At 65.5% G+C, this 112,259-nt stretch carries 110 protein-coding genes and 1 pseudogene; 50 read left to right on the top strand and 61 right to left on the bottom strand.

Going from position 1 to position 112,259, the window contains the following annotated elements:
* Positions 1-169: 169 nt before the first annotated feature.
* From rpsM to ON00_RS05095, 5 genes are all read left to right on the top strand, one after another.
* A complete protein-coding gene (gene rpsM, locus ON00_RS05115) occupies positions 170-538 on the top strand; it encodes a 30S ribosomal protein S13 (protein WP_010403705.1) in 369 nt (122 codons plus the stop codon).
* A 55-nt stretch (positions 539-593) separates the two neighbouring features.
* Positions 594-983 (top strand): 30S ribosomal protein S11, encoded by a 390-nt coding sequence (rpsK, locus tag ON00_RS05110; RefSeq protein WP_010164557.1) that lies wholly within the window; start codon positions 594-596, stop codon positions 981-983.
* A gap of 95 nt (positions 984-1,078) precedes the next feature.
* Positions 1,079-2,146 (top strand): DNA-directed RNA polymerase subunit alpha, encoded by a 1,068-nt coding sequence (locus ON00_RS05105; protein WP_010403702.1) that lies wholly within the window; start codon positions 1,079-1,081, stop codon positions 2,144-2,146.
* Between the two features lie 171 nt (positions 2,147-2,317).
* Complete coding sequence (rplQ, locus tag ON00_RS05100) at positions 2,318-2,740, top strand: 50S ribosomal protein L17 (protein WP_010403700.1); 423 nt, start codon at positions 2,318-2,320, stop codon at positions 2,738-2,740.
* Positions 2,741-2,911: 171 nt separating this feature from the next.
* On the top strand, positions 2,912-5,038 hold the full coding sequence (locus ON00_RS05095) for a prolyl oligopeptidase family serine peptidase (RefSeq protein WP_010403699.1): 2,127 nt from the start codon (positions 2,912-2,914) through the stop codon (positions 5,036-5,038).
* A 59-nt stretch (positions 5,039-5,097) separates the two neighbouring features.
* Here the strand turns inward: ON00_RS05095 and ON00_RS05090 are convergent, their stop codons facing one another.
* A complete protein-coding gene (locus tag ON00_RS05090; protein WP_010403698.1) occupies positions 5,098-6,207 on the bottom strand; it encodes a class I SAM-dependent methyltransferase in 1,110 nt (369 codons plus the stop codon).
* Between the two features lie 49 nt (positions 6,208-6,256).
* Between ON00_RS05090 and guaA the strand changes: the two genes are divergently transcribed.
* A complete protein-coding gene (gene guaA / locus ON00_RS05085) occupies positions 6,257-7,813 on the top strand; it encodes a glutamine-hydrolyzing GMP synthase (RefSeq protein ID WP_010403697.1) in 1,557 nt (518 codons plus the stop codon).
* 15 nt (positions 7,814-7,828) lie between these two features.
* Here guaA and ON00_RS05080 read toward each other — a convergent pair whose 3' ends face one another.
* The 11 genes from ON00_RS05080 to ON00_RS05030 form a co-directional block, all read right to left on the bottom strand.
* Positions 7,829-9,034, bottom strand: a complete 1,206-nt coding sequence (locus tag ON00_RS05080) for a cytochrome P450 (RefSeq protein ID WP_010403696.1) — start codon at positions 9,032-9,034, stop codon at positions 7,829-7,831.
* Positions 9,035-9,084: 50 nt separating this feature from the next.
* The gene (locus ON00_RS05075) at positions 9,085-10,152 is read right to left on the bottom strand and encodes a phosphotransferase (protein ID WP_010403695.1); all 1,068 of its coding nucleotides are present in this window, start codon (positions 10,150-10,152) and stop codon (positions 9,085-9,087) included.
* A complete protein-coding gene (locus ON00_RS05070) occupies positions 10,142-11,326 on the bottom strand; it encodes an acyl-CoA dehydrogenase family protein (protein WP_010403694.1) in 1,185 nt (394 codons plus the stop codon). The genes ON00_RS05075 and ON00_RS05070 overlap by 11 nt, the downstream gene beginning before the upstream one ends.
* A gap of 4 nt (positions 11,327-11,330) precedes the next feature.
* Positions 11,331-11,867, bottom strand: coding sequence for a VOC family protein (locus ON00_RS05065; RefSeq protein WP_010403693.1), 537 nt, complete (start codon positions 11,865-11,867; stop codon positions 11,331-11,333).
* 18 nt (positions 11,868-11,885) lie between these two features.
* Positions 11,886-13,298: a 2-oxo acid dehydrogenase subunit E2 gene (locus ON00_RS05060; protein ID WP_010403692.1), complete on the bottom strand. Its 1,413-nt coding sequence runs from the start codon at positions 13,296-13,298 to the stop codon at positions 11,886-11,888.
* A gap of 11 nt (positions 13,299-13,309) precedes the next feature.
* On the bottom strand, positions 13,310-14,323 hold the full coding sequence (locus ON00_RS05055; protein ID WP_010403690.1) for an alpha-ketoacid dehydrogenase subunit beta: 1,014 nt from the start codon (positions 14,321-14,323) through the stop codon (positions 13,310-13,312).
* 16 nt (positions 14,324-14,339) lie between these two features.
* Complete coding sequence (locus ON00_RS05050; protein ID WP_029622447.1) at positions 14,340-15,323, bottom strand: thiamine pyrophosphate-dependent dehydrogenase E1 component subunit alpha; 984 nt, start codon at positions 15,321-15,323, stop codon at positions 14,340-14,342.
* 58 nt (positions 15,324-15,381) lie between these two features.
* Positions 15,382-16,602, bottom strand: coding sequence for an acyl-CoA dehydrogenase family protein (locus ON00_RS05045; protein WP_010403686.1), 1,221 nt, complete (start codon positions 16,600-16,602; stop codon positions 15,382-15,384).
* 7 nt (positions 16,603-16,609) lie between these two features.
* A complete protein-coding gene (locus ON00_RS05040) occupies positions 16,610-17,767 on the bottom strand; it encodes a thiolase family protein (RefSeq protein WP_010403685.1) in 1,158 nt (385 codons plus the stop codon).
* Complete coding sequence (locus tag ON00_RS05035; RefSeq protein WP_010403682.1) at positions 17,764-18,159, bottom strand: Zn-ribbon domain-containing OB-fold protein; 396 nt, start codon at positions 18,157-18,159, stop codon at positions 17,764-17,766. Before ON00_RS05035 ends, ON00_RS05040 begins: the two co-directional genes overlap by 4 nt.
* A gap of 145 nt (positions 18,160-18,304) precedes the next feature.
* A complete protein-coding gene (locus ON00_RS05030) occupies positions 18,305-19,051 on the bottom strand; it encodes a helix-turn-helix transcriptional regulator (protein ID WP_405130922.1) in 747 nt (248 codons plus the stop codon).
* Positions 19,052-19,183: 132 nt separating this feature from the next.
* Between ON00_RS05030 and ON00_RS05025 the strand changes: the two genes are divergently transcribed.
* A complete protein-coding gene (locus tag ON00_RS05025) occupies positions 19,184-20,284 on the top strand; it encodes an acyl-CoA dehydrogenase family protein (protein ID WP_010403673.1) in 1,101 nt (366 codons plus the stop codon).
* On the opposite strand, the gene ON00_RS05020 is transcribed toward ON00_RS05025, so the two are convergent.
* Positions 20,266-21,075: a ThuA domain-containing protein gene (locus ON00_RS05020; protein WP_010403663.1), complete on the bottom strand. Its 810-nt coding sequence runs from the start codon at positions 21,073-21,075 to the stop codon at positions 20,266-20,268. The genes ON00_RS05025 and ON00_RS05020 overlap by 19 nt on opposite strands.
* Positions 21,072-22,526 carry an aromatic ring-hydroxylating oxygenase subunit alpha gene (locus tag ON00_RS05015; protein WP_010403661.1) on the bottom strand — a complete coding sequence of 485 codons (1,455 nt, stop codon included), beginning with the start codon at positions 22,524-22,526 and terminating at the stop codon, positions 21,072-21,074. The genes ON00_RS05020 and ON00_RS05015 overlap by 4 nt, the downstream gene beginning before the upstream one ends.
* A gap of 156 nt (positions 22,527-22,682) precedes the next feature.
* Between ON00_RS05015 and ON00_RS05010 the strand changes: the two genes are divergently transcribed.
* Genes ON00_RS05010 through ON00_RS05000 form a run of 3 tightly spaced genes read left to right on the top strand, consistent with a single transcriptional unit; the run spans position 22,683 to position 25,055 of the window.
* On the top strand, positions 22,683-23,462 hold the full coding sequence (locus ON00_RS05010; RefSeq protein WP_010403660.1) for an SDR family NAD(P)-dependent oxidoreductase: 780 nt from the start codon (positions 22,683-22,685) through the stop codon (positions 23,460-23,462).
* Positions 23,463-23,464: 2 nt separating this feature from the next.
* Positions 23,465-24,268 carry an SDR family NAD(P)-dependent oxidoreductase gene (locus ON00_RS05005; protein ID WP_010403658.1) on the top strand — a complete coding sequence of 268 codons (804 nt, stop codon included), beginning with the start codon at positions 23,465-23,467 and terminating at the stop codon, positions 24,266-24,268.
* 16 nt (positions 24,269-24,284) lie between these two features.
* Positions 24,285-25,055 carry an SDR family oxidoreductase gene (locus ON00_RS05000; RefSeq protein ID WP_010403656.1) on the top strand — a complete coding sequence of 257 codons (771 nt, stop codon included), beginning with the start codon at positions 24,285-24,287 and terminating at the stop codon, positions 25,053-25,055.
* On the opposite strand, the gene ON00_RS04995 is transcribed toward ON00_RS05000, so the two are convergent.
* The 3 genes from ON00_RS04995 to ON00_RS04985 are packed head-to-tail and all read right to left on the bottom strand — an operon-like array spanning position 25,024 to position 28,044.
* A complete protein-coding gene (locus tag ON00_RS04995; RefSeq protein WP_010403654.1) occupies positions 25,024-25,491 on the bottom strand; it encodes a nuclear transport factor 2 family protein in 468 nt (155 codons plus the stop codon). The two genes, ON00_RS05000 and ON00_RS04995, sit on opposite strands and share 32 nt — an antisense overlap.
* Positions 25,488-26,810, bottom strand: a complete 1,323-nt coding sequence (locus tag ON00_RS04990) for an aromatic ring-hydroxylating oxygenase subunit alpha (RefSeq protein ID WP_010403652.1) — start codon at positions 26,808-26,810, stop codon at positions 25,488-25,490. The genes ON00_RS04995 and ON00_RS04990 overlap by 4 nt, the downstream gene beginning before the upstream one ends.
* Positions 26,811-26,850: 40 nt before the next feature.
* The gene (locus ON00_RS04985; protein ID WP_010403650.1) at positions 26,851-28,044 is read right to left on the bottom strand and encodes an aromatic ring-hydroxylating oxygenase subunit alpha; all 1,194 of its coding nucleotides are present in this window, start codon (positions 28,042-28,044) and stop codon (positions 26,851-26,853) included.
* A 155-nt stretch (positions 28,045-28,199) separates the two neighbouring features.
* Between ON00_RS04985 and ON00_RS04980 the strand changes: the two genes are divergently transcribed.
* The gene (locus ON00_RS04980) at positions 28,200-29,825 is read left to right on the top strand and encodes an AMP-binding protein (RefSeq protein ID WP_010403649.1); all 1,626 of its coding nucleotides are present in this window, start codon (positions 28,200-28,202) and stop codon (positions 29,823-29,825) included.
* Positions 29,826-29,831: 6 nt separating this feature from the next.
* On the opposite strand, the gene ON00_RS04975 is transcribed toward ON00_RS04980, so the two are convergent.
* On the bottom strand, positions 29,832-30,629 hold the full coding sequence (locus tag ON00_RS04975) for an SDR family NAD(P)-dependent oxidoreductase (protein ID WP_010403648.1): 798 nt from the start codon (positions 30,627-30,629) through the stop codon (positions 29,832-29,834).
* A 154-nt stretch (positions 30,630-30,783) separates the two neighbouring features.
* On the opposite strand from ON00_RS04975, the gene ON00_RS04970 reads away from it, so the two are divergent.
* Positions 30,784-31,545, top strand: a complete 762-nt coding sequence (locus ON00_RS04970; RefSeq protein ID WP_010403647.1) for an SDR family NAD(P)-dependent oxidoreductase — start codon at positions 30,784-30,786, stop codon at positions 31,543-31,545.
* 24 nt (positions 31,546-31,569) lie between these two features.
* Here the strand turns inward: ON00_RS04970 and ON00_RS04965 are convergent, their stop codons facing one another.
* Entirely contained in the window at positions 31,570-32,286 is a 717-nt protein-coding gene (locus ON00_RS04965) for an SDR family NAD(P)-dependent oxidoreductase (protein WP_010403646.1), read from the bottom strand.
* Entirely contained in the window at positions 32,283-33,302 is a 1,020-nt protein-coding gene (locus tag ON00_RS04960; protein WP_010403645.1) for an NADP-dependent oxidoreductase, read from the bottom strand. The genes ON00_RS04965 and ON00_RS04960 overlap by 4 nt, the downstream gene beginning before the upstream one ends.
* A gap of 201 nt (positions 33,303-33,503) precedes the next feature.
* Here ON00_RS04960 and ON00_RS04955 point away from each other — a divergent pair, with 201 nt between their 5' ends.
* Together ON00_RS04955 and ON00_RS04950 are read left to right on the top strand one after the other, a co-directional pair.
* Entirely contained in the window at positions 33,504-35,741 is a 2,238-nt protein-coding gene (locus ON00_RS04955; protein ID WP_281047981.1) for a TonB-dependent receptor, read from the top strand.
* Between the two features lie 70 nt (positions 35,742-35,811).
* Positions 35,812-36,591 carry an SDR family NAD(P)-dependent oxidoreductase gene (locus ON00_RS04950; protein WP_010403640.1) on the top strand — a complete coding sequence of 260 codons (780 nt, stop codon included), beginning with the start codon at positions 35,812-35,814 and terminating at the stop codon, positions 36,589-36,591.
* Between the two features lie 13 nt (positions 36,592-36,604).
* Here the strand turns inward: ON00_RS04950 and ON00_RS04945 are convergent, their stop codons facing one another.
* The 4 genes from ON00_RS04945 to ON00_RS04930 form a co-directional block, all read right to left on the bottom strand.
* Positions 36,605-37,402, bottom strand: a complete 798-nt coding sequence (locus ON00_RS04945; protein WP_010403639.1) for a ThuA domain-containing protein — start codon at positions 37,400-37,402, stop codon at positions 36,605-36,607.
* Positions 37,403-37,445: 43 nt separating this feature from the next.
* A complete protein-coding gene (locus ON00_RS04940; protein WP_010403638.1) occupies positions 37,446-37,874 on the bottom strand; it encodes a nuclear transport factor 2 family protein in 429 nt (142 codons plus the stop codon).
* A gap of 85 nt (positions 37,875-37,959) precedes the next feature.
* Positions 37,960-38,313 carry a Rieske (2Fe-2S) protein gene (locus tag ON00_RS04935; RefSeq protein WP_010403637.1) on the bottom strand — a complete coding sequence of 118 codons (354 nt, stop codon included), beginning with the start codon at positions 38,311-38,313 and terminating at the stop codon, positions 37,960-37,962.
* Between the two features lie 44 nt (positions 38,314-38,357).
* Positions 38,358-39,410 (bottom strand): NADP-dependent oxidoreductase, encoded by a 1,053-nt coding sequence (locus ON00_RS04930; protein ID WP_154651277.1) that lies wholly within the window; start codon positions 39,408-39,410, stop codon positions 38,358-38,360.
* Between the two features lie 168 nt (positions 39,411-39,578).
* Here ON00_RS04930 and ON00_RS04925 point away from each other — a divergent pair, with 168 nt between their 5' ends.
* A complete protein-coding gene (locus tag ON00_RS04925; RefSeq protein ID WP_010403635.1) occupies positions 39,579-39,992 on the top strand; it encodes a nuclear transport factor 2 family protein in 414 nt (137 codons plus the stop codon).
* Between the two features lie 24 nt (positions 39,993-40,016).
* Here ON00_RS04925 and ON00_RS04920 read toward each other — a convergent pair whose 3' ends face one another.
* The 11 genes from ON00_RS04920 to ON00_RS04870 form a co-directional block, all read right to left on the bottom strand.
* Positions 40,017-42,470: a PAS domain-containing protein gene (locus ON00_RS04920; protein WP_010403634.1), complete on the bottom strand. Its 2,454-nt coding sequence runs from the start codon at positions 42,468-42,470 to the stop codon at positions 40,017-40,019.
* Positions 42,471-42,666: 196 nt separating this feature from the next.
* Positions 42,667-43,275: a helix-turn-helix domain-containing protein gene (locus ON00_RS19780; RefSeq protein ID WP_010403633.1), complete on the bottom strand. Its 609-nt coding sequence runs from the start codon at positions 43,273-43,275 to the stop codon at positions 42,667-42,669.
* A 93-nt stretch (positions 43,276-43,368) separates the two neighbouring features.
* A complete protein-coding gene (locus ON00_RS04910; RefSeq protein WP_029622444.1) occupies positions 43,369-43,998 on the bottom strand; it encodes a response regulator transcription factor in 630 nt (209 codons plus the stop codon).
* A 56-nt stretch (positions 43,999-44,054) separates the two neighbouring features.
* Positions 44,055-44,678 (bottom strand): M17 family peptidase N-terminal domain-containing protein, encoded by a 624-nt coding sequence (locus ON00_RS04905; RefSeq protein ID WP_010403628.1) that lies wholly within the window; start codon positions 44,676-44,678, stop codon positions 44,055-44,057.
* A 215-nt stretch (positions 44,679-44,893) separates the two neighbouring features.
* Entirely contained in the window at positions 44,894-47,944 is a 3,051-nt protein-coding gene (locus tag ON00_RS04900) for a sensor histidine kinase (protein WP_010403627.1), read from the bottom strand.
* 140 nt (positions 47,945-48,084) lie between these two features.
* Complete coding sequence (locus ON00_RS04895; RefSeq protein WP_010403625.1) at positions 48,085-48,921, bottom strand: alpha/beta fold hydrolase; 837 nt, start codon at positions 48,919-48,921, stop codon at positions 48,085-48,087.
* 97 nt (positions 48,922-49,018) lie between these two features.
* Positions 49,019-49,984, bottom strand: coding sequence for an MBL fold metallo-hydrolase (locus tag ON00_RS04890; RefSeq protein WP_010403622.1), 966 nt, complete (start codon positions 49,982-49,984; stop codon positions 49,019-49,021).
* Positions 49,985-50,086: 102 nt separating this feature from the next.
* Complete coding sequence (locus ON00_RS04885; protein ID WP_040601886.1) at positions 50,087-50,797, bottom strand: alpha/beta fold hydrolase; 711 nt, start codon at positions 50,795-50,797, stop codon at positions 50,087-50,089.
* Between the two features lie 110 nt (positions 50,798-50,907).
* Positions 50,908-52,173, bottom strand: a complete 1,266-nt coding sequence (locus ON00_RS04880) for an adenosylmethionine--8-amino-7-oxononanoate transaminase (RefSeq protein WP_010403616.1) — start codon at positions 52,171-52,173, stop codon at positions 50,908-50,910.
* Entirely contained in the window at positions 52,170-52,799 is a 630-nt protein-coding gene (bioD, locus tag ON00_RS04875; RefSeq protein WP_010403614.1) for a dethiobiotin synthase, read from the bottom strand. Before bioD ends, ON00_RS04880 begins: the two co-directional genes overlap by 4 nt.
* Complete coding sequence (locus tag ON00_RS04870) at positions 52,800-53,921, bottom strand: 8-amino-7-oxononanoate synthase (RefSeq protein WP_010403613.1); 1,122 nt, start codon at positions 53,919-53,921, stop codon at positions 52,800-52,802.
* 283 nt (positions 53,922-54,204) lie between these two features.
* Here ON00_RS04870 and ON00_RS04865 point away from each other — a divergent pair, with 283 nt between their 5' ends.
* Positions 54,205-55,839, top strand: a complete 1,635-nt coding sequence (locus ON00_RS04865) for an ATP-dependent nuclease (RefSeq protein WP_211207106.1) — start codon at positions 54,205-54,207, stop codon at positions 55,837-55,839.
* A gap of 89 nt (positions 55,840-55,928) precedes the next feature.
* On the opposite strand, the pseudogene ON00_RS04860 reads toward ON00_RS04865, so the two are convergent.
* Both ON00_RS04860 and ON00_RS04855 read right to left on the bottom strand, forming a co-directional pair.
* Positions 55,929-57,243 (bottom strand): annotated as a pseudogene (locus ON00_RS04860) (ABC transporter ATP-binding protein).
* Positions 57,244-57,274: 31 nt separating this feature from the next.
* Positions 57,275-59,014, bottom strand: a complete 1,740-nt coding sequence (locus tag ON00_RS04855) for an ABC transporter permease (RefSeq protein WP_010403611.1) — start codon at positions 59,012-59,014, stop codon at positions 57,275-57,277.
* Positions 59,015-59,477: 463 nt separating this feature from the next.
* On the opposite strand from ON00_RS04855, the gene ON00_RS04850 reads away from it, so the two are divergent.
* The 6 genes from ON00_RS04850 (at position 59,478) to ON00_RS04825 (ending at position 64,879) form a co-directional block, all read left to right on the top strand.
* Positions 59,478-59,813 carry a class I SAM-dependent methyltransferase gene (locus tag ON00_RS04850; protein WP_010403610.1) on the top strand — a complete coding sequence of 112 codons (336 nt, stop codon included), beginning with the start codon at positions 59,478-59,480 and terminating at the stop codon, positions 59,811-59,813.
* Positions 59,810-60,061, top strand: coding sequence for a hypothetical protein (locus ON00_RS04845; protein WP_010403609.1), 252 nt, complete (start codon positions 59,810-59,812; stop codon positions 60,059-60,061). Before ON00_RS04850 ends, ON00_RS04845 begins: the two co-directional genes overlap by 4 nt.
* Before the next feature lie 84 nt (positions 60,062-60,145).
* Entirely contained in the window at positions 60,146-61,627 is a 1,482-nt protein-coding gene (locus ON00_RS04840; protein WP_010403608.1) for a TolC family protein, read from the top strand.
* Entirely contained in the window at positions 61,624-62,634 is a 1,011-nt protein-coding gene (locus tag ON00_RS04835; RefSeq protein ID WP_010403607.1) for an HlyD family secretion protein, read from the top strand. Before ON00_RS04840 ends, ON00_RS04835 begins: the two co-directional genes overlap by 4 nt.
* Positions 62,631-63,767, top strand: coding sequence for an ABC transporter permease (locus tag ON00_RS04830; RefSeq protein WP_010403604.1), 1,137 nt, complete (start codon positions 62,631-62,633; stop codon positions 63,765-63,767). Before ON00_RS04835 ends, ON00_RS04830 begins: the two co-directional genes overlap by 4 nt.
* Positions 63,764-64,879, top strand: coding sequence for an ABC transporter permease (locus ON00_RS04825; protein WP_010403603.1), 1,116 nt, complete (start codon positions 63,764-63,766; stop codon positions 64,877-64,879). Before ON00_RS04830 ends, ON00_RS04825 begins: the two co-directional genes overlap by 4 nt.
* Before the next feature lie 43 nt (positions 64,880-64,922).
* Here the strand turns inward: ON00_RS04825 and ON00_RS04820 are convergent, their stop codons facing one another.
* Positions 64,923-65,183, bottom strand: a complete 261-nt coding sequence (locus ON00_RS04820) for a hypothetical protein (protein WP_010403601.1) — start codon at positions 65,181-65,183, stop codon at positions 64,923-64,925.
* A gap of 520 nt (positions 65,184-65,703) precedes the next feature.
* Here ON00_RS04820 and ON00_RS04815 point away from each other — a divergent pair.
* From ON00_RS04815 to ON00_RS04790, 6 genes are all read left to right on the top strand, one after another.
* Complete coding sequence (locus ON00_RS04815) at positions 65,704-66,522, top strand: lectin OAA family protein (RefSeq protein WP_010403600.1); 819 nt, start codon at positions 65,704-65,706, stop codon at positions 66,520-66,522.
* Positions 66,523-66,748: 226 nt separating this feature from the next.
* Positions 66,749-67,462 (top strand): response regulator, encoded by a 714-nt coding sequence (locus ON00_RS04810; RefSeq protein WP_010403599.1) that lies wholly within the window; start codon positions 66,749-66,751, stop codon positions 67,460-67,462.
* Complete coding sequence (locus tag ON00_RS04805; RefSeq protein ID WP_010403598.1) at positions 67,459-68,763, top strand: ATP-binding protein; 1,305 nt, start codon at positions 67,459-67,461, stop codon at positions 68,761-68,763. The genes ON00_RS04810 and ON00_RS04805 overlap by 4 nt, the downstream gene beginning before the upstream one ends.
* Before the next feature lie 107 nt (positions 68,764-68,870).
* Positions 68,871-69,566, top strand: a complete 696-nt coding sequence (locus tag ON00_RS04800; protein ID WP_010403597.1) for a carbonic anhydrase — start codon at positions 68,871-68,873, stop codon at positions 69,564-69,566.
* The gene (locus ON00_RS04795; protein ID WP_010403596.1) at positions 69,563-71,080 is read left to right on the top strand and encodes a SulP family inorganic anion transporter; all 1,518 of its coding nucleotides are present in this window, start codon (positions 69,563-69,565) and stop codon (positions 71,078-71,080) included. Before ON00_RS04800 ends, ON00_RS04795 begins: the two co-directional genes overlap by 4 nt.
* 181 nt (positions 71,081-71,261) lie before the next feature.
* Entirely contained in the window at positions 71,262-72,083 is an 822-nt protein-coding gene (locus ON00_RS04790) for a TorF family putative porin (RefSeq protein WP_010403595.1), read from the top strand.
* Between the two features lie 47 nt (positions 72,084-72,130).
* Here ON00_RS04790 and ON00_RS04785 read toward each other — a convergent pair whose 3' ends face one another.
* The gene (locus ON00_RS04785) at positions 72,131-72,829 is read right to left on the bottom strand and encodes a pirin family protein (RefSeq protein ID WP_010403593.1); all 699 of its coding nucleotides are present in this window, start codon (positions 72,827-72,829) and stop codon (positions 72,131-72,133) included.
* 127 nt (positions 72,830-72,956) lie between these two features.
* Here ON00_RS04785 and ON00_RS04780 point away from each other — a divergent pair, with 127 nt between their 5' ends.
* On the top strand, positions 72,957-73,886 hold the full coding sequence (locus ON00_RS04780; protein WP_010403592.1) for a LysR family transcriptional regulator: 930 nt from the start codon (positions 72,957-72,959) through the stop codon (positions 73,884-73,886).
* 7 nt (positions 73,887-73,893) lie between these two features.
* On the opposite strand, the gene ON00_RS04775 is transcribed toward ON00_RS04780, so the two are convergent.
* The 9 genes from ON00_RS04775 to ON00_RS04735 form a co-directional block, all read right to left on the bottom strand.
* Positions 73,894-74,595, bottom strand: a complete 702-nt coding sequence (locus ON00_RS04775; protein WP_010403590.1) for a YoaK family protein — start codon at positions 74,593-74,595, stop codon at positions 73,894-73,896.
* Positions 74,596-74,607: 12 nt separating this feature from the next.
* A complete protein-coding gene (locus ON00_RS04770; protein ID WP_010403589.1) occupies positions 74,608-76,002 on the bottom strand; it encodes an alginate export family protein in 1,395 nt (464 codons plus the stop codon).
* A 1-nt stretch (position 76,003) separates the two neighbouring features.
* Complete coding sequence (locus ON00_RS04765; protein ID WP_010403587.1) at positions 76,004-76,420, bottom strand: DoxX family protein; 417 nt, start codon at positions 76,418-76,420, stop codon at positions 76,004-76,006.
* A complete protein-coding gene (locus ON00_RS04760; protein WP_010403585.1) occupies positions 76,417-77,313 on the bottom strand; it encodes a hypothetical protein in 897 nt (298 codons plus the stop codon). The genes ON00_RS04765 and ON00_RS04760 overlap by 4 nt, the downstream gene beginning before the upstream one ends.
* 23 nt (positions 77,314-77,336) lie before the next feature.
* Positions 77,337-79,271, bottom strand: coding sequence for an amidohydrolase (locus ON00_RS04755; RefSeq protein WP_010403584.1), 1,935 nt, complete (start codon positions 79,269-79,271; stop codon positions 77,337-77,339).
* Positions 79,268-79,516: a XapX domain-containing protein gene (locus ON00_RS04750; RefSeq protein WP_010403583.1), complete on the bottom strand. Its 249-nt coding sequence runs from the start codon at positions 79,514-79,516 to the stop codon at positions 79,268-79,270. The genes ON00_RS04755 and ON00_RS04750 overlap by 4 nt, the downstream gene beginning before the upstream one ends.
* A gap of 84 nt (positions 79,517-79,600) precedes the next feature.
* Complete coding sequence (locus ON00_RS04745; protein ID WP_010403580.1) at positions 79,601-80,263, bottom strand: hydrolase; 663 nt, start codon at positions 80,261-80,263, stop codon at positions 79,601-79,603.
* A gap of 15 nt (positions 80,264-80,278) precedes the next feature.
* Positions 80,279-80,674, bottom strand: a complete 396-nt coding sequence (locus ON00_RS04740) for an OsmC family protein (protein WP_010403577.1) — start codon at positions 80,672-80,674, stop codon at positions 80,279-80,281.
* 12 nt (positions 80,675-80,686) lie between these two features.
* A complete protein-coding gene (locus tag ON00_RS04735) occupies positions 80,687-80,959 on the bottom strand; it encodes a hypothetical protein (RefSeq protein ID WP_010403576.1) in 273 nt (90 codons plus the stop codon).
* A gap of 309 nt (positions 80,960-81,268) precedes the next feature.
* Between ON00_RS04735 and ON00_RS04730 the strand changes: the two genes are divergently transcribed.
* From ON00_RS04730 to ON00_RS04705, 7 genes are all read left to right on the top strand, one after another.
* The gene (locus tag ON00_RS04730; protein ID WP_010403575.1) at positions 81,269-81,688 is read left to right on the top strand and encodes a DoxX family protein; all 420 of its coding nucleotides are present in this window, start codon (positions 81,269-81,271) and stop codon (positions 81,686-81,688) included.
* 127 nt (positions 81,689-81,815) lie between these two features.
* The gene (locus ON00_RS21305) at positions 81,816-81,950 is read left to right on the top strand and encodes a hypothetical protein (protein ID WP_281047979.1); all 135 of its coding nucleotides are present in this window, start codon (positions 81,816-81,818) and stop codon (positions 81,948-81,950) included.
* A gap of 8 nt (positions 81,951-81,958) precedes the next feature.
* Entirely contained in the window at positions 81,959-82,546 is a 588-nt protein-coding gene (locus ON00_RS04725) for an NADPH-dependent FMN reductase (RefSeq protein WP_010403574.1), read from the top strand.
* A 210-nt stretch (positions 82,547-82,756) separates the two neighbouring features.
* Complete coding sequence (locus ON00_RS04720) at positions 82,757-83,644, top strand: ABC transporter substrate-binding protein (protein WP_010403573.1); 888 nt, start codon at positions 82,757-82,759, stop codon at positions 83,642-83,644.
* Positions 83,641-84,624 (top strand): FecCD family ABC transporter permease, encoded by a 984-nt coding sequence (locus tag ON00_RS04715; RefSeq protein WP_010403571.1) that lies wholly within the window; start codon positions 83,641-83,643, stop codon positions 84,622-84,624. The genes ON00_RS04720 and ON00_RS04715 overlap by 4 nt, the downstream gene beginning before the upstream one ends.
* On the top strand, positions 84,621-85,394 hold the full coding sequence (locus ON00_RS04710; RefSeq protein ID WP_010403568.1) for an ABC transporter ATP-binding protein: 774 nt from the start codon (positions 84,621-84,623) through the stop codon (positions 85,392-85,394). Before ON00_RS04715 ends, ON00_RS04710 begins: the two co-directional genes overlap by 4 nt.
* A 260-nt stretch (positions 85,395-85,654) precedes the next feature.
* A complete protein-coding gene (locus tag ON00_RS04705) occupies positions 85,655-86,086 on the top strand; it encodes a GNAT family acetyltransferase (protein ID WP_010403565.1) in 432 nt (143 codons plus the stop codon).
* A 4-nt stretch (positions 86,087-86,090) separates the two neighbouring features.
* Here ON00_RS04705 and ON00_RS04700 read toward each other — a convergent pair whose 3' ends face one another.
* A complete protein-coding gene (locus ON00_RS04700; protein ID WP_169313317.1) occupies positions 86,091-86,972 on the bottom strand; it encodes a metallophosphoesterase in 882 nt (293 codons plus the stop codon).
* Positions 86,973-87,274: 302 nt separating this feature from the next.
* Here ON00_RS04700 and ON00_RS04695 point away from each other — a divergent pair, with 302 nt between their 5' ends.
* Both ON00_RS04695 and ON00_RS04690 read left to right on the top strand, forming a co-directional pair.
* Entirely contained in the window at positions 87,275-87,637 is a 363-nt protein-coding gene (locus tag ON00_RS04695; RefSeq protein WP_010403561.1) for an arsenate reductase, read from the top strand.
* A 13-nt stretch (positions 87,638-87,650) separates the two neighbouring features.
* The gene (locus ON00_RS04690) at positions 87,651-87,932 is read left to right on the top strand and encodes a DUF427 domain-containing protein (protein ID WP_010403558.1); all 282 of its coding nucleotides are present in this window, start codon (positions 87,651-87,653) and stop codon (positions 87,930-87,932) included.
* Between the two features lie 6 nt (positions 87,933-87,938).
* Here ON00_RS04690 and ON00_RS04685 read toward each other — a convergent pair whose 3' ends face one another.
* Positions 87,939-88,118, bottom strand: coding sequence for a helix-turn-helix transcriptional regulator (locus ON00_RS04685; protein ID WP_342626507.1), 180 nt, complete (start codon positions 88,116-88,118; stop codon positions 87,939-87,941).
* 35 nt (positions 88,119-88,153) lie between these two features.
* Positions 88,154-88,573 (bottom strand): hypothetical protein, encoded by a 420-nt coding sequence (locus ON00_RS04680; RefSeq protein WP_010403554.1) that lies wholly within the window; start codon positions 88,571-88,573, stop codon positions 88,154-88,156.
* Positions 88,574-88,698: 125 nt separating this feature from the next.
* Between ON00_RS04680 and panB the strand changes: the two genes are divergently transcribed.
* From panB to ON00_RS04665, 3 genes are all read left to right on the top strand, one after another.
* A complete protein-coding gene (gene panB / locus ON00_RS04675; RefSeq protein WP_010403551.1) occupies positions 88,699-89,559 on the top strand; it encodes a 3-methyl-2-oxobutanoate hydroxymethyltransferase in 861 nt (286 codons plus the stop codon).
* A gap of 101 nt (positions 89,560-89,660) precedes the next feature.
* Positions 89,661-90,362, top strand: coding sequence for a tetratricopeptide repeat protein (locus tag ON00_RS04670; protein WP_010403549.1), 702 nt, complete (start codon positions 89,661-89,663; stop codon positions 90,360-90,362).
* On the top strand, positions 90,359-91,726 hold the full coding sequence (locus ON00_RS04665; RefSeq protein ID WP_010403546.1) for a PQQ-like beta-propeller repeat protein: 1,368 nt from the start codon (positions 90,359-90,361) through the stop codon (positions 91,724-91,726). Before ON00_RS04670 ends, ON00_RS04665 begins: the two co-directional genes overlap by 4 nt.
* A gap of 48 nt (positions 91,727-91,774) precedes the next feature.
* Here ON00_RS04665 and ON00_RS04660 read toward each other — a convergent pair whose 3' ends face one another.
* The 4 genes from ON00_RS04660 to ON00_RS04645 form a co-directional block, all read right to left on the bottom strand.
* Positions 91,775-92,326 carry a hypothetical protein gene (locus ON00_RS04660; protein ID WP_010403544.1) on the bottom strand — a complete coding sequence of 184 codons (552 nt, stop codon included), beginning with the start codon at positions 92,324-92,326 and terminating at the stop codon, positions 91,775-91,777.
* A gap of 210 nt (positions 92,327-92,536) precedes the next feature.
* Positions 92,537-92,842 (bottom strand): hypothetical protein, encoded by a 306-nt coding sequence (locus ON00_RS04655; RefSeq protein ID WP_010403542.1) that lies wholly within the window; start codon positions 92,840-92,842, stop codon positions 92,537-92,539.
* A 56-nt stretch (positions 92,843-92,898) separates the two neighbouring features.
* Positions 92,899-93,678, bottom strand: a complete 780-nt coding sequence (locus ON00_RS04650; RefSeq protein WP_010403540.1) for a transglutaminase-like domain-containing protein — start codon at positions 93,676-93,678, stop codon at positions 92,899-92,901.
* Positions 93,679-93,765: 87 nt separating this feature from the next.
* Positions 93,766-94,509: a Bax inhibitor-1/YccA family protein gene (locus ON00_RS04645; protein WP_010403538.1), complete on the bottom strand. Its 744-nt coding sequence runs from the start codon at positions 94,507-94,509 to the stop codon at positions 93,766-93,768.
* A gap of 222 nt (positions 94,510-94,731) precedes the next feature.
* Between ON00_RS04645 and ON00_RS04640 the strand changes: the two genes are divergently transcribed.
* Positions 94,732-96,294 (top strand): spinster family MFS transporter, encoded by a 1,563-nt coding sequence (locus tag ON00_RS04640; protein WP_010403536.1) that lies wholly within the window; start codon positions 94,732-94,734, stop codon positions 96,292-96,294.
* An 11-nt stretch (positions 96,295-96,305) separates the two neighbouring features.
* On the opposite strand, the gene ON00_RS04635 is transcribed toward ON00_RS04640, so the two are convergent.
* The 3 genes from ON00_RS04635 to ON00_RS04625 form a co-directional block, all read right to left on the bottom strand.
* Complete coding sequence (locus ON00_RS04635) at positions 96,306-96,845, bottom strand: superoxide dismutase family protein (RefSeq protein ID WP_010403533.1); 540 nt, start codon at positions 96,843-96,845, stop codon at positions 96,306-96,308.
* A gap of 90 nt (positions 96,846-96,935) precedes the next feature.
* A complete protein-coding gene (locus tag ON00_RS04630; RefSeq protein WP_010403532.1) occupies positions 96,936-98,315 on the bottom strand; it encodes a DUF1501 domain-containing protein in 1,380 nt (459 codons plus the stop codon).
* A 10-nt stretch (positions 98,316-98,325) separates the two neighbouring features.
* A complete protein-coding gene (locus ON00_RS04625) occupies positions 98,326-99,957 on the bottom strand; it encodes a DUF1800 domain-containing protein (protein WP_154651401.1) in 1,632 nt (543 codons plus the stop codon).
* Positions 99,958-100,362: 405 nt separating this feature from the next.
* Here ON00_RS04625 and acnA point away from each other — a divergent pair, with 405 nt between their 5' ends.
* The 5 genes from acnA (at position 100,363) to ON00_RS04600 (ending at position 107,671) form a co-directional block, all read left to right on the top strand.
* Positions 100,363-103,035, top strand: a complete 2,673-nt coding sequence (acnA, locus tag ON00_RS04620) for an aconitate hydratase AcnA (protein WP_010403530.1) — start codon at positions 100,363-100,365, stop codon at positions 103,033-103,035.
* A 13-nt stretch (positions 103,036-103,048) separates the two neighbouring features.
* Positions 103,049-103,303 (top strand): CBU_0592 family membrane protein, encoded by a 255-nt coding sequence (locus ON00_RS04615; protein WP_010403529.1) that lies wholly within the window; start codon positions 103,049-103,051, stop codon positions 103,301-103,303.
* A gap of 276 nt (positions 103,304-103,579) precedes the next feature.
* Complete coding sequence (locus tag ON00_RS04610) at positions 103,580-104,965, top strand: helix-turn-helix domain-containing protein (protein WP_010403528.1); 1,386 nt, start codon at positions 103,580-103,582, stop codon at positions 104,963-104,965.
* A gap of 57 nt (positions 104,966-105,022) precedes the next feature.
* Complete coding sequence (locus ON00_RS04605; RefSeq protein WP_169313316.1) at positions 105,023-105,931, top strand: hypothetical protein; 909 nt, start codon at positions 105,023-105,025, stop codon at positions 105,929-105,931.
* 144 nt (positions 105,932-106,075) lie between these two features.
* The gene (locus tag ON00_RS04600; RefSeq protein WP_010403524.1) at positions 106,076-107,671 is read left to right on the top strand and encodes an isocitrate lyase; all 1,596 of its coding nucleotides are present in this window, start codon (positions 106,076-106,078) and stop codon (positions 107,669-107,671) included.
* Between the two features lie 217 nt (positions 107,672-107,888).
* Here ON00_RS04600 and ON00_RS04595 read toward each other — a convergent pair whose 3' ends face one another.
* The 3 genes from ON00_RS04595 to ON00_RS04585 are packed head-to-tail and all read right to left on the bottom strand — an operon-like array spanning position 107,889 to position 109,320.
* A complete protein-coding gene (locus ON00_RS04595; protein WP_010403522.1) occupies positions 107,889-108,839 on the bottom strand; it encodes an aldo/keto reductase in 951 nt (316 codons plus the stop codon).
* Positions 108,840-108,841: 2 nt separating this feature from the next.
* The gene (locus tag ON00_RS04590) at positions 108,842-109,039 is read right to left on the bottom strand and encodes a hypothetical protein (RefSeq protein WP_010403521.1); all 198 of its coding nucleotides are present in this window, start codon (positions 109,037-109,039) and stop codon (positions 108,842-108,844) included.
* Positions 109,039-109,320, bottom strand: a complete 282-nt coding sequence (locus ON00_RS04585; protein WP_010403519.1) for a hypothetical protein — start codon at positions 109,318-109,320, stop codon at positions 109,039-109,041. Before ON00_RS04585 ends, ON00_RS04590 begins: the two co-directional genes overlap by 1 nt.
* A gap of 200 nt (positions 109,321-109,520) precedes the next feature.
* Here ON00_RS04585 and ON00_RS04580 point away from each other — a divergent pair, with 200 nt between their 5' ends.
* The 3 genes from ON00_RS04580 to ON00_RS04570 form a co-directional block, all read left to right on the top strand.
* Positions 109,521-110,489, top strand: a complete 969-nt coding sequence (locus ON00_RS04580) for an ArsR/SmtB family transcription factor (RefSeq protein WP_029622436.1) — start codon at positions 109,521-109,523, stop codon at positions 110,487-110,489.
* The gene (gene metF, locus ON00_RS04575) at positions 110,486-111,424 is read left to right on the top strand and encodes a methylenetetrahydrofolate reductase [NAD(P)H] (protein WP_010403514.1); all 939 of its coding nucleotides are present in this window, start codon (positions 110,486-110,488) and stop codon (positions 111,422-111,424) included. Before ON00_RS04580 ends, metF begins: the two co-directional genes overlap by 4 nt.
* Positions 111,425-111,535: 111 nt before the next feature.
* Positions 111,536-112,259: homocysteine S-methyltransferase family protein (locus tag ON00_RS04570; protein ID WP_010403512.1), on the top strand; the 724-nt coding region annotated here is incomplete at its 3' end.

Here is a 112,259-nt window from a genome sequence, read left to right as displayed (position 1 = left end):
CGATCGGGCGCTTGACAGCGGGTGAGTCGGGTCTTAACGCACCGCTATTCCGAAACACCGGTCTCCGGCGGCGCATGTTTGCGCTCGCCGGTGTCGTGCGTTACGGTAGGCAACGCGATGAGATGGGGTCCGCAGCCATGCGCACCCTGTGGAGCAGGAGAACAAGTTCATGGCACGTATCGCCGGGGTCAACATCCCGACCAACAAGCGCGTTGTTATTGCGCTCACCTACATTCACGGCATTGGCGACACCAAGGCCAAGGAAATCGTCACCAAGCTCGGCATCCCGATGACCGCGCGCGTGCAGGACCTGACCGACCAGGAAGTCCTCCACATCCGCGAAACCATCGACGCCGACTATACCGTCGAGGGTGATCTTCGTCGCCAGGTTGCGATGAACATCAAGCGCCTGATGGATCTGGCCTGCTATCGCGGCCTGCGCCATCGCAAGGGGCTGCCGGTTCGTGGCCAGCGCACGCATACCAATGCGCGCACTCGCAAGGGCAAGGCCAAGCCGATCGCCGGTAAGAAGAAGTGAGCTTGAGCCGCGGGTGACCGCGGCTCGCTCCTCGACGAAGGATTAGGGACAGACAATGGCACGTGAACCACAGCGCATTAAGCGCCGCGAACGCAAGAACATCACCTCGGGCGTCGCCCATGTGAACGCAAGTTTCAACAACACCATGATCACGATCACCGATGCCCAGGGCAACGCGATTTCGTGGTCGTCGGCTGGCGCAATGGGCTTTAAGGGCTCGCGCAAGTCGACTCCGTACGCCGCGCAGGTCGCAGCGGAAGACGCCGGCAAGAAGGCCGCCGAACATGGCGTGCGCACGCTCGAAGTCGAAGTGAAGGGCCCCGGTTCGGGCCGTGAGTCGGCGCTGCGCGCGCTGCAAGCGGTCGGCTTCCAGATCACTTCGATCCGTGACGTGACCTCGATCCCGCACAACGGCGTTCGCCCGTCCAAGCGTCGTCGCGTCTGACTTCGTCTCGGCCGTGCGCGGTTGATCGCGCTGCACGGTTCGATTCATATATGGCCGGGATTGCCCCATTCCGGCCCAAAACCAAGGGATAGCCTATGTCCGTCAATGCAAAGAACTGGCAGGAATTGAAGAAGCCGTCCGGCCTCGAAAAGAAGCCCGGCGGAGACGGCAAGCGCAAGGCGACCTTCATCGCCGAGCCGCTGGAGCGAGGCTTTGGCCTGACGCTGGGCAACGCGCTGCGTCGCGTGCTGCTGTCCTCGCTGCAGGGTGCCGCCGTTACCTCGATCAAGATCGAGAACGTTCTGCATGAATTCTCCTCGCTCGCCGGCGTTCGCGAGGACGTGACCGACATCGTGCTGAACGTGAAGCAAATCGCGCTGCGCATGCAAGGCGAGGGGCCGAAGCGTCTCCAGCTTTCAGCAACGGGCCCTGGCCCGGTCAAGGCAGGCGACATTGCGGTTTCGGGCGACATCGAAGTGATGAACCCGGCGCTGGTGCTGTGCCACCTCGACGATGGCGCGACGCTGAACATGGAACTGACCGCCGATGTCGGTAAGGGCTATGTCGCAGCCGTGGCCAACCGTCCGGCCGATGCGCCGATCGGCCTGATCCCGGTCGATGCGCTGTATTCGCCGGTCAAGCAGGTCAGCTACAAGGTCGAGAACACCCGCGTTGGGCAGGAACTCGATTATGACAAGCTGACGCTGACGGTCGAGACCGACGGCACGATCAGCCCTGAGGACGCCGTCGGCTATGCCGGTCGCATCCTGCAGGACCAGCTCGCTTTGTTCGTCCACTTCGACGACTCGTCGGTCACGCGGGCAGCGCCGATCGGCCATGCTGCTCCGGCGGCAACCGGTGGCGAAGTCGCTGGCGACACGCAGCAGATCAACCGCTACCTGCTCAAGAAGGTCGACGAGCTAGAACTGTCGGTGCGCTCGGCCAACTGCCTCAAGAACGACAACATCATCTATATTGGCGATCTGGTCCAAAAGACCGAAGCCGAGATGCTGCGTACGCCGAACTTCGGCCGCAAGTCGCTCAACGAGATCAAGGAAGTGCTCTCTTCGATGGGCCTCCGCCTGGGTATGGAAATCCCGGGCTGGCCGCCTGAGAACATCGAAGAGATGGCCAAGAAGCTTGAACAAGAGATTATGGGTTAAGGCACGTCGCCCCGGCGAAGGCCGGGGCCGCTCCGCAATTTTGCGGAGCAAGTGCCCCATAGCTAACGGCCCCGGCCTCCGCCGGGGCGACGGAAACATTGGGTGGGCAAACCGTCCCCACCTGGTCTGGGGTTCCGTCAAACGGCCCCTTAACGAACGAAGGAAATTATCATGCGTCATCGCGTAGGCGGTCGTAAACTGCAGCGTACCTCGGCACATCGCATCGCGTTGTTCCGCAACATGTCCGCTGCCCTCATCAAGCACGAGCAGATCACCACCACCGTCGCCAAGGCGAAGGAACTGCGTCCTTATGTCGAGAAGCTGATCACGCTGGCGAAGAAGGGTGGCCTGTCCAACCGTCGCCTGGCGCACGCGCGGCTGCTCGACGATGCGCAGCTGGTCAAGCTGTTCGACGTTCTGGCGACGCGCTATGCCGATCGTAACGGCGGCTACACCCGCATCATCAAGGCCGGCATCCGCCTGTCGGACGCATCGCCGATGGCGATCATCGAATTCGTCGACCGCGACGTCAGCGCCAAGGGCCAGGATTCGGGCCCGGTGCTGAATGACGGTGAGTATGACGAGGCGGCGTGAGCTTAGCGTAGCTAAGTACCGCTTTCCGCCTCGTCCGGCCGACGGCGCATAAAGCGCCGTTCGACGGCGTGGCTTTGCCACGACGCGGATGTGGCGGTAAAGCGATCAAGACATTGAGAAAGGAGCCGCACTCGGTAGAGTGTGGCTCCTTTTTTCGTTTTGGAGCCCTACATGCGCTTGACCCTGCCGCTGATTGCTCTCGTTCTCGCGGCTCCCGCGCAACTACAGGCCCAGACCATGCACTATCCCGAAACCCGCCGCGTGACCCAGGTCGACGAACAGTTCGGCGTAAAGGTCGCCGATCCGTATCGTTGGCTCGAAAACGATGTGCGCACCGATGCCGAGGTCGCCAAATGGGTCGCGGACGAGAACGCGCTCACCAACGCCTATCTGGCGACACTGCCCGGCCGCGATATCTTTGCGGCGCGGTTGAAGACATTGCTCGATTATGAGCGTTTCGGCGTGCCGGTGAAGAAGGGCGGCCACTATTTCTACACCCACAATAGCGGCTTGCAGAACCAGGCGGTGCTCTATGTGCGCGACAGCGTCGACGGCGCGGGGCGGGTGCTGATCGACCCCAATGGCTGGTCGAAGGACGGCGCGACCGCGCTTGCCGAATGGAGCCCGTCCGAGGACGGCAAGAAGCTCGCTTATGCGGTGCAGGACGGCGGCACCGATTGGCGCACGGTCAAGGTGCTCGACGTGGCAACGGGCGCGGTGTCGGACACGATCGAGTGGGTGAAATTCTCTGGCCTGGCCTGGGCGAAGGATGGCTCGGGCTTCTATTATTCGCGCTTTGCAGCGCCTGCGGCGGGGGCCAAGTTCCAGGCGCTGAACGAGAATCAGCAAATCTATTTCCACAAGCTCGGCACCGCGCAGGCGGCCGACCCGCTGATCTACGCGACGCCCGAGAGCCCCAAGCTCGGCCACACCGCGCAAGTGACCGACGATGGCAAATGGCTGGTCATCACCACGCATGAAGGCACCGACAACCGCTATCAGATCACCGTGATCGACCTGACCGCGCCCAAGCCCGTCCCGCGCACGATCTTCAAGGGGCTGGACTATGAGTGGAGCTTGGCCGGCAATGTCGGCGGCACTTTCTATTGGGTAACCAACAAGAATGCGCCGCGCGGCCGGATCGTCGCGACCAATCTCTATGCGCGCTCGGCCGAAGTGCCGGAGCAGGAACTCGTCGCGCAGGGCAAGGATGTGCTCGACGGGGCCTCGCTGGTCGGCGGCAAGCTCTTGGTCTCGTACCTCGCCGATGTGAAGAGCGAGATCCGCCGCTATACGCTGGACGGAAAGCCCGATGGCGTGGTCCCGCTGCCCGGCATCGGCGCGGCCGGGGGCTTTGGTGGCGAGGAGGGCGATCCTGAGACCTTCTTTGCCTTCACCAGCTTCGCCACGCCGACGACGATCTATCGCTATGACGTGAAGACCGGGCAGGCGACGCCCTGGGCCGCGCCGAAGGTGGCGTTCGATCCTGCGCGGTACACCGTCGAGCAGCGCTTCTATGCGTCCAAGGACGGCACGCAGGTGCCGATGTTCATCGTCCGCCGCAAGGATGTGAGCGGCCCGGCGCCGACGCTGCTTTATGCCTATGGCGGTTTCAACATCTCGGTGACGCCGGCCTTCTCGGCAACGCGGTTGGCGTGGCTGGAGCAGGGCGGGGTGCTGGCGGTCGCCAACATTCGCGGCGGCGGCGAATATGGCAAGGCGTGGCACGATGGCGGCCGGTTGGCCAACAAGCAGAATGTGTTCGACGATTTCATCGCGGCGGGCGAATATCTGAAGGCACAAGGGGTGACCGGCAAGGATCAGCTTGTCATCCAGGGCGGGTCGAATGGCGGGTTGCTGGTGGGCGCGGTGACCAATCAGCGTCCGGACCTGTTCGCGGCGGCTTTGCCTGCGGTGGGCGTGATGGACATGCTGCGCTTCGATCGCTTCACCGCCGGGCGCTATTGGGTCGATGACTATGGCTATCCCTCGAAGGAAGCCGATTTCAAGACGCTCTACGCCTATTCGCCCTATCACAATATCCGTGCGGGCAAGGCGTACCCGGCGATCCTGGCCGAGACTGCCGACACCGATGACCGCGTCGTGCCGGGGCATACCTTCAAATATACCGCAATGCTGCAATCGCTCGACCTGGGCCCCAAGCCGCGCCTGGTGCGGATCGAGACGCGTGCCGGGCATGGGTCGGGCAAGCCGACCGACAAGGTGATCGCCGAAACCGCCGACGCCTGGGCGTTTGCGGCGAAGTGGACGGGGCTAACGGTCAAGCCGGTGGAGTGAAGCGGCGCTAACTCCTGGCGTCCCCGGCGGAGGCCGGGGCCCAGCAGCGAGAGGAAGCGTTACGACGACGGCAGCTCAGACCTCGGGCACCTATCCTCGCGCCATACCAATAATTGGTGTCCGTCATGCACCCCGACGACGCGCAACTCGGTCCCGGCTGCAAGATCAAGCGGCGCGTCGAACGGATAGAATTGCGCGCCCCAATGCGACTTGGCGTCGGGGCCGGGGCGGTTTTCATAGCTGGCCTCGGCATCCAGATCGAGCCGGATCCACTGCACGATCCCGCTGACGGGCGTGCCGTCGCTGACCAGCGTCGCCGCCCCGCGATGCGGTTCGCGCGCGGCCTTGCCGGTGAAGTCGAACGACAGCAACGCCGCAGGCGTGCTGTGCAGCGTGAGCGTCGCGTCGCTGACCGCGACATTGCGCGGCACCTGCGCCAGCGCGTTGAAGCCGTCGAGATCGAACCCGGCGACCTCTGCCATGTGCGTTCTCGTGGCGGCACCCCAATTGGCCAGCGCGACCATCACCGCGCCGCCCATCGGGATCATCTGTCCGCCCGGTGCCAGCAGCCGTGATGCCGCGTCGGCCAGCGTGGTCAGCACGCCCTCGGCCAGCAAATTGTTCGAGACGATTTCGGATACGATCACATCGGCATGGCCTTCGAGATCCGATTCGAGTTCGAGCTCGGTCGAATTGCCGGTGACGACGCGGATGCGGTCGGCATAGCCATTGGCGGCGACGATGCGCCTCGCGGAATCGGCGATCGCCGGGTTTTCCTCGCATGCGACCACGCGGCCCGCCCCGGCGCGCGCCGCCATCATCGACAGCAGGCCGCTGCCCGCGCCAATGTCGAGTACATGCGTGCCCGGCGTCACCGCGCGCCGGATCGCGGCGTCGAAGGCGGCGTTGCGCGGTTCGTCGCGCAGCATGTTGAAATGCCAGCGCGGCACGCTTTGCCCGATCAATTGTTGGGTGCGTGCGGCGACCTCCCCGTCATCGGGGGCCAGCGCGCGCGCTTCGGTCGCCAGCGGATAGACCCGGCCGCGCAGTCCGATCTTCGATGCGAGCCCGGCGAGCCCCGCCAGTTTGCGGCCATCTCTCCCCGCCGCCTCCACCATGGGCTCGAAGCCAGCGCGCGCGACCGCTTTCATATCCCGCTTGTCGTTCATATGGCCCCCAAAGCTCTTCCCCCACGGCGCGTATCTGCTATCTGGCCGCATGACCCATCAGACCGACTCCATCCTCATCGTCGATTTCGGCAGCCAGGTAACGCAATTGATCGCACGGCGCGTGCGGGAGGCTGGCGTCTACAGCGAGATCGCCCCGTTCACCACCGCCGATGCGGCCTTCGCCCGGATGAACCCCAAGGGTGTGATCCTCTCGGGCAGCCCGGCCTCGGTTCTGGAGGAAGGATCGCCGCGCATCCCGCAGGCAATTCTCGATAGCGGCGTGCCGATCATGGGCATTTGCTATGGTCAGCAAGTGCTGATGCACCAATTGGGCGGCACCGTAACGCTCGGCGAAAGCGGCGAATTCGGCCATGCCGTGATCGAGGTGACCGACCATTGCGCGCTGTTCGACGGCGTGTGGCAGCCGGGCGAGAAACATACGGTGTGGATGAGCCATGGCGACAAGGTGACCGCGCTTGCCCCCGGCTTCCGCCCGGTCGCGGTCAGCCCCGGTTCGCCGATTGCGGTGGTCGCCGACGAAGCGCGCCACTATTACGCCACGCAATTCCACATGGAAGTGGCGCACACCCCCGACGGTGCCAAGCTGATCGCCAATTTCGCGCGACACGTCTGCGGTTTGACCGGCGACTGGACGATGGCCGAGTTCCGCGCCGCCAAGATCGCCGAGATCCGTGCGCAGGTCGGCAAGGGGCGCGTGATTTGCGGCCTGTCGGGCGGTGTCGACAGTGCGGTCGCCGCCGTGCTGATCCATGAGGCGATTGGCGATCAGCTCACCTGCGTCTTCGTCGACCACGGCTTGATGCGCAGTGGCGAGGCCGAGCAGGTCGTCTCGCTCTTCCGCAACCATTACAACATCCCGCTGGTGCATGTGGATGCCGAAGCGACGTTCCTCGAAGGGCTGGCGGGCGTCACCGATCCCGAGGCCAAGCGCAAGTTCATCGGCGCGGCGTTCATCGACATCTTCGAGGCCGAGGCCAAGAAGGTGGGCGGGGCGGATTTCCTCGCACAGGGCACGCTCTACCCCGATGTGATCGAAAGCGTCAGCTTCACCGGCGGCCCGTCGGTGACGATCAAGAGCCACCACAATGTCGGCGGCCTGCCCGCGCGGATGAACATGCAGTTGGTCGAGCCGCTGCGCGAACTGTTCAAGGACGAAGTCCGCGCGCTGGGCCGCGAACTCGGGCTGACCGAGGCGTTTGTCGGGCGGCACCCGTTCCCCGGACCTGGCCTCGCGATTCGCATTCCGGGCGAAGTGACCAAGGAACGCTGCGACATCCTGCGTAAGGCCGATGCGATCTATCTAGAGGAAATCCGCGCGGCGGGGCTGTACGACACGATCTGGCAGGCGTTCGCCGTGCTCTTGCCAGTGCGCAGCGTCGGCGTGATGGGCGACGGGCGCACCTATGACAATGTGCTGGCCCTGCGCGCGGTCACCTCGACCGACGGCATGACCGCCGAGGCATTCCAATTCCCCGGCGACTTCCTGCCGCGCGTGGCGACGCGGATCGTCAATGAGGTGAAGGGCATCAACCGCGTGACCTATGACTATACGAGCAAGCCGCCCGGCACGATCGAGTGGGAGTGAGCTTAGGCCCGGCGATCAGACCTGCCACACCAGCGGCAGGCTGGTAAGAATACCAACATTGCCGGCCCGCATCGTGGTGGGGCGGGCCGGATCGATCGCGAAGGGCGGCATCGCGGCCAACCAGGCGCGCAGGAAAGCGATCACTTCCATCCGCGCCAGCCCCACGCCGACACAGCGATGCGCGCCCGCGCCAAAGGTCGTGTGGTGGATCGGGTTGAGCTTGCGGTCGAAATCGACCCGCTCCGGCGTGTCGAAACATGCGGGATCGAGATTGTGCAACACGCCGGGCAAATACACGATGTCGCCAGCCCGGATGGTGAGCGATCCGACCGGCACGTCGACCACGGCATTGCGCGAGACCGAGGCAGATGGGTAGCGCCGCATCAGTTCATCGGCGGCGGCGGGGATCAAGGTTGGGTTTTCGCGCAGCAACTGCTGGTCCTCAGGATGTCGCGCCAGATGCATCGCGATCATGCCGAGCATCGCGGCGACCGTGTCGAGCCCGGCGAACAGGATGTTGCGCGCCATCCGCATCGCTTCGTCGAGCGTCCAGGCGCGTCCCTCGATTGGTTCGGCGATGATGCGGCTGAGCAGATCGTCCCCCGGCTGGGCGAGGCGCGCCGCGATGTAGGGGTGCAGATAGGCATCGACCGCATCGCGCAGTTCGACCACCCCCATCGTGCCATCAGGTCGGGTCAATTGCGCGCCCAGCGGCCGGAGGATGGCGCGATCGGTGACCGGCACATCGATCATCGACAGGAACACGTGGACGGGCAGAATCTCTGCGAAATCGGGCATGAAATCGCATGTGCCGCGCCGGATCAAGTCGGCGATCAGCTCCTCCGCCAGCGCGGTGACCGAGGCTTCCAGCGCGACGATGTGGCGGCCGCCAAAGCCCTTCATCACGGCGGCGCGGAAGCTCTTATGCTCGGCCCCGTCCTGCTGCAGCGGGATGAGGCGCATGGTCTCGCCTAGGCCTGGGGTGACGGCGAGCACTTCGCTCGAGAGGCGGGCAGCGTCGGCCCATAAGGCGCGGACTACTGCGCCGCGCGTGGCGATCCAGTGTCCGCCATTGGCGGTGGTCCACACCAGCCCGTCGCCGTCCGCGTGCTGCAGGGTTTGCCACGCGGCGAAATAGTCGGTGTCGGCACCTGGCGGGTTGAAAATGTCGAAATCGACGACAAGCTCGGGCGGCACATGGGCGGGGATTGCGTTTGACATCCTTCAGCTCCTGCGGCTCCCGGTCTGCGCCGGGTTCTGGAAAGTCTGTTTTAAAGCAAGGCGTGCGCCAGCCTTGCCAGGCGCGGAAAGGCTTTGGCCCGTTCGGCGGCATCGGCGTTGCTGGCGGTGCCGCGCAGCACCCGGCCCTTGATGCCGTGGAAGATCGCGGCCAGGCGGAAGTAGTTGAAGGCCAGGTAAAAGTTCCAATCGGGGATGCCGTTGCGGCCGGTGCGGGCACAATAGGCCGCGACATAGGCCTCCTGGCTGGGCAGGCCGAGCGCGACCGGATCAGCGCCGCCCAGCCCGGCGACGATGTCGGGCGGCATGGTGTAAAGCATTGCGTGATAAGCGAAATCGGCGAGCGGATGGCCGAGCGTCGACAATTCCCAATCGAGCACGGCGAGGATGCGCGGCTCGGTTGGATGGAAGATCAGATTGTCGATGCGAAAGTCGCCATGGACGATGCGGGTCTCGTCATCGGCGGGGACGGCACCGGGCAACCAGGCCACCAGCGCGTCCATCGCCGCGTCGCGCCCGGCCAGCGTATCTGCTTGATATTGCTGGCTCCAGCGCCCGATCTGCCGCGCGAAATAGCTGCCGGGACGCCCAAAAGTGCCGAGCCCGACCGCGACCGGATCGAGCCGGTGCAGGGCGGCGATGACGCGGTTCATCTCGTCATAATATGGCGCGCGGGCGGCGCGGGGCAGGTCGGCGAGGCTGGCGTCCCAAAAGATGCGGCCTTCGACCAGTTCCATCACGTAAAAGGCGCTGCCGATGATCGTCTCATCGGCGCAAATGGCCAGGATTCGCGCCACGGGGACACCCGTTTGCGCCAGCGCTTGTTGCACTTGCGCCTCGCGCAGCACGTCATGGGCACCTTTTAAAACCGGTCCCGCCGGTTTGCGCCTTAGCACATAGCGCGCCGAGGATGTGGTGAGGCGATAGGTCGGGTTGGACTGGCCGCCATTGAACTGATCGACGCGCAGCGGCCCGGCAAAACCCGCGACGTGCGATGCCATCCACTGTTCGAGCGCGGCGGTATCGAAGCGTGTGCGCATCGCGCCCGTGCCGCTATTGGCCGCGGCGATCGCCGAGGCGGAGCGGGCATCAGTCGGCATGGGCGGCTTTCCAGTCGCGCTTGATTTTCTTGGCCAGGCTCCATTTGTGGACCTCGGTCGGGCCGTCATAAATGCGGAAGGCGCGGACTTCGCGGAACACCTGTTCGACGATCGTGCGATCGGTGACGCCGGTGCCGCCCATCACCTGGACGCAGCGATCGGCGATGCGCATCAGCGCTTCCGATACCGCGACCTTGGCCATGCTGCTTTCGACCGTGCCGAGGCTGCCGCTGTCGAGCACGCCGGCGGCCCAGTCGATCATCAGTTCGGCTTGCTGCAGGTCGATCCGATTTTCGGCGAGCATGAAGCCGACGCCTTCATGGTCGATCAGTGGCTTTCCAAAGGCGATGCGGCGGTTGGCATAATCGACCGCGATCTCGTGCGCGCGGATGCAGCAGCCGAGCCAGCGCATACAGTGGGACAGCCGCGCGGGACTTAGGCGGATCTGCGCATATGTGAAACCATCCCCCGCCGCGCCGAGCAACTGGTCGGCAGGCACGCGCAAGTGATCGATGGTGACGGTAGCGTGGCCGCCGGGCATTGACGTGTCGATCGTGTTGGGAACCTCATCGATGCGGATCGCTGGGTCGGGCAGGTCGACGAGGAACAGGCACGCGCCGCCCGCACTATCCGCCTCGGTCGATTTCGCCATGATGATCCCGACCTGCGCGCCGACCGCGCCGGTGATGAAGCACTTCTTGCCCTCGATCACCCAATGGTTGCCGTCGCGGCGGCAGGTCGTCCGCATCATCGACGGATCGGACCCGGCCCCTTGCAGCTCGGCGGGTTCGGTCATGAAGAAGGCCGAGCGGGCGCGGCCTTCGACGAGTGGCGTCAGGAAGCGCGCGCGCAGTTCGGGCGAGGCGACATGGCCGATCAGATACATATTGCCTTCGTCGGGCGCCATGGTGTTGCACGCGAGCGGCCCGAGCGGGGAGAGGCCGGACGCGATGAGCACGGTCGCGGTTTCCCGCTGGGTGAGATGGCTGCCATCGGGCAGGATATGCGGGGTCAGCACGCCTGCCGCGCGGGCGTGCGCGCGCATTTCGTCCACCAGCGCATCGGTCGGCGCGCCGTGATGGTCGCGGCGCGGATCGGTTTCATAGGGAATGATGCGGTCGCGCACAAAGGCTTCGACGCGGGCGGCGATTGCCTGGGCACGCTCGGTTGGCATCCCCTTATCCGATCTTGCGCAACGGATCGCTGCCGTCCCAGTCGCGCGCCGCGTCGCGCATCATGGCGAACAGTTCGATACCGCCGTCCATCGGTTTGACATATTCGACGATATGGCCTGGGCCGCCGCCCGGGTCGGCATAAATCACCGCGCCGCTATCGCCGACCTTGCCCTCGATCAGCACGGTCGCGCCGGCATTGAGCAGCGCGGCGCGTGCCTTGGCGATGTCATCGACCAGAATGCACACATGATGCAGTTGATCCTTCACCGCATAAGCGCCGGTATAGATGGACGGGCTGTCATTTTCGGGACGGATCAGTTCGATCTGCAGATCCCCCCAATAGCCGATCGCCACCGAAAATACCGCGTCGGTCGGTTGGCCGAGATAGGTCATGTCGCCCAATTGGATGTTTTCGAGCAGGAAGAACGGGCCAACCCCGACCACTTCGGTCCAGTGGCGGATTGCCGCATCGAAATCGGACGGCAGATAGGCCAGTTGCATGATCGGGCCGAGAGGGGTGAGTGAGCCGCGTTTGGCCATGGCGTGTCTCCGGTTAGGTCAGCGGAACAGAGTTTCGGGCGCTTCGAGCAAGCCGACCAGCGCCTTGAGGAAGTGCGCGGCGGCGGCCCCGTCAATCGCGCGGTGATCGACCGACAGCGTCAGATTGAGGCGTGTTTCGAATCCCGCCGTGCCGTCCGCGCGTTCGTGCGGCACGCGCCGCGCCGCGCCCACCGCCAGGATCGCGCCTTGCGGCGGGTTGATGATCGCGGCGAACTCCTCGACGCCGAACATGCCGAGGTTCGAGATCGAGAAGGTGCCGCCCTCAATATCGCCATGCGCCAGGCGACCGGCGGTGGCCTTGTCGATTAGCGTGCGGGTGGCGTCGGCGATCTGCGCGACGGTCCGGCGATCGGCTTGCCGGACGATCGGGGTGACCAAGCCGTTGGGGCTGGCGACGGCGATCGCGATGTCTGCATGGGCGAAGCGGTGGAGCGTGGTGTCGCGCACCTGGACGTTGACATCGGGATGCTGCGCCAGCGCGACGCCGCAGGCGCGCACCAGATAGTCATTGATCGACGCCTTGGTGCCCAGCACGAGATTGGCGGTCTTGCGCAGCGCCAGCAGGTCATCGAGCCGCGCGCTGGTGCGCAGGTAGAAATGCGGGATCTCCTGCTTTGCGCGCGTCAGGCGTTGCGCGACGACCTTTCGGATGCTGTCGAAGGGCACCACCATCGGTGCGTTGGCGACCGGGGTGAAGGTGGCCGTCGCGCTGGACGCGGAGGGTGCCGGTTGCACCAGGCGCAACACGTCCGCCTTGGAAATGCGACCGCGCGGCCCGGTACCGGTAACGGTGCCAAGGTCGATGCCATGCGACGCGGCGATGCGGCGGGCGAGGGGGGAGGCGAAGACCGCCGCCGTCTCCGGCGCGAGCGGCAGCGTGCCCGCCGGAGCCAAAGCGATGGCCGGGCGCAGCGCCTGCTGGACATCCTGCAGCGTGATGCGTCCGTCGCGCCCCGAACCGACGATCGGGTCAAGATCGAGCGCGCTGGCCTCGACCAGTTTGAGCGCTTCCGGGCTGATCGCGCGGTTGGTGAGCAAGCGCGGCGGGGCGGGGGCGGGCGATGCAGCGGATGAGGCTTCTGCCGGGGTTGACCTCGCGGCGGCGCTGGCTTCGGCCGGACGGAAGCCCGCGATAAAGGCATCAATGTCGGCGGCGGGCGTCCCCGCTTCGGCGATGACCGCCAGCAGGGTGCCGACCGGATGGGCATCGCCGCCCGATGGCACCAGGATGCGCGCGAGCACGGCATCAAGCTCCGCCTCGACCTCATTGGTGATTTTGGCGGTTTCGATCAGGCACAGCAGATCGCCACGGCGAAAGGCTTCCCCTTCGGTGACTTTCCATTCGGCGATCACGCCTTCGGTCATCTCGATGCCCCATTTGGGCATACAGAACGGGCGAATTGCGGGCATGGCCATCGTCCTCAGCGCCAGTTCAGCACGCGACGCACTGCCGCTTCGATCTTTTCGACCGAGGGCAGGTAGGCGCTTTCCAGCTCGCGCGCGAAGGGGATCGGGGTGTGCGGCGGGGTGACTTGCTGCGGCGGGGCTTTCAGGCTGGAAAACGCCTTTTCGGCAACCAGCGCGCACAGGTCGGCGCCCAGCCCGCAGCGCGGCGGGGCCTCATCCACCACCACGAACCGGCCCGTCGTTTCGACGCTGTCGAGGATGGTTTCCTCATCGAGCGGGCTGGTGGTGCGCAAATCGATGACATCGCAGCCAATGCCCTGTGCTGCGAGCGTATCGGCCACGGCCTCGCACAGGCCGAGCAGCAGCCCCGAGGACACCAAGGTCACGTCGCCGCCCGCGCGGGTGAGGCGGGCATGGCCGAACGGGATCATGAAGTCGCGGTCGTCGGGCACTTCGCCGCTCATCGCGTAGAGCGCCTTGTGTTCGAGGAAGATCACCGGATCGTCATCACGGATCGCGGTGCGCAACAGGCCCTTCACGTCGGCGGGGGTTGAAGGCATCACCACCTTCAAGCCCGGCATGCCGGTGAGGATCTGGTGGACCGACTGGCTGTGCTGCGCAGCGGCGTTGTAGCCCGCGCCATAGGCCATACGGATCACCGCCGGGCAGCGTGTCTTGCCGCCGAACATATAGCGGAACTTGGCCATCTGGTTCCAGATCTGGTCGAGCGAGACGCCGATGAAATCGGCGAACATCAGCTCCGCCACCGGGCGTTTGCCCGATAAAGCGAGACCCGCCGCCGCGCCGATGATGGCGCTTTCCGAAATGGGCGTATCGATCACCCGCTCGGCCCCGAATTTGCCGAACAGCCCGGTCGAGGTCGACCAGATCCCGCCGATCGCCTCCGGGCCGCCGGGCGTGCCCATGCCGCCGACGATATCCTCGCCCAGCACGACCACATCGCTGTCGCGCTCCATTTCCTCCATGATCGTGGAAAGAACGGCGTCGCGGTACATCATGGTGCTCATCGCGTTGCTCCCGCGCTCAATAGGAAATGTAGACATCGGACAGGACGTCTTCGGGGGTGGGGCGCGGGGCCGCTCGCGCTGCCGTGACGGCCCGCTCGATCGTGTCGAGCGCCTCGGTGTCGAGCGCGTCGAGATCGCTGTCGGACAGCAGCCCGGCGCTGGTGACCGAGGCGCGGAATTTGGTGAGGCAGTCGCGCGTGGCGCGGATGCGGCTCAGTTCATCGGGCGCGCGATAGCGCTGCGGATCGCCCTCGAAATGGCCGAAGAAGCGTTCGGTGTCGAATTCGACCGCCGCTGGCCCGCCGCCGCCACGGACATGCGCCAGCACCTCGCGCATGGTTTCATAGACCGCGAAGAAATCGGTGCCGTCGGCGCGCCACGCTTTCATCCCGAAGGCTTCGGCGCGGCTGGCAATGTCGCGCGCGGTGCCGACCGCATATTGGAAGCCGGTATGTTCCGAATAATGGTTGTTTTCGAACACGAAGATGCACGGTGCGTGCGTGACGACCGCGAGGTTCATCGCTTCGAAGGTCGTCCCCTGATTGCACGCGCCATCGCCGGAAAAGGCGATCGCAATGTTCAGGCCATCGGGGCCGGGGCCATCGACGCGGCTGGCCAGCGCCGCCCCGACCGCGATCGGCGCGCCCGCCCCGACAATGCCATTGGCCCCCAGCATCCCCTTGGTCGCATCGGCAATGTGCATCGAGCCGCCCTTGCCCTTGCACAGCCCTTCGCGGCTGCCCCAGATTTCCTTCATCATCGCATCGACATCGCAGCCCTTGGCGAGGCAATGGCCGTGGCCGCGATGGGTGGAGACGATCCGGTCCTGCGCGCCGAGATGTTCGCACACGCCGACCGCGACCGCTTCCTGGCCGCAATAGAGATGGGTGAAGCCGGCGATTTCACCGGTCTGGATTTCGACATGCAGCCGTTCTTCAAATTCGCGGATCACCTTCATCCGGGTATAAGCGGCCTTCAGGGCATCTCGGCTAAATTGCATTCCTGGCTCCCGATGTGGTGATCTGCCTGCGGTTTTCCGCATGGCCATGTGGTGGCGGCTAGAGATGGAGGACGGTTCTTGCGATGATGCCGGCCTGAACCTCATTGGTTCCGCCAAAGATGGTCCAGGCGCGGCTGTTCAAATAGCGTGCGGCGGCGACCTGCGTTGCCCGGCTGTGGACCGGCGGTGGCGCATTCGGGCCATAAAGCGGGCGGCGGGTGTCGAGCTCCAGCCCGGCGGGGCCGAGCAGATCCATCGCCAGCAGATCGACCTCCTGGCGCAGATTGGACGCCAGCAGCTTTACCAGCGAGGTTTGCGGTCCCGGGGCCTGGCCGTGCGCGATTTCGGACAGGATCTTGAGTTCGATCATCTCCAGCGCCTCGACATCCAGCCGGGCGCGGGCGACGCGGCGGCGCCAATCGACCGAGTTCGCCAAGCGCCCGCCGTGACCGTCGCTCTGCTCGGCGGCGGCGGCGGCGATCAGGCTCAGGTCATAAGCGAGCTTGGGCGCGTGGCAGGAGCCGCCGCGTTCGTTTTCGAGCAGGAATTTGGCGAGCTTCCAGCCATCGCCCTCCTCGCCGACGCGGTCGCTGACGGGGACTTCGACATCTTCGAGGAACACCTGATTGACCTCATGATCGCCCGCCAACGTGTGGATCGGGCGGACGCTGATGCCCTTTTGCTGCATGTCGACCAGCAGGAAGGAGATGCCGGCATTCTTGTGGCCGCTGGAATCGGTGCGCACCAGGCAGAACATGCGGTTCGCCCAATGTGCGTGCGTGGTCCAGATCTTGGAGCCGTTGAGGATATAGCGGTCGCCCGCCGCGTCGGTGACGCGCTCGGCGCGGCATTGCAGGCTGGCGAGATCGGATCCGCTACCGGGTTCGGAGAAGCCCTGGCACCAATAATCCTCGCCCGACAGGATGCGCGGCAGATAATATGCCTTCTGCGCCGCCGTGCCGAAGGTGTAGAGCACGGGGGCGACGAGCTTCAGGCCGAGTACGGTCAAATTGGGGGCACCGGCCTCGGCGCATTCCTTTTCGAAGATGTAGCGCTGCACCGGCGTCCAGCCGGGGCCGCCATGTTCGCGCGGCCATTGATAGGCGAGCCAGCCCTTGCGGTGCAGGATCGCGTTCCACGCCTGGCCGATATCGGGTTCGACGAACACCGAGGGCGTGGCCGCCGAGCCGGCGCGGATGTCCTCGCTCAGATGCTCGGCGAGAAAGGCGCGGACTTCGGCGCGGAAGGCGCGGTCTTCGGGGCTGAGATCAAGGTCCATCGCGCGCCTATCTGTGCAGGATCGTAACGGCGGAAACGCCGGGGGCACCATAGACATGGCTGTAAGCGGTGCGCGGCGCGCCCGGCACCTGACGCCCGCCGCCCTGGCCGCGCAATTGGACGACATTTTCATAAACCTGCCGCAGCCCCGAGGCACCGATCGGCTCTCCGCAGGCAAGGCATCCGCCGTCGGTATTGACCGGCAGCGTACCGCCAATGCGGGTGCGCCCTTCGGCCAGCCATTGTTCCTGCTCGCCATCCGCGCAGAAGCCGTTTTCGGCCAGGTGCATGATTTCGGCACCGGCCTCGGTATCCTGCAATTGCGCCACGTCGATCTCGTCCGGGCCGATCCCGGCGAGGCTGAAGGCGGCGGCGGCGGCGAGGCGCGTGGCGGTGGCGGTGCCGCCGCCAAGATCGATGCTGGGCGCGAACACCTCGAAACTGCCGGGCGGGCGCGTGCGCATGGTCGCGGCGGCGAGGCGGATCGGCGTTGCGCCCAGCTCGCGTGCCTTGCGCTCGCTCGCCAGGATCAGCGCGACGCCGCCTTCGCCGGGCGAGCAGAACATGAATTTGCTGAAGGGATCGGAGACCATCGGGGCCTCCAGGATCGTGTCCAGCGCGACTTCCGACCGCCGCCACGCATGGGGGGCGTGGACGCCATTGGCGAACGCCTTCTGCGCGACCAGCCCGAGCGAACGGCGGCTGATGCCATGCAGGTGCATGTAGCGCATGATCTTGGCGGCGAAGAATTGCGTGGTGACCATATAGCCCGCCGCGCCATACCAATCGGGCAGGCCATATTCGGCGGGCAGCGCGTTGAACGCCCCGCGCGGATGCTTGTCGAATCCGACCGCCAGCCCTAGGTCGAACTGGCCCGAGCGGATCGCGGTTTGCGCCGAGAACAAGGCCGAGCCGCCGGTCGCACAGCCATTTTTGACGTTGATGAACTGCACGCCGGTGAGGCCGAGCCGGTCGACCATCGTGTCAGGATTGCCCGCCGCATCCGACCCGCCATAAGCGAATTGGATGTCGGCCCAGTCGATCCCCGCATCTGCCAGCGCGGCGCGCACCGCAAACACACCCTGGTCGATGCCCGATAGCGCATCGGTGCGACCGAACGGGTGGATGCCGATGCCGATGATGCAGACGTTGGTGGCGTCGCTCATGCGGCGGCCTCCACTGTCGGGCGGAAAGCGGGCAGGCGCAACGAACCGGCGACGGCGGGATCGAGCGGCACTTCGGTCAGCTCCATCGCCATGCCGATCCTGATCGCGTCGAACGCAATGTCGGTCAGGCGGGCCTCGATGATGATTTCGCCCGGCAATTCGACATAACCGAGCGCCCATGGCTCGAACGCTTCCGGCCCGGCATAAGGGGGCGTCTTCGGGCGGAAGCGCTGCACAGTGTAGGACCATAGCGTGCCGCGACGACCGAGCGTGATGGTTTCCAAACCATCGCCATCGCGGTGCGGGAAGAGGATTCGCCCAGTCGTGCGATCACGCGCAGCGAGCAGGCGCAGCGGCGCGTCAGTCGCGAATAGAGACACGTCGGGCGTCAAAATTCTCCCCTCCCATGGGCGTGTTGTGTTCAACCTCGCCACGATAAAGCGCCAACCCGCCGCCAAGCGCGACTCTTAAAAGGGATAGGCCGGGTAAAAGGAATAGGGTGGGGCTGTGCCGCCGATGTGCCGGGCGAAGGGCGGCTCAGCGCGCCAGCGTGATATAGCCGAGCTGTGCCGCCTTGAAGACCGTCTGGCTGCGATTGACCGCCGACAATTTGGTCGACGCATTGTGGATGTGGAAGCGCACGGTCGCGCGGCTGCGGCCGATGATCATGCTGATCTCGAAATCGGTCTTGCCGATCGCCGCCCAGCGCAGACACTCCACCTCGCGCTTCGACAGGCGCAAATGCGCGGGCAGCGCCTGGGCCGAGCCCATGGTGTTGACATAGCCGGCGATGAAAGTGCGCCCCAGCAGGCCGAAAATGTCGCCATAGCGTTCAAATTCGCTGGAAAGATCGGTCAGTGACGCATCCAGCGGGTTGAAGGAGACCGCCCCGATCTGTCCGAACGGCAGATGCACAGGCACGACGATCGCCGCGCGGGTGCGCGCGCGCACTTCGAAATTGGTGAGGTCGATCGCCGACAGATAGCGATTGGCCTGGCGTGTGTGGAATCCTTGCGCGTTCACCCAGAAAGGTTCGCTCTCGAAGCGGCAGGCGGAGGTGAGCGGCGAATCGAGCGCGATATGGGGATTGCGCCACCACGCCTGCTCCCCCGTCCAGCCGAACACCTCGCTCGCCAGCACATTTCCGGCAAGGTCGGTCGGGGTTCGCTTGTCGGCAATATTGTGCGCCGGTGCCGCGCGCATGCCACAGCGCATGGCGATGTCGTGCAGCGCCTCCGCTGCCGATCGCACTTCCTCGGGTGCCGCGATTCTGACCGCGTTCACCCAATCCAGCCTTGGGGCGTCCTTCTCCACGCGTCCTTATCTCCTGCGCCGTCGTTTTAGGCCATCCTAGCCTTTTGCCCAGCGTTTTTGGATTTCCGCTCCCGCTACGTTGCGTAACAAAGGAGCGCCCGCGTGAACTTTGATCTCAGCGAAGACGAACGGATGTTGCAGGATTTGGCCGAACGATTCGTGGCGGATCGCTACGATCTGGATCGTCGCCGCGCCTATCAGGCGGAGCCGTGCGGGTTCAGTCGCGAGAATTGGGCGCTGCTGGCCGACTATGGTCTGGTCGCGGCCGCGTTGCGCCCGGAAGATGGCGGGCTTGGCCTCAATGCCAGCGCGCTGGTCACGCTGTTCACTGCGCTCGGCAAGGGGTTGGTGGTCGAACCGCTGATCGACAGCGTGGTGCTGGGCGCGCGCCTGGTGCTGGGCGGTGGCGAGAGTGTAGCGTCGGCCTGGCGCGACCGCCTGGCTGCGGGCGAAAGCCGCGTCGTCCTGGCCCATGCCGAGCGCGCCAGCCGCGGCAATCCCGACTGGGTAGAGACGCGAGCCGACCGGCTGGAAGACGGCTATGTGCTGTCGGGTGGAAAGCACTGCGTCCCAGCCGGGGTCGGGGTGGATGCCTATATCGTCAGCGCGGTTCTGGCCGGACAGGATTCGCCCGACTTCTTCGTCGTCCCGGCAGATGCGCCGGGGCTTTCGGTGACGCCATGGCGGCTGATCGATGGCGGTGCCGCCGTCGTTCTGCGGCTCGACCGCGTTGCCGTCGCTGCTGCGAATCGCCTGGCGGGCGGGCGCGATCTGCTCGATGCCACGCTGCCGCTGGTCGAGCTATGCCGCGCGGCGGAGGCGGTCGGCGTGATGCAGCGGATTTTTGACGAGACGCTCGACTATCTGCGCACGCGCAGCCAGTTCAACACTGTGCTGGGGCGCTTCCAGGCGATCCAGCATCGTATGGTCGCGCATTATGCCGCGCTCGAGCAGAGCAAGGCGCTGATCAATTTTGCGCTGGTGCTGGAGGGGGAAGCGGGGTTCGTCCGCGCGGTGGCGGGCGCGCGCGCGTTCATCAGCGAGGCGTCGATCGCGCTTGGCCATGACATGATCCAGTTCCATGGCGGCATGGGCGTGACCGATGAACTGGCGATCGGGCATGGGCATAAGCGGTTGGTGTTCTTGTCGCGTTGGCCGGAAGACCCGCTGGCGAAGCTGGACCGTTATGCCGATGCGGCCTGATCCGGGGGCGTGTCCTGCTCGGCGAGCGGTTCGCGCGTCCAGGCGATGCCGTGCCGGAGCAGATCGTAAAACACCGGCAGATCCCAGGCGCAGCGATCGACCGTTGGCCACCAGTCGAGCATCGGTTGCAGATCATAATGGCCGCGGCAGTGGCCGAGCGTCAGGTACAGCACCGCGCCCGCACCATGCTGTTTGATGTAAAACACCGGGTGCCGACCGGGGGCGGCATCGCCTTCGACAAAGCCGGTCCCGGCAACGGTGCAGCAGGTGTCGAGCAGGACGTGCAGGTCGCCATGCGTTTCCAGATGATAGAGCTCATCGCTGGTGTCGAACGGGGCGATGCCTGCGACCAGCGGATGATCGGGATCGGCAATCTCCACGCGATAGGGCGCGATCGGCGGGTGGCTGAGGAACTGGCTGCCGAGCAGATCCATGAACAACGGTGCCCAGCGCGGCGCTTCCCACAGGCCGGCATTGGGGCCATCGGACAGCAGGCGCAGCACCGAATTGGTGCCGTGGAGCGCGTACCAGCGCCCGCCCGCCGCCAACCACGCGCGCAGCGCCTCCTGCGCGGCGAGCGAGGGGGTGACGTCGCAGGTGTAGGTGATCAGAATATCGGCGGCCTTGATCGCGGCGATCGTTTCATAATCCTCGAACACGCGCGTACGGATGGCCGGGTCTTCACCCAGCAGCTTGAGCAATTCGAGCCGGGCGAAATCGATATCGTGCCACACCCCACCGCAAATCAGGACGCAGTTGAGGCGACGCGGGTGTGCGACCGCCTCGCTCACGCTTGCGCCTCGGCACCGTCGCTGCCCTCGGCGATCCCGAGATAGCGGTCGAGCGTCTGCTGGAACTGGCGGATGCGGATTTCCTGATAATCGCCCAGTTGCACGACGCCGGTCTTGGAGGCGTGCAGGCCTTCCTGCACATAAGGCAGATTATCCATGTCCTGTTCGAACACGTCGCCGAGAATGCCAAGCTCGGGGGCTTCGGTCCATTTCTGGTCAAGCCGCAGATATTTCATCGGCACGCCGCGCGGGTGCGGCTCGCCTTTCTTGACGCGCATCAGAATGCGGACTTCCATCAGACAGGTGTCGGGCGTTTTGCCGGGGCGCCAGCGATAGACGATGTTGGGCATATAGCCGCCCCACGGCGCGAAATTGGGGAAGACATTGTAGACCAACGCGTCGAGCAGTTCGGCATCGGTCGCGTCGTCGAGATCATAGCCGCTCTGTTCGGCATAAGCGGTGCGCATCTTGGCACCGAGCGCGGCGCGCGCGGTGACGCCGTCGGGCACGCTGACGGCGTAGGGGTCCTTATCGGCTTCGTAATTTTCGCCGCTGCGGCCGTTATATTTGACGAACTCGTCGACGATCCATTGCTGGCTGCGTCCATCGGGGTCGAGGTGCGGCGACATCGTGCCGAAGGGCACGAGATTGACGTTCACATGATCGCCCCAGGTCCAATAGGCGCTGTTGGCGTCCCCGGTGAACGGCAGCAATTGCGGATGCGTCACCACGGTATGCCACGCTTCCATAAAGGCTTCGGCAGTGACCTTCCAATTGGCGGGAACTTCCTTGCCGACCCACATGACGGTGGTGCAGTCCTCATGCCGCCAGCGCGTGAAATGTTCGGGCAAGGGGGCCAGATACTCTTCCAGGGTCGGCCCGCCCGGTTCTTCGCGCAGGAAGATATAGCCGCCCCACTGGCCGACCTCGACCGGCGGCAGTGTGAGATCGGCGCGGTCGAGATGGGTGAAATCCCACTGGCACGGCATATGGTCGAAGCTGCCATCCTTGTTCCAGGTGAAGCCGTGGAACGGGCAGGTGAAGCGATCGGCACTGCCGTCTTCAGTGCGCAGCTTGCGCCCGCGATGCAGGCAGACATTGTGCATGGCCTTGATCGAGCCATCGTCCTGACGCGAGATCAGGAAGGAGCGCCCGGCATTTTCATACACCACAAAATCGCCGGGATCGGGCAGATCCTCTTCGCGCGCAGCGAATTGCCAGACGCGCGGCCACATCCGTTCGCGTTCGAGCTTGGCAAAGGCTTCGCTGGTGTAGCGCGCGGCGGCAATCGGTGCGGTGCCGCGGCTGTGATAGCTTGGTGTGGTCAGAATATCGGGGGCAGGGCGCGAATCCACCGCCATCAGTTCGAGCCAACTGATGCCATCGCTGATCGGCAGACCGTCCTTGTCGGGTGCCGCACGCGTCTGGGTAATGGGATCGCTGTCCGCCATGGCCGCTCTCTTTCCTCTCCTGGCCGGGAGTCGCGCCCCCGGTCTCCGCGACGTGGTGTAAAGGCTGAACGGGGCAGAAGTCACCTTACTGAAAGCATAGTTTTCCTGGCCTCCCCCGCTGGTGCATGATGGCACAAACACAAATGGGAGAGTGGTGTGGCGGGCAGGCTTGATGGGAAGGTGGCGCTTGTTACCGGCGGCACCAGCGGGATTGGCGCTGGCGCGGCGCGGCGGCTTGCAGCCGAGGGCGCGCGGGTGGTGTTCACCGGCTCCAAGGCCGAAATCGGTGAAGCGCTGGCGCGCGAGATTGGGGGGCGTTTCGTCAGCCACCGGGTGGAGGATGCGGCGGGCTGGCCCGCACTGATCGACACAGTGCTGGGCGAGTTCGGGCGGCTCGACATCGCCTTTGCCAATGCCGGGACCGAACAGGGCGATGCCAATATCGAGCAGGTCAGCATCGAGACGTGGGACCGGCTGATCGCGATCAACCAGACCGGCGTGATGTTGACGGTGCAGCATGCGATCCGGGCGATGGCGCGCAATGCCGGGGCGACCGGCTCGATCATTATCAATTCCTCGATGAACGCGGCGCGCCCGCTCGGCAATTACGTGACCTATTCCACCACCAAGGCGGCGGTGGTCGCGCTGGCGAAATCCGCTGCGGTCTATTGTGGCCAGGCGAAATACCGCATTCGCGTGAACGCCATCCTGCCGGGCGTCGTCGAAACCGACATGATCCGGCACATCATGCAGAGCCAGGAGGATCCGGTCGCGGTGCGCGCGATTTATGAGGGGATGGCCCCGCTCAACCGCATGGCGCAGGTCGACGAAGTGGCCGGCCTGGTCGCCTATCTCGCGAGCGACGAGGCGGCGTTCCTTTCGGGGGCCGAGATCACGATCGACGGCGCCACCACCGCTGGCATGATGGGAGTTTGAGCATGGCACGACTGGACGGACGCGTCGCCCTGGTTACGGGCGGCTTGCGCGGGATCGGGCAGGCGATCGCCGCGCGCTTCTGCGCCGAAGGGGCGACGGTGGTGATCACCGACCTGGATGCGCCCGATAGCGAGGCGGTGGCGGCTGCGCTCGCCGCGCTAGGCGGGCAGGCGCGCTATGTGGCGGGCAACGTCACCAGCGAGGACGATTGGGCGAGGATCGCGGCCGATCTGCAATCGGCGCATGGGGGCTGCCATATCCTGGTCAACAATGCTGGCATCGACCTGACCGGCGCGGTCGAGACGCTTTCGCTTGAGGCGTGGCGGCGGATCATGGCGATCAACGTCGATGGCGTGTTCCTCGGCACGCGCGCGCTGGTGCCGCTGCTGGCGGAAAGCGGTGGCGCGGTGGCGGGTGGAGCGAGCATCATCAATGTCAGCTCGATCATGGGGATTGTCGGCTATTCCGAAGTCTCCGCCTATAACGCGAGCAAGGGTGCGGTGCGGTTGTTCACTAAGGGCATCGCGATCGAATTCGCGCAGAAGAAGATGCCGATCCGCGCCAATTCGCTGCATCCGGGCTTCGTCAAGACGCCGCTGCTGAGCGCCGGGTTCCAGCGCTGGGTGGACAAGGGGTTTGCCGAAAAGCCCGAGGATCTGGTTGGCGCGATGGAAGCCGCCACGCCGATCGGTCGGCTGGCCGAGCCCGACGAACTGGCCGGGCCGGCGGTGTTCCTGGCGAGCGCCGATGCGAGCTACATGACGGGGGCCGAACTGGTCATCGATGGCGGCTGGACCGCGCAATAAGACGATGGAGATGGCAATGGCGCTCAAGGATGTCGTGGCGGTGGTGACCGGCGCAGGTGGCGGGATCGGGCGCGAAGTGGTGCGCGCGATGAAGGCGGCGGGGGCGATCGTGGTCGCGACCGATATGTCGACCGATGGGATCACCGATGGCGACGCGGTGCTGGCGCAGGACGTGACCCAATCGGCCGATTGGCAGCGCGTCGCCGAGCTGGTCGCGCGCGATTATGGTCGGCTCGACGCACTGGTGAATGTCGCCGCGATCAGTGTGGTCGCCAGTATCGAGGAAACCACGATCGAGGAGTGGCAGCGCGTCCAGCGCGTGAATGTCGAGAGCGTGCTGATCGGCGTGCAGACGCTGCTGCCGCTGTTGAAGCTGGGCGGCAAGGCCCGCGCCGGGGGCGCATCGATCGTCAATTTCTCCAGCGTCGGGGGCATTCGCGGCGCGCCGTTCAACGCGACCTATTGCACGAGCAAGGCGGCGGTCGCGATGCTGTCCAAATGCATGGGGGCGGAGTTTGCCGCGCTCGGATACAAGATCCGCGTCAACAGCGTGCATCCCGGCGGGATCGACACGCCGATGCTGCAGGCGATCCTGCAGCGTTATGTCGATCTGGGGGCTGCACCGTCCCTGGAGGCATCGATGCAAGGGGTGGTTGCCGCACATCCGATCGGGCGACTGGGGCGCCCGGAGGAGATGGCCGGGGGCGTGGTCTATCTGTGTTCGGACGCGGCCAGTTTCGTCACGTGCAGCGAGTTCATGATGGATGGGGGCTATTGTATGAGCTGATCGGCGGGAGCAGCATGTCCATGCCGAGCCGGGCGATGCGCCAGCAATCGTCCGCGCGGACCATCGCGAAGGTGTAGCGCGCCTTGACTTCGAGCAGGGTGCCGTCCTTGCCCAGGCTGAAGGCGTGGCCATAAGCCTGGACGCGCGCGGCGGTGGACGGGGTATAGGCGAGCAGCGCGATGTTGCTGATGAAATGGGCGTTGTGCGCCATCCCGGCAAAGGCATCGCGGAAGAAGGCGCGGATCGCGGTTTGGCCGACGATCTCGCCCATCCCGAGCGCCGACAGATCATAGACCGCATCGTCGCTGAACAGACTGCCAATGCCATCGACATTGCCGATATCGTCGACCGCGCGGGCATAAGCGACCACCAGATCGGCAAGCGCGACGCGCTCCTCGGCGGGGCAGGCCGGGGGCGGGTAGGGCGAGGCGGTCATGGTTGCCCCTTCACATAATCGTTGAGCAATTCGTGGAAGCGCTGAACGCGCTTTTCCTGGCCCGGAAGAATGCAGCCCTTGAACCCGCGCGAGTTCAACCCCTGCTGCTGCGTGGTGCCGATCGAAAGGTCCTGATCGGCGACGAAGCCCAGCGACACGCCGTCGCCATAGCGGCTGTGGCGGGCAACGGCGTCGTGCCGCAGCGGGACCGGGCCGATCGGGGTGACGACTTCCTTCATGCCGGGCACTGGCGGGAACAGGCACCAATGTTGGAACACGCATTTTTCGGGATCGGTCGGATGCGGCTCGGTGCGCAGCACCTGCAATTGCTCGGGCGACATGGTCAGCGTGAGATTGGGGAAGAGCGTGCAGTGGAAATAATCGACCAATTGCTGGTCGGTCATGTCCGCATACATGGTGTAGCCGCGCTCCGGCCCCAGCGCGCGCTTGGCGCGGATCACGGCGGCGCGGATGTCGCCAGTGTGGCCGTTATAGTCGGCCGGGTCGATTCCCCAGGCCCGCGCGATGTCGTCGAGCGGGGCGGGGACCTCGGCGCTGTGATAGTCGGCGCGGGTGGTTGCCTGATGCCCGATCATCCACATCGCATTGTGCCCGCTCGGGTACATTTCAAACAGCGTGGTCGGCAGGCCGTCATTGATGAAGGTCGCCAGTTCCGGGTGGATCGTCGGGAGGTGATAGCTTTCGTTGAAATTGTCGCGGATGATCTTCCAGTTGAAATCGGCGTCGCAGGACAGCTTGAGCACGCGCACCCAGTTTTCGACGCCATAATTGGCGAAACGTTCGGGGAAGGGGGCCAGCCAGTCGAGCAGTGGCGGCACATCGTCATCCATGCACCAGAACACGAACGGCCCCCAGCTTTCGCAGCGCAGCTCGGACAGATGCACCCGCCCGCACGGATTGCCGCCCTCGAAATCGTCGGGGTCCTGCACGTGCGCGAGCACCCCATCGGTGGTGAATTGCCAGCCATGATAGCCGCAGGTGATGCGCGGCATGTGTCCGGCATCGCCGAGCACCAGCCGGTTTCCGCGATGTGGGCAGCTATTGTAGAAGGCGCGGATCGACCCGTCCTCCTGACGGATCATGATCACCGATTCCTTGCCGAAATCGTGGCGGATGAAGTCGCCTTCCTCTTCCAGCTCGGCGAGCACGCCGCCCAGATGCCACACCTTGGGCCAGAGATTGCGGTGTTCGGCGTCCATCCATTCGCGCGAGATGTAGCGATCGGCGGTGATCGTATCGCCGCGCACGGCCATGTCGAATTCGGGGGAATAGCGCGATTTGTTGTCCATGGCGGTCATGCGGGGCGTATCCTGCGCTGGATCGGTGGTTGGGGGGCTATCAGAGGGTCGGTTCGGGCCGACTGCGATCGTCCTCGAGATACCAGGTCAGCCATTCGTGGAAATATTGGTTGCCGCGCTCGTTGCGGCCGAAGGTCAGATGGTCGTGCGCGCCACTTTCCAGGCCCTTCTGGATTTCCATGCCGATGACATAGTCCTCCTGATAGGTAACATCGCGGAAGAAGGTGATCATCGCCTCGACATTGGCGCGGTCTTCCTCATCGCGAATCGGATCGCGGCGCAGATAATTCAGCACGGTGCGGTTCTTGTCGGGCGTCGGCCCGGGGAAGAGCTGCGCGATCTGGGTGATTTCGGGGGCGAGGAAGGCGGACACGTTGGGGAAGAGGATTCGCACGAAATCGAACCCATTATTCTCCTGGTCGCCCCACTCGGCGCGCGGCACGCCTTTCAACGCCTCGGCAATGCGATGTTGCGGGAAGCCGATCCGCAGCGACGGCCCGAACCCTTCATAGGAGGTGCGGTTGGAGGGCGTGCGCGGCTCGATCGTTTCGGGGTGCAGCGAGGCGAAATGATACCCCTCAAGATAGCCGTCAAAGGCGATCTTCCAATTCGCGCCTTCAATCTCGCGGCTGCCGAGATAGGTCCATGAGCCGAGGTCAACGGCTTCGAAATCGTCGAGAAAGCCGCGAAAATAGCCGTCCAGATCCATCACGCCGTTAGGCGTGAGGCAGACGAAGATCATCCCGGCGCGTTCCTCGCAGGGCAGGGCGCGCAGGCCCATGCTGGCGCGGTCGACCTCGCCGAACAGCGCGCTTTCGGAAACGCCGATCAGCTTGCCATCCTGCCCATAGGTCCAGCCGTGATATTTGCAGGTGAAGCGGGCGCAATGGCCGTGCCCGGTCGCCGCCACCGGCGCCCCGCGATGCGAACAGACGTTGAGGAAGGCGCGCACCGTGCCTGCTTTGTCGCGGTTGATGAGGATCGGCAGGCCGACCACCTCCATCGCCTTGTAATCACCGGGATTGGGGATTTCGGCGGTAAAGGCCAGCATCAGCGGCAACTGGCGGAAGACCAGTTCCATCTCGGCCTTCCACTGATCGGGGTCGGTATAGGTCGCGGTGCGCACTTGCGTGGTGGAGCGGGCCTGGTGCGTGGTCTTGTGCTCGACATAATCGAGCAGGATTTCCGCCACATCGCCGATGCGGTCGCGACGGCTGGGCGTCTGGCTCGTCATTACTCTCTCTCCACGACGATCTTATTTTATGGGGTGCAACCTGCCGCAGGCGGACGGGGCTGCCAAGCTGGGACTGGTGACAGGTGCCTCGCCTTTTCGCCAAGTGGACAGCCGCAGGCGCGACGACCAAGACACGTCCGGTACAGGAGAGGATTATGGGCGAAACATCGTCGCGCGGCTGGCCCACGGGAATCGCGCCCCATCACCGCGCGTTTCATGAGGCCGGGCTGTGGCCGCAGCGCACGGTCGCCGATCATGCCGAGGCACTGGCGCAGGAGCGGGGCGGTGACCTGTGCCTGATCGACGGTGTCGGCACGCTGACCTTTGCAGAGGTGTGGCGCGATGCGAGTGCGTTGGCGGCGGGGTTGCGCGGGCGCGGGCTGAAGCCGGGCGACGTGGTCGCCTTCCAATTGCCCAATTGGCGCGAGGCGGCGGTGTTGAACATTGCGGCGGCGCTGTCCGGTCTGGTCGTCAACCCGATCGTGCCGATCTATCGCGATGCCGAATTGCGCGCGATGCTGGGCGATTGCGGGGCGCGCGCGCTGTTCGTGCCAGCCGCATTCCGCACGGTCGACTATCCCGCCATGGCGCGTCGGGTGGCCGCCGATCTGCCCGCGCTCGACCATATTTTCACCGTGCGCGGGGCCGGGGTGGACGATTATGCCGCGCTTCTCGCGCAGGGGGCGGCCTTGCCTGCCGCGCGCAGCACGGTTGACCCGACGGCGGTAAAGCTGGTGCTTTACACCTCCGGCACGACGGGGCGGGCCAAGGGGGTGCTGCACAGCCATGCCACGCTTGGTCGGGTGATCGTTCAAAGTGCGGCCTATTGGGGTGTGAATTCAGGCGACGCGGTGCTGATGCCGTCGCCCGTCACCCATGTTTCGGGCTATGCCAATGGGCTGGAAATGCCGTTCTTTTCGGGCACCTGCAGCGTGTTGATGGAAAGCTGGGATGCGGGGGAGGCGATTGCGCTGATCAACCGGCATGGCGTGGTCGGCACCGTTGCGGCGACGCCGTTTCTGGTCGAACTGGCCGAGGCGGCGCGTGCGGCGGGCGACCGGCTGCCCTCGCTGCGTTTCTTCGCCTGTGGCGGCGCGGCGGTCGCGCCCGAGGTGATCGTCACTGCGCGCGGTGCCTTTGCGCAGTGCGCGCCGTTCCGCGTGTTCGGCAGTTCCGAGGTGCCGCTGGTCAGCTTCGGCTGGCCTGACGATGCGGCGCTGGCTGCGACCACCGACGGGCGGATCGTCGATTATGCTGTCCGCATCGTCGATGGCGACGGGCGCGACCTGCCGCCAGGCAGCGAGGGCGAGATTGTGGCGCGCGGGCCGGCGATGATGATCGGCTATGCCGATCCGGCGCAGACCGCCGAGGCGATCGACGCGCAGGGCTATTTCCGCACTGGCGATCTGGGGGTGGTCAGCGCCGACGGGGCGATTACGGTGACGGGGCGCAAGAAGGACCTCATCATTCGGGGCGGTGAGAATATCTCGGCGGGGGAGATTGAGGCGGTGCTGCTGACGCACCCGCTGGTTGCCGATTGCGCGGTGGTGGCGATGCCGCACCCGCGTCTGGGCGAAGGGGTGTGCGCCTATGTCGTGCTGCGCGATGCGGTGGACCCGGCGGCGTTGGGTGCGCATGTGGCGGCGGCGGGGCTGGCAAAGCAGAAGATCCCGGAGCGTTTCGTCACCGCTGAAGCGCTGCCGCGCACGCCCTCCGGCAAGATCCGCAAGGAAGTGCTGCGCAGCGAAATTGCCGAGCGGATCCGCCGCGAGGCTGCGTAAGCGCGGTCAACCGGCGGCGGCGATTGCCGCGCCGATTTCGGCAGTGGTTGGGTTGCGGCGCAGCGTCAGCCCGCCATTCACCTGCAGCGTCTCTCCGGTCATGAAGCATTCGTCGCTCGCCAGAAACACCGCAGCGGCGGCGACATCGTCGCTGGTCCCGATACGGCCGAGCGGGTAGCCCGCCACGAAGCATTCGAACAGGCCGGGCACGGTCTTGGCGTCTGCCGTCATCGGCGTATCGGTCAGGCCGGGCGCGATCGAATTGGCGCGAATGCCCTCGGCCCCGAATTCATTGGCGACGCAGCGCAGGACATGATCCGTGCCCGCCTTGGTGCCCATATAGGCGGCATGATCGTTGAGCATGATCTTGGCGGTAGCGCTGCTGATCTGGATGATGCTGCCGCCGCGTCCGCCATGGCTCTTGGCCATTTTGCGCAGCATCGCCTGGTAGAATTGGAACGGCCCGATGAACTGCAGCGCGGTGATCGCATCGAGCTCTTCGCGGCTGTTGTCGAGGAACGGCTTCAGCAGGCCCCAACCGGTCGCGTTGACGGCAATGTCGATGCCGCCCATCTGCGTGACGGCGGTATCGGCGAGGGTGGCGAGGCTGGTTTCGCTGGTGATGTCGCAGGCAGCCCACTGCGCGCCGGTCTCCTGCGCAAAGGCGGCGAGGACATCCGCCTTGCGGCCCGCCACCAGCACCTGAGCGCCTTCGTCGAGGAAGCGCCGGGCGATGTGCTGGCCCATATTGTCGGCGCTGCTCGCGCCGAGAATCACCGCGCTCTTGCCTGTCAGCCTGCCCATTGTCGCTCCGTTTCCTGTTTGCGCCTGTCTTTTGCTATCACAGCGGCGCTTGGGCCATTCCTCTCCAAAAGGCGAGTGGTCGGCATGGTAGTCTGCGCGCAAGCATCGCTCTACGGCAAACCAAAGACACGATCAGCGGGAAGAGGATGCAAGCATGGACCTGGGGCTCAAGGGCAAGAAGGTGATTCTGACCGGCGGCAGCCGGGGCATTGGCCGGGCGACGGTAGAGCTGTTCGCAGCCGAAGGCGCGGATATCGCCTTTTGCTCGCGCAATGCCGATCAGGTGGCGGAAGCCGCCGCCGCGATCGCCCGCCACGGCGGCAAGGTATTCGGGGACGCCTTTGACATGGAAAGCGGCCATGATGCGTATCGCGCATGGCTGCGCGCGGCGGCCGACCAGCTTGGCGGGTGCGACATCTTCGTGCCGATGATTTCGACCAGCGGTGCCGGGGCCACTGGCGATTGGCACAAGAGCCTCGATTACGACATTCTGGGCGCGGTGATCGGGGTGGAGGTGCTGGAAGAGGCGCTTGCCGCATCGGGCAGCGGCAGCATCGTCCTGTTGGCGAGCACGGCGGGGCTGGAGACCTTCATCGTGCCGCAAGGCTATAATGCGTTAAAGGGGGCACTGATCGTCTATGCCGGGCAGCTCAGCCAGGCGCTTGGCCCCAAGGGCATTCGCGTGAATTGCGTGTCGCCCGGCCCGATCAAATTTCCCGGAGGCAATTGGGAGGCGATCCAGGGCGCGATGCCCGAATTGCATGACAGCACCGAGGCGCAGTTCGCTTTGGGCCGCTGGGGTGGCCCCGAGGAAGTGGCGCCGACGGTGGTGTTTCTGGCGAGCCCGGCATCGTCCTTCACCACCGGCACCAATGTCGTGATCGATGGCGGGTACACCAAGCGCGTGCAATTCTAGCACGGGGGATGGCGGGGCGACGACCTACATGCGGGTCATCGCGCCGCCATCGACCAACAGGCCCTGACCGGTGATGAATCGGGCATCGTCGCTGATCAGGAAGGCGATGACGTCGGCAATGTCCTCGGGCTGGCCCAGGCGGCCGAGCGCGGCCTTGTTTTCCCAGTGGACGCGGTACTCGGGCATGGTGGTGAAGGCGGGGGCGGTCATCGGCGTGTCGATCGCGCCCGGCATGACGCAATTGGCGGTGACGCCCGCCGCCCCGAGTTCGCCCGCCAGTGCGCGGGTCATGCCGAGCACGGCGTGCTTGGATGTCGCATAGGCGACCAGCCCGGCGTCGCCAAAGGCCGAGGCGATCGATCCGATCGTGACGATCCGCCCGGCCGTGCTGCGCTTGAGCGGGCCGATCGCTTCGCGCAGCAGGCGGAACACCGCAGTCACGTTGACCGCAAGGACGCGCTCGAAATAGGCCTCGTCATGCCCTTCGATCGGGCAGAAGGCGCTGATCCCGGCGCAGGGCACGACGAAATCGAGCCCGCCCCAGCGCGCGACTGCCTGCTCGACCAGTTGCCGAGCCGAGTCCGGGTCGGTCACATCGAGCAGCAGGTCGACGTCGCCGGTAAGATCGGCGGTCAACACCTCCGCACCATCGGCGCGGAGGCGGCGGGTGGCGGCCGCGCCGATGCCGGACGCAGCCCCGGTGACGATGCCGCGCCGTCCGTACAGACACGGCGTCGTCATGCGATTTGCAACACGAGCTTGCCGGTGTTGGCACCGCTGAACAGGCGCATGAAGGCGTCATAGCTGTGCTCGATGCCGTGCTGGATGTCCTCATCGACGCGCAGCCGCCCTTCGCCGATCCACTGCGCCACCTGCGCGCCGCCCTCGGCAAAGCGATCGACATAGCCTGCGATCAGAAAGCCGTGGATTGTCGCCTGCTTGACGATGATCTGCCACAGATTGCGGATGCCGACCTTGTCGGGGGCGTTATATTCGCTGATCAGGCCGCACAGCACGATACGCGCGTGCAGCGCCAGGTTGAGCAGCACCGCATCCATCACGTCGCCGCCGACATTTTCGAACAGGACATCGACGCCGCCGGGGGCCGCCGTCGCGATGTCGGCGGAGAGCGCGGCGACCGATTTGCCCTTATAGTCGATCGCTGCGTCGAAGCCGTAATCCTCGATCAGGCGGCGACATTTCTCGGGGCCGCCGGCGATGCCGATCACGCGCATGCCCTGGATCTTGCCGATCTGGCCGACCATCGATCCGACGGCACCTGCCGCCCCGGTGACGACCAGCGTTTCGCCCGCCCGCGCTTGTCCGGCTTCGAGCAGACCGAAATACGCGGTCATGCCCACGGCACCCACGGCGGAAAGATAGCGCGACGGTCGATCCACGATCGCGATGTCGATCGCGCTGGTGAAGCCGCCGGGCAGGACGACCGAATAGTCCTCGATCGCGTTCAGCCCCAGCACCCATTGGCCGGGGACAAAACCGGGCAGGCGCGATTCGTGGACGATGCCGACGGTGGTCGCGCGGACCGGCTCGCCCAGCGTGATCGGCGGCATGTAGCTGGGCGCGTCGTCCATCCAGCCGCGCTGTGCGGGATCCAGCGAAATGAAGTGGTTGCGGATCACCATGCCGCCTTCGGGCGCAGTTGGTATCGCTTTGGTCTCAAGCCGGAAATCCTCCGGCTGCGGCGTCCCATGAGGGCGTCGGATCAGCAGAAATCTGCGGTTTTCTGGTTGGTTCACGCGGTGCTCTCCCTTGGCCCAAAGGGTGGCACAATCGGCTGATCCTGCACCTATGATTTGTTGCAGTAGGTTCTTTGGGCCCCACGGGCATAGGTTGTATGCAAGAAGAGGGAAGCAATCCCTCTCGCTAGTAGGGGAGGTTTTCCGATGAAGGGTGGCGCTTCGAAACGCGCGATTCTCGTTCTGCTTGCAGGAACGGGGATGCAATTCTTTCCGACCATGGCAATGGCGCAGACCGCGCCACAGCCGATCGCCGGGCAGGAGGATCCTGCGACCAAAACGGTTGGCGATGGCAACGAAATCATCGTGACGGCGCGCCGCCGCTCCGAAACCTTGCAGACCACGCCGGTGGCGATCACCGCCGTCAGCGCGGCGATGCTGGAAAACAAGGCATCGGTGAGCATCGCCGATCTGTCGGGCGCGGCACCGGGCTTGTTGATCACGCAACAGAATTCGGGCGCGCAGGCGGCAAACCTGTCGATTCGCGGGCTGACGTATGCCGATGTCGAGAAATCGCAGACGCCGACGGTGGGGGTCGTGGTGGACGGCGTGACGATCGGCACCAGCACCGGGCAGTTGCAGGACGCCTTCGATATCGAGCAGATCGAAGTGCTGCGCGGCCCGCAGGGCACGCTGTTCGGTGCGAACACGATTGGCGGTGTCATCAACATCCGGCGCACCAAGCCGACGATGAGCAACAGCGCCAAGTTCGAGGCGACCTATGGCCGCTGGAACAGCTGGAACACCAAGGCGGTGGTCAATGTCGGCAATGGCGGATCGCTCGGTGCCAAATTCTGGTATTTCCACAATGAAACCGACGGTTTCTATCACAATGCGACCACCAACGCGTCGAACGGCTGGAGCAAGGGCGACAATTACGGTGCAGCGCTGCGCTTCCAGCCGGTCGGATCGGGCTTCGACGCGATCCTGACGCTGGAGAAGGTCAGCCAGAAATTTGACCCCGTCGTCGCCAATATCGCGAATTCGAGCGACGTGTTTTGCGGTTTCGAACCGGCGCGCGAGTGCAATCGCAATACCAGGGGCGATCTGTACACCACCTTCGGCCAGCCTGCGGAGAGCCATTACAACGCCCCCGCCGCGACACTCGAAATGAACTACAATCTTGGCGGCACGATGCTGACGTCGATCACCGGCTGGCGGCATGCGCGCGAGAGCCAGACGCAGGATTTCGACGGCTCCTCGACCGATCTCTATTATGTCGACCGGCGGCAGCGCTACACGCAGGTCAGCCAGGAGTTCCGCGCTGCTGGCAAGATCCTGAGCAGCTTGGATTATGTCGTAGGGGTCTATTACTTCACGTCCAACTATGACCTGACGCAATGCTCGCGCGTGTTCGGCTTCAGCCCGACTACGCCGCCCTGCACGTTCGATACGAATGCGCAAAGCGTCTATGGCAAGACCGAAAGCTATGCCGGCTTTGGCGACTTCAACTGGGCATTTGCGAGCAAGTGGCGCTTGTCCTTCGGCGGACGCTGGAGCCACGATAACAAGCAACTGCGCAACAGCTTTGCCACCACCGGGCTGGTCGGCTCGGGCAATGTCAATTTCTCGAAATTCACGCCCAAGGTCGGGGTCGACTGGCGGCCCAACTCCGACCTGATGCTGTATGGCAGCTGGTCGCGGGGCTATCGTTCGGGCGGCTTCAGCCCGCGTGCGGCGACGGCCGCGACGGCGGGGACGCCGTTCGGCCCGGAGACCGTCGATTCCTACGAAATCGGGGCCAAGCTCGATCTGTTGCAGCGCAAGCTGCAGATCAACGTCGCGGGCTTCATCTCCGACTATAAGAACATGCAGCAGAATACGACGATCCCGGGCGGCCCGACCGGCAACCAGACGATCACCAGCAATGTCGGCGGTGCCACGATCCGGGGCATCGAGATGGACGCGACGCTGCGCCCGCTGAAGAGCCTTCGGATCACCGCGACCGCCTCGATCATGGGATCGCATTTCCGCAATTTCGTGGTGGGCAACGTCTATAATGGCGCGATCGTGCCGTTTGATTATTCGGCGAACAATCTGATCTACGCCCCGGATTTTTCGGGGTCGATCGACGCCGAATATAAGGTGCCAACGCGCTTCGGCAGTGTCGTCACCACGCTCGGGCTGCGCCACATCGCGCCGTATGACGAACAGATCTCGCTTGGAACGCTGACGGCGGTCAAGACCGGGAACACAGTGACGTCGGTGATCGTCAATGGCAACGATGCGCGGGTCCGCACGGCGACGCAGGATCTGCTCGACGCCAGCATGACGCTCAACTTCAAGCTGCAGAAGACCGACGCTTATGTGCGCGTGTTCGCCCGCAACCTGGCCGACATTCGCACCACCACGGCGGCCTTTACCGTCGCGGGTCTGTGGTCGTTCGCGTCGGCCCTGGAGCCACGCACTTATGGCGTGACGGTCGGCGTCAAATTCTAACCCCAAGTGCGTTCGGGGTGGCGGGCATTACGCCCGCCACCCCGCTTTTTTACGGAAACGGAGGCGATCTATGGCACGTCTGGCAGGCAAGGTAGCGTTGGTCACCGGGGGCGCTTCGGTTCCGGGGCTTGGCAGTGCAACGGCAATCCGTTTCGCGCAGGAAGGGGCGACCGTCTATCTCACCGATCGCGATCTCGCCGGTGCGCAGGCGGTGGCGGCGCAGATCACCGCCGCTGGCGGCCGGGCGACCGCGCTGGAGCATGATGTTACCAGCGAAGCCGATTGGGACCGCGTGCTGGCCGCGATCGATGCGGCGGAGGGACGGCTGGACATTCTGGTCAACAATGCCGGCATCGCGGTGTTGGGGCCGTTGGAGGACGTGACCGCCGCGGATTTTCTCCGCCAGAACGATGTCAATCTCAACAGCGTCTTCCACGGGTCGAAGCGCGCCCTGGTGATGATGCGGAGGCCCGGGGACGGCGGCACGGCGCGCGGTGGATCGATCATCAACATCTCGTCGGTGGCCGGGCTGATCGGCGTTCCGGGATGTGGATCCTATGCCGCCTCCAAAGGCGGAGTCCGCCTGTTTTCCAAGGTGGTCGCGCTGGAGGGGGCCGCCGATGGCGTGCGCTGTAACAGCGTGCATCCGGGTATGATCGCCACCAACATTCAGGGCGTCGCGCTGGAAGATAATGCCGCGAACTTCGATGCGGTGATGGCGTTGATCCCGATGGTCCGCATGGGCGAGCCCGAGGATATCGCCAACATGAACCTGTTTCTGGCATCGGATGAATCGCGCTACATTACGGGCGCGGAATTCGTGGTCGATGGCGGCATGACCGCGCGCTGATCCGCCCGCCGCCTTACGCGGCGGGTGCCGCGACCCAGCGCAGTGCGTTTTCGACCAGCCGACGATAGTTCGGGCTGTCATAGGCTGACGGGCCATCGCCCGGCTGAAGGTAAACCAGGCGGCTGTTGATGGCCCTCTTGGTCCAGCCGATCAGGTGCGATCCGGGTGGGTGATCCCAGCCATCATTGGCGAACATCCGCCCCTCCATCGCCTGCGCGGCGGACCAATAGGCGTCGCGGTGCGTGCTGGCGTCGCTGATCAGAAGCGGCTCTACATCGTCCTCGAACACCTCGGCGAGGTAGAGTTCGTCGGTGAGCGCGAAGCGGTGGGCGACGCCTTCGGTGACCGGATGGGGGCAGGTCGTCGCGGTATAGGAAACGTCGTGGCGATAGCCACTGTCGCGGCAGGCGCGTCCCCGCACTGTTGCCGGGCGATAGAGGAACTGCCCGCCCAGCCAGTCATGGTATTCGCTCCAGTCGGGCCAGCCGGCCAGCGCGTGGTGCAGCGCGACCACGCCCTTGCCCTGCTCCAGCAGCGCGCGGAAGCCGACTTGCAGCGCAGACGAGGGAGCGATGATACCGGGGCGGGGGTCGGCGTCGAAATCCAGCCCCGGCATATCGTACAGCACCAGAGCGTCGAAATCGCGCATCCCGTCCGGGTTCATCAACAGGGCTGCGGCCGGTTGATCGACCATCGTCGCGGAGATGCCGGGCATCGCCTGGAACATTGCGTCGAACGCGCTGCGATCGAACGGATGGCCGCGCACCGCGACCAGCGCGCGCAACGGCGCGTGATAGTGGATGACCGGCATCAGCGCGCGCTCCGCAGGTTTGGCGCGCGTCGGCGCGCGATGCTCACAGGCCCTTCTCGCCGATCTGGCGGTGGATATTGCGGAAGGTGCGGCGTTGGAAAAACCATTGGCCGTCGATCTTGACGCACGCGTCGTCATAGCGGCCCCGGTCACGGTGGACGCCGTCGGGCCAATCATAGACTTCGGCCGTGTAGGAGCGCAGCACCGCCGTATCGCCGGTCACCTCAATGCTGCCGGGCCAGGCTTCGAACATGATACCGGGATAGTGTTTCATCGCCTCGACCCACATCGCGACGATCGCATCGCGTCCGCGCGTGGTGCCGATGTCGGGATAATCGGGAAGCGACCATTCGCCATCCTCAGCCCAGGTCGCGCCCCATGCCTCCGCGTCGCAGCGCGTGACCGCATCGGCATAGGTTTCGAGCAATTCGCGCAGCGCCAGGCGATCTTCGGCAGGGCCGGTAAAGGGCATCGTCGCTCTCCCAGATTATGGTCTTTTGGGGAGCATAGCGCCATCGCGGCCCGCCAACGCCTAGCCGATTGGACAGGCGTGGGCGTCAGGGGCCGACCGGGGTTTCGTCCATCGCCGGTGGGGTCTGTGGCACCGCGACCTCCACCATGCCGTCGACCACGCGCAGCTCGAACCGGCGCAAGGCTGGGTAGGCACCGCCGATGCAGCGGCCATCGGCCAGATCGAAGCGCGCGCCGTGCAGCGGGCACATCAGCGCGCCGCGCCGGATGCGCCCGGCCGACAAGCGCGCCGCCGCGTGGGTGCAGCGATCGTTGACCGCCACCAACTCGCCGTCCGAGCGCGCCAGCAGAATGTGCCAGCCGCCCACGACATGGACGCGGATGGCACCGTCTTCGATATCGTCCGCCGTGCCCAGTTGGTGCCAGCTCGTCTCGGTCACGCAGTGTCTTCCTTTCCCACGTCGCTCGATCGTCGGTTTGTGCGCTAGCATTCTGCCGCGCAATCGAGATCGACCAGCGTCTTGCCCATGGTCTGCCCCTGCATCAAGGCGATGAAGGCACGCGGCAAGCTGTCGAAGCCATGCTGCACGGTTTCGATCAGCCGCAACTGGCCCTGTGTGTGTAGCCGGTCGAGCATGGCCTGCGCCTCGCTCAGGCGATCGGCATAATCATAGGTCAGGAAGCCCTGCATCTTCAGGCGTTTCACCACCAATTGCCACAGCGTGGTGACGCCGTGGGGATGGTCCGCATCATTATATTGGGCGATCATGCCGCAGACCGCGATGCGGCCCTGTTCGCGCATGCGCGGCAACACCGCGTCGAGCGTGGGGCCGCCGATATTGTCGAAATAGACGTGGAACCCCTGCGGCGCTGCGGCATCAAGCGCCGCGCCAAGATCGGCGCAGGCGCGGTGATCGATCACGGCATCCGCACCGAGCGCGCGGACCAAGGCGACCTTATCCGCGCCGCCAGCAATGCCGACGACCCGGCATCCGGCGGCCTTGGCAAGCTGGACCACGGTACTGCCGGTCGCCCCGGCGGCGGCGCTGACCAGGACGGTGTCGCCTGCGGTGGCTGCGGCCACCGCGAACAGCCCGACCCAGGCGGTGAGGCCGACCGGGCCGAGTGCGCCCATATAGGCGCGCAGCGGCACCGTGTCGGCGGGCACGACACGTTCCAGCCCCAGCGCATCGGGGGTGATGAGAAAATGATCCGACCAGGTGCCGAGCACGCGGACCAGCGTTCCGACCGGCCAGTCGGCATGGCACGACATGACGATCTCGCCCAGCGACATGCCCGCGACCGGCGCACCGATTGCGACCGGTGGCAAATAGCTGGGGCGATCGTCGAGAAAGCCACGGATCGCCGGATCGAGCGAGGCGACGCGCATCCGCACCAGCATCTGCCCGTCCGCCGGGGTCGGCATTGGCACCTCGCGATAGCCGAAGCAGCTTTGCTCGGGCACGCCGGTCGGGCGGCGCAGCAGCACGATCTGGCGCGCGTGGGACGCGAGCGACGGGGCCGATGGGTCGGGCATTGCGGGCATTCCCTCTCATGTTCCGGCATCGTCGTTGGGCGAGGCTCTCTTCGACAGCCGGTCTAGTCGTTCGCGCCAGCGGGGACATTCTGGCCTTTTCGCTAGGTGCGCTGCGGGGCCGGGAGGGTGGATGGTGTCACCAGACCACGATCGATCGAGGATATCGCGATGACCCCCGACCAGATGATCGCCTTTGTCGAAGAGCTGTATGCGCTGACCGGTGCTGGTGAATGGGAGGCCGCCGCCGCGCGGCTGACCGACGATTTCGTCGCGATCGAGGCGGACGGATTGCCGATGGCGGGGCGCTATGAGGGGCGCAACGGTTTGAAAGAGCTGTTCCTCAAGGTGATGGACATGATGGACGTGGTCGCGATGGAGCGCGTGGAGACGACGGCGGGCCGCGACCATGCCGTCACGATCCTTTCGCTGCGCTTCGCCGACCCTGCGTTGGCACCGGCGGAAATCTGTGAAGTCTTCCGCTTTCGCGACGGCAAATGTTGCGAGATCAAGCCGTTTTACTTCGACCCGGCACCCGTGATCGCGGCCGTCGCCGCGAAACGCGCTGAGCGCTCCATAGCGTAGCGCCCATCGTCCTTGTTTTGCGCGTCAGGGCCGTCGGGCCTGGCGGATCGCCTCGGCCAGCTCGGCCTCGCGAAACGGTTTGGTCAGCCGGGGAAGATCGGCCGAAATCCCTTCAACCTCGGCGTAGCCGGACACGATCAGCACCGGGATATGCGGCCAGCGTTCGCGGATGACGAACGCCAGATCGGCCCCCGACATGCCCGGCATCAAGTGATCGGTGACGACCAGATCGAACGGCTCACCGCCCGCCAGGCGCTGTTCTGCCTCTGCCGCGGCGCTGACCTCAACCGTCTCATAGCCGAGATTTTCCAGCATGTCGGCGGTCGCCATGCGCACCACCGGCTCGTCATCGACCAGCAGCGCCCGGCCCCGCATCACGGGCATGGCGCTGCCCTGCGCGATTTCGATGGGGGATGCGGCGAGGTCGGGCGCGGCGCTGATCGGGAGGACGAGATCGATCCGCGTACCGAGCCCAACCTCACTGGAGATGTGCATCGATCCGCCAAGCTGTGAGGCGAGGCCATGCACCATCGACAGGCCAAGGCCCGTGCCCTTGCCGATCCCCTTGGTCGAATAAAACGGTTCGACCGCGCGGCGCAGCGTCTCCTCGTCCATGCCGGTGCCCGTATCGATCACCGACAGTGTTACGAAGCCGGGATCGATCGAGGTCTCGTCGGGCGATGCGATTCCGGCGCTGGCCGCGATCGTAATCGTTCCGCCGTCGGGCATGGCGTCGCGGGCGTTGACGCAGAGATTGAGGATCGCCATTTCCAACTGGTTGGCATCGGCCAGCGCGGGCGGAAGGCCCTCGGCCAGATCGAGCCGAACCCGGATATGCGGCCCCGACGTGCTGTCCACCAAATCCGACATGCCCCGCACGAGTTCGCCGAGATCGACTGCGCCGGATTGCAACGGTTGCCGCCGCGCAAAGGCGAGCAAGCGTTGCACCAACGTCTTGGCGCGTTCGGCCGATTGCAGAGCCCCTTCGACCAGCCGCGTTTCGCGGTCGGTCAGCGATGCCTTGCGGTGGATGAGGTCGAGGCTGCCCATGATCGGCGTCAGCAGATTGTTGAAGTCGTGCGCGACGCCGCCCGTCAACTGGCCCATCGCCTCCATTTTCTGCGACTGGCGGAGCGCTTCCTGCGCGGCCTCCAGCTCGGCCTTAGCGCGCAGGCGGGCGCTGATGTCGCGCGCGTGGTGGAACGCGCCAATCACGCGGCCCTCGGGGTCGCGGAGCGGCGAATAGAGGATTTCCCAGCGCGGCGCGTCGATCTTGGGGTCGCCAAACGCTTCTTCGACGGTGAAGCATTCGCCCGTCAGCGCGCGCGTCATTTGGTCCTTCATTTTCGCGCGCTGTTCGGGAACGAACAGTTCGTAAAAGACATCGCCAAGCTTGGTGTAGAACCCGTTGACGCGGAAGAACTCGTCATTGTGCGCCTTGTTGAAGGCGATCAGCCGATAGTCCTGGTCGAAAGCGCAGATGGAGGTTGCATCGGATTGGATGATGTTTTCGTGCAGGAGCAGTGCCTGCGTGCGCTCCACCACCGTCGCTTCAAGCGTGGCGTTGAGCCGCGCCAGCGCATCGCGGTCGCGGCGGCGCTCGGTAATGTCCTGCACGATGCCGACCATGCGGAGCGCCGCGCCGCTATCGTCGCATTCAAGCTCCGCCCGGCGCTCGAGCCAGCGAAGCTCGCCCGTATCGGCCCGGCGGACGCGATATTCGACGTTGAGGTCTGCCCGCTCCGATGGTCGCGTCGTGGCCTTGGCGATGATCGCGGCGTCTTCGGGCACGACCAGATCGTCGATCATCGCCGCCGGAATACTGGGCAGCGGCTGCAAGCCGAAGAGTTTGAAAAATTCTGCGGTTCCCGTCAGCGTGCCCGTGCCGAGGTCGATGGCGAACAGGCCGACTTGTCCCGCCTCTTGCGCGCGCTGCAAGCTGCGCTGGGATTCCTCCAGCGCCATGTCGGCCTGGCGCTTCGCTTCGGTTTGCAGCACCGTCGCGGTGGTTTCGTTGGTCAGGCACAAGACCCCGGCAACCGATCCGTCATCCCCGAAAACGGGCGCGTAGGAGAAGGTCCACCACGTTTCTTCCGGGGTGCCCCAACGCGCCATGGGCACGGGCATGTCGATCATCTTGCTCGACCGGCCGGCCAGCGCGGCCTCGAACATCGGCTCGATTGAGGGGTAGGCGTCGGCCCAGAGCTGGTCGAACCGCGCGCCCATCGCCGTGTTGAGGCGCGGGCCGAGGATTGGGGCATAGGCATCGTTGAAGAAAAACGTCTGATGCGGCCCCCACACCAGATACATCGATTCCGGCGAGCCCAGCAGATAAGCAAGCCAGGCGTTGAGCGTGATCGGCCATTGCGCGCGCGGGCCGAGCGGATGCGTATCCCAATCTACCGCAGCAATACGGGCCGCTGCAGTGTCGATGGCGTCCTCCGCAGGTTTTTGCTCGTCCGCGCGCTCCAACGTCATACCCTGCGTCTGAAGGAATACAGCGGTCGTGGCTGCCCCGTGCCGGTTATCGCCGGGCAGGGGTGTAATGCAATCGCGGACTTTGCAAGCACGTGCGTGCCGGTGCCGCGCGTTGGGGGGCGCGGGGTGGCCCCGTGCCGGGGCCGATCGCGCTTCCGCGACGATCTCTGGGGGAGGGGTTATATCGTTTGCTACCTCAGGCGGCAGCGCTGCCAAGCTCCCCGCGTTCAAACATGTGGGACCACGTACGCCGCCACGAAAGCGGCGTGTCGCCGACCATGCGCCGGAACAGGCGGGTGAGATGCGCCTGGTCGGTGAGCCCGCAGGTGCAGGCGATGTGGCTCAACGAGTCCTTGGTCGTCAGCATCAGGGTTTGCGCACGCCGAATGCGGCGGCGGATCAGGAATGCGTGCGGGGTCTCCCCCACGGTAACCTTGAACGCACGGCAAAAATGGCCGGTGCTCAGCCGCACGACCCCGGCCAGGCCGTCCAGCACGATCGTATCGCCCAGGCGTTCCTCGACATAGTCGCTCACCCGCTGCAACTGCCACGGGGCCAGACCGCCCCGCGTCATGGTGCCGACGTTGGTTTCGTCGGGAAGGGCTGGAACCAGCAGTTTTTCGATTGGCCGGTGGCTGCCATTGCCAAACACCAGCGCCAACCGGTCGAGATAGCGGCGCGCGGCGCAGGGATCATGCTCGATCATGCGGCGCGCATGGTCGATCAGTTCGGCCGGATTCGACGACCACAGGCCGTCCGCGCAAACGCCGGAAGGATCAAGGCTTCTAGGATCGCGGAGCAGCATGGGGGCAGCGTACGGCGCTGCTGCGGGGGTGGTAATCCCTAAGGGGTATGTCGATTGCCCCCCTTTCGGGTGGCGGGTGCCCGGGGCCTGCCGCTACAGGTCGATCAGGCCGCGTTTGGCAGCGATCGTCACCGCGTGGGTACGGTCCGATGCGCCCAGTTTGGCGAAGATCGCTTTCATATGGGCCTTGATGGTGTCCTCGGATACGCCGAGTTTGGCCGCGATCTGCTTGTTGGAATTGCCGTGCGCGGCCAGCGACAGCACGCTGATTTCGCGCTCGCTCGGCGCATCGGCGACGAGATGCAGCGCGATGTCGGTGGCGACATCGGCGTCGAGGTGCTTGCCGCCAGCGTGCACCGACCGGATTGCCTGCAGCAGTTCCTTGCGCAAGCTGGTCTTCAGCAAATAGCCGGCCGCCCCCGCACGCAACGCGCGCAATGCATGGGCGTCCCCCGCATAGGTGGTCAGCACGATGATGCGGGCCTTGGGCGAGCGTTCGCGGATCGCGGCGATCGCCTGGTCGCCGCTCAGATCAGGCATTTGCAGGTCCATCAACACGATGTCCGGCAGCAATTCGCGATACCGGATAATCGCGTCGGTCCCGCTATCGGCCTCGCCCACCACCTGCATGTCGGCTTGCGTCTCGACCACCGCACGCACGCCTTCGCGCAGGAACGGATGGTCGTCGACGACGAGGATGCGGATCGGCGAGGAGGGCGACAGACAAACGGTTCCGGTGTGAAAAAGCGCGGGTATGATCGGCGCTCTCGTCTCTTTGTTCAAGGGGCTCGCCCCGGCGGCATCTCGCGCGCCAGGTCGGCATAAGCGCGAGCGAAGGCGGCATGGGTCGCGGTGAGGTGCGCGGCCCCTGTGCAGAAGACCCACAGCTTGAGATCGAACCGGCGCGGATACGCGTCGAGCGCCGAGAGCAACCCTCTCAGCATCGCCATCGCCACCCCGGCGGCGTCGATCACGGCAATCCCGCTGTCGAGCAAGCTCGGCGCGAACGAGGCAGAGACCGCACCGCGCCGCAGCGCTTCATTGGTCGCCGCGCTCATCGCTGTTTCCAGCATGGCGGGCGACCAGCTTTCGGGATCGCCCATGCCCACGAGCAGAATGGTGGAGGCCGCCACGGGCAAACGCGGCGTCGAAAGCGCGAGGATCTCGCCCGGCGCTGCGTTGAACACGCCATCGCCGCGCAGCCGCATCACCGCGCCGCCAACCGCCCGGTCGAGGTGGCGCAGCCCGCCCACCGCGCCGTCGGGCGACAGTTCGTGCGTGAATACACCCGCCGCCGCCAAATCGACCGCTGCGGTAACGGCGTCGTTCGGTGCCACGGCGATGCCAACCCCCGCCCATTCGCCGATCGGCATCGCGTCGTTCGAGGAGGTCGGTTCTTCCATATAGGAAACTCACGCGATCAGGGGGCGATGTGCAGGGGTGGGGCTACCGGTAAGCGACGAGGGCCGGTGCGGCGGAGAATGGGTGCGCGACGGTTGAATAGCTTGTACAAAAATGCGGTGTTTTGGCATTTCCGCGCGCGGTGCCGCTGCGCAAAGCGCAGGAAAATATTCGGTTTCTTTTGCGTGATGATGGCAAGGCGACAGGCGGCTGCGCTTTACGAAAGCGGGTTGCCGCCCGAGCGCCCCCGCAGGTGCGCGAGCCATGCTGCTGCGGTGTCGGTCGCCCTTTGGAGAACCGAGCGCGGCCGCGCATAGGCGATTCGCGCGGGAACGGTAATCACGACTTCGGCACCGCCCCCGTCACGATTGGACAGCGTCAGCACAGCGGCGAGCTTTGCCGCGCGCTCGCGCATGCCGGGCAGGCCGAAATGACCCGGTTTCGCGCCTTGCTCGAGGATCCTGGCGCTAAAGCCGCGTCCGTTGTCGCGAACCGACATCCGCATGCTCCACCGCGTGAAATCGAGCGTAACGGTCGCGTGGGTCGCTTGCGCATGCCACAGCGTGTTGGTGAGGGCTTCGCGCGCAATCGCGGCCAATTCATCGATCACTGGATCGCACAACGTGCGGGGCAGGCCCTGCTCGACAATCTCGATCGTCAGGCCGTCCCCAATCTGACCGGCAATGGCGTGCAGCGCCGATTGCAAGGTCGTGCGGTTCTCCGGTCGCAAGTTGCGCACGCGGTCGCGCCCTTCCAGCAGGACGTCGTCGCCCCGCTCAAGCGCGGATTCGAGCATGTCGTGCGCGCGGCTGTCCGGTGCCAGAATGTTGCCGACCGCCTGGAAGCGCAGCATCATCGCTTGCATCCCCTGCAGCAGCGTATCGTGCAGTTCCCGCGCGATCCGCTCGCGCTCGGCAACCTGCGCTGCGATCAGGCGGCGCGTGCGCTCCTCGATCGCACGTTTGCGGATGCGGTACAGCCCGGCCAAAATCATCCCTGCGATGGCCGCCACCGCCACGCGGAACAGCCATGTCTGGTAAAAGGTCGGCGCTACCGTAAGCTCGATCGAGGCCCCGCGCGTGTTCCAGACCCCGTCGGCGTTGGCGGCAATCACTTGAAACGTCCAACGCCCCGGCGCGACATTGGTATAGGTCGCTTGTCGGCGCTGGCCTGGGTCGACCCACGCCTCATCGACGCCCGACAAGCGATAGCGAAACTGCACGCGATCCGGATCGAGCAGGCTGAGCGCGGCATAGTCGATCTGAATACGCCGCGTGCCAGCGGCGATGGTAAGATTGGGTGCGAGTGCGACCTCCCGCCCATCGGCGGAGACGGAGCGGATCAGCACGGGCGGCGCGGCTGGGTTGGGCTTCAGGCGGTTGGGGTCGATCCAGGCGATACCGTGGCTGGCGGCAAGCCAGATCCGCCCGTCGCCGCCGCGGAGGGCGGTCGAATAGCTCGCATCCTGCTGCGCCGCGCCGGGCACGCCGTCTGCCATCGTAAACAGGCGGTAGGCGAGCGGGCGACCGCTGGAAAGCGTGCGGGCGAGCGCGGCTTGCGTGGTCTGCACGACGCCGCGCAGTCCGCTCAGCCACACGATATCCCCCGCGCCACGGGCGATGCCGGTGATGCCGACCAGGACGGGAAAGCGATCTGAGGTCAGGCTTTCAAACCGATCGCCACGACCGATGGCGAGGCCGCTATCGCCACCGACCAGCACCGCGCCCTGCTCCGTTTCGCCTGGCACGACGATGTTGATCCTGCCGACATCGACCCCGCGCGAAATCGGTGTGCACACGCCGCGCGCGCACCCGATCAAACGATCATCGGCGTAGAACCACCGACCGACCGCTCCGGTGAAGGGAATTTCGAGCTTGCGGTCGAGTGTCGGCACACCCGTGCTGCGGAGCAGCCGCCATCCCCCATGGACGGGTTGCAGCACGCCTTGCCCGCGCACGGCGATGGTCGGGGTGCCGTCCTTATCCCGCGACCATGTCGCCATCCTGCCGGACAGCACGGGCAGACCGAGCGGGACCAGCCGGTCGCGGTGCAAAACGAAGAGATGGCCGCGTTGTTCGACGATCAACCGATTGCCGTCGGCCGCGATCGCGGCCGGTGGGGAGGCGAGGTGCAGCACCGGAGATAGCGAGCCATCGCGGGCGGCGCGTGTCAGCGTCTGCGTCCGGGTCACGACATAGATCGTGCCATCCGCCAGCACCGTCTGCAGATAGGCCTTGTAAGGGGAGGGGCCAAAGGCGTCGGCCCGGACCACGCGCGCGCGCCGAAAGCGGTCCAGCCCCAAATTGGTGCCGACCCAGATCGCCCCCTCGCGATCCTCGAACACCGGGACGGCGGCGTTGGCGCTCAGGCCCTGCCGGTCTGCCCACTGCTCGGCACGGGCGGTGGTGCCATCGGCCGGAGGCAGCAGACGGCTAACACCGCCTTTGCCGCCCGTCCACCATAGCGTCTCCTGGCGATCGATCAGCGCGCGTTTGATCTCGGGCGTGCCGCCCGGCAGCCAGAAGGCGGGCAGCCCGAGCGACGTCTCTTGGTAGACTGTCTGGCCCGCGCGTGGCACGCCGGTGTGGAGGATGGCGATGCCGCCGCTCCGCGTTCCGACCAGACGATCCCCCGGTTGCGCCCATGCGACGGGCGTTAGCGCGGTGTCTCCGGGGCGCAGGCGCAGGATCTGCCGTTCGGTGCTGGCCCAGACCGTGCCGTCGCGCGCCGCAATCAGGCTGCCAAGCTTGCCCGGAACAACCCGGCTGTCATTGGGAATCCAGCGCCAATGCGCGCCGTCGAAACGCGCAAGATGCCGTGGACCGCGCCAAAAGCCTGCCCATACGGTTCCATCCGGGCCACGGGTAAAGCGATCGACCGAATCATTGGCGGCACCGAAGCCGGTCAGCGTCCCGTTGCGCAAGCGCGCGATCTGGCCGTCATAGGAGCCAAGCCAGAGATCGCCATCGTCGGTTGCGAGCAAGGCGGTGATGTTGCGGCTCGGCAGCTTGCCGATGCGGGGACGAATTTCCTCGAAGCGGATCCCGTCGAAGCGATAGAGTCCGCCGCCAGTGCCTAACCACAGGAAGCCGTCTGCCGTCTGGGCGATCGCCCAGATATCGGGTGGCGCGCCGTCCTCGATCGTCCAGTTGCTGTGATGGAATTGTTCGGGCGCACGGCTCGGCCCCTGCGCGCAGACCGGTCGGGGCAAGGAGAGCAGAAGAGCGAAAAGCGCCCCGAACAGAAGGGCACGGGCGCAGCCGCTCATGCGCACGGGGGTGCTGTTCGGGCCGCAATGTCTGTCACGAAGCGTGCGATGCCCGATCCGCCGCACGCTCGCAATATGCGCGGGCGGGAACACGGGGAGGCGATCGTCGATCGTCTCCCCGTGCGATCAAACCGCCGCGTTCAGGCGCGCACGAAGGCGAGCAGATCGGGGTTGATGACATCGGCATGCGTGGTCAGCATCCCGTGCGGATAGCCCTCATAGATTTTCAGCGTGCCGTTCTGCAGCAGCTTGACCTGCAGCAGCGCGGCATCGGTATAGGGCACGATTTGGTCGTCATCGCCCTGCAGCACCAGCGTGGGCACGGAGATCGCCTTCAGATCTTCGGTCTGATCGGTTTCGGAGAAGGCCTTGATGCCGTCATAGTGCGCCTGTGCGCTGCCCATCATGCCCTGGCGCCACCAATTGTCGATGACGGCGGGGATCGTCGTTTCGTGGTCGCGGTTGAAGCCATAGAAGGGGCCGGCCGCAACATCGCGGAAGAACGCCGCGCGGTTCGCCGCGAGCGCGCTGCGGAAGCTGTCGAACACTTCGATCGGCGTGCCGCCGGGATTGGCTTCGGTCTTCAGCATCAGGGGCGGGATGGCGGCGACCAGCACCGCCTTGGCCACACGGCCCTGCGGCTCGCCGAACTTCGCGACATAGCGCGCCACTTCACCGCCGCCGGTCGAATGGCCGATATGCACCGCATTTTTGAGGTCGAGATGCTCGGCGACGGCAGAGGCGTCGGCGGCATAATGGTCCATGTCGTGGTTGCCGACCGCTTGCTCCGACCGGCCATGGCCGCGACGATCGTGCGCGACGACACGGTAGCCATTGGCCAGGAAGAACAGCATCTGCGCGTCCCAATCATCCGACGACAGCGGCCAGCCGTGGTGGAACACGATCGGCTGAGCATCCTTGGGGCCCCAGTCCTTATAATAGATCTGGATGCCGTCTGCGCTGGTTACATAGGCCACGATAGTCTCCGTTGGTTAGGCGAGACGGTGGCGGTTCGGGAGGTTGCCACCGTGCTGCGCCGGGGAAAAGCGATCGGCCGGTGCGGCGACGCGCGGGCTATTGCGCGCTGGCTGGGGTGGCGGGGACGGGGGTCCATTGCCACTCCTGCGCGGCCTTGCTGAGCGTACCGATGCCGGGGAAGTGCAGATGCGCCCCGGCGACCAGATAGTGGCGCTTCGCCGCATCGGCCATGATCGTGGCGCGCGATCGGGAGGCTTCGGCCTGCGACAGGTCGAACTTGATCGTCACCGCAGGGTCCTTCAACTGCACCACTGCCACGTGCATCACGTCGCCCCAGATGAGCAGCGTCTTGCCGACGCTCTCGACACGGTAGCCGGTATGGCCCGCCGTGTGCCCGGGCAGCGACACCGCCGTTACGCCGGGCGCAATCGTCTCGCCTGGCTTGAACGGCTTGACCCGGCCCGCCGCGCTATAGGGTGCGAGCGAGGCGGCCGCCGCGTCGAAGGATGATTGGACCGAGGCATCGACCTTGGTGAGGTTGGCCTTGTCGAGCCAGAAGTCGTGTTCCGATTGCGCCATGCGGATCGTCGCGTTGGGAAACACGCGCGCGCCGCCGACCGAGAGGCCGCCGACATGGTCGGGATGCAGATGCGTGATCAGCACCTCGTCAATATCCTCGGGCTTATAGCCCGCTGCCTTCAACGCGGTGATCGCGCGCCCGAGCGTCGGGCCGAAATAGCTGCCACTGCCGCTATCGACGAGAATGCGGCGCGACCCCGTGTCGATCAGATAGGCGTTGACCGAGGTGGGTTCGAGCGTGGGCGCATTCGCCGCCGTCAGGATTGCCTTCACTTCGCCGGGCGTCCGCTCCACCAGCAATTGGTCGGTCGGCAGCGAGAAGATGCCGTCCGACAGTGCGACGATCGTGAAGCTGCCAAGCTTCATCTTGTAGAAATCCGCTGGAGCAGCGGCTGCGGTGGGGGCGGCGTTCTGCGCATAAGCGACCGGCGCGACGGCCAGACTGGCGATCACTGCGGCAGATTTTAAAAAGCGAACGGTCATGGCGTTTCATCCGATTTGCTTGATCCGGCCTTTGGATCACCGACTCAGATTATAAGATCGGCATCGGTATGCCCATCCTCAAGACGCGCATCCCGTGATGGATCAGCGTGCCGCAGCGGTTGCCGCGACGGCATCCAGGATCACGTCGGCGACGGCATCGGGCATCGACAGCAACGAGAGATGGCTGGCCTTCACTTCGGTGGTCTTTGCGTTCAGAGCCGCGGCAGTCTCCCGCTCCAGATCGATGCTGACGACGCGGTCCTCGGTCGAGACGATGTACCAATTGGGGCGCGTATCCCATGCCGCCTGCGTGATCTTGTCGCCAAAGGTGCTGGCGGCGAGCGGCGGTTGCAGGATCGCGAGCGTGCGCGCTTCCTCCTCTGGCAAATCCTGCCCGACATCGTTCACCCAGCCTTCTGCGCTAAGCTTCAGGAAGCCGGTGCCGTCATCGGTGATATGCGCCAGCGCCGGGGGATTTGCGTGCGCCTGGACCTGTTCGCCAACGGTCTGCCCGGCCTTGGGCGCGAACGCCGCGACATAGACCAGCGCCTTTACCTTGGGATCGTTGCCCGCTTCGGTGATAACGGCACCGCCCGAGCTATGGCCGACCAGCACGACCGGCCCGTCGATCGCGTTCAGCGCGCGGCGCGTTGCCGCCACGTCGTCGGCCAGCGAGGTCGTCGGGTTCTGCACCGCGACGACGGGAATGCCCTTGCGCGTCAGCAACGGGATAACACGCTGCCAGCTCGATCCATCGGCCCACGCGCCGTGAACGAGGACGACGGTTGGGCTTTGCGGGGTAGTGGCGGTCATGGCGCGGACTCCTGACGAAAACGGTCCGCGCCTCATGCGCGCAAAGTCCGCGCGCATATTGGCGATTCCCAACATCATTTGCCGCTTCGTGCCCGATCGGGTCGAGGCGCTTATCTGCGGCGCGCCATTGCCGCCGCCGCTTCTGCGATCCCGGCGTAGAGTCGGTCGAGATCGGCGGCGTCGATGCAATATGGCGGCATCACGTATACGGTGGTGCCGAGCGGGCGTAGCAGCAGGTCGTTTTCGCGGAAATGCGCAAGCAGGCCGGGGGCGCGCTGCGAGAGATAGCCCGCACCCGGCTCATCCGCGAGATCGATCGCGGCGATGGTGCCGAGCGCGCGGGGGTTGGTGAAGCCGGGCAAAGCGGCGAGCGCGTCGAGACGCTGGCGTTGCCGGTGCGCGAGCGCGGCGATGCGGTCGCGGACCGGCTCGTCGCGCCAGATCGCCAAATTGGCGTTGGCGGCGGCGCAGGCGATCGGGTTGGCGGTGTAGCTGGAGGAATGGAAGAACATCCGCGCGCGGTCGGTCGAGAGATGCGCGTCGTAAACCGCCTCGCTCGCCATGGTGACGGCCAGCGGCACCGCGCCGCCGGTGAGGCCCTTGGACAGGCAGAGGATGTCGGGGACGACACCCGCTTGCTCGCACGCCAGCAGCGTGCCGGTGCGGCCCCAGCCGGTCATCACTTCATCGGCGATGAACAACACGTCGTAGCGCGCGCAGATCGCGCGCATCTCGGCCAGCACCCAGGCGGGGTAGAACAGCATCCCGCCCGCGCCGAGCACCAGCGGCTCGACGATGAACGCGGCGGGCGCTTCGCGGCACGCGGCCTCCAGCGCATCGAGCGTGGCTTGCTCGCGACCTACGGCGGGGAAGGGCAGCGTGCCGACATCGAACAGCAAGGGCGTATAAGGCGCGTTGAACACGCCGCGCGCGCCGACCGACATCGCGCCGATCGTGTCGCCATGATAGCTATGCTCCATCACCAGGATGCGGTGGGGCGGCGCGCCGCGATTGGCCCAGAAGCCGAGCGCCATCTTCAGCGCGACCTCGACACTGGTCGAGCCCGAATCCGAGAAGAAGATACGGGTGAGCGCGGGCGGCATGATCTCCAGCAGAGCGCGCGCGAGCGTTTCGGCGGGTTCGTGGGTCCAGCCCGCAAAAATGATCTGGTCGAGCTTGCCCGCCTGCTCGGCAATCGCGGCCATGATGCGCGGGTGGCAATGGCCGTGCGTCGTCACCCACCAGGAGGAAATGCCATCGATGATGCGGCGACCGTCCTCGGTGAACAGGGCCGCGCCTTCGCCGTGGGTGACGAGCGGGATCGGCTCGCAAAGGCCGTGCTGGGTGAAGGGGTGCCAGATCGGGGAGGTGCTCATTGGAAGTCGTCCACGTTGAAATGGGCGACAAACGCCGCTGCCAGCGTCTCCGCGTTGAGCGGATCGAGCCGGGGCAAGCGCCCGAGCCGCTTCACCCCGCCCAATTGCACGATGGTCGCTTCGGTGTCGGCATTCTCGTCGCCGATAAAGGCGATGCCGAGAAGGGGCACGCCGCGCTGGCGCAGCGCCTCGATCGACAACAGGCTGTGGTTGATCGTGCCGAGCGCGGTGCGCGCGACCAGCACCACCGGGCAGCCCCAGCGCGCGAACAGATCGGCAAAGACCAATTCCCGCGTCACTGGCACCAGCACGCCGCCGGCCCCCTCCACCACTAGCGGGCCGTTGACCTCGGGCGGGGTCAGCCGCAGCGGATCGATCGTCACGCCGTCAATCTCGGCTGCGCGGTGCGGCGAGCAGGGGGTGGCGAGGCGATAGGCCTCGGGCAGGATGTGCGACGCGGGTACGCGCGAGAGCGCGGCGACGCTGTCGCGGTCGGCGCTGGGGTCGAGCCCCGCCTGCACCGGCTTCCAATAGTGCGCGTTCAGCGCGCCCGTCAGCGCGGCGGCGAACACGGTCTTGCCGACATCGGTGTCGGTGCCGGTGATGACGATTGTTTCGGGGTTCATTCAAGCCAACTCCAACAGCGTCTCCGCCAGCGCGGCAATTTCCGCTTCGCCGACATTGAGGGTGAGCGACACGCGCAGCCGCGCGGTGCCGGGCGGCACCGTGGGCGGGCGGATGCCGCGAATATCGAAACCGGCGGCCTGCAGCGCCGCCGCCAGCCGCATGGTGGGGGCGTCCTCGCCAATCACCAGCGGCAGGATCTGCGATCCGGTCGGGGTGACGCCGCACGGCGCGAGTGTGCGCTCGGCAAAGGCGATGAGCGCGGTCAGCCGCTCGCGGCGATCGGGCTCGTCGGCGAGGATGCGCAGGCTTTCGCGCACCGCGCTGGCCATCAGCGGCGAGGGCGCGGTCGAGAAGATGAAGGCGCGCCCGCGATTGACCAGAAAATCGCGCATCGTGCGCGGGCCGCAGAGCAAGGCGCCTTCACAGCCCAATGCCTTGCCGCAGGTGCGCAAGGTGATGACGTTTTCGGCCCCCTCCAGATCGGCGGCGAGGCCGCGCCCGCCCGGCCCGAACACGCCGGTTGCGTGCGCCTCGTCGATCAGCAGCATCGCTTCGTGTCGCGCCGCGACCGTTGCCAGATCGGCGAGCGGGGCGCGGTCGCCATCCATGCTGTACAGGCTTTCGACCGCGATCCACGCGCGACCGGTGCCGCCGCGCCGCCGCCAGTCGGCGATCGCCTGATCGACGGCACCCGCGTCATTATGCGGTGCCGCCACGCTTTCGGCGCGGGCGAGGCGCATCCCTTCATGCGCGCTGGCATGGATCAGCGCATCATGGACGATCAGATCGCCGCGCTGCGGCAGCGTGGACAGCAAGGCGGCATTGGCGGCATAGCCGCTGGAGAAGAACAGCGCGGATTCACTGCCGAAAAAGGCGGCGGCTTCGGCTTCGAGCGCTTCATGCTCGGGATCGTTGCCGCGCAGCAGCCGCGACCCGCCCGACCCGATCGCCACCCCGCGCGCCAGCGCCGCCGCCACGGCCTCGCGCAAGCGCTGCGCGCAGGCGAGACCGAGATAGTCGTTGGACGAAAAATCCAGCCCGGTGCGGGGTTGCAGGCGGCGGAGCCGCGCGGCGGAGTCGAGCGCCCTCAGGTCGTTTTGATGCGGTTCGAGGAGAGTCATGGGGGGCGCTATAGCGAGGCTATGCGCTGATGCACGAGCGTGGTGTGGTTTTTTGGTGGGGTGGGTGGGGTATAGCGTCCCGCGTTCACGGATGAGGCGCGGCGGCGGGCTATTGGGTCGACCGAGCGGGGGACGAAACCGTCGCTTCCGAACAAGCTGTCTAATGTCTGTTTTTGACACAAACGAACGTTCGGCGCTTACTGCCGATTTCGAGGGGTGACTGTTCAGACATGTCGTGTAACGGTGTTGTAAAATGAACTCGGGGGGTGGCGTGAGACTTGAATTGATCAGAATCGAAAAGTTTAAGCGGATCGACACCATTGATCTGCCGCTAGCAGACCTCAACATTCTTGTAGGGTCCAACGGGAGCGGGAAGTCGTCGATCTTGCAAGCTCTACATTTGGCGTCGTGCCTGATGCGTCAAGCTGACCGCATCCGCGCTGCGTCGACGGCGATGGTCCGTGTGGCGGACCTCGATTACTTGCCTTCTGATGAGTACTGGCGGCTTGGCCATGGCGCACCTTGGGGCAACCGAGCCGACAGTCCATCGTCGAAGGTGTTCTTCGTTTTCAAGGATGGTGATGGAGCGGCGACGACGGCCCATCTTGAGATGCGATCCGCCCGTAACGCCGGTATATCGGTTCAAGGTGAACTGCCTGAGGTGGTCAGGCACCAATTTCGAGGTGCCGAAACCTTTTTCAGCGGGTTTATTCCGGGGATATCCGGCATTCCGAACGTCGAGCAGAAAAACTCGAAGCGAGTGGTGCTGAAGGCATGCTCTTTCGGTGACTCAAATGTTTATCTGAGAAATGCTCTCGATCTTCTTTCTCAGACAGAAATAAATCAGATAGAAGTTTGGCTAGAACCGTTGTTGGGTCAAATGAAACTAAAGGTTAAATTTGACGAAGCTGCAGACTTTGATATCCACGCAGAGGCAGAAATTGCCGGAATGTCAATGCCTCTTGAGCTTTTGGGGACAGGATTTCTGCAGCTTATACAAATATTTTGCTACATATTGCTCTTTAAGCCAAAAATACTGCTCATCGATGAACCGGACATTCACCTTCATCCGAGCGTACAGGAGCAATTGGCATCTGCTCTTCTTGAAATCGCTCGCGCGCAGGACATTAAGATCGTGATGACCACCCATTCACCTTTCATTGTCAGAGGTGCCCCAGCGGACACGAACGTAGTCTGGCTGGCGGAGGGACAAAAGAAAACGGATGATCGATCGATCGTCGAGTTGGCGCTGGGTTGGGGGGCGTTCGGGAAGAAGGTCATCGTCGTCAGCGAGGATGCGAAGAACGATCACCTTAAAAAGCTAATTGGTCAATGGCCCGAAATCGAGCGTGCGGTCACGGTTTTGCCGGGACGCGGATACAAGCACCTCCTCACCAAAGACGAGGCCGTCGAGCTTCGTGCATCACTTGGCAATAAATTTAAGGTCCTAGTCCATCGGGATAGAGATTCTCTCAGCGACGAAGAAGTGGTCGCTCTTAAAGACGATTATTCGAGCGATGGCATCCGTCTCTGGGTGACTGACCAATCCGATCTAGAGGCTGAATTCTGTGACCCGAACTTCTTGTCCTCTTTGACCGGAGAGACGTTAAACGTCTGCGAAGCATGGGTTGCAGAGGTGCTCGCTCAGAACCAAGCGACCATAACCGAACAATTCGTTTCGCAGCGCGCAGCCCATAATGGCGAACTTCACAAGGCAGGCGGCGGCCCAACGAACGATGATGTTTGGACTTCATTCCAGACGCGCTCCCTAAAAGGCGCCAAAGGAAAAACCGTGTTCAAGCAGCTCAAGAACAAAGTTCCCGACAGAAAATTCTCCGACGCATCGGTTCTTGGTCACATCGGTTTTCCTGAGCGCGCAGCGAGCCTCAAGGCGAATCTCCAAGATCTTCTGGCTTAGGGATGCTGGAGCACGCCGCTTGTCAGCATCAACGCTTGGATCAATAGTCACGCACCTCGGTGATCCAGTACGCCCCACTCAATATGGCATCACACCGCGTCATCCAGCGAGAAGCGATCGTCATCCTCGTCATAGGCGAAGACTTCGGCATAGCGGCCCCACAGGGTGACCGTGCGCAGCGTTTCCTCGGCATAATCGGGCGACATATGGTCTTCCAGTTCGTCGCGGAAGCGGCGCGCGGGGGCGGCGTGGCCGGCGCGTTCGTCGAGCACGCGCTTGATGTGTTGGGCGAGCGGCACATGCGCGAGCAGGGCTTGCGCGAACAGCGCCTTGCGCGTGTCGACATCGGCCTCGGCATAGCGGCGGGCCGAGGGGGTGAGCTGGATGTTGGCGCCCTGCAATTCGGCAAAGCGCAGCAATTGCAGCGTTTCCGCCATCGGGAACAGTTCGTCGATTTCGAGCTGGAGCTGGTCGGCGAGGTCAGCCATCGCCGCGCGACCGTTGAACGGGCTGGCATCGACTTCCTCGATCAACCCCGCCAGCGAGTTGGTCGAGACGCGCGGCAGCACCATCTGGATGCCGGTGCCGGGGAACACGCCGTCGCGCGCCGGTTCGGGCGCGGCGCGCGCGGTCATGCGCGCATAAATGTCATCGACCAGCGCGCGGAACGGCGGGGAGCCGGTCGCGCGGCTGTGGCAGATCGACCTTGATCTCGGCGGCGACGCGGCCTGGGTTGGACGAGAAGACGAGGATGCGGTCGCACATCAGCACCGCTTCCTCGATATTGTGCGTGACGATCAGGATCGACTTGATCGGCATCCGCCCTTCCGCCCACAGATCGAGCAGATCGGTGCGCAGCGTTTCGGCGGTGAGCACGTCGAGCGCGGAAAACGGCTCGTCCATCAGCAGCAGCGAGGGGTTGACGACGATCGCGCGCGCCAGGCCGACGCGCTGGCGCATCCCGCCCGACAGTTCCTTGGGATAGGCGTTTTCGAAGCCGTCCAGCCCGATCAAATCGATCGCGGCGAGCGCGCGGGTGCGGCGTTCCTCGGCGGGGACGCGCTGCGCCTCCAGCCCCAATTCCACATTCTGCAGCACCGTCAGCCACGGGAAGAGCGCGAAGGTCTGGAACACCATGCTGACGCTGGGGGCGGCGCCATGTTCATCGGGGACGAAATCGATCGCGCCTTCATCGGGGCGGATCAGCCCGGCGATCGAGCGCAGCAGCGTCGATTTGCCCGAGCCCGAGCGGCCGAGCAGCCCGACCACTTCATTTTCGCGCAGCGTCAGGTCGACATCGTCGAGCACGAGCAGCCCGCCGCTGCCGACCTTGCCGTAACGGTGGGTGAGGTGTTCGACTTTCAGCAGCGTGTTGGCGGTGGCGGTGCGGGCGAGGGTGGCCATGGTCCGGGTCCAGTCTCTTGAAGGTCGAAGGTCAGGCGAGGCGCAGGCGGCGGTCGGCATAAGCGTAAAGCGGCCGCCACAGGAAGCGGTTGAAGCCGATCACGAAGATCGACATCACCGCGATGCCGAGCGTCACGCGCGGGAAATCCCCGGCGGTGGTGGCCTTGGCGATATAGGTGCCAAGGCCGTGCGCCTCGAGCCGCTCGCTGCCCCAGGATACCGCCTCGGCGACGATGCTGGCGTTCCACGATCCGCCCGAAGCGGTGAGCGCGCCGGTGACATAATATGGGAAGATGCCGGGGATGGCGAGCGTGCGCCACCATTGCCAGCTGCGCACGCGGAACATGCCCGCCGCCTCGCGCAGATCGTTGGGGATGGCGCTGGCACCGGCGATGACGTTGAACAAGATGTACCACTGCGTGCCCAGCACCATCAGCGGCGACAGCCAGATGTCGATGTTCAAATGCCAATGCACGATCGCGATGACGGCGAAGGGGAACAGCACGTTGGCGGGGAAGGCGGCGAGGAACTGCGCGACCGGCTGCAGCCGTTCGGCCCAGCGCGGGCGCAGGCCGATCCACACGCCGATCGGCACCCAGACGAGGCTGGCGAGCGCGATCAGCACCAGCACGCGCGCCATGGTGATGAGGCCCAAGCCGAAGGCGGTGAGGGCATCGTGCCAGGCGAGGTGAGCGGCGACATAACCGATCACCAGCCAGGCGGCGGCGAGCAGCGCGGCGGCGACCAACGCCAGCCACAGGATCTGGCCGAGCGGGCTGCGCGCTTCGCGGCGTTCGGATCGTTGGCCCCGGGCCGGACGGCGGTCGACTGCCATCAGCAAGCGGCCGAGCGCGGTGAACGGGGCGAACAGCACCGGCAGCAACTTGGTGCGGCGGAACAGGTCATAGGCCCAGCTTTGCGGGCCGTCCTGCGAGGCGGTCTGTTCGAAGCGGAAGCGATCCGCCCAGGCGACGACGGGGCGGAAGACGAGCTGGTCGTAGAGCAGGATCACCACCGCCATCGCCGCGACCGCCCAGCCGACCGCGCGGAAATCCTGCCGGTCGATTGCCAGTGCCAGCCACGATCCGATGCCGGGCAGCATGATCCGGGTGTTGCCGACGCTGATCGCCTCCGACGCGACGACGAAGAACCAGCCGCCCGACATCGACATCATCGCGTTCCACACCAAGGACGGCGTGGCGAAGGGCAGTTCGAGGCGGATGAAGCGCCGCCACGGCGACAGCGCGAAGCCGCGCGAGACTTCCTCCAGGTCGCTCGGCACCGAGCGCAGCGACTGGTAGAAGCTGAACGCCATGTTCCACGCCTGGCTGGTGAAGATGGCGAAGATCGCGGCCAGTTCGACGCCCAGTTGCTGGCCGGGGAAGAGCCCCATGAAGAAGGTGACGGTGAAGGTCAGGAAGCCGAGGATCGGCACCGATTGCAGGATGTCGAGCGCAGGCACGATGACCATCTCGGCGCGCTTGCTCTTGGCGGCGAGCGTCGCGACGACGAAGGTGAAGACGAGCGACGCGGCGAGCGCCGCAAACATGCGCAGCGTGGTGCGGAGAGCATAAGCGGGCAGGTTCCACGGATCGAGCGCGACCGGGTCGAGCCGGAGTTGCGACAGCGGCTGCGCGACACCCTCCGCCCCGCGCACGATGAGCACGCCGAGCCCGGCGAGCAGCAGGAAAGCGATGGCGTCGGCCCAGCTCGGCGTCGTGACGCGCCAGTAGCGCGAAAAGGGCCGCACACCCCGGGCAATCTGGGGCATCTCACGCATTGTCTCACCTCACACGGGCGGCCGTCGACGACCACCCGGGGCGAGACTGATCGGATCAGGCTCGGCCGGGCGCCCCCGACGGCGCATATTGTCGACTACTGTCGCTTGGCATTTGCTTGTTTGATCCTGAGTGTCGGCGATTCGACCGACGTCGGGCGATTGCTCCCGCACTGCACCATTGTCAATCGCGGGCTGGGCGGTGTTTTCTGATCGGTGCGCTTTATGGATTCTTCACGGGAATAGGGCGGGATCGACCGGGACTTTTTACGGCGTGGGGGCGCATTCCGCTGCCACCATGACCCACCTTTCTGAACATAGCATTGGCGGTCCCCGGCGGCGTTTGCGGACGCAGCCGCATCGAGCCGCCATCGCCCCCCGCTTGCGGTGTCGCGATGCGCGCTGGCCGGCGGTCGCCGCGGCATTGTCCGCCTTGCGCGCGACGAGAAGGTGCAGCGTGCGCATCGTCGATACCGATTGCGGCACGGGGACGTTGCTGCTGTGCGCGGCGCGCCATGCCCGTGCGCTGGGCTTTACCGCGATCGAGGCACTGGGGATCGACGACGCGCCGGGGCTGGTCGAGCGCGCCCGCGTGGCGGCGCGCGGGGTGCGCGATCCGGCGATCGGCCTGACCTTCGAGACGCGCGATCTGGCGAGCGCGCTGGGCGACGAGGCCGATTTTCCCGCCGACATCGTGCTGTGGCACGGCGCGGCGGGGTGCAGTTGCGATGCTGTGCACGCGGTCGAATGTGCCGGGCGCACGCTGATCGCCGAACCGGCGGTGGCGGCATGACGCCGCGCGATCGCGCGTGGCGCGGAGTCGGCGTGGTTGCGTTCCTGTTCGCCGCAGGCGTTGGGCTGGCCGATCGGCTCGATGGCGGCAGCTTGCTCGCTTTGCCGGCCTTTGCGCTGGCGCTGATCGGGCTGGTGCTGATCGTGCAGGGCAAGCGCGTCGCTGCGGCCGTGCGGGTCGAGCGCAGCCGTCACCGTACCTTGGTCGCGGCGATCCGCGCGCAGCGGGCGGCGCGCACCCGGCGCTGATCCCGATGCGCGTTTGTACGTGACATCGCTTTTGCGAGCTTGGTATGCGCCGTCCTCGACAAGGGTTTCGCGGGGTAAGGGCGCATGGCAGGAATCGGGCGATGGCCGATCGCGATCGCGCTGGTGTCGTTCAGCCCGTCGAGCGCGTTCGCGCAGACCGCGCTCAGTTTCGATGCGGCGCAGGCGCGCTACGATCGCAGCTCGCACACCGTCAGCGCGGCCGATCACGGCGTTGAGGCGGCGCGCGCGGCCGCGGATGCGGTGCGCACGCTGCACCGGCCGATCGTCACCGCTTCGGTGCAATATCTCGAATATCAAAAGACGCTGTCGGTCGATCTGAGTGGGCCCAAGGCGACCACGCTCGGCAATACGCAGGATTTCCTGGCGTCGCTGCCCGCGACCGTGCCGCCCGCCTATCAGCAAATCGCCGCCGACATCACCGGGCGGCTGTCGCAGGCGCTGCCGGGGCTGTTCGAGGCGATCCCCGACCAGCTCAGCTATCGCTTCCGCGACGATGTGCTGCGCCCGACGGTGCAGGGCGCGCTGCCGCTGTATAGCGGCGGCGCGATCCCGGCGATCCAGCGCGCGGCGCAAGGCGGGGTGGCGATGGCCGAGGGGCGGCGCGCGCAGGCGCTCAATCTCGCGCGGATCGACCTGATCCGCGCCTATTTCGGACAACAGGCAGCAGCGGGCTTGCTCGAGTCCGCGCGGCGCAGCCGTGATGCGCTCGACGCGGTGCTGTCGGATTCGCGCAAGCTGGAGGCGGCGGGGGTCATCCCGCACGCGCGCACGCTGGAGGTGGAGGTGGCGCGCGACACCGCCGAGCGCGTCTATCAGCGCGCCGATTTGTCGTATGCCAGCGCGCGCGACGATCTGGCGCGGCTGCTCGATCTGGAGACGGGCGTCGCCCCGACTACGGCGCTGTTCGTGCAGACGCGCCCGCTTGCGCCTGCACAGGCGTTCCTCGGCAATGAAGGCAATGTGCCGGAGGCGCGCACCGCCGATGGCGGGCGGCAAGTCGCCGATGCGGGGGTTGCGTTGGCGCGCTCGCAGCGGCTGCCGCAGGCTTATGCCTTTGGCGAATATAATTTCAACCAATCCAACGCCTTGCCGATCGAACCCGATTGGACGGTGGGCGTTGGCGTGCGCTACACGATCTTCTCCAATATCGGGCGCAAGCATAGCGAGGACGCCGCCCGCGCCACTGCGGCGGCTGCCGCCGACACCGCCGCCGAAGCGCGCAAGACCGCGACCGGCGCGACGATGCGCGCCTACAATCTGGTCGAGGCGGCGCGGCGGTCGTTCGTGCTGCTCGACAGCAGCATCACCGCCGCGCGCGAGAATCTGCGGGTGCAGACGGTCGCGTTTCGCGAAGGCGAGGGGACGGCGACGCCGGTGATCGCGGCGCAGGCGGCGCTGGATGCGGCCGAGGCGCAGCGCATTTCGGTCGCCTATGAATATGATCTGGCGCTGGCCGGGCTGCTGGCATCGTCCGGGCGGCTTGACGAATTTAGCGGCTATCTCGCGCGCGCCGACCAGCGCCTTGTCTATGGAGCCGGGCAATGACCGATACCGCATCCGAAACCCCCGCCCCAAGCCGCCGCGCGCGCACCCTGCTCTATGTCGGGCTGGCGGTGGTCGCGGTGATCGTTGCGGTCGGGCTGTTTCTCGCGAGCCGCCCGGCGCCGGAGCAGATTCAGGGCATGGTCGAGGCGGACAGCGTCAATGTCGCGACCAAGACACTGGCGCGGGTCGATCGGTCGTTGGTCGATGAGGGCGCGCGCGTTGCGGCCGGGCAAGTGCTGGCGACGCTGTCCAGCCCCGAGCTCGGCAATGCCGAACGCCAGGCGCAAGGCGCGCTCGATACCGCGCGGGCGCTGCAGGCGGTGGCGCAAGCGGGCGCGCGCAGCGAGGATGTCGGGTCGCTGCGCGCGATCTGGCAATCGGCGCAGGCTGCCGCGACCCTCGCCGCCACATCGAGCAAGCGCGCGGATACGCTCTATGCTGAGGGCGTGATCGCCGCGCAGCGCCGCGACGAGGCGCATGCCGCGCGCGACAGCAGCATGCGTTCGGCCGAGGCGGCGCGGCTGCAATATGAGAAGGCGCTGGCGGGCACGCGCAGCGAAGACAAGCAGGCCGCCGCCGCGCAGGTGCGCATCGCCGAGGCGGGTCTTTCGACCGCGCAGACGCTGGTGGCGGAGACGAAGCTGGTCTCGCCGATCGCGGGCGAAGTGGCGCGCAAGCTGCTGCAACCGGGCGAGATCGTCAGCCCGATCCTGCCCGCCTATCAGGTCACCGATATCGATCATCCCTGGGTCGCGATCACGGTGCGCGAGAGCCAATATGGCGGACTGGCCGTGGGGCGCGTGCTGACGGGGCACGTCCCCGCGCTCAACCGCGATGTGCGTTTCCGCGTTGCCTATATCGCGCCCGAGGCCGAATTTGCCACGATCCGCGCGACGCGCCAGTCGAGCGGCTATGACGTGCGTTCCTTTTCGGTGAAGCTGCGCCCGGCCGAGCGCGTGCCGGGGCTGCGGCCGGGGATGAGCGTGCTGTTCGACTGGCCGCGATGAGCGGGCTGCGCCGCGCGCTCTGGGCCGAGCTGGCGCACCTGGCGCGCGACCGGTTCGACCTGGCGTTGCTGACCGTGCTGCCCTTGCTGTGCCTGGTGGTGATGGGCGGGATGCTGTCGGGGGGATCGCCCAAAGGGCTGGGCGTTATGATCGTCGATCAGGACCATAGCGCCGCGTCGCGCGGGGTGATCCGTGCGATCGAGGCTTCCGACGCGGTACGGGTGATCGGCGTGGGCAGCGATCTGGCCGAGGCCTTCGCGGCGGTGCGGCAGGAGCGCGCGGTCGCGGTGGTGGTGTTGCCGAGCGGGCTGGGCGATGGCCGTGCGCGTGCCGTGCCGCGGGCGGTCGAAATCTTCTATCAGACCGCGTTCCTGTCAACGGGCGTGCTGGCATCGACGCGGTTGCAGCTTGCGGTTGCCGCCGAACTGGCGGCGCAGGCCACCGCGCAAGCCGGGCTGGGCGGGGTGCGCTTGCTGCGCGCGCCGCTGCCCGGTGTGCAGGTGACCTTGCTCGGCAATCCGGGCGCGAGTTTGGAATGGTATCTGGGGCTGCTGATCGGCCCGGCGGTGCTGCATTTGCTGATCGCGGTGACCACGGCGGCATCTTTGGGGCGGGAATTGGAGGACGGGTCGCTGGCCGCCTGGGCGCGCCGGGTTGGCAATCCCGCGGCGGCGCTGGTCGGGCGGTTCCTGCCGCATGTCGCGCTCGGGATGCTGTGGCTGTGCCTGTGGCTGCTTTGGCTGACGCTGGCGCAGGGCTATCGCTTCGATGGCGCGATCACGCTGGTGGCGGTCGGCGGGGCGTTGCTGTTCGTCGGCACGGCGGCGGTCTCGGCGCTGTTGATCGCGCTGACTGGGGAAATCGCGACGAGCTTGTCGGCGAGCGTGATCTATGCCGGATCGGCGCTGGCCTATTCGGGCGCATCCTTGCCGCTGACCGGCGGCATCCTGTTCGCGCGGGTGTGGAGCAGCGTGCTGCCGCTGACGCATTTCGTCGCGCTGGAAATGGACCAGGCGATTGGCGTGACGCTGGCGACCTGGGCGCAGCAGGCGGCGGTACTGGCGCTGGTGCCGCTGCTGGCGGGCGGGGCGGCACTGCTGGTGATCCGCCGCCAGGCGCGCCGCGCGGCATGAGCTTCCGCCGGGCCTTTGAGGGGGCGCTGCTCGAAATCCTGCGCACGCGCGATCTGGTAGCGGTGGCGGTGATTTCGGTGCTGTTCTACGCGTTTTATTATCCCGCGCCTTATGCGCATCAGGTGGTCGAGCGTTTGCCGATCGCGGTGGTCGATGCCGACCATAGCGCGCTGTCGCGCGGCATCCTCCAGCAGCTTGCCGCCGCGCCCGAAGTGACGATCGCCGCAGAGGTGCCGGATATGGCGGCGGCGACCGCATTGGCGCGCACGCGCAAGGTGGAGGGCATTTTGCTGCTGCCGCAGGGTCTTGCCAGCGGGGTCGCGTCGGCGCGGCCGGGGGCGGGGATCGCCTTGTGGCTGAACGGGGCCTATCTGCTGCGCGCGGAAGGCGTCGGCAAGAGCATTGCCAGCGCGATCGCCACGGTCGTGCAGCAGCGGCTGGCAGGCTTGTCGCTTGGGCAAGGCGTGCCGCAGATTTCGGTGATCCCGCGGCCGCTGTTCAACACGACCGAGGGCTATCGCGACTATGTTTTTCCGGCGGTCGCCAATGTCATCCTTGAACAGACACTGCTGTTCGCGGTGGCGCGGCTGATTGCCGAGCGGCGGCGCAAGGGGCTTTGGGTGCGCGGTGGGCGGGCGTTTGCCGGGGTGTGGGCCGGGTGTGCGACGATCGGGACGCTGGCTGGAGGCCTGTATTTCGGGCTGGTGTTCTGGGTGCAGGACATTCCGCATGGCGGCAATCTGCCTGCGCTTGCGCTGGTGGTGCCGCTGTTCGCGGCGACCGTGTCGGCGCTGGGGATGCTGGTCGGCAGTCTGGTGCGCAGTGGCGATGATGCGCTGAAACTGCTGATCCCGACCTCGATCCCGTTCGTGTTCCTGTCGGGCTTTGCCTGGCCGCTGGTGGCGATGCCTTTATGGGTGCAGGCGCTGGCGTGGACGATCCCGGTGACACCGGCGACGCATCTGTTCGTGCCGCTCAACCAGATGGGCGCGTCGCTTGGCGAAGTGCGCGGGGCGCTGGCGGTGCTGGTGGCGCAACTGGCGTGCTTCGGAGGGCTCGCGGCGCTGCGCCTGGCGCGGCGCGGAGCGATTGGGCGCGGTGCGGCCGTCTGACCCGTGCATGGCAAACCGGGCGCACCATCGTCCACGCGCCGGTTTAAGACGGCGCGGTCCCGCGCTGTGGATCGCTGATGTGAATGTCGTCCTTCGCCCAGTCCGCGCGGGAGCGGCACGGGTCGGGCGGGGTGCCGGGATGCGGATGGGCGGGTGCCGGATCGGCGAAGACGCGGATGCAATAAACATCGCGCTCCGCTTTGTAGGTAACGCGGTAGGCTTCGGTGGTGGTGCGCCGGTCTGCTACGGCTTGCGGCGATGCGGCCACGGCGGCGAGTGCGATCAGGTGGGCGGTCAGGCTCATGGCAAGTCTCCAGACGGTCGGGCGGGGATTTGTCCCCGACCCCACCGCCTGCCATGCGAGAAGTGTGCCATATAAATAATACACCTAAATCTGCGATAATCGTGCCCCGGTGCGGTGGCGATGCACCGTCCATCTCACCGATCTTTGGGTTTCAGCACCAATGGGTGGAAGGAAATGCTGCCGACAATCCGCCTTAGTGGCGGTTGGGTCGATCGCACGGCTCGCGCCTTCAATCGATCACGACGATGACGCTCCTGATCGCGCAGTGGCCCTGTCACCGTTCGTTCATAGCGTAATAGGGCCAACAATAGGTCCGACAATAAACTTGAGTGAAAGACAAAAAAGGTGTAATAAAACCGGGCTTGAGCGACTCGATCTGTCATCAAGCCAGTCCGCTTCAAATATCGTATATTTGATATACCATGGCTATGGAAATGGCCGTGGCGATGTTGCGTGTAGTATAGAAATAAAACGGTAAACATCGTTTTTAAAACTGTAACGCTAGGAAAGGACGTCGACTATGACCGTCTACAATATCCAAAATCAATGGGGCGGCTCTTCCGCGCCGTGGCACGACGGTGGAGTGCTCAACATCGGCAACCGGCCAGATCAACTGCCGATCGCGCTCCATATTCAATCCGGCGATGGCGGACTGAGCTTCACCGGTACGATGACGTATCAGGGCGAGGGGCCAATCGGGCTGCGCGCCACGCGCGTCACCGAAAATTGTTACCATGCCGAAAACCAATGGGGTGGCAAAGACGCCCCCTGGCATGATGCGGGCCTGTTCCTGCTCGGTGCGCGCGATGGCCAGAATGCTGTCGCCTTCGATCTGACCTCGCATGACGGGCAGACCGTGACCGGCACGATGACCTATGCCGGCGAAGGCCCGATCGGGGTGAAGGGGACGAAATCCCCCGGTGTCGCTTTCGACGCCACCAATCAATGGGGTGGCAGCGGTGCGCCGTGGCACCAGGGTGGCCAGTGGGTGCTGGGTTGCCGCCCGGACCAGCCCGTGGTCGGTCTCGAAGTCTCCAGCCATGACAATGGCAAGACGCTGACGGGTACGATGACCTATAAGGGCGAAGGTCCGATCGGCTTCCGCGGCACGCGCACGATGGCCAACACCTATAGCGTGGTGAACCAATGGGGCGGCAATGACGCTCCCTGGCATCCGGGCGGTGAATGGGTGCTCGGCTGCCGTGGCAAGCAGGGCGTCGTCGCGATCAGCGCCAAGGGCGAGGGCAAGGGCCTGACCGGCACGATGATGTATGCCGGTGAAGGTCCGATCGGCCTGACGCTGGTGCCGAGCGTCGCGCACGTCCACGCGACCGCCTGACGCTACCCGCCGTCCCCCGGCGCAACCGGGGGACGGCGCTTTTCGGGCGGGGTGGTCCACGCTCGCGCTCGCGATCGTGGAAAGACGTGGCTGCTTCGTGACGAAATGTTGCTGGGGATCGCGGTGGGGTCGCTACGGCCGCCGTGTCCGTTGACGCTGCGCAAGCACGTCCTTACCGCAACGGACCCATGACCGTCCGCCATGCCCCTTTGCCGATCCGCTACCGATGACGACCGCCCCGACGATCGTATTGGTCGAGGATGACCCCGCGCTGCGCACGCTGACCACGCGGGCGCTGCAGGAACATGGCTATACCGTGCGCCCCGCCGCCTCGGCCCCGGAAATGTGGCTGGCGATGGAGGCGGGGCCGGTCGATCTGGTGCTGCTCGATATCATGCTGCCGGGCACTGACGGCATCGAGCTGTGCCGGCGGCTGCGGCAGAAGAGCAATGTGCCGATCATCTTCATCAGCGCGCGCGCGAGCGAGACCGACCGCGTCGTCGGGCTGGAACTGGGGGCGGATGATTATCTCGCCAAACCGTTCGGCACGCGCGAGCTGACCGCGCGCATCCGCGCCGTGCTGCGCCGGATCGACGCCGCGCGCGAAATGCCCGACCGCGAGGACGGCATCCGCCGCTTCGACGGCTGGACGGTCAGCTTGCCGCGGCGCGAATTGCAGGCGCCGAGCGGCGCGGTGGTCGATTTGACCGGGGCGGAGTTCGATCTGCTGGTCAGCTTGCTCGACCATGCCGGTCGCGTGATTGCGCGCGAACGGCTGATCGAACTGTCGCGCACGCGCATGGGCGACAGCACCGATCGCAGCGTCGACGTGCTGGTCAGCCGCTTGCGCCGCAAGCTGACGACCGAGGGCAGCGCCCCGCCGATCGTGACGGTGCGCGGCGTCGGCTATATGTTCAACACCACGGTCGAGCGTTCTTGAAGCGTCTGGTGCATCCCTCGCTCGGGCTGATCGGGCGGGTCGTGGCGATCCTGCTGCTGGCGATGCTGGTCGAATTCACGATGAACGCGGTGCTGTATGAGCGCGCCAGCCAGTTTTCGGTGCGCGACGATGTCGGGCGGCGGTTGGCCGAACATCTGGTGATCGCGCGGCGGCTGACGATGGACACGACGGTGCCCGACCGCCCGGCGATGGCGCGGCGGTTGTCGACGCCGCATTACACCATGGCGTGGAGCGCCACTGCGCCCGCGCCGACCGACCCCGCGCTCACGCAGATGCGCGCGCGCGTGCTCAGCTGGGAGCCGGTGCTGCGCTCGGGCGATTTGCGCCTGCATCTCGATACGATCGGCGAAGACTCCTATGTCGCAGGCGCGAGTGCGCTGCCCGATGGCAGTTGGCTGCATTTCCGCACGGTCGAGCCGATCGACAGCCTGGATGAATCGTACAGCCGCATCCTGATCGCCTTTGTGGTGGCGGGCGGCGTGATGGTGCTGGGCGGCGCGCTGATCGGGCGGACGCTGCGCCCGATGCGGCAATTGGCGGATGCGGCGGACCGCTTCGGCACCGCCGAGCCGCGCCCGCTGGTGGAGGAAGGGCCGGGCGAGGTGCGCCGCGTCATCACCGCCTTCAACCGGATGCAGGCGCGCATCCAGCAATTGATCGAGGATCGCACGCAGGCGCTGGCGGCGGTGGGGCATGATATCCGCACGCCACTGGCGCGGTTGCGCTTGCGCGCCGAGGGCGTGGGGCCGGCGCCGCTGCGCGACGAGATCCTGGAAGACGTGGCCGAGATGGACGCGATGGTCGCCTCGCTGCTGGCGTTTCTGGGGGGCGAGGATGACCCGGAAAAGCCCGTGCTGACCGATCTCGCGGTGGTCTGCGCGACGCTGGCCGACGATGCCGCCGATCATGGCCGCGAGGTCCATTATGTCGGCCCGTCGCATTTCGAGCACCGCTTCCGCCCGATGGGGATGAAGCGCGCGCTGATCAATCTGATCGACAATGGGCTGCATCACGGCTCGGTCGTGACGATCGTGCTGTCGAGCACCCCGGGCGAGGTGGTGCTGCGGATCGAAGACGACGGGCCGGGCATTCCGGAAGACGCGTTGCAGAGCGTGCTGGAGCCGTTCGTGCGGCTCGATACCGCGCGGCGGCGCGACACGTTGGGGCTGGGCCTGGGGCTGGCGATCGTGGTGCGGCTGGTCGATCTGGAGCGGGGCGTGTTGCGCCTCAGCAACCTGCCCGAAGGCGGGCTGCGCGCGGAAATCCGTTTGCCGCGCTGACCGGAAACGCTTCCTTACAAAAGTGCCGCGTTGCAGCAAAACGTACTTCGTATCTGATCCTGTGAAGCCCGCGCAGCCCCCGCGCGGTGCAAGCAGGAGCCAGGTTCATGAACGAGCTGATCGGTCGCGTCTTCGACTTTCAAAAGTCGGTCTTCCCCAATCAAAGCGCGCTCTACGCCAACCTCGCCGTCAACGGGCAGCGTCCCAAGGCGCTGATCGTGTCGTGCGCGGATTCGCGCGTCGTGCCCGAAGAAATCCTCCAGGCCGCCCCCGGCGACCTGTTCGTCTGCCGCAATGCCGGCAACATCGTCCCCCCGTTCAGCAACGCCAATGGCGGCGTCACCTCGACGGTCGAATATGCGGTGATGGCGCTGGGGGTGCGCGACATCATCGTCTGCGGCCATTCCGATTGCGGCGCGATGAAAGCGCTGATGAACCCGTCGTCGTTGGAAACCATGCCCAATGTCGCGGCGTGGTTGCGCCATAGCCACGCGGCGCATTCGGTGGTGAGCGATGCCTATCCCGATCTCGACGGGCATGATCAGGTGCGCGCGGCGGCGCTGGAAAACGTCGTGGTGCAAATCGCGCATCTGCGCACGCATCCGGCGGTCGCCTCGGGCATCGCGCGCGGGGAGCTGGCGCTGCATGGCTGGTTCTTCGACATTCACCAGGGTGCGGTGTTCGCGCTCGACGGCGGCACCGGGCGCTTCGAGCAGATCCGCGACGATCGCCCGATGCCGGTCGCCTTGCCCGCGCAGCAGCGCCTTGCCTCGGGCGTGTCCTATCTGGAGGCAGCCGAGTGAGCTTCGCCGGTTTCAAACTGCCAACGCTGGCGGTTGCCTCGCGCGATTTCACCGCGTCGATCGTCGTGTTTCTGGTGGCGATGCCCTTGTGTATGGGCATCGCCATCGCGTCGGGCGTGCCGCCTGAAAAGGGGCTGATCACCGGTATTATCGGCGGCATCGTCGTCGGTGCGCTTGCGGGTTCCCCCTTGCAGGTCAGCGGTCCCGCCGCTGGCCTGGCGGTCGTCGTGTTCGAATTGGTCCGCGACAAGGGCCTGTCGGCGCTGGGACCGATCCTGATTCTCGCCGGGCTGATCCAGCTGATCGCCGGCATCCTGAAGGTCGGCGGCTGGTTCCGTGCGATCTCGCCCGCGGTCGTCCACGGCATGCTCGCGGGCATCGGCGTGCTGATCGTCGTCGGTCAGTTCCACGTGCTGTTCGATGCGCGGCCCTTGCCGAGCGGCATCCAGAATCTGCTCGCCATACCCGGCCGCTTGCTTGGGCTGTCGGCAAGCAACGTCTCGGGCGTCGAACAGGCGTTCATGATCGGCCTGCTCACGATCGCGGCGATGCTGGGCTGGGAACGCTTCCGCCCGGCGGCCTTGCGCCAAGTGCCCGCTGCGCTCGTCGGCGTCATGGTCGGTACGCTGACGGCGTTCAGCCTCGGCCTGACGATCGACCGTGTCGATGTGCCGCAATCGATCGTCGCCGCCGTCGCGCTGCCTGCGCCGGACTTCCTGGCCCAGTGGATCGACCCTTCGATCATCGTCGCAGCGCTTGCCATCGCCTTCATCGCCAGCGCGGAGACGTTGCTGTCGGCGGCAGCGGTCGACCGCATGCACGATGGCGTGCGCACCGATTACAATAAGGAATTACGCGCGCAGGGCATCGGCAATTTGCTGTGCGGCGTGGCGGGTGCCTTGCCGATGACCGGCGTGATCGTGCGTAGCTCGGCCAACGTCCAGGCGGGCGCGACGACGCGGCTCTCGACGATGCTGCACGGCATCTGGATTCTGGGCTTCGTCGCCTTGCTGCCGTGGCTGCTGCGCGAAATCCCGATGGCGGCGCTGGGCGCGATCCTGGTGGTGACCGGCGTCCGGCTCGTCAGCCTCGCGCATGTCCGTCACCTGTTCCACAGCTATGGCGTATTGCCAGCGCTGATCTGGGCGGTGACGTTGGTCGTGGTGGTCGCGGAAGATTTGTTGACCGGCGTGCTGGTCGGCATTGCGCTTTCGCTGCTGGAACTGGTGCCGCATGTGCGTCGCCTGGGCCTGAAGGTCGAAATGCCCGATGAGACTGAAGGGCGCTGCATGGCGCTGGCGGGCAGCGCGACCTTCGTGACCTTGCCCAAATTGTCGGACACGCTGGATGCGCTGCCGATGGACGGGCCGACTTGCCTCGACGTGTCGCGGCTGACCAAGGTCGACCACACCTGCGCCGAACTGATGAAGGAATGGCTGGCGCGGCGTCGGGCGGCGGGCCATCCCGTCGAACTGACGGGTGCCTCGGGCGAACTGGCGGCAATGGCGGCCTGATCCGCCGCCAGCAACGCTTTGTTACAAAGCGGCAAGGGGCGTGCAGTGCCGTCCGGATACACAATGACTTCCCCGAACCGACCGCTCCCCATCGCACCCCCAATCGCGATGAGAGGAGCGGCGGACCGGGGCGCAGGCGGGAACCCAGTCAACGCATGATCTTTATCATGAAGGGGGTCCCATGAAACGTTACGTGCTCGCCACGCTCTTGTGCCTTACGCCGCTGCCCGCTTTTGCGCAGGATAGCGGCGGCGACACCGCGCCACCGCCACCGTTCAAGGTGTCGGGCAGTGTCGCGCTCGTCTCGGATTATCGCTTCCGGGGCGTCTCCCAATCGGACAAACAGATCGCGCTGCAGGGCGGCATCACCGTCACCCACGAAAGCGGGCTTTATGCCAGCACCTGGGCCTCCAACCTGGCCGGCTGGGGCACCTTTGGTGGTGCCAATCTCGAACTCGATCTGGTTGGCGGGTACAAGCACGCGCTCGGTGGCGGCACGATCGATGTCGGGTTGACCTGGTATATGTATCCCGGCGGTGCCGATCTGACCGATTTTGCCGAACCCTATGTCAAAGTGAGCGGCACGCTTGGTCCGGCAACCTTGCTGGCGGGTGTCGCCTATGCGCCCAAGCAAAAGGCGCTGGGCAATTTCTCCAACACCGCGGAAAGCCGCGGGCAATCCCAGGACAATCTCTATCTGTGGGGCGATGGCAGCGCGGGCATTCCGGGCACGCCCGTCACCGCCAAGGCGCATCTCGGCTATTCCAAGGGCAATCCGGGGCTGGGGCCGAATGGCACCAGCGTCGCGCCGACGGGGAGTTATTGGGATTGGCTGCTGGGGGTCGATTATGTGGTGGGGCCAGTGACGCTCGGCGTCGCTTATGTCGACACCGACATCAGCCGCGCCAAATCGGCCTATCTCCTTCCCAACTTCTCCTCGACCAAGAACGGATCGTCGATCGCGGGCAGCAAGGTGGTGTTCAGCATTTCCGCCGCCTTCTGACGACGGATTATGGCCGCCGGGGCAGGACCCCCGGCGGCCATCTTTCCTCAGGCGGCGTCGACCAGCACGATCTCGCTATCCTCGATCGCCGTCACCCGCAGCACCGCTTCATCGCGGATCGCCGCACCATCGCGGGCGTTGACGCGCACGCCGTCAATCTCGACCGCACCGGTGGCGGGAACGAGATAGCCGCGCCGATCCTTGCCGAGCGGATATTCGGCGGTCTCGCCCGCCTTCAGCGTGGCACCGACGACGCGGGCATCGGTGCGGATCGGCAACGCATCGCCATCCTCGGCAAAGCCGCTCGCCAGCACCACGAACTGACCGGCGCGATCGCCCTTGGGGAAGGGACGCGCGCCCCAGCCTGGCTTTTCGCCGCTGCGCGTCGGCTGGATCCAGATCTGGAAGATCTTGGTGGTGATGTCCTCCTTATTATATTCGGAATGGGTGATACCGGTGCCGGCACTCATCACCTGCACATCGCCCGCCTCGGTGCGGCCGAGATTGCCGAGATTGTCCTGATGCGTGATCGCGCCTTCGCGGACATAGGTGATGATCTCCATGTCGCGGTGCGGATGCGGCGGGAAGCCCGTTTGCGGTGCGATCGTGTCGTCATTCCACACCCGCAAATTGCCCCAATTGGTGCGCGCGGGATCATAATAATTGGCGAAGGAGAAATGGTGCTTGGCGTCGAGCCAGCCGTGATTGGCACCGCCGAGGCTGGCATAAGGGCGAAGGTCGATCATGGTGCAAACTCCTGTGCTGCGGAGGACTGGCAGGGTGCCGGTCCGTCCGTCGATGAGCGGGAGATAAGGCGTATCGACTTCGGTGTTCAGTCGGATAAAACGGGTCGAAACGTTCGAGAAAGTTGATATGCACAATCCCGGTACGCCAACCCTAGACCAGCTCCGCGTCTTCCTGGCGGTGGTCGACACCGGCAGCTTTGCCGCCGCCGGACGCAAGCTCAACCGCGCAGTGTCGGTGATCAGTTACGGCATCGCCAATCTCGAAGCGCAACTCGGCGTATTGCTGTTCGACCGCGAAGGCACGCGCAAGCCCAGGCTGACCGAGGCCGGGCGGGCGGTGCTGGCCGAGGTGCGCAGCGTGGCACAAGGCATCGACGGGCTACGCGCCAAGGTGAAGGGGCTGCTCGACGGGCTGGAGGCCGAGGTGCATCTCGCGGTCGACGTGATGCTGCCCGCGCAGCGGCTGGGCAAGGTGTTGCGCGCCTTCGCTGCCGCTTACCCCACGGTCACGCTGCGCTTGCATGTCGAGGCATTGGGGGCAGTGGTCGCTTTGGTGCAGGACGGGGAAGCGGTGGTCGGCATCTCCGGGCCGCTGGCGACGGGGCGCGTGGGAATCGAATCGGTGACGGCGGGATCGGTGCAGATGGTGCCGGTGGCCGCGCCCGACCATCCGCTTGCGAAGATGACGCCGATCCCGCCCGGTGCCGGGCGCGATTTCGTGCAACTCGTGCTCACCGATCGCTCGCCTTTGACCGAGGGGCGCGACTTTGCGGTGATGAGCCCGCGTACCTGGCGGCTGGCCGATCTGGGGGCCAAGCACGAATTGCTGCGCGAGGGGATTGGCTGGGGCAATATGCCGCTGCCGCTGATCGCGGGCGATCTGGTGGCGGGCACGCTGGTGCGGCTGGCCATGCCCGAACAGCCGGGGGGGATCTATCGCTTCTCCGGCATCTGGCGGCGCGACGTGCCGCCCGGCCCGGCGGCATCCTGGCTGCTTGACCAGTTCGTCGCGCAGGGCCGCGAGGATGCGGAGGTTCCAGGCGTTCCCGATGTGTGAGAACCGGTTAACCCGCCAGCGGTCGCGTCGCATCGGGATGCAGGGTGCAGGCGATCGTCCCGCCCAGGATCAGTGCCCCCGCCACCGCCAGCGGAACCGCGAGGCCGAAGCGAACCAGCACCGCGCCGAGCGCTGCGCCGAGCAAGATCGCCACCACCGCCGCGATCCGCCGCGCCCAATTGGGGTTGCTGCCGCCCGCGAGTGTCGAATCGGCGGCGAGGCCGGTGATCGTCAGCGTCAGCACTGTAGTTGTCAGGTCGGGCACCTTCAACTGCCGGATCGTGGCGTTGCGATAGCCCATCGCCACCGCCGTGAGCGCGATGATCGCGAACAGCGTCCATTCGGGCGTGAGCGCCGCCGGATCGAAGCCGATCGCGAGGATCGCGGCGGCCCACAATAACACGGCCTCGATCAGCGCCGACCACAGCAGCCAGTGGCGCAGCGGGCGGTTGGTATGGAAACGTCCCGTTCGCCCGGCGACGAACGCGCCCAGCATGAAGGTGGCGATCGCGATGACATAGGGCGCGATGGTGAAGCCCGGCGTCCCAACCGCGGCAAAGCCGAGAAATACGATGTTCCCGGTCATGTTGGCGGTGAACACCTTGCCCAGGCCAAGCACGCTGGTCGCATCGACCAGCCCGGTGGTGACCGAGAGCAGCAGCAATAGCGGCGGCAACAGGGCGGGTTGGGGAGGCGTCGGGGTGGCCATTGTCATCATCCTTCAGAAACGGAAGTCGCTTTCAAGACCCAGCATCGTGATCGTCCGCGCGGGGCCGGTCTCGCGGATGAAATTGCCCGGCGCGAAAGCGGAGAGCGAGGCCGAAAAGCTGAGTTCGCGCGTCGCTTGCCAGGCGAGGGTCGCCTCGATCTCCTTACCGATGAAGCGCGCGCGCGACGCACCGGGCGCGCGGATCAGGTGGCCGGGGATGTCATACACCCCATCCGCCAGCGACGCGCGCCAATAGGCCATGCCGGCAAGGCTGGCGGTGACGCCCTTGCCCAGTGTTCCCGACAGCTGCGGGTTGAGGTTGATGAGATTGTAGGGGCCGACCGGCGACAGCTCGCCGAAATATTTGCCCTTGGGGAAGAGCGCGTTGAAGGTGCCGAGGTGGTGGTCGCCCGCTTTGCCGTCACCACTCGCATAATCGAGGCGCAGTTGCACATCGGGCGCGAAGCGGACCTTGGGGAAATGCCGTCCGACTTCGCTGCCGAGCGTCCACGCGCCGATCGACCCGCCTGCGAAGCGGCCGAATTGCGCGATGCCCTCGACATTCCAATGCCAGGTGGTGACATCACCGAACCAGCGCGCGCCGACGCTGTGGCGCAGTTCGCGCGCCTTCACGCCGCCGAAGCTTGCCTGTGTGTTGCGATAGCCGAGATAATAGAGATCGACCCCGCTGCGCGCGCGCTTGATCGCGCCATAAGCCCCCCACAGCGTGCGGGTGCGCGAGCGGCGATCGTCGAAGCTGCCGAACCCCGGTTCGACCGGACGCACCGCAATCAGGCTGAGCGTCGCGCCGCCGAGCGAGGCGAGTCCGCGAAACCCATCAAAGGCGAGCGGGACATTGGGGCCATAGCGCGTGCCGACCAGCCGCTCGGTGCCGAGCGACAGCATCTGCCGCCCGGCGCGTAGTGTGAGGCCGGTCGCATCCTGCTCGCCGGTATGCGCCTCGCCCAGCCGCACATCGACAAAGCCCTGCAACAGATCAACGCGGGTCTGGTCGATCGGCGAATTGCTGGGGCGCACGCCGATCGCATAGGCCGCGATCGGCTCGACAAAGGCGCGGACGCGGCCGACATGCAGATCGGCATAGGGCATGGCGCGCAGCCACAGATAGCCGTCATTGGGGGCCGCGCCGCCGCCCCACAGACTGTTGTGATACTTTTCGTTGCGCAGCCGCAGTTCGAGTCCGGTCGAAACATAGCTGTCGGTGCCGATCGGGATGTAGTTGAACGGCTCGGTCCAATGCCCGGTGCGTTGGGTGGGGTCGGCGAGCGTCGACCAGTCCTCGTCATAGCGCGTTGTCGTCAGCGTCGGCGGTTTCCAGGCGTCGCTCGATTGCGCCACGGCTGGGCTGGCGGTGACGAGCATTGCCAGAAGAACCGCGCGGCGCACCTCAGCGCCTTCGCGCCGCGACCATTGCCACCATCACGAACGCGGCGACGAGACCCAGATGTTCGAAAAAGTCGTTGGTCGCGATGAAGCGCGCTTGCCCCTGCATCGCCCAGAACGGGCTGGCGATGAAGGCGGTAAGCAAGGTGAACACGCCCAGCGCCCCGGCTGCGAGCCAGACGAAGCGTCCCCACAGGATCAGCACCGATCCGACCAGTTCGACCAGCAGCGTCAGCGCCGCGGTCAGTTCTGGCGGATGCACCCCAAAATGCACTTGCTCCGCCACCGCCGAGGGCCAGTCCCCCAGCTTGGCCACGCCGCCGATGAGATAGGCGCTGAGCAACGCCAGCCGCACGACGAACCAGGTCGGTGGCCAATCGAGAATCGCGCTGACGAAGCGCGGGGTTTCGTGCCCGGTCACGGCGCGACCGGGCCGTGAATCTCGGCGATATAGCCGCCGGGGAAGCGCACGATCGCCGATTGGCGATCGGCTTCGGCATGCGCCGGGACCAGCGTCTCGACGCCCGCCGCCTGCGCCTTGGCGAGCGTGGCGGGAAGGTCGGTGACGGCATAGCCGGTCATGTCGCGGCCATAGGGCCAGGGCAATTGGCCGTTGGAGACCATCACCGTCATGGCACCATAGCCCGAGGTCAGGCGAATGCGGCGATAGGCGGTGCCCGGCTGGCCGATCTCGACGCCGGGCGCGGCCTTGTCATCGGACACCGTCCGCGCGTGCGCGAAGCGGGTCCAGCTTTTGACGAAGGCATCGGCACGGTCGGCGGTCAGATAGACGCGGTTTTCGGGCACGGTCACCAGCGTGGGGTAATCGGGCTTGGTGGTGTGCCAATAGAGCTGCATGTTGACCCCGCCCGGCCATTGCACGACGGCATCGCGCCCGATCGGGTCGGGGAAGGTGGTGATCAGCCGCGCCGCGCCCGCTGCCACCGCCGCATCGACCGCCGCATCCATGTCGCTGACCAGATAGCCGTTGCGCTCGACCCCGAACGGGTAGGGGATGGGCGTGGTGAAGCCGAACACCGACACCGAGCCCGCCTGGGTCAGCACCAGTTGCGACCAGGTCTTGCTCGTCGTCGGGGTAACCTGAAACGCGCCCTTCTTGGTCGTGGTGCCGCCGAAGGTCGCGATCAGGCTGGTGACGAAGCGGTCGAAATCCTCGGGTGCGACATAGACGTGCGTGGTGTCACATTGCGGGCCGACGGCATAATCGGCGGTGACGGCTTCGCGCGCCAGCGCAGGGGCGATCGGGGCGGTGCCGAGCATCAGCGCGGCGAGGAAGAGCGGCAGGCGTTTCATGGCGTTTCTCCGTGGCGAAAGCATCAGACGGCCCAGCAGCCGCAGCCGAACGAACCCCAGAAAGTCTGGACGTCGGCGGTGGGGGTGCTGGTGGCGAGGGCTGCGGCATGGTCATGGCCGTGGACCGCGCAGCCGCTTGCGCAGCCACAGGCGCTGGCGAGCTTGGCGGCGGCGTCGGGGGTGCGGTGATAGCCGCCAAAGGTCGCGACCGGGGACCAATCGGGCATCGGCCTGGGCAAGGCCGGCGCGAGCGGCGCATAGTCGCCCTCGCCATGGACCACCGCGCCGCCCAGCACCGTCAGCACCGATCGCAAATGCGGGATCTCGCTTTCGGCCACGCTGAAATAATCGGCGGACAGCACCGCGAGATCGGCGAGCTGGCCGATCTTGATCTGCCCCTTCTTGCCGACTTCGTTCGAGAACCAGGTGTTTTCATGCGTCCACAGCCGCAGCGCCTTTTCGCGGCTCAGGCGGTTGACGCCGGGATAGAGGCCGAGGCCGCCGACGGTCTTGCCCGTCACCAGCCAGTTGAGCGACACCCAGGGGTTATAGCTGGCGACGCGCGTTGCATCGGTGCCCGCGCCGACCGGCAAGCCCGCCGCCATCATCCTGGCTATTGGCGGGGTGCGCTCGGCGGCCTTTGCGCCATAGCGTTCGACGAAATATTCGCCCTGATACGCCATGCGATGCTGGATCGCGATGCCGCCGCCGAGCGCGGCGATGCGGTCGATATTGCGGTCGCTGATCGTCTCGCAATGGTCGAAGTACCAGTTGATCCCGGTGAAAGGAATGTCGCGCGCGACCTTCTCATACACATCGAGCGCACGGCCGATCGTCTGGTCATACGTGGCGTGCAGCCGCCACGGCCATTTGTGCTCGGCGAGCAAGCGGATGACGGGTTCGAGGTCGCTTTCCATGCTGGGCGGCATGTCGGGGCGCTCGACGCGGAAATCCTCGAAATCGGCGGCGGAATAGACCAGCATCTCGCCCGCGCCATTGTGGCGATAGTTGTCGTCGCCCTGGCCGGGCGTCACCTGCTTCACCCAGCCGCTGAAATCGGCGAGTTCGTCCTTGGGCTTCTGCGTGAACAGATTGTAGCTGATGCGCACGGTTAGTTGGTCTTGGGCGTGCAATTGCCCGATGATCGCATAATCATCGGGATAGTTCTGGAAGCCGCCGCCGGCATCGATCACGCCGGTGACGCCAAGGCTGTTCATCTCGCGCATGAAGTGGCGCGTGGAATTGAGCTGATAGTCGGGGGGCAGCTTCGGCCCCTTGGCGAGGGTGGAATAGAGGATCGTCGCATTGGGCTGCGCCAGCAACAGGCCGGTCGGGTTGCCCGCGGCATCGCGCACGATCTCTCCGCCCGGCGGATTGGGCGTGTCCTTGGTATAGCCGACGACGCGCAAGGCGGCGGCGTTGAGCAGCGCGCGATCGTACAGATGCAGGATGAACACCGGCGTATCGGGCGCGATCGCGTTCAGTTCGGCGATCGTCGGCAAACGCTTTTCGGCGAATTGATGCTCGGTAAAGCCACCGACCACGCGCACCCATTGCGGGGCAGGGGTGACGTCGACCTGGCGCTTGAGCATGGCGAGCGCGTCGGCAAGGCTCGGCACGCCATCCCAGCGCAGCTCCATGTTATAGTTCAGCCCGCCGCGGATGATGTGCATGTGGCTGTCGATCAGGCCGGGGATGATGCGGCGGCCCTTGGCATCGATCACGCTCGCGTGCGGGGCGGCGGCGCGCACCTCGGCCTCGCTGCCGACCGCGAGGAAGCGCCCGTCGCGGATCGCGATCGCCTGCGCCTCGGGGTTGGCGCGGTCGAGCGTCGTCACCTTGGCGTTGACGAGGATGAGGTCGGTGGCGGGCATGGGCGAAATCCTTGCGAAAAGCGGGGCGGCCAAGGTGCCGATCGCCGCCCCGGCGATCGTCTGGCGGCGGGTGATGCCGCTCATGCGTCCTTGTCGAGGTGATCGCCGGGCAGGCGGCCAAAGACATGTTCGGCCGCTTCGGCGCGCAGGAAGGCAACCGCTTCGCCCGAACTGACGCGCTTGACGAGCGGGACCATTTGTTCGCCGACAAGGATGCCAAGCAGCCCGACCAAGGCGATGGCGGGCGGTGCGGGCGAGCGCACCCCGAGCAGGCTGTAGATCAGCCCAACCAGCAAGCCGACGGCGAGCGAGATGAGATATGGCTTCATTTGGGTCACTTCCTGCTGGAGCGGTAGAGCGTGCAGCACCGGGGCGGGCGGGGGGCTGGAAACGCCCGCCCCGACGCGCCCTCCTCAGCCGTGCTGGCCTTCGGAAGCCCCGAACATGGTTTTGGCGTAGGTGACGCCGAGGCCGTAAGCGCCGCCCCATTTGCGGGCGATGCCAGTGGTGGCAGCGTAGGTTTCGCTGCGCGCCCAATCGCGCTGCAGCTCGAGCAGATATTGCAGCGCCGTCATCGGCTTGGCGCCAAGCTGGACCATCCGCTGCACCGCGCGCTCATGCGCTTCGGGCGAGATGTCGCCGCAGGCATCTGCGATGAAATAGGCGTCGAACCCCTGGTCGATCGCCGAGGCCACGGGGCCGACGATGCAGACGCTGGTCCACAGCCCGGCGAAGACGATCCGCGTCTTGCCGATGCGGTTGATCTCCGCGATCACGGCGGCGTCTTCCCACGTGTTCATGCTGGTGCGATCGAGCATCGCCTGGCCGGGAAAGGCTTCCTTGATCTCATCGAACATCGGGCCGGAGAAGCTCTTCTCGGCGACCGTGGTGAGGATGGTCGGCACGTCGAACGCTTTGGCCGCCTGGCTGATCAGCGCGGCATTGTTGCGCAGCACTTCCGCCGCGATCGATTTGGTGGCGAAGGCCATTTGCGACTGGAAATCGATCAGCACGAGCGTGTGGTCGGTCGGCGAAATCAGCGATTTTCCGGGAGTGGCGGTGGCGGTGATCGTCATGGGGCGGTGCCTTTCTTACAATGCTGTGGTGGAAAGCGTGGTGTGGATGGCGATGCCGCTTTTCAGCGTCAGCGTGACGGGGGTGCGCTCGGCAATCTCGGCCAGGCGGGCCTGGGCGGCGGCATCGGGACCGACGATCGTCAGCACCCGTTCGATGCGGTTGCCATCGGCGCTGCCGACCAGGCGGAGTGCCACGTCGAGCGTCTCGATCGACCAGCCCTTGCGGTCGGCATACAGGCGCAACGTGATCGCGGTGCACGCCCCCAAGGCCGACAGCAGCAGATCATATGGCGCGGGGCCAGCGTCCGCGCCGCCACGGCTGGCGGGTTCATCCGCAATCAGCGTGTGATGGCCGGTGGTGATTTCGGTCCGGTAGAAAGCGGTGCCGATCCGGGCGGTGGCGGTGGCCATGCGACGATCCTTTCAGAGCGACAGCAGCGCGATCGCGTCGATCTGCGCCGGATTGAAGCCATGCGAGGTCAGGCCATCGGCCAAATCGCGCGCGGGGGCGCGGCGGCGGCGTGTCGTGCAGACGAAGCGGCGGACCGCCTCGCGGCGCGGATCGGGTGCGATCTCGGCGTCGCGCTTGCGGAAGAAGTGCGGCGCGCACCCGCAGGCATCGGCCTCGCGCAGCGCATTTGCGACGGCGGACCATTCACGAGCGTTGAGGACGGGCGGTGGGAATTGGGATGACATCGGAACCTCCTGTTGCGACCCGGCAAGAGATGACGAATTCGGCCTGTCGAAGGTAGCTGCATAAAATCGGTCGGAACGTTCCAAATTGTTGAATAGCGTTCTCATGGAGTTGTTATACCCGCATGGGCGGGAGCCGTCTTGGATCGGCGTGATGCGACCGGCACCGATTTGCGAAAGCTGTTGGGGTAGCCTTCCATCATTTCGAAATATTCGAATGACTCGTGCGATTTTATTCCACTGTTTCAGAGGGCGGGGCAGTGCCATCTTTGCTGGGACGGCGGGATTGGTCCGCCCAACAGGAGACTTCTCATGGCTACCCTACCGCTCACCGCAACCGCTCGTACCTCGACCAGCGCCGCGGCGCTTCCCCTCATCGGCCGTATCGCGATCGCCGCGATCTTCGTCCTCAGCGGCGTGTCCAAACTTGCCGCCCCCGCCGCGACGATCGGCTATATCCAGTCGGTCGGCCTGCCCTTGCCGCAAGTGGGCTTCGCGATCGCGCTGATCGTCGAATTGCTCGGCGGCGTCGCGCTGATCCTCGGGTATCGCACGCGCCTGGTGGCGGCGGTGCTGGCGGTGTTTTCGATCGCGACCGCGCTTGCCTTCCACAACGCGCTTGGCGACCAGAACCAGTTCATCCACTTCTTCAAGAACATCGCCATTGCCGGGGGCTTGCTCAACGTCATTGCGCTGGGCGGCGGTGCCTGGAGCCTCGACGCCCGTCGTTGAACCACGGTTCTACCCAGGCTGCAAAAGCCGGACGGGGTATCCCGTCCGGCTTTTTCGTGTGCCGATGTTGCATCTATGCAAGATCGCACGGCGTTGTGCGGCTATGGTTGCCGCGAAAGGAACTTCGATGTCCGACCCTAACCCCACACCCGATTCGACGCCCGATGTGCCTGCCGAGGATCATGAGGAAGACCTGATCGACGAAGGGCTGGAGGAAAGCTTTCCCGCCAGCGATCCGCCCGCCGTGCCGCGCTTCGATTGAGCGGGACGATGCAGAAGCTGCTCGTTTTTTACGGTTCCTACCGGTCCGACCGGATGGGGATTCGCCTTGCCGACTATCTTGTGCGGCGCTTTCAGGCGCGCGGCGTTGATGCGGAGTTGATCGACGCCAAGGCGGTCGACCTGCCGATGCTCGATCGCATGTACAAGGAATATGCGCCCGGCGAAGCGCCGCCCGCGATGGAAACGCTGGCGGGCAAGATCCGCGCTGCCGACGCCTTTCTGTTCGTCACCGGCGAATATAATTGGGGCGTGCAGCCTGGGCTGAAGAACCTGACCGATCATTTCCTGGAGGAATGGTTCTGGCGGCCCGCCGCGATCGCCAGCTATTCGGCCGGGCGCTTGTCCGGGGTGCGCGCGGCACAGGCATGGCATCCGACGCTTGCCGAAATGGGCATGGTGGTGGTGTCGAGCACGATCGCGGTCGGCCCGATCGGCGCGACGCTAGACGCCGACGCGCAGCCGATCGGGGGTGGTGGCGAAGCTTTGGAGACTGCGTTCGACCGCTTCGCCGATGATCTGGCCTGGTGGGCGGACGCGGCGGCACGGCAACGCGCCGAGGTGGCACCGCCGTATTGAGCGGTGCCTCGCTCGCTTGCGTGATACGGTGTGTGCGTTAGAGCGAACCCTCACTAAGGCACTTCCCCGGCGGAGGCCGGGGCCCAGTTGGGAAGGTGGAGATGGCGCGCGCTGTGCCCGCTTTCGGACCGGGCGCGACTGGGCCCCGGCCTTCGCCGGGGAAGCGCTTGGTGGAGGCGCTGGCGTGTGGAACGGGGGGCGAGGCGATTGATGACGAAGGGCGGTTTGAAGGCGTGGCCAGGGTCCCTGCCGATCGCCCCATCACGCCGCGCGGTCGTCACCGGCCTGTGTGCCGCAACCTTGTGCGCAGCCGCACCCACGCCGGCACGACCCCAGCGCATCGTCTCGCTCAACCCCTGTCTCGACGTGATCCTCGTGCAACTGGTCGACCGCCGCCGGATCGCCGCGCTCAGCCATTGGGCGAGCGAGGCCAGCGGCTCGACCATCGCGTCGCTCGCGCGCACGCTGCCCAAGACGTATGAAAGCGCCGAGGAAGTGATCGCGCTCGCGCCCGATCTGGTGCTGGGGGCAAAGCTGATGCCGCTGGCGACGCGGCAGGCGCTGGCGCGCAGCGGCCTCCCCACCGCCTTGTTCGATGTGCCCGAAACCATCGCCACCAGCATCGCGCAAGTCCGCGACGTCGCGCGCGCGGTGGGGGAAAGCGCGCGCGGCGAGCGCATCGTCGCGCGGATCGAGGCTGCCTTGCGCGCCGCCGCCCCGCCGCCGGGCATGCCGCCCGTCTCGGCGCTGGTGTTCATGGCCGGGGGCTTCGCCTCGGGGCCGGGGACGCTGATGGACGAACTGATGCGCCGCGCCGGGCTTAGCAACGCGATCACGCGCTACGGCTTCACCCAATCACGCAACGTGCCGCTCGAACTGCTGGTCGCCGATCCGCCGCAGCTTTTGCTGTCGGGCGAAACCAGCGCGGGCGCGCCCGGCTGGGCGCAGCGCGTGACGCAGCATCCAGCACTCGCGCATGTCGCCAGCCGAATGCAGCGCGCGGTGTTCCCGCAGCGCCTGCTCAATTGCGGCGGCCCGGTGATGATCCAGACGCTCGCGACGCTCGTCCGCGCGCGCCAAAGCGTGACCGGCGCATGATCCTGCGGCGGATCGCGCTCTATGTCGGGCTGCTGGTGCTGCTGGCTGTGCTGGTCGCGCTCAGCCTGATCGCGGGGCGAGTGTGGGTGCCGCTATCGGCGTGGGATTTCGCCAGCAGCGACCCGCGCTGGGCGATCATCGCCGATCTGCGCGTGCCGCGTACCATCCTTGGCATCCTGATCGGCGCGGCGCTTGGCCTCTCCGGGGCGGCGTTGCAGGGCTATACGCGCAATCCGCTGGCCGATCCCGGCGTGCTCGGCGTGTCGGCGATGGCGGCGCTGGGCGCGGTGCTGACGCTCTATTATGGTGCGACGCTGGCCAGCATATGGGTGCTGCCGGGTGCGGCGATGCTGGGCGCGTTGATCGGCGTGGCGCTGCTGCTGTTGCTCTCGGGCAGCCGGTCGAGCCTCGTCACCTTCGTGCTGGCGGGCGCGATCCTCAATATCGTCGCGAGTGCCGGCATCTCGCTCGCTTTGAGCCTCGCGCCGAGCCCCTGGGCGGTGGGCGAGATCGTCGACTGGCTGATGGGTTCGCTGCAGGATCGCAGCGTCGATGAGGTGCGGCTGGCGGCACCCTTCATCCTGGCAGGCGCTGCGCTGCTCTTGACCACGGGCCGCGCGCTTGATGCGTTGACGCTGGGTGAGGCGGGCGCGCGTTCGCTTGGCATTTCGCTCCGGCGGACGCGCTGGACGCTGGCGTTGGGTGTGGGCTTGGCGACGGGCGCGGCGGTGGCGGTGAGCGGGGTGATCGGCTTTGTCGGGCTGGTGGTGCCGCATGTGCTGCGCCCGCTGGTCGGCGCGCGGCCTGGCGCGTTGCTCGCCCCCAGCGCGCTCGGCGGCGCGGTGCTGGTGCTGGCGGCGGACATTCTCGTGCGCGTGACCCCGGCGGCGGGCGAGGTGAAGCTCGGCGTGGCGATGGCGGCTCTGGGCGGGCCGTTCTTCCTGGCGCTGTTGCTCACGCTCCGGCGGAGGATCGCATGAGCGTGCTGTCGTGCCAGGATGTGCGCGTGACGCTGGGCGGGCGCAGCGTGCTGGCGGGCATCGACCTGACGCTCGCGGCCGGACAGGTGACCGCGATCGTCGGGCCCAATGGCGCGGGCAAATCGACCTTGCTTGCTTGCCTCGCCGCGCTGCGCACGCCCGATAGCGGGGCGGCGCATCTCGACGGCCAGCCGGTCACCGCCATGCCGCCGCGCGCGCTTGCCCAGCGGCTCGCCTTTCTGCCGCAGACGCCGGAAATCGCCTGGGCGGTCGATGCGCGGACGTTGGTTGGCCTCGGGCGCATTCCGTTCCTCGGCGCGCGTGGCGGCGGCAGCGCCGATGCGGCGGCGGTGACGCAGGCGATGGAGCTGGCCGGGGTCAGCGAATTTGCGGGCCGCGTGGTGACGAGCCTGTCGGGCGGCGAACGCGCCCGCGTCCTAATCGCCCGCGCGCTGGCCGGGGAGCCCGAATGGTTGCTGGCCGATGAGCCGCTCTCGGGGCTCGACCCAGCGCATCAGCTTGATGTGGCCGGCTTGTTCCGCGTTATGGCGCTGGCCGGGGCCGGGGTGGTGGTGACGCTGCACGATCTGACGATGGCGCTGCGCCTCGCCGACCGCGTGGTGGTGCTGGCGGCGGGCGCGGTGCTCGCCGACGGCGCGCCCGTCGACGCGCTGACGCCTGCCGTGCTGCGCGCGGCTTACGGGATCGAAGCGCGCGTGCTGGCGGGGGCGCAAGGGCCGATCATCGATGTGGTGCGCCGGGCGGGGTGAGGAGGGCTGTCTCCCTTCCTCCGTTCGTGCTGAGCGTCTCGAAGCACCGCCAGCCATAAGGACGGTCTGCGCGGGTGGCAAAGGCCCTTCGACAGGCTCAGGGCGAACGGGGAGGGGGCGATGCCAGGCATGGAGGATTGCGCCCAGCCGTTCGCGCCGCCCCTTCCACCCGTTCGTGCTGAGCTTGTCGAAGCACCTCTCTCAGCGCCCGCCACGGCGGAATGCTTGACGCAGCGCCAGCACAACGCATGACAGGCCCAATGACACCCGAAATCGAACTCGCCACCGCCGCCGATGCCTCCGCCGTGATCGCCTTGTGGCACGCGTGCGGCCTCACCCGCCCGTGGAACGACCCCGCGACCGACTTCGCGCTCGCGCTTGGCGGTGCTGCGTCGACGGTGCTGGTCGCGCGCGGGGACGGCGGAGTCACCGGCAGCGTGATGGTCGGCTTCGACGGACATCGCGGCTGGGTCTATTATCTCGCGGTTGCCTCTGAGGCACGCCGCTCCGGCCTCGGTCGCGCGCTGATGGCGGCGGCGGAACGCTGGCTGCGGGAGTGTGGCGCGCCAAAGCTGCAATTGATGGTGAGAGGCGACAACACCGCCGCACTCGGCTTCTACGAAGCGCTCGGGCTGGCACGGCAGGATGTCGTGGTGCTGGGGCGGTTTCTGGCGGATGCGGGCGGGGAGTAAGCGATTAGGTGTCCGTCGGCGTGTTGGATGCGCGTGGCGCGCGCGCCCGCAACTCGATCAGCCACCAATCGGGCATCGCATTGAATCGCATGGGAAGGGTTCCGGAGCCGACGCCGCCTGTCACGATCGTCACGCGACCGGGCTCATCGACCCGGCCACAACGATATTTCGGATCATAGAGCCGGTGCCAGCGCGAGTACCGGCCGATCGGGCCGATCCAGGGAGCAACAACCTGCCCGCAATGCGTATGCCCCGCGAACAGGACAGGCATCGTTTTCGGCAGATCGGGCACCACGTCCGGGGAGTGGGTGAAAGCGACGGCGATGCCCCCAAGCGAGGCCGCGCGCTGCCACGAACGGGCGATATCATCATGCCCCGAAAACCGGTCACCGATGCCGACGATGGTAATCGCGCCCCGCCTGACCGCGTCATTTTCCAGGACGCGGACACCGGCATGGGTGAGACGTGCTTGAATGGCCCCGGCATCGGTCCAATGGTCATGATTGCCAAGGACTGCGAACACGCCGCCCGGCGGATGAAGCCCCGCTAGGGGTGCCAGATCCCGTGCCCGTGTCGCGGTGCCTTCGCGGCGTTCGCCAATCACGAAGTCGCCCGCGAGAAGCACGATATCGGGTCGCGCCGCGTTCACCGCATCGACGATGCTGCGCAAACGCTCGGGGCGCATGACGAGGTTGCCGACGTGGATGTCGGACAGTAGCGCGATCCGTATGGGCTTGGCGTTCTTCGGCCAGCTATCGAGTTCGACAATCGTCGTTCGCTCTACCGGGACGGACAAGGCGTTATGCAGGCCAACGCAGCCGGTGGCGAAGATACCCGTGCATAAAGCGAGAGCGACAGCGACGAACTTGTACTTCCGTTGCACCATCGCAGCCACCATCATTGAAAGGGTTCGATTGCAGGGAGCGGGAATCGATGCCCGGAATGACTACAGAGAAAGATGCTTGGCCATATTCTATCCTACAAAACCCACCTAATGCTATACGAAATCTGCTCTTTGACAGTCCGGACCTTGCTTGCCCCGCCGCGTGAAACAATGCGGCACGTCGAACCGTTTTACCCCTAACTTTCCCCCAACCTTCCGCGACGCACCCCCGCCAAAACCGGCTGCATTGCGCGCCGTCCCTCGCTAAGAGCGCGGCACCGATCACAACAAGCGACGAGACCATCATGCCCGCCACCGTCTATGGAATCCCGAATTGCGACACGGTCAAGAAGGCGCGCACCTGGCTCGCCGAGCACGGCGTGGACTATGCTTTTCACGATTATAAGAAGCAGGGCGTCGATGAGGTGGCGCTGCGCCGCTGGGTCGATCGGCTCGGGTGGGAGGTGGTGCTCAACCGCGCCGGCCAGACCTTCCGTGCGCTGCCCGAGGGTGACAAGACCGATCTCGATGCCGAGAAGGCGATTGCGATCATGCTCGCCAAGCCCTCGGCGATCAAACGTCCGATTTTCGAATCCGCCCCCGAAAAGGACGGCGTGCTGCTGGCGGGGTTCAAGCCCGATACCTATCTAGCGGTTCTGAAGCCTTAAAGGAGCGACTGCCATGCCGACTGCACGCTGGAACGGGGCTGTGATCGCCCAGTCCGAGGATACCGTTGTGGTCGAGGGCAACCATTATTTCCCCGCCGACAGCATCGTCGCCGATTATTTCGAAGCCAGCGCGACGCACTCCATCTGTCCGTGGAAAGGTGAGGCGAGCTACAAGTCGCTGGTCGTCGACGGCAAGCGCAATGCCGATGCGGCGTGGTTCTATCCCGACCCCAAGCCCAAGGCCGCCGAGATCAAGGACCGCTTCGCCTTCTGGAAGGGCGTCACGGTCGAATAGGGGCCGTCACCCCTCCCATTGGAACACCTCGTCCAGAGGCTTCCCGAATACCTGGGCAATGCGGAATGCAGCTTCGAGCGTCGGCGAATATTTGCCGGCCTCGATCGCGGCGACGGTCTGCCGGGTCAGGCCGATCTTTTCGCCCAGTTCGGCCTGCGTCATTTCCCCGGCCATGAAGCGCAGCAAGCGAATATGATTGGTGATGCGGGCGGACACGATGTTCAGGCCCGCGCCCGATAGCCGAGAATCTCGACACCGCAGCGGGTGAGCTCGCCGAGCACGATTGCGCCGAGCACCGCGTTGACCAGCACCGATTCGCCTGCACCCAGGAACAGCGTTGCCAGTGCGGCGAACAAGGCCGTCAGCAACACGGGATAAGCGAACGCTAGGGCACGCCTGGAAATCGCGCGGTCGCGTTCGTCGCTCGGCTGCTGCGCGTCGCGCAGGTTGGTCAATGCGACGATAATGCTCGCGACCGTAATCACCGCCACCAGCGTCACTATCGCCGCCAGAAAGCCCGTTGCCGTCGCTGGGCCGAGCGCGGTGATCGGTTGGCGCATCGCCACCAGCGCAAAATACGGCCCAAAGGCGACGAGGATGCCGCCTGCGGAAAGCCAGGCGATCTTTTCTCTGAAGGGCATCTCGATCTCCATGTTCTAATAAGGAGACTTAATGTTAGAAATATATAACATGGAGTCAATGGAAATTTGCATCTGACCATTGCTACGCTGGCGTCCGGCTACGGGAGGCGCTAGTCGTTGCGTCCATGTCCACGACCTTCACCATCGACACCGCCACCAGTCGCGCCACCTCCACGCCCGCACCGATGAAGCGCCTGACGGTGCCGTCGATCCGCGCGCGTAAAGGCGGCGAGCCGCTGGTGATGCTGACCGCCTACACCGTGCGCACCGCGCAATTGCTCGATCCGCACTGCGACATGCTGCTGGTGGGGGATAGTCTGGGGCAGGTGGTCTATGGGCTGCCGTCCACCGTGCCGGTCACGCTCGAGATGATGGCGGCGCACGGCGCGGCGGTGGTGCGCGGCAGCTATCATGCGGTGGTGGTGGTCGACATGCCGTTCGGCAGCTACGAGGCCTCGCCCGAAAAGGCGTTTGAAAGTGCTGCGTATCTGCTCAAGCAGACCGGCGCGGCGGCGGTGAAGCTTGAAGGCGGGCAGGCGATGGCCCCCACCGTCAAATTCCTCTCCGAACGCGGTATTCCCGTTATGGGCCATGTCGGGCTCACGCCGCAGGCGGTCAATACGCTTGGCGGCTATGGCGCGCGCGGGCGCAGCAAGGCCGAGGCGGACAAGATCGTTGCCGATGCCGGTGCCGTCGCGGAAGCTGGGGCGTTTGCGATCGTGATCGAGGGGGTGGTCGAGCCAATCGCGATCGCCATCACCCATGCGGTGGCCTGTCCCACGATCGGCATCGGTGCCTCGGCGCAGTGTGACGGGCAAGTGCTGGTGGCGGAGGATATGCTCGGCCTGTTCGATCGCACAGCCCGCTTCGTCAAGAAATTCGATGACCTTGCAGGCCGTATTTCCGCCGCGGTTGAAACCTATGCGGCGGATGTCCGGTCGCGCGCCTTCCCTGGTGCCGAGCAGATCTATGCCCCGAAGGACTGACGCCGCTTAGGAGTTCCGCCCGATTTTTTGAGCGCTTTTGTTTGTCTTCCGGCGCGGCTAAGGTCCGCGCCTCCCCGCCCTGATCCGATGGAGTTTCCCCCTTGGCTGTGCCGCCGAATACCGATGCCGCATTCCTGCGTGAAGTCGACGAGGAACTGCGTCGCGATCAACTGGCCAAGGCCGCGCGGCGCTACGGCATCGCCGCGATTGCCGTCGTGTTGCTCGCGCTTCTTGGCTTTGGCGGGTGGTTGCTGTGGCAATCGCATGAGCAATCGGTCGCGGGCGATCAGGGCGAAGCGCTGTCCAAGGCCTATGAAGACATGGGCAGCAACCGCATCGATTCGGCCAATGCCAAGCTGACCACGCTGGCGACCTCCAATATCGGCGGCTACCGCGCGCTGGCGTTGATGAGCCAGGCCGATTTGCTGCTGCAGAAGCAGGATTTGCGCGGGGCCGCCGCGAAGTTTGCGCAGGTCGCTGGCGATACCTCGATCGGCCAGCCGCTCCGCGACGTCGCGTTGATCCGCCAGACCACTGCCGAATTTGACTCGCTCAAGCCCGACGTCGTCATCGCGCGGCTGCGCGGGATCGCGGTCAAGGGTAATCCCTGGTTCGGCAATGCCGGAGAGCTTGTCGCGATTTCCTATCTCCGCCAGAATCGGCGGGATCTCGCGGGCGTGCTGTACGGTCAGATCGCGCGCGATCCGACCACGGAGGAGACGCTGCGGCAACGCGCGGTTCAGATGGCGGGCGTATTGGGTGTGGATGCCGTCACCGAGGCTAAGGAACAGAAATCGCAATGAAGATGACCAACCGCTTTCTCGTCGTGGCCGTGACTGCTGTCGCGCTCAGCGGCTGCGCCTCGATGAAGGGCAAGAAGAAGACGCCGGTGCTGGGGCAGCGCATCGCGATCTTGGCCGGCGAGCATGACGTTCTCGCCGACAAGACCATTGCCGGTGTCGACGTGCTGGTGCCGCCCGCAGCCCCCAATGACAGCTGGGCGCAGCCCGGAGGCAGCGCGTCCAAGTCGCTTGGCCAGTTGAGCCTCGGCTCGTCCTTGTCGCGGGCGTGGAGCGCCTCGATCGACGGCGGCAGCAATCGTCAGCGGCTCGGCGCGGCACCGGTCGTCGCTGACGGTCGCCTCTATGCAATCGACGTTGACGCGACGATTCACGCCTTTTCGTCGACGACCGGGGCCGCCGCTTGGTCCACCAACATTGCCGAAACGCATAAGGGCAAGATCGACAAGAAGACGCGCGGCGCACGCTTTGGCGGCGGCGTGAGCTTTGATGATGGCAAGGTCTTTGCGACCGATGGCCTGGGTGATGTCGTCGCGCTCGAAGCCGCGACCGGCAAGGTGCTGTGGCGCGTCAAGCCGGGTGCCCCGCTCCGCGGCGCGCCGACCGTGGCCAATGGCCAAGTCTATATTCTGAGCCAGGACAACCAGTTGTACGCCTTGTCGCAGGCTGACGGCGCTGTCGTATGGACACAGTCGGGATCGATCGAGACGCAAGGCGTGTTCGGCGTGGCCGCTCCGGCCGTCAGCCAGGGTACCGTGGTGGCGGGCTTCTCGTCGGGCGAGCTCAATGCCTATCGCTATGAGAATGGCCGCACGCTTTGGCAGGACGCGCTGTCGCGTTCGACCATCTCGACTTCGGTGTCGTCGCTGGCGGACATCGACGCCGATCCTGTGATCGATCGCGGTGTCGTGTTCGCGGTCGGGCAGGGCGGGCGCATGGTCGCGCTCGAAATCGTCTCGGGTCAGCGTATGTGGGAACAGAATTTCGCCGGCATCTCCACGCCATGGGTGGCGGGCGAATGGGTGTTCCTGGTGACCGACGATGCCCGTCTGGTGTGTCTGGCGCGCGCGACCGGCAAGGTCCGCTGGATCAGCCAGTTGCAGCATTTCAAGAGCGAGAAGCGCAAGAAGGACGGCACGATCAAGGACAGCAAGAAGGCCAATCCGGTTACCTGGTTCGGTCCGGTGCTGGCGGGCGGGCGGCTGGTGCTGACCAACTCGCTCGGTCAGATCGTCTCGGCCTCGGTCGAGAATGGCAAGGTCGGCTCGGTGATTGCGTCCAAGGCCCCGTTCACGCTGCCGCCGGTGGTATCCAACAACACGCTGTACGTGCTCGATCAAAAGGGCCGGGTCACCGCGTATAAGTGAGGTGCGGCGCGGTCCGGTTGGACCGCGCCAACGGTCAATTGGGCAGGATTAATTGGGCAGGGCGGTGATATCGACCTTTTCCACCCATTTCGGGAAAAAGGCCGGCTGACGGTTCGACCAGCCCGATGCTGTCGCCGCCGCCTCACTGATCGACTGCAACAACTTGCGGCGCAGGTCAGGGTGCAGATGCGGCAGAGCGGCGGCGGCGCAGAATGCTGCAGGCAGCCACGGGCGAATCTCGGCACCGACCAGACGCTCGTACAGGAAGCGGTAGGCAGAGAAGGTCGTCAACCGCCCCTGGCCCAGATCGAAGGCTGTAATCGTCAACAGCGGCGCGAAGAGCGGCTCGACCGAATCGAGGCCACTGTCATCGGGGATCATTTCGCGAATATCGGGCAAGCGCGTGTAGACGCGGACCTGGGCGCGGATGCTCGCAGCCTCGACCACGTCGCGCGACCAGCGCGCCATGGCGTCATCGCGGTCAAGACCAATGTCGAGCGAGCGGCGTACATAACGCTGCGTTGCTGACGTAAAGCCAGCAAACTCCTTCATTTCCGCCAACGTCATGGCACCATTTGCCGGTTTCATACGAGAACCCATTACATCACCCCGCGCTCAAAGTGCAGTTGGGCGATCATGCGCTTCGTGGCTTACCCCATGGTTAACGCCCGATCGTCCAATAGTAGTAAGCGACCATAGATTCTGCTGCGGTGCAACAAGAGACGCGATGAAGGGATCGCACTAATAGAAAATTCTGGCGAGTGCGGCGGCGGCGCAACAATCGGAGGTTAGCGCCACCGCCGCGCAATGTTATCGGCGATCGGCGATGATCGCGGCCTCGGCGTCCTGGTCATAGCCGGAGGATTTGGGGGGCTGACCGTTATCGCCCGGCTTGGTGGTTGCGGGAGGATCCGAAGCGTCCATCGATTCATCGAGCGCGCTGTCCAGCACCGCGTCCGGGCTGGTCGGGTCGCGCTCGAGTCGCTTGGCAATGGATTCGTCCTGGCCCGCATTTTGACGGGGATGGTGAATCTGTTCGTTCTCCTCGGGGCTCCCGGGGGCTATCGACAGGCTATCGAGCGCTTTCTCGTCGATCAGCTTGGTATCTTGCGGCATTGTCGCTCTCCTGAATGGAACGGCTCTAAAACGAGCGGAGCGCGTACAGTGTTCCGTCAGGGCAGGCGGGTGACGGTCACCCGCTGCTGATTGAGCGTGGCGCGGCCAAACACCGTCATGAAAGCGATGTCGGTCGCATCGCGCCCAACCGCCACGCGCGCCAGTTCCACGCTTGAGGCCATGCGTGTGGCGTCGACCAGATGCCAATCGCCATCGATCCACAATTCGGCGACGGCGTGAAAGTCGGGTGGGTCGACGCCCGGCGCATAGGCCGAGACGCACCGCGCCGGGATGCCGCCAGCGCGCGCCAGCGCCACCAGCAAATGCGCATAGTCGCGGCAGACGCCACGCCGCTCGGCGAAGGTCATCAGCGCGGTTGTCGTGCCGCTGGAGGCCCCGCTTGCATATGTGAGGTGGCCAGCCACCCAATCGACCAGCGCACAGGCCAAAGGCCCGGCCGACAACCCGCCAAATTCCTGCTCGACAAAGCCTTCCAGCCGATCCGATTCGCAGTAGCGGCTCGGCAGAAGATAGGGGATCGTTTCGGGGGGCATCAGACGGATGGGGGTATTGCCCAGCGTTGCCAAGTCGCGGGGTTGGCGCAGGATCTCCACCGTTGCGCGATACTCGGCATGGAACGATCCTTCCCCGTGAAGCCAGCAGCGCTGCCCGATGCCGTCTTCGCCGGGCACGGCGCGCAAGGGTGTGTCACTCCACACTTTCAGGTCCTGCAGCAAAAGCCGCTGATCCGGACCTTTGGCAGCCTCGATCAGTAACAGCACATCGGCTGCGCCATCGATCGCATAATTGAGCGTCACGTCGATCGAGAGGCGCATCACGGACCCTTGGGCAAAAGAATGGGCCCGATAGAGGTTCTATCGAGCCCAGACCGGACGGATCCGGCGCGTTGCGTTGCGTGTCGCTTAGTTGCGGTTGCCGAACATCCGCAGGATGAACAGGAACATGTTGATGAAGTCGAGATACAGGTTCAGCGCCGACATGATGACCATGCGCGGTTCGTCCTGTGTCCCGGCGACATGGGCATAGATGCTCTTCGCGCGCTGCGTGTCATACGCCGTCAAGCCCGCGAACAGCAGGACGCCGACGATGCTGATGACCAGCGCGAGCGGGCCCGACTGGAAGAACACATTCAGTACCATCGCGACGATCAGACCGACCAGACCCATCACCAGGAAGGTGCCGAAGGCCGAAAGATCCCGCTTGGTGGTGTAGCCGTAGAGGCTAAGCCCGGCAAACGCCGCCGACGTTGCGAAGAACGCCTGTGCAACCGATGTGCCGGTGTAACGCAGGAATACCGTCGACAGCGACAGGCCCATCGCCACCGCAAAGCCCCAGAACATCGCCTGCAACGTGCTCGGTGCCATGCGCGCGGCACCGTAGCTCATGCCGAAGACGAAGCCCAAGGGGGCCAGCATGATGATCCAGGCGAGCGGACCGCCGCCGATCAGGATGTGCGCCGCAGGCGAATCGAGGCCGCCCCAGGAGAAGAACATCGCTACCAGCCCGGTCAACAGGATGCCCGACAGCATATAGTTGTACACCGACAGCATATAGCTGCGCAGGCCGGCATCGAAGGCCTCCGTGCCGACGGTCCCAGCCGCCGGGAACGCCGAAGCATTCGGACGGGGATCAGACCAGTTTGCCATTGCGAGAAGCTCCTAAACGCCGACCATATGTCAGCTCATGCCAATATCGGCCTTTACCGCGCGCTTTTCAAGCCAATCCCGCAGGCCCGCGCAGCGCGCAGCACGAGCCTGCGAAGCACCGAGTCCGGGTACCCGGCGGCGCGTGGTAAAACCGCTTTCGTAAGATCGGTATGCTCTGCTAGGCTGTCGCCCAGAGCAGAAACTGCCGAGAGGATTGATCGAATGGCGACCCCAACGGGCACCGCGCCGCCGCGCGCATCGGCCTATGCCTATTACGTTCTCGGCATTCTTTTCCTGGTATACGTGCTCAATTTTGTCGATCGGCAGATCATCTCGATCCTGGCGGAGGACATCAAGCGCGACCTGCATTTGAAAGATGAGGATCTTGGTTTCCTATACGGCACCGCGTTCGGGGTGTTCTATTCGCTGTTCGGCATCCCGCTCGGTCGGCTCGCTGATAACTGGCACCGCGTTCGGCTGATGACGGCGGGGCTGGTCCTGTGGTCCAGCATGACCGCGCTGTCCGGCTTTGCTCGTTCCGGCGGAATGCTGGTGGGCGCGCGTATTGGCGTGGGAATTGGGGAAGCCACGGCAAGTCCGTCGGCTTATTCGTTGATTTCCGACTATTTTCCCAAGAGATTGCGGGCCACTGCGCTCGCGGTCTACTCGTCTGGTCTCTACGTTGGCGGCGGGGTTTCCCTCAGCATCGCGGGGCTCGTCGTGCATCGCTGGAACACGCTGTATCCGGCTGGCGGGCCGCTCGGGCTGCACGGGTGGCAGGCCGCCTTCGTTGCGGTGGGGCTGCCGGGTCTGCTGCTCGCGCTGCTGGTGGCGACATTGCACGAGCCCGTGCGCGGTGCGGTGGAGGGACTGCCGCCGCCCGAGCGGCATCCGGCCCCGTTCCGCGCCTTGCTGGCCGATCTGCTGACGATCGTGCCGCCCTTTACGCTGATTGGCGCGGCGCGCGGCGGGGTTCGGCCGCTCGCGATCAATCTCCTCGCGCTTGGCGTGGTGGCGGGGGCGATCGCGGTGTTGCGCCATTTTGGCGAGCCGTGGCCGCAATGGACCGCCGTCGGGCTAGGGGCCTATGCGGTCTTTTCCTGGGCCAGCGCGCTGAAACGCCGGGATTTGCCAACCTATACGCTGGTGATCGGCAATCCGGCGTTTCTTTGCGTCGTGGTGGCGTACGGCCTGAATGCCTTTGTCAGCTACGGCGTCAGCCTGTGGGCGGCACCCTATGCGATGCGCACCTTGGGGGTAACGATCCAGCAAGCGGGCGGGTGGATCGGCGGTACGCTGGCCTTTGGGGGATTCGTCGGCGTCACGCTGGGCGGCATCGTTGCGGACCGATTGCGGCGGCGCTTTCCGTCGGGGCGGATCATGGTCATCCTGTTCGGCGCGATCGTGCCGCTGCCGTTCATCGTGATCGCGTTTCGCAGCGGGGACGTTTCAACCTTCGTCTCGGCGTTGCTGGTGGCGGCGACGTGCTCCAGCACTGCGCTCGGTGCTGCGGGGGCAACGATGCAGGATCTCGTGCTGCCGCGTATGCGCGGCACTGCGACGGGCGCATTCTTCATCGGCACGACCCTGCTTGGCCTGGCAATGGGCCCCTATATTGCCGGGCGAGTCTCAACGGTGTCGGGCAGCCTGACCACTGGCGTCCTGTCACTGCTGCTAACCGCGCCGATCACGATCGGCGCGGCCATCGCCGCCTATCGCCTGGTGCCGCCGGCAGAGGCCAATCGCGAGGCGCGGGCGCGCGCTGCGGGAGAAGTGATCGCCTGAGCGCCTGGCGCTCAGCCTGCGGTGAACACGCCGCAGGCGATCCGCGCGCCGCTATTGCCCGATGGGTCGGTCATCAAATCGTCGGGCTTGGCGTGGACGACGATCGCCGAACCGTCGGTGTCGAGCAGCCCCGCCATCGTCGCGCCGGGCAGCAGTATGCCAATCGTCCCGCGCCCACCCGTGCCGACGATCAGGTTCGGCAAATCGCCTTCATGCGGGCCTTGCGGGTTCATCGATCCGTGCTTGGTGCCGGCCGGGTTCCAATGGCCACCCGCACTTGCGAAATCCGGCGCATCGCAGCGTCCGACGGTGTGGACATGCGCGCCGTGCGTGCCCGGCGTAAGATCGTGCACCTCGAGCGTCAGGCGCAGGCCACCGGCCACTTCGGTTGCGGTGGCGCGGCCGACATCGGCACCATCCGGGGTGCGAATTTGCGCGGTCGCGTGCGCGCCCTGCGCCACCGGCTGGCCGACAGCGACAGCCTCTTGCTTATCGCATCCGGTAAGGCCGATCGCCGCCAATGCGGTTGCCGCGATTACGAATCTACGCATGCGAATCTCCTGTTGCCGCCGTGAGCGGTGCTGGGCGTTAATCGTCCAACGCGCAACCGCTGCCTTCGTTCGGTGCGCCGACGGCGTTTGTCAGACGAACCCCAGATTCCACGTCGAGCTGTTATAATTGCCGATATTGGGCAGCACGGTGCGCATATCGGTTGCGGAAACGCCGAACCAGCTGGCGAGCGTCGAGGCATATTGGTCGACCGCCATGGTCGGCAGCAGGCGGCCCTGGCCGACATCATCGACCGTGCCATTCCCGATCGCCGGTGGCGTCCCGTAGAAGCGCTGTCCCCGCACCGCGTCGCCCATCACGAAATGCATGCTGCCCCAGCCATGATCGGAGCCATCGCTGTTGGACACCAGCGTTCGCCCGAAATCGGAGGCGGTGAAGGTGGTGACCTTGTCGGCCACACCCATCGCGACGGTTGTGTCGTAAAACGCCCGCATCGCATTGGCGAGCAGGCCGGTCTGGGTCGGGTGGTTGGCGACCAGGGCGTCGTGCATGTCCCACCCGCCGAGCGACACGAAGAACACTTGCCGCCGCGCGCCCAGTTGTGACGACACCGAGATCAGCCGCGCGACGATCTTGAGCTGATCGGCGAGGCTGTTGGGCGTGGGAAAGAGCGGGAAATTGGCGGCAGGCGCACTGCCAAGCGCAGTGTTGACCTGCGTGTAAGTGTCGAGCGCGCGCTTGCTGATCTTGGCATGCTCGTTCTGCAGGACGTTGGTCTGCGATGCCGCCATCAACGTGCGCAACGTGCTGGCCGCCGTGGTCGAGCCGAACACGGTGGAGGCATTGTTCAACAGCGCGATCGGCCCGCCCGTGCCGACCGCATATTGGATCGCGGTCTTGCCGGTCAGGAATACCGCGTTGCCGGTAGCATTGATGCAGGTCAGCGTCGCCGAGCCATTGCCGCTTTGCAGCAGATCACCGAGGCGACCGCCCCAGCCGGAGGTCGCCCCCTCCGGATTGGAGGCTTGCCAATAGCTTTGCTGATCGTTGTGGCTGAACAGCTTGGGCGGCAGCGGCACGGAGTTCGCGCTATATTGCGCCTTGGTGGTTGGCTGCACCAGCGTGCCGACATTGAGCGCGACCGCCATCTTCCCGGCATTGAACAGCGGCAGCAGCGGCGAAAGCGTTGGGGCCAAGGCATATTGGCGCCCGCCGGCCAGCGCCGTTACCGGGTTCAACACCGTTGCTGCGAGCGCGGCGCGGTCCAGCGCGATGTTGCTGCGCGCCGCCTGATAGAGCGCGTAGCTCGCCTGGTCATAGGGCGGCAGCGTGTTGGCGTAATCGTTGCCGCCATACAGGAACACGCAGACCAGCGCCTTGTAATCGCTGGTGACCGCCGCTGCCGCCTCTCCGATCGCGGCGAGGCTGGTGACGAACGGCATCGCGCTGCCCGCCAGCCCGAGGGCCGCAGAGCGTTTGAGGAAGGCGCGGCGGGATTGGTCGCTCGTCATGACGCGATCCTCACTTGAAGGTCAGGTAATCGGGCGAGGCCATGGTCAGCAGGATCGCGGTCATCACGCGGTTGCTGGGCCCGGTTGCGCCGGTATTGGCGATGCTGTCGACCGCCGTTTTGATCGCAGTCACGGTCGCGCTGCTCAATTGGCCATTGGCGAGCACGAGGTTGACCTCGTCGATCAACGCCTGGCTGTCCGCCGCGAGCGTCAGGATCGTGGTGTAATCGGCCTTGAAGTCGCCCGTGCCGTTGGCGATCAGCGCCTGCATGTAATTGATATAGGCGACGACGCTCAGTTCATTGGTGATCTGGAATTCCGGCGCGACCAGGCCAGCGCTGGCGATGGCGGTATTGGGCGGGGCATAGCCGGGACGGAAGAAATTGAAGACCGTCGCGCTGTGTCCGATCGATTGGCCCAGCCGCGAATTGGGGTTGGACGTGTCGCCAATCGCCCAGGCGTTTGACGGCGACGTTGCCGAATAGGCCCGTGCCCAACCAACCAGCCGCAACACGGGTTCGCGGAGCTTGCTGGCGGTCGTGCTGGTCAAGGCAGCGGCATCGCGGGCCTCGGTATCGAGCAGGATCGCGCGGATCACGGCCTTCAAGTCACCGCGAACGCCCTTTCCGTTATCGGCGAACACCGCCGACACGCGCCCGATATAGGCAGGGGAGGGGTTGGACGTGACGAGCCGCTGTATCAGTTGCTTGGAGACGAAAGGGGGTACGTTGGGATGCGCAAAGATCGCGTCGAGCGCGAGGTTGACGGCGGCCATCCCTTCGGTCCCCGCCGGGATGGTCGTGCCGAGAAAGGTCGATGCGCCGGTTTCGTGCTGCGCTGCCGTCATGACCAGCGGCACGCGGTAGCGGTCCGGCGTGGTGCTATCGGACGATGCCAAATTTAGCCCGGTGAACACGCGCGCCAACCCTGATACGTCGGCTGGGCCATAGGTTTCGAGCGGTGTCCCGGCGTTGGTTTTGACCGAACCGTCGGGATTGAGCTGATACAGGCCGAGCGTGAACAACTGCATCAGTTCCCGCGCATAATTTTCGTCAGGCTGGGAGCCCGTGCTGGGGTTGGCCTTCCGGTTGCCGAGGAAGGTCAGGAAGGTCGCCATTGCCGCATTGGTGGTAATCGCCCCCATCAGCGTGCGGAAATTGCCAAAGGCATTGTCGAGCAGCACGTCGAAATAGGCCGCGCCGGCAAACTGTTTCCAGTTGAGGTTGAGCGCATCGACGCCGATCACCAACATTTCGGACAGCGCGATGCCGACGCGTTGGCGCAACTGATCGGGCTCGACGATCATCTGTCGCCAGATCGTTTGGTCGAACCCCGAGAGCGAATTGATGAAGGTCGCGGCCGAATAACCGTTGGCGACGAGCCAGTCCCAATGGCTGGTCGCGCGCGGCAGGGCGAATTGCGCGGTCAGCCAGCCATCATAGCTGGCCGACTGCACATTCGCGATCTCTGCCTTGGTCGCCCCGAGCGTCGCCTGGCCCAGAAAGCGGCTGGCGGCGGCCGCTCCGATCGGGGTGGGCGTCGGGGTGGATGGCGTAGGGGTAGGGGATCCGCCGGTCGCGCCGCCACCGCTGCCGCCGTCGCCGCACGCAGCAAGCGCCAGCGTTGTCGCCAGTGCGGCCATCGAAGCGCCTGACAGCGCCACCGGTTTAGCAAATTCAAGAGGGGTTTCGGCTGCAACTACGCGATCGTCCAGGACGAGTGCTTCCTCTGTCACGCTTTTACCCCACTTCACACCGAAGCGCGCCTGCGCGCTTGCGTCGCCCTGCGCTCCTACCAGCAAAGCGAACGCCCCGCCATGATCTATCATAAGGCAATGCAGCGTTAAGGATGGCGGACGGGCGTTGGACCGATCAGCGCGCAACCTTTTTAGGCGCTGGGCGGGGCCTCGTGCCCTTCCCCAAGCTTGCCCTCGCTGCTATCGCCGCTCCCGACTCTTGCATTCGCCCACACTGGGCGCGCCCGCGCGGCTTTTTGCCGCCTCCCCGCCGCGCCCCGTCTAGGCCCCATAGGGAAGGACCCGCTGCATATGACCGCCATTGGCCAGGATACCCTCGGCACTCGCACCACGCTCGACGTGAACGGCGCGCAATATGATTATTTCAGCCTCGCCGCTGCCGCGGAGAAGCTCGGCGATATCAGCCGTCTGCCGTTCTCGATGAAGGTGCTGCTCGAGAATCTGCTGCGCTTTGAGGATGGCGTGACCGTCACCACCGAGGACCTGCAGGCGATCATCGACTGGCAGCAGGAGCGCAAGTCCGACCGCGAAGTCCAGTATCGCCCCGCGCGCGTGCTGATGCAGGATTTCACCGGCGTGCCGTGCGTGGTCGATCTCGCGGCGATGCGCGATGCGATCACCAAGCTTGGTGGCGATGCCGCCAAGATCAACCCGCTGGTGCCGGTGCATCTGGTGATCGATCACTCGGTGATGGTCGACGAATTCGGCACGCCCAAGGCGTTCGAGGATAACGTCGAGCTCGAATATCAGCGCAACAATGAGCGCTACGAGTTCCTGAAATGGGGCTCCAAGGCGCTCGACAATTTCAAGGTCGTACCGCCCGGCACCGGCATCTGCCACCAGGTGAACCTCGAGAACATCGCGCAGGCGGTGTGGTCGTCGGTTTCGCCGGACGGCAAGACGATCGCGTATCCCGACACCTGCGTCGGCACCGACAGCCACACCACGATGGTCAACGGTCTGGGCGTGCTCGGCTGGGGCGTCGGCGGGATCGAGGCGGAAGCCGCGATGCTCGGCCAGCCGGTATCGATGCTGATCCCCGAAGTCGTCGGCTTCAAGCTGACCGGCACGCTTGCCGAGGGCATCACCGCGACCGACCTGGTGCTGACCGTCACGCAGATGCTGCGCGCCAAGGGCGTGGTGGGCCGCTTTGTCGAGTTCTATGGCCCAGGCCTCGATGCGCTGAGCCTCGCTGATCGCGCAACGATCGCCAACATGGCACCGGAATATGGCGCGACCTGCGGCTTCTTCCCGATCGATGACGCAACGCTCACCTATCTGCGCCTGACCGGCCGCAGCGATGAGCAGATCGCGCTGGTCGAGGCCTATGCCAAGGCGCAGGGCATGTGGCGTCTGGCGGATGCGCCGGACCCCGTGTTCACCGACACGCTCGAACTGGATATGTCGAGCGTCGTGCCGTCGCTCGCTGGCCCCAAGCGCCCGCAGGACAAGGTCATCCTCACCGAGGTCGATGACACCTTCAACGCCGATCTCGCCAAGGTTTACAGCCACGCCAGCGCCAAGCGCGTTCCAGTCGAAGGCCGTGACCACGATATCGGCGATGGCGACGTGGTGATCGCCGCCATTACGAGCTGCACCAACACCTCCAACCCGTCGGTGCTGGTCGCCGCTGGTCTGGTCGCGCGCAAGGCCAATGCGTATGGCTTGAAGCCCAAGCCATGGGTGAAGACGTCGCTGGCACCCGGTTCGCAGGTCGTGACCGACTATCTCGACAAGGCTGGCCTGACCGAAGACCTCAACGCGGTTGGCTTCAACCTGGTCGGCTATGGCTGCACCACCTGCATCGGCAATTCGGGCCCGCTCGCTGCGCCGATTTCGGCGGCGATCAACGGCAATGACATCGTCGCTGCCTCGGTGCTGTCGGGCAACCGCAACTTCGAGGGCCGCGTGAGCCCCGACGTGCGCGCCAACTTCCTGGCTTCGCCGCCGCTGGTCGTGGCGTACGCGCTCAAGGGCACGGTGACCGAGGACTTCACCACCACCCCGATCGGCCAGGCGACCGATGGCACCGACGTGTACCTCAAGGACATCTGGCCGACCAACGCCGAAGTCCGCGAAGTGATGGACGCCAACATCGACCGCGGCATGTTCCAGTCGCGCTACGCCAGCGTCTTCCTCGGCGACAAGAAGTGGCAAGCGATCGACGTGGTCGGCTCCGACACCTATGCGTGGCCGCCCGCATCGACCTACATCGCCAACCCGCCTTATTTCGAGGGCATGTCGATGACTCCGGCACCGGTGCAGGATATCGTCGAGGCGCGTCCGCTCGCCATCCTGGGCGATTCGATCACCACCGACCACATTTCGCCGGCCGGTTCGATCAAGGCCGACAGCCCCGCTGGTGCATGGCTGATGGAGCGTCAGGTCGCGCGCGCCGACTTCAACTCCTATGGCGCACGTCGCGGCAACGACAATGTCATGGTGCGCGGCACCTTTGCCAACATCCGCATCAAGAATGAGATGGTCCCCGGCGTCGAGGGCGGCATGTCCTCGTATAAGGGCGAGACGATGCCGATCTATGATGCGGCGATGCGCTTCAAGGCGGACGGCGTTCCGCTGATCGTCATCGCGGGCAAGGAATATGGCACCGGCTCGTCGCGTGACTGGGCGGCGAAGGGCACCAATCTGCTCGGCGTGCGCGTCGTCATCACCGAGAGCTTCGAGCGCATTCACCGCTCGAACCTGGTCGGCATGGGCGTGCTGCCGCTGCAGTTCGCCGAAGGTGTCGACCGCAAGACCTTGAAGCTCGACGGTTCGGAAAGCTTCACGATCATGAAGGTTGCAGACATCCGTCCGCGCCAGGATGTCGAGGTCACGCTGACTCGCGCCGACGGCACGGTCGAAACCTTCCTGACGCGTTGCCGGATCGATACCGTCAACGAGCTGGAATATTTCCTCAATGGCGGCATTCTGCAGTACGTGCTGCGCAAGCTGGCGGCGTAATGCCGCTGCTGTCGTGACGACGGCGATCGAAGGGATTGGATGGGCAGCGGCGCTGCTCATCCTCGCTTCCTATCTGCTGGTTTCGACCGGCAAACTGTCCGGCCAGTCGGCGGCGTTTCAGTGGATGAACCTCGTCGGTGCGGCCGGATTTGTTTTGAACAGCGGCTGGCATGGCGCGTGGCCCTCAACCACGCTCAACGTGGCATGGGCAGCGATCGGGATTGTTACGCTTTTGCGGCTGTGGCGCAGCGCCCGCCTTGGTGCCTGAACAGGAAATGCCCGCCACGCATGTGCGTGGCGGGCATCCTTTCCTCCCCAGGAAACTCTCAAGCCTCTGCGAACGGTCGAGCTTTTGACAAGCTGCCGATCCGTTGACGGCGCAATAGAGAGGAAAGGATCACGCCGAACAGGGGGTATGAGGGCACCATTCGGTAAAGGCGTTACTTATATGCGCGAACTTGAAGTTTGCTTGTAAATATATGACAAGCTGCGGCACTATGGGTGGTGGCGCTTCACACGCCGCATCGTCAGGGGCGTAGAGAGCATGGCCGATCGCAAACTGTTCGCTGGGCACGCCATTCGTCGTTTGCGGCGACAGGCGGGATTGACGCAGGCGGCCATGGCCGAAATGCTGACGATCAGCCCGAGCTACCTCAATCTCGTCGAGAAAAATCAACGACCGTTATCGGCATCGTTGATCGTCAAGCTGGCGGAGAGTTTCGATTTCGACCCGCGGGCGCTGGCGGCGGGGGAACCTGGTGGGGGGGAGGCTGCGCTGCGGCGACGGCTCGCCGACCCGATGTTCGCCGACCTGGAAATCGACCGCAACGAAATCGAGGAATGGCTGGCGGGCGCGCCGGGCGGAGCGGAAGCGTTTGCGCGCGCGTTCGACAGGATCGGGGCGGCGGGCTCGGCCGAGGCGGGGGCGGCGGATCCGATTGCCGAGGTTCGCCGCGAAATCGAGCGGTGGCGCGGGCATTTCGCCGATCTGGACGCACTGGCGGAGGGGCTCGCCGATGAATTGCGGCTGGGCGCGGGCGACCTCTATGGTGCCATTGCCGAGCGGTTGCGGGTGAAACACCAACTCACGATTCGTGTGCTGCCGGTGGATGTCATGCCCGATCTGCTCCGCCGCACCGATCTCCACGCGCGGCAGTTGCAGCTTTCCGAAATGCTCGACCCGGCGTCGCGGGTCTTCGGTGCGGCCTATCAACTCGCCCAGATCGAGGCGCGGGGTGAAATCGATGGGTTGGCCAAGGGGGCGGGCTTTACCGATCGCGACGCGGAGCGCCTGTATCGCCGCCACCTCGCCAGCTATTTCGCGGCGGCTTTGATGATGCCCTATGCCCGCTTCCTGCGCGCGTGCGAAGCGACCGGGTACGATATCGAGCTTCTGCAACGCCGCTTTGGCGCGGGCTTTGAACAAGTCGCGCATCGGCTGACCACTTTGCAACGCATTGGTGCCCGCGGACTGCCGTTTTTTCTGGTGCGGATCGATCGCGCCGGGCAGGTGTCAAAGCGCTTCTCCGGCGCGAGCGGCTCGCCGCTGGCGGAGTCGGAGGGGCGCTGTCCGTTGTGGCGGTTGCATGCCGCTTTCGATCGACCGGGAGTACTGGCGGTGCAATTGATCGAGTTGGAAGGCGGTGCACGCTGGTTGACCATGGCGCGAACCGTAACCCCGCAGGGGCGGCGCTATGGCGCGGTGCCGGCAGAATTCGCGGTTGGGCTGGGCGTTGCGGCGGAACATGCCGGAACGCTGGTGGTCGCGCGGGGGCTGGATTTGAAGGGCGAGGCGACGCCGATCGGACTGGGCTGCAGAGCGTGTGGGCGGAGCGGCTGTCCGCAGCGGTCTCTGCCGCCGGTCGGTCGCGCGCTGGCGATCAACGAGCGTGAGCGCGGGGTAAGCGCGTTTACTTTTGGGGGGGATTAAGACGCGATCATGGGGAAGGCGGAAAGCGATTTCGGGGCCGTCGCGCCGATACGGATGGTGACCCGTTTTTTAGCCGAAATGCAGACAACGATTGTCCTGGCCGGGCTTCGCGCGTTCGACGGTGATCTCGACCGGTTCGTGGTCTTCACCTTGATCACGCGGCAAAGTTCGTCAACGCCGATCGATGGCATGGACGTCGCTGCCGACCCGCCCGAATCCCGCGCGATCTCGATCAATTCCTTGGCTGCATCACTGTCCCGTCCGTTCGAGACCGTGCGCCGCCACGTCAATGCATTGATCGCGCAGGAGGTGGTGGCGCGCACGCCCAGCGGCGTGGTCGCGCTTGCCAGCGGCTTGCAGCGCCCGGAAATGATCGAGATGTCGATGACGGCGCACGACGCCTTCGTGCGGCTGGTCGAGGATTTGCAGCGCTTCGATTTGCCGATGCCGCCGCAGCGGAACACGAGCGCCTATCATCCGGCGGTCGGTGTCCGCGCCGCGGCCGACATCATGCTCGCCGTGGCCGATAACAATCGCGGGTTGCACCAGGAATGGATCAACCTGGTGCTCTATTCGACCATCCTGTGTGCGAACACGCGCAGCTACACCTACGATCCGGTGTTGGCGCGGCGTTATGCTGACCAATTCGCCGTGCCGCCCGACTCGTTGCGACGCCCGCTGCGGGTGAGCGCGCTCGCGCGAACGCTGCGACTTCCCTACGCCACGGTGCAACGCCGTGCGGAAAAGCTGGTGGCGGATGGCCGCGTGGAAAAGGTGCGCGGCGGTTTGCGGGTTTCGGAAGAATGGCTCAATCTGCCGACCAGCGTCACGGTGAGTACCATCAGCTATCAAAATATCCGGCGCATTTTGGCGGCAGCGACGGCGGCGGGTTTCCCGATCGCCAGCCCCGAACAAGCCTATTTGCGAGGACGGCCTGCGCCGAGCGTGATTCACGAGCGCCCCTGACTTAGGGTTTGTGAATATATTTCATATTAACAAAAATATGCCTCATCGATTGACAGAGATACCCCAATTATCGGCGATTTTGCGTCACAAAGTTCTGTAAACTTGCCTACATCCTTGCCATCGCAGCCGATGAGGATGTTCGCCGTGACCTACCAGACCGCCATCGCCCAAACCGCCAAACTGATCCAGAGCCAGAACGGCACCTGGGACGGCATCGACGCCGAAAGCGTCGCGCGGATGCGGGTGCAGAACCGTTTCCAGACCGGCCTCGACATTGCGCGCTACACCGCCGCGATCATGCGTCGCGACATGGCGGCCTATGATGCCGATCCGGCCAAGTACACGCAGTCGCTCGGTTGCTGGCACGGCTTCATTGGTCAGCAGAAGATGATCAGCATCAAGAAGCATTTCGGCTCGACCGAGCGCCGCTATCTCTATCTTTCGGGGTGGATGGTTGCCGCGTTGCGCAGCGAATTCGGCCCGCTGCCCGACCAGTCGATGCATGAAAAGACCAGCGTTCCGGCGCTAATCGAGGAGCTCTACACCTTCCTGCGCCAGGCCGATGCGCGCGAACTCGGCATGATGTTCCGGGAGCTTGATGCCGCGCGGGCGTCCGGCAATGCGATCGAGGAGCAGCGTTTGCTCAACGCGATCGACGGCTATCAGACGCATGTCGTGCCGATCATCGCCGATATCGATGCGGGCTTCGGCAATGCCGAGGCGACGTACCTGCTCGCCAAGAAAATGATCGAAGCGGGCGCGTGCGCCTTGCAGATCGAGAATCAGGTCTCGGATGAAAAGCAATGCGGTCATCAGGACGGCAAGGTGACCGTGCCGCATGAGGACTTCCTCGCCAAGGTTCGTGCCTGCCGTTACGCCTTCCTGGAACTCGGCGTTGAGGACGGGATCATCGTGACGCGCACCGACTCGCTGGGCGCTGGGCTGACCAAGCAGATCGCCGTGTCGAAGGAGCCGGGCGATCTCGGCGACCAGTATAACAGCTTCCTCGATTGCGAGGAGATCGACTCCGCCACCGCGCGCAATGGCGATGTCATCCTCAACCGCGATGGCAAATTGCTGCGGCCCAAGCGCTTGCCGTCCAACCTGTTCCAGTTCCGCGCCGGAACCGGCGAGGACCGCTGCGTGCTCGACTGCATCACTTCGCTCCAGCATGGCGCGGACTTGCTATGGATCGAGACCGAGAAGCCGCACATCGCGCAGATTGCGGGCATGGTCGACCGCATTCGCGAAGTCGTGCCCAATGCCAAGCTGGTGTACAACAACTCACCTTCGTTCAACTGGACGCTCAACTTCCGCCAGCAAGTGTTTGATGCCTGGGCGGGCGAGGGCAAGGATGTCTCCGCCTATGATCGCGCGAAGCTGATGTCGGTCGATTATGACGCCACGCCGCTGGCCGAGGAAGCCGATGAGCGCATCCGCACCTTCCAGAAGGATGCTGCGGCGCGCGCCGGGATCTTCCATCACCTGATCACACTGCCGACCTATCACACGGCGGCGCTGTCGACCGACAATCTCGCCAAGGAGTATTTCGGCGAGGCGGGGATGCTGGGGTATGTGAAGGGCGTGCAGCGCAAGGAAATCCGCGAGGGGATCGCCTGTGTGAAGCACCAGAACATGTCTGGCTCGGACATTGGTGACGACCACAAGGAGTATTTTGCGGGTGAGGCGGCGTTGAAGGCCGGTGGGGCGCACAACACGATGAACCAGTTCGCGGCCTGACGCAGCAGGCGGAGCAAAGCTCCGCCGCGCCCGCGGGGGGGCCCGGCCGGCGGGGCCCGCAGCCCCGTCCGACGACGCGGCTTTGCCGCGGCGGGCTTCTACCCTTCCGTCATGCAGGGCTCGTCCCGGCATCCACCCCGCCACGGATTTGTGAACCGTTATCCGCGCGCAGCGGTGGACCCCGGCACAAGGCCGGGGTGACGGTGGTGGGGTGGGCTCACACCCCGGCGTTGGTCAGCCGGTCGATCTGGTCGGTGCTGAGCGTCAAATCCATCGCGCTCAGCAATTCCTCGACCTGGGCCACGCTGGTGGCACTCGCGATTGGCGCGGTGACGCCGGGCTGGGCGGCGAGCCACGCCAGCGCAATTTGCGCGAGCGAGGCACCGCTTTCCTCGGCAATCGCATCCATCGCAGCGAGCACGGCGGGGCCGGTGCCGTCCATGAACGCCTGCATCCGCCCGCCGCGCACGCTTTTGCCGAAATCGGCGGCGCTGCGATATTTGCCGGTGAGATAGCCCGAGGCGAGGCCATAATAGGGCACCACGCCGATATTATGCTCGACGCAATAATCCTGGAGCTGCCCTTCGAATTTGTGGCGGCTGACCAGATTATATTCGGGTTGCAGCACATGATAATGCGGCAAGCCCTGCGCGGTGGCGGCGTCATTGGCGGATTTCAGCCGCGCCGCGTGGAAGTTGGAGGCACCCAGGGCACGCACCTTGCCCGCGTCGATCAGCTTGGCGAAGGCCGCGAGCGCATCTTCCTGCGCCACGGCATCGTCATCCTGATGCGCCAAATAGAGGTCGATCGTGTCGACGCCCAGCCGCTGGAGCGAGGCGTCGCATGCCGCAGCGATGCGCGCAGGGGCGAGTTTCTCGCCGCCTTCGCCCGGCAGCATGCCGACCTTGGTGGCGATCTGCACCTGATCGCGCTTGCCGCTGGCCTTGAGCCAGGCACCGATTACGCTTTCCGATTCCCCGCCTTTATGGCCGGGTGCCCAGGCCGAATAGACGTCGGCGGTATCGATCATCGTGCCGCCACCGGCCACGAACGCGTCGAGCACGGCAAAGCTAGTGTCCCGGTCCGCTGTCCAGCCGAACACGTTTCCGCCCAATATCAGCGGCGCGATATGGAACTCGGTCGCGCCAAGGCGGCGTAAAGTCGTCATGATCAATGGTCCTCGGAATCGGTTTCGTTGCCGCCTTCGTCGTCATCGACGATGATCGCGGCATTGGCATCGGCGCTGTTGGCCTCGAGCGAGGCGGCGGCAGTGTCGAGCGCCTTGTCCTCCGCTGCGGTCGCGCCAGAGGAAGATTTGCCCGAGCAAGCCGCCAGCAACAGCAGCGCGAAAAGCAAGGGCGTCCGCATCAGTCCTGGATCTCGTTGCCGACGTCCTTCAGCGCGGCACCGGTCTTGTCGGCGACCCGGTCGGCCTTGTTGCCGAGCACCGCGCCCGCATTGTCGATCCGCGATTCGGCGGCACCGAGTGCGGCGTCGGTATCGTCGACAGCCTGCGCTGCGGTCGCATTGGCATCGGCAGCAACGGCGTTTGCCGCTTCGGAGACCTCATTCTGTGCCTTTGGGCTGCAGCCGGATACGCCGAATGCGAGGAGAGCAGCCAGTGGCAGAATGGCGAGCGACTTGGTCATTATGGGTACCCTTGGCTTTCGGAAGATATACGGCGACGGTAAAGGATGGGCGGTGCCCCTTCAACTCCATGCGGCCGATCTTGTTGCACGCAAACCGTTCTAGGAGGGCGGGGCGCTGTAGGGGCGCGGGGCTGACGGAAAGGCGGAACGGTCCGAAGCGCGTTGACCTCATATAAAGATATCTTTATATGTTGCCGCCAATGACCATCGCTCTCGAAATCTTTCGCGCGCTTGCCGACGCGACCCGGCTGCGCATCGTCGCCCTGCTGCGCTCGATGGAGCTGTCGGTTGGCGAATTGGCGCAGGTCCTCGGGCAAAGCCAGCCGCGCGTCAGCCGCCATGTCAAAATCCTGTGCGATGCCGGTCTGGCCGAGCGCCGCAAGGAGGGCAGTTGGGTGTTCGTGGCGTTGGGCGGCGGCACCACGGTCGGCCCGGTGCTGGAGGCGCTGGATTCGTGGGCGGCGCTTCAGCCCGACCATTGGGCGGTGGCCGATTCCGCGCGACTGGCGGCGGTGCGTGCCGATCGCGCTGCCTCGGCGGCTTTGTGGTTCGAGGCCAATGCGGGACAGTGGGACGCGATCCGCTCGCTTCACATTGCCGAAAGCGAAGTCGAGGCAGCGATTTCGGCGGTGCTGGGCGAGGCACCGATCGGTCAGTTGATCGACATCGGCACCGGCACCGGGCGGATGCTGGAACTGTTTGCGGGACGGGCCGAGCAGGCGCTGGGCATCGATCGCTCGTCCGAAATGCTGCGGCTGGCGCGCGCGAAATTGTCCGAGCGGGGGTTGGATAATACGGAATTGCGGCAGGCCGATCTCTATGCGCTTCCCTTGGGCGACGGTGCGGCGGACGTGGCGATCGTGCATCATGTGCTGCACTTCGCACAGCAGCCGGGGGCGGCGATCGCCGAGGCGGCGCGGGTGCTGAAGGCGGGCGGGCGTTTGCTGATCGCGGATTTCGCGGCGCACGACCGCGAGGAGTTGCGGACGAAGGACGGGCATACCCGCCTGGGCTTTGCCGATGAACAAATGGCGACATGGTTCGCCGCCGCCGATCTCGCGCCCGAGCGGACCGAGCGGCTCGAAGGCGGGGAACTGACGGTGAAATTATGGCTCGCGCGCAAACGCGATGCCCAGCGTTCCGGGATACACAAGGCGATGGCGGCATGACGATTTCGGTGAACCAGCTCGAGGAGGCGCGGCGCGCGCTCGAGGCCCCGCTGTTCGCGGATCTGGCGGGCGATGCGGCGGTGTCGTTCGAATTCTTCCCGCCCAAGACCGAGAAGATGGAAGAGGCTTTGTGGGAAACGGTGCGCACGCTGGAGCCGTTCGCGCCCAGCTTCGTCTCGGTCACCTATGGCGCGGGCGGCACCACACGCGACCGCACGCACGCCACCGTCGCGCGCATCCAGCGCGAGACGAGCATGGGCGCGGCGGCGCATCTGACCTGCGTCGAAGCCTCGCGCGCCGAGATTGACGAGATTGCCGAGCAGTATTGGGCGGCAGGCGTGCGCCATATCGTCGCGCTGCGCGGCGATGCGCCGGGGGCAGGGGGCTTCGTCCCGCATCCCGAGGGTTATACCAATGCTGCCGATCTGGTGGCTGGCCTGAAGCGCCTCCACCCGTTCGAGATTTCGGTCGCGGCTTACCCCGAATGCCACCCGGATTCGCGCGACCAGGCCGATGACCTCGACAATCTCAAGCGCAAGCTGGATGCAGGCGCAACGCGCGGGATCACGCAATTCTTCTTCGAGCCCGAAACCTTCTTCCGCTTCCGCGATCGCGCGGCGGCGGCCGGGATTTCGGCGGAGATGGTGCCCGGCATCATGCCCGTCACCAATTTCCAGAGCATCGTGCGCATGTCGGCGATGTGCGGCACGGTGGTGCCGCCGTGGATGGGGCGCCTGTTCGAGGGGCTGGACGACCATCCCGCCAGCCGCCAGCTGATCGCCGCCACGCTCGCCGCCGAACTGTGCCGCAAGCTGTATGCAGGCGATGTGCGCCATTTCCATTTCTACACGCTCAACCGCGCCGAGCTGAGCTTTGCTATATGTCATCTATTGGGCCTGCGCGCGAAGGCCGTGGCGACGGCAGAGGCGGCGTAACACATTCCCCTCCCGCTTGCGGGAGGGGTTAGGGGAGGGCCTGTGAGGTCCCTCCCGAGACATTCCCTCCCCCTACCCCTCCCGCAAGCGGGAGGGGAGAAGGATTAGAAGATGACCGCACGAGAAACCCTGTTGGCCGAAGCGGCCAAGCGCATCCTCATCACCGATGGCGCGTTCGGCACCGAAATCCAGAATTGGAAGCTATCCGAGGCGGATTATGCTGGCGACCTGGGCCTGACCAAGGACCAGAAGGGCAATAACGACATCCTCGCGCTGACCAAGCCAGCGGTGCCCGAGGCGATCCACCGTGCCTATTTCGAGGCGGGGGCGGACATTGCCGAGACCAACACCTTCTCGGCCAACCGCATCAGCCAGGCGGATTATGCCGCCGAGCATCTGGTGCGCGAGATCAATGTCGAGAGCGCGCGGCTCGCGCGGCGGCTGGCGGATGAATATCAGGCCAAGGACGGCCGCCCGCGCTTTGTTGCAGGGGCCGTCGGACCGACCAACAAGACGCTGTCGCTCAGCCCCGACGTCAACGATCCGGGTTTCCGCGAGATCGACTTTGATTATCTCAAAGGCGTGTACCGCGAACAGACCGATGCGCTGATCGAGGGCGGGGCGGACTTCATCCTGGTCGAGACGGTGTTCGACACGCTGAACGCCAAGGCCGCGATCATGGCGGCGCTGGAAGCGGGCGAGGCGCTGGGGCGCGACGTGCCGATCATGCTGTCGATGACGCTGACCGATCTGTCAGGCCGCAATTTGTCGGGGCATACGGTCGAGGCGTTCTGGCACGCCGTGCGCCATGCCAAGCCGGTGACGATCGGGCTCA

The organism is Sphingomonas echinoides ATCC 14820 (assembly GCF_000241465.1).
Lineage (GTDB): Bacteria > Pseudomonadota > Alphaproteobacteria > Sphingomonadales > Sphingomonadaceae > Sphingomonas > Sphingomonas echinoides.
The sequence above is the reverse complement of the archived record's forward strand: the minus strand, read 5'-3'. Positions and strand labels throughout refer to the sequence as shown.

What these genes read in the sequence shown, in the direction of transcription:
- rpsM (WP_010403705.1), top strand. Translation starts at nt 170, where the DNA reads ATGGCACGTATCGCCGGGGTCAACATCCCGACCAACAAGCGCGTTGTT.
- rpsK (WP_010164557.1), top strand. Translation starts at nt 594, where the DNA reads ATGGCACGTGAACCACAGCGCATTAAGCGCCGCGAACGCAAGAACATC.
- ON00_RS05105 (WP_010403702.1), top strand. Translation starts at nt 1,079, where the DNA reads ATGTCCGTCAATGCAAAGAACTGGCAGGAATTGAAGAAGCCGTCCGGC.
- rplQ (WP_010403700.1), top strand. Translation starts at nt 2,318, where the DNA reads ATGCGTCATCGCGTAGGCGGTCGTAAACTGCAGCGTACCTCGGCACAT.
- ON00_RS05095 (WP_010403699.1), top strand. Translation starts at nt 2,912, where the DNA reads ATGCGCTTGACCCTGCCGCTGATTGCTCTCGTTCTCGCGGCTCCCGCG.
- ON00_RS05090 (WP_010403698.1), bottom strand. Translation starts at nt 6,207, where the DNA reads ATGAACGACAAGCGGGATATGAAAGCGGTCGCGCGCGCTGGCTTCGAG.
- guaA (WP_010403697.1), top strand. Translation starts at nt 6,257, where the DNA reads ATGACCCATCAGACCGACTCCATCCTCATCGTCGATTTCGGCAGCCAG.
- ON00_RS05080 (WP_010403696.1), bottom strand. Translation starts at nt 9,034, where the DNA reads ATGTCAAACGCAATCCCCGCCCATGTGCCGCCCGAGCTTGTCGTCGAT.
- ON00_RS05075 (WP_010403695.1), bottom strand. Translation starts at nt 10,152, where the DNA reads ATGCCGACTGATGCCCGCTCCGCCTCGGCGATCGCCGCGGCCAATAGC.
- ON00_RS05070 (WP_010403694.1), bottom strand. Translation starts at nt 11,326, where the DNA reads ATGCCAACCGAGCGTGCCCAGGCAATCGCCGCCCGCGTCGAAGCCTTT.
- ON00_RS05065 (WP_010403693.1), bottom strand. Translation starts at nt 11,867, where the DNA reads ATGGCCAAACGCGGCTCACTCACCCCTCTCGGCCCGATCATGCAACTG.
- ON00_RS05060 (WP_010403692.1), bottom strand. Translation starts at nt 13,298, where the DNA reads ATGCCCGCAATTCGCCCGTTCTGTATGCCCAAATGGGGCATCGAGATG.
- ON00_RS05055 (WP_010403690.1), bottom strand. Translation starts at nt 14,323, where the DNA reads ATGAGCACCATGATGTACCGCGACGCCGTTCTTTCCACGATCATGGAG.
- ON00_RS05050 (WP_029622447.1), bottom strand. Translation starts at nt 15,323, where the DNA reads ATGCAATTTAGCCGAGATGCCCTGAAGGCCGCTTATACCCGGATGAAG.
- ON00_RS05045 (WP_010403686.1), bottom strand. Translation starts at nt 16,602, where the DNA reads ATGGACCTTGATCTCAGCCCCGAAGACCGCGCCTTCCGCGCCGAAGTC.
- ON00_RS05040 (WP_010403685.1), bottom strand. Translation starts at nt 17,767, where the DNA reads ATGAGCGACGCCACCAACGTCTGCATCATCGGCATCGGCATCCACCCG.
- ON00_RS05015 (WP_010403661.1), bottom strand. Translation starts at nt 22,526, where the DNA reads ATGGCGGACAGCGATCCCATTACCCAGACGCGTGCGGCACCCGACAAG.
- ON00_RS05005 (WP_010403658.1), top strand. Translation starts at nt 23,465, where the DNA reads ATGGCACGACTGGACGGACGCGTCGCCCTGGTTACGGGCGGCTTGCGC.
- ON00_RS05000 (WP_010403656.1), top strand. Translation starts at nt 24,285, where the DNA reads ATGGCGCTCAAGGATGTCGTGGCGGTGGTGACCGGCGCAGGTGGCGGG.
- ON00_RS04995 (WP_010403654.1), bottom strand. Translation starts at nt 25,491, where the DNA reads ATGACCGCCTCGCCCTACCCGCCCCCGGCCTGCCCCGCCGAGGAGCGC.
- ON00_RS04990 (WP_010403652.1), bottom strand. Translation starts at nt 26,810, where the DNA reads ATGACCGCCATGGACAACAAATCGCGCTATTCCCCCGAATTCGACATG.
- ON00_RS04985 (WP_010403650.1), bottom strand. Translation starts at nt 28,044, where the DNA reads ATGACGAGCCAGACGCCCAGCCGTCGCGACCGCATCGGCGATGTGGCG.
- ON00_RS04980 (WP_010403649.1), top strand. Translation starts at nt 28,200, where the DNA reads ATGGGCGAAACATCGTCGCGCGGCTGGCCCACGGGAATCGCGCCCCAT.
- ON00_RS04975 (WP_010403648.1), bottom strand. Translation starts at nt 30,629, where the DNA reads ATGGGCAGGCTGACAGGCAAGAGCGCGGTGATTCTCGGCGCGAGCAGC.
- ON00_RS04970 (WP_010403647.1), top strand. Translation starts at nt 30,784, where the DNA reads ATGGACCTGGGGCTCAAGGGCAAGAAGGTGATTCTGACCGGCGGCAGC.
- ON00_RS04965 (WP_010403646.1), bottom strand. Translation starts at nt 32,286, where the DNA reads ATGACGACGCCGTGTCTGTACGGACGGCGCGGCATCGTCACCGGGGCT.
- ON00_RS04955 (WP_281047981.1), top strand. Translation starts at nt 33,504, where the DNA reads ATGCAATTCTTTCCGACCATGGCAATGGCGCAGACCGCGCCACAGCCG.
- ON00_RS04950 (WP_010403640.1), top strand. Translation starts at nt 35,812, where the DNA reads ATGGCACGTCTGGCAGGCAAGGTAGCGTTGGTCACCGGGGGCGCTTCG.
- ON00_RS04945 (WP_010403639.1), bottom strand. Translation starts at nt 37,402, where the DNA reads ATGCCGGTCATCCACTATCACGCGCCGTTGCGCGCGCTGGTCGCGGTG.
- ON00_RS04940 (WP_010403638.1), bottom strand. Translation starts at nt 37,874, where the DNA reads ATGCCCTTTACCGGCCCTGCCGAAGATCGCCTGGCGCTGCGCGAATTG.
- ON00_RS04930 (WP_154651277.1), bottom strand. Translation starts at nt 39,410, where the DNA reads ATGCCCGACCCATCGGCCCCGTCGCTCGCGTCCCACGCGCGCCAGATC.
- ON00_RS04925 (WP_010403635.1), top strand. Translation starts at nt 39,579, where the DNA reads ATGACCCCCGACCAGATGATCGCCTTTGTCGAAGAGCTGTATGCGCTG.
- ON00_RS04920 (WP_010403634.1), bottom strand. Translation starts at nt 42,470, where the DNA reads ATGACGTTGGAGCGCGCGGACGAGCAAAAACCTGCGGAGGACGCCATC.
- ON00_RS19780 (WP_010403633.1), bottom strand. Translation starts at nt 43,275, where the DNA reads ATGCTGCTCCGCGATCCTAGAAGCCTTGATCCTTCCGGCGTTTGCGCG.
- ON00_RS04905 (WP_010403628.1), bottom strand. Translation starts at nt 44,678, where the DNA reads ATGGAAGAACCGACCTCCTCGAACGACGCGATGCCGATCGGCGAATGG.
- ON00_RS04900 (WP_010403627.1), bottom strand. Translation starts at nt 47,944, where the DNA reads ATGAGCGGCTGCGCCCGTGCCCTTCTGTTCGGGGCGCTTTTCGCTCTT.
- ON00_RS04890 (WP_010403622.1), bottom strand. Translation starts at nt 49,984, where the DNA reads ATGACCGTTCGCTTTTTAAAATCTGCCGCAGTGATCGCCAGTCTGGCC.
- ON00_RS04885 (WP_040601886.1), bottom strand. Translation starts at nt 50,797, where the DNA reads ATGACCGCCACTACCCCGCAAAGCCCAACCGTCGTCCTCGTTCACGGC.
- ON00_RS04880 (WP_010403616.1), bottom strand. Translation starts at nt 52,173, where the DNA reads ATGAGCACCTCCCCGATCTGGCACCCCTTCACCCAGCACGGCCTTTGC.
- bioD (WP_010403614.1), bottom strand. Translation starts at nt 52,799, where the DNA reads ATGAACCCCGAAACAATCGTCATCACCGGCACCGACACCGATGTCGGC.
- ON00_RS04870 (WP_010403613.1), bottom strand. Translation starts at nt 53,921, where the DNA reads ATGACTCTCCTCGAACCGCATCAAAACGACCTGAGGGCGCTCGACTCC.
- ON00_RS04855 (WP_010403611.1), bottom strand. Translation starts at nt 59,014, where the DNA reads ATGCCCCAGATTGCCCGGGGTGTGCGGCCCTTTTCGCGCTACTGGCGC.
- ON00_RS04845 (WP_010403609.1), top strand. Translation starts at nt 59,810, where the DNA reads ATGACGCCGCGCGATCGCGCGTGGCGCGGAGTCGGCGTGGTTGCGTTC.
- ON00_RS04840 (WP_010403608.1), top strand. Translation starts at nt 60,146, where the DNA reads ATGGCAGGAATCGGGCGATGGCCGATCGCGATCGCGCTGGTGTCGTTC.
- ON00_RS04835 (WP_010403607.1), top strand. Translation starts at nt 61,624, where the DNA reads ATGACCGATACCGCATCCGAAACCCCCGCCCCAAGCCGCCGCGCGCGC.
- ON00_RS04830 (WP_010403604.1), top strand. Translation starts at nt 62,631, where the DNA reads ATGAGCGGGCTGCGCCGCGCGCTCTGGGCCGAGCTGGCGCACCTGGCG.
- ON00_RS04825 (WP_010403603.1), top strand. Translation starts at nt 63,764, where the DNA reads ATGAGCTTCCGCCGGGCCTTTGAGGGGGCGCTGCTCGAAATCCTGCGC.
- ON00_RS04820 (WP_010403601.1), bottom strand. Translation starts at nt 65,183, where the DNA reads ATGAGCCTGACCGCCCACCTGATCGCACTCGCCGCCGTGGCCGCATCG.
- ON00_RS04815 (WP_010403600.1), top strand. Translation starts at nt 65,704, where the DNA reads ATGACCGTCTACAATATCCAAAATCAATGGGGCGGCTCTTCCGCGCCG.
- ON00_RS04810 (WP_010403599.1), top strand. Translation starts at nt 66,749, where the DNA reads ATGACGACCGCCCCGACGATCGTATTGGTCGAGGATGACCCCGCGCTG.
- ON00_RS04800 (WP_010403597.1), top strand. Translation starts at nt 68,871, where the DNA reads ATGAACGAGCTGATCGGTCGCGTCTTCGACTTTCAAAAGTCGGTCTTC.
- ON00_RS04790 (WP_010403595.1), top strand. Translation starts at nt 71,262, where the DNA reads ATGAAACGTTACGTGCTCGCCACGCTCTTGTGCCTTACGCCGCTGCCC.
- ON00_RS04785 (WP_010403593.1), bottom strand. Translation starts at nt 72,829, where the DNA reads ATGATCGACCTTCGCCCTTATGCCAGCCTCGGCGGTGCCAATCACGGC.
- ON00_RS04780 (WP_010403592.1), top strand. Translation starts at nt 72,957, where the DNA reads ATGCACAATCCCGGTACGCCAACCCTAGACCAGCTCCGCGTCTTCCTG.
- ON00_RS04775 (WP_010403590.1), bottom strand. Translation starts at nt 74,595, where the DNA reads ATGGCCACCCCGACGCCTCCCCAACCCGCCCTGTTGCCGCCGCTATTG.
- ON00_RS04760 (WP_010403585.1), bottom strand. Translation starts at nt 77,313, where the DNA reads ATGAAACGCCTGCCGCTCTTCCTCGCCGCGCTGATGCTCGGCACCGCC.
- ON00_RS04755 (WP_010403584.1), bottom strand. Translation starts at nt 79,271, where the DNA reads ATGAGCGGCATCACCCGCCGCCAGACGATCGCCGGGGCGGCGATCGGC.
- ON00_RS04750 (WP_010403583.1), bottom strand. Translation starts at nt 79,516, where the DNA reads ATGAAGCCATATCTCATCTCGCTCGCCGTCGGCTTGCTGGTTGGGCTG.
- ON00_RS04745 (WP_010403580.1), bottom strand. Translation starts at nt 80,263, where the DNA reads ATGACGATCACCGCCACCGCCACTCCCGGAAAATCGCTGATTTCGCCG.
- ON00_RS04740 (WP_010403577.1), bottom strand. Translation starts at nt 80,674, where the DNA reads ATGGCCACCGCCACCGCCCGGATCGGCACCGCTTTCTACCGGACCGAA.
- ON00_RS04735 (WP_010403576.1), bottom strand. Translation starts at nt 80,959, where the DNA reads ATGTCATCCCAATTCCCACCGCCCGTCCTCAACGCTCGTGAATGGTCC.
- ON00_RS04730 (WP_010403575.1), top strand. Translation starts at nt 81,269, where the DNA reads ATGGCTACCCTACCGCTCACCGCAACCGCTCGTACCTCGACCAGCGCC.
- ON00_RS21305 (WP_281047979.1), top strand. Translation starts at nt 81,816, where the DNA reads ATGTCCGACCCTAACCCCACACCCGATTCGACGCCCGATGTGCCTGCC.
- ON00_RS04725 (WP_010403574.1), top strand. Translation starts at nt 81,959, where the DNA reads ATGCAGAAGCTGCTCGTTTTTTACGGTTCCTACCGGTCCGACCGGATG.
- ON00_RS04720 (WP_010403573.1), top strand. Translation starts at nt 82,757, where the DNA reads ATGACGAAGGGCGGTTTGAAGGCGTGGCCAGGGTCCCTGCCGATCGCC.
- ON00_RS04715 (WP_010403571.1), top strand. Translation starts at nt 83,641, where the DNA reads ATGATCCTGCGGCGGATCGCGCTCTATGTCGGGCTGCTGGTGCTGCTG.
- ON00_RS04710 (WP_010403568.1), top strand. Translation starts at nt 84,621, where the DNA reads ATGAGCGTGCTGTCGTGCCAGGATGTGCGCGTGACGCTGGGCGGGCGC.
- ON00_RS04705 (WP_010403565.1), top strand. Translation starts at nt 85,655, where the DNA reads ATGACACCCGAAATCGAACTCGCCACCGCCGCCGATGCCTCCGCCGTG.
- ON00_RS04700 (WP_169313317.1), bottom strand. Translation starts at nt 86,972, where the DNA reads ATGGTGCAACGGAAGTACAAGTTCGTCGCTGTCGCTCTCGCTTTATGC.
- ON00_RS04695 (WP_010403561.1), top strand. Translation starts at nt 87,275, where the DNA reads ATGCCCGCCACCGTCTATGGAATCCCGAATTGCGACACGGTCAAGAAG.
- ON00_RS04690 (WP_010403558.1), top strand. Translation starts at nt 87,651, where the DNA reads ATGCCGACTGCACGCTGGAACGGGGCTGTGATCGCCCAGTCCGAGGAT.
- ON00_RS04680 (WP_010403554.1), bottom strand. Translation starts at nt 88,573, where the DNA reads ATGCCCTTCAGAGAAAAGATCGCCTGGCTTTCCGCAGGCGGCATCCTC.
- panB (WP_010403551.1), top strand. Translation starts at nt 88,699, where the DNA reads ATGTCCACGACCTTCACCATCGACACCGCCACCAGTCGCGCCACCTCC.
- ON00_RS04665 (WP_010403546.1), top strand. Translation starts at nt 90,359, where the DNA reads ATGAAGATGACCAACCGCTTTCTCGTCGTGGCCGTGACTGCTGTCGCG.
- ON00_RS04660 (WP_010403544.1), bottom strand. Translation starts at nt 92,326, where the DNA reads ATGGGTTCTCGTATGAAACCGGCAAATGGTGCCATGACGTTGGCGGAA.
- ON00_RS04655 (WP_010403542.1), bottom strand. Translation starts at nt 92,842, where the DNA reads ATGCCGCAAGATACCAAGCTGATCGACGAGAAAGCGCTCGATAGCCTG.
- ON00_RS04650 (WP_010403540.1), bottom strand. Translation starts at nt 93,678, where the DNA reads ATGCGCCTCTCGATCGACGTGACGCTCAATTATGCGATCGATGGCGCA.
- ON00_RS04645 (WP_010403538.1), bottom strand. Translation starts at nt 94,509, where the DNA reads ATGGCAAACTGGTCTGATCCCCGTCCGAATGCTTCGGCGTTCCCGGCG.
- ON00_RS04640 (WP_010403536.1), top strand. Translation starts at nt 94,732, where the DNA reads ATGGCGACCCCAACGGGCACCGCGCCGCCGCGCGCATCGGCCTATGCC.
- ON00_RS04635 (WP_010403533.1), bottom strand. Translation starts at nt 96,845, where the DNA reads ATGCGTAGATTCGTAATCGCGGCAACCGCATTGGCGGCGATCGGCCTT.
- ON00_RS04630 (WP_010403532.1), bottom strand. Translation starts at nt 98,315, where the DNA reads ATGACGAGCGACCAATCCCGCCGCGCCTTCCTCAAACGCTCTGCGGCC.
- ON00_RS04625 (WP_154651401.1), bottom strand. Translation starts at nt 99,957, where the DNA reads ATGGCCGCACTGGCGACAACGCTGGCGCTTGCTGCGTGCGGCGACGGC.
- acnA (WP_010403530.1), top strand. Translation starts at nt 100,363, where the DNA reads ATGACCGCCATTGGCCAGGATACCCTCGGCACTCGCACCACGCTCGAC.
- ON00_RS04610 (WP_010403528.1), top strand. Translation starts at nt 103,580, where the DNA reads ATGGCCGATCGCAAACTGTTCGCTGGGCACGCCATTCGTCGTTTGCGG.
- ON00_RS04595 (WP_010403522.1), bottom strand. Translation starts at nt 108,839, where the DNA reads ATGACGACTTTACGCCGCCTTGGCGCGACCGAGTTCCATATCGCGCCG.
- ON00_RS04590 (WP_010403521.1), bottom strand. Translation starts at nt 109,039, where the DNA reads ATGCGGACGCCCTTGCTTTTCGCGCTGCTGTTGCTGGCGGCTTGCTCG.
- ON00_RS04585 (WP_010403519.1), bottom strand. Translation starts at nt 109,320, where the DNA reads ATGACCAAGTCGCTCGCCATTCTGCCACTGGCTGCTCTCCTCGCATTC.
- ON00_RS04580 (WP_029622436.1), top strand. Translation starts at nt 109,521, where the DNA reads ATGACCATCGCTCTCGAAATCTTTCGCGCGCTTGCCGACGCGACCCGG.
- metF (WP_010403514.1), top strand. Translation starts at nt 110,486, where the DNA reads ATGACGATTTCGGTGAACCAGCTCGAGGAGGCGCGGCGCGCGCTCGAG.